Raw genomic sequence first — 115,343 nt, forward strand, 5'->3', positions numbered from 1 at the left:
TGAGATGGACGATATCGAAGCCGACTTACTAGACCGCGCTTGGGGTTTGGAACCTGATTCGCGTTTATCATGTCAGGTTATGCTTGATGATGAAGATTTAACCATCGAGATACCTAAGTACACGCTAAACCATGCCAAAGAAAACCATTAAATACTTGTAGTGTTTTATGACTTAGCTTGATTATCCAAGCTCATTTAGTTGAAAACATGCTGACAGCAAACTAAAAAAGCCAGTTATTTATCATAACTGGCTTTTTCTATTTTTACTTCTAGTAATCCTGCATGCAAATTTAACTGTCATGCTATAAACATTCATTTTTTACAAATCACTCAAATCGGCTTCATTCTGCGCTTATTAATGACGATTGTTTTCTTGCTTACTTGCCTCTAACATCTCAAGCGCTATCGTCTGCTCTTCTTTTTCAATACGCGCCAGCGCCAGATTTAAGCGATTTCTGATATCCTGATAATCATTGTCTTGCATGTCTCTAAAATTCAGATGCAAATTAAAACCTGGTAAGGTGTGGTCAACCCACTTCGACAACTGACCTTTATTTTCATCAGGATCAAGTACTTGCCAAGCGTTTATTTTTTTATCAAAACCTTTGAGCTGAAAAGCACCAGCATATTCACAGTCGTAATCATGCGAGATATAATCATAGGTACTGTCACTGATAAATATCTGTCCTTCGCCAGCGACCGCTTCAAGCCTTGACGCTAGGTTGGCTTCTTTCCCAATGAGGGTATAGCTTAGGCGACTATTACTACCAAAGTTACCGACATGACAGTAGCCTGTGGTAATACCGATGCGAATATACAAACCTTCAAAGCCCAACAAACGCCATTTTTGCCGCAAGGTGCGCATCTCACGGCGCATATCTATGGCCATTGCCACGCAGTCTAGTGCATCTTGACGCGGTCCGCGGCTGTTTGGTTCGCCAAAAAAACACACCATACCATCGCCAATAAACTTATCCAATACCGCGCCATGCTTATTGGCAATTAAGGTCATACAGTGCATATAGGTATTTAAGATATCAGCCAAATTGTCCGCGCTCAAACTCTCAGACAGTTCGGTAAAGCCGACAATATCTGAAAACATAATCGTCAGCTTGGCACGTTTATTATCGACGTTAACGGGACTGTCAGATTTTACAATTGGTTCCCAGACTTGCAGCGGCACAAAGCGTGTTAACTTATTAATCACAGAAACCATGGTATTTAGACGCCCAACCGCTTGCTGCGCTCGTGCTTCATAGTTTATATAGTCATGATAAACGTGGCGAAAATGGCACAATAGCACAAGCATACTGGCCAATAAGATGACGGGGGTAATCAAGCTTTCGTGGCAATCTATTTGAGCGCTACTTAAGGTGACACTCACATAATAAAAAACAATGACCGTGACTACGGAAACCGCTATGAGTTTTAGATGGTTTTCCGGACTGCTAAGAATAACTCGCAAGCCGATGAGCGCCGATAAGCTGAGCGAGATAATGGGGCAAAACTGTATCGAGCCGATGACCGCCGATAATAAGATAATGACAATGTTCGAGGTCCAAAAACTGGTTTGGCGACGATAGTTATAAATTAAAAGTATTAAGCTCGGCAGACAGACAATGACCACTAGCGCCATTGAGGTTGGACTAAAATTAAAATGTACAGCGAGTAATATAACCGTCAGTATTAAAACGTAGATTTCCGGATAGTCAAAGCGATAGGCATTGCTATTACCATCCTGTAGCGGAATCTTTGCGCTTGAGGTTTCTAAAAATGCCATGGTCGCTATTCGCCTAAAGAAAAACCATCAGAAATCTTAATGAACATTAAAATAACGCTCATATTATCATTGAGGTCTTAGGTAGCCCTTATTAAGCAGCCCCTATTTCGGGATAAAAGATTGATCACTAACGCTCATCTTTATAAACCACTGATAATATAAGTAGATAGTAAATCCATACATTATACTGCTTTATTGCCATAGCACCTAGGTCACTGGTAGGAAAAAGCATACCACTTATCGCTCATTTGCCTAAAAAGCTCTTTAAATCCAAAGCTTAGTAGCTCTGGTTTAAATTAACATTCTTAAAAGACACAAGAATACATAGCAAGAAATAAAGACCAAAAAGCCAGATAACTACTATCTGGCTTCTCTATATATAAAGATTAAGTGGAAAGTGAATTTATAAAAATATAATAAAATTTATTACTGAACGATAAAGCTATTAGAAACGCCTGAATACGGCTTTATTTTACGCGTCCAGCCACTTTTCCAATCGCCTTGATGGGTCAATCGATACGTACCCGCTGGGGTGTCATTACTGATTCGCCAATCGATAATAGCTTTACTATAAGCCGCCCCTTCACGCTGCCAAGTATAGGTGGTCTCAAAGTCACTATCACTCAGATAATCGACCCACTGGCCATTCTCAAAACGCTGTACCTTTAAAAAACTGTCTTCGGTCCGTAGATTGTTTTTAGGATGAGCACCGCGAAATACTGCTGTGGCAACCTGACCTTTTTGATAACTGGCTTTAGGCTGAGTGAGGGTTTGTCCCCAAGCTTGTTTTAAAGGCTTATCATCGAATACCACACCCGGACGCTCATTGAACGACTTAGCTGAGCGATCAGGCGGTGTGGCACTGTCATAAACCTCTATGCCATCCCGTAGCGCTTCGGCCAGTTGGGTATATTCTTGTATATAAGCAGCTGTTTGATAAGGGCCATATTCAGTAGATGCCCCTTCATAATGTTGGGTGGCGAACTCTTCACGCGTGCTCAAATAGCCGCTATAGTTATTGGCCAAGCCATTAATGATAACGGTATCTACGCCTGAATCTTTTAGCTGCGCCAGCACGGCAGCGCGCATCCGTCGTCCGACCATGGTCGTCGGTTCACCAGGAATAGCAACGATGGCGATATTACCGATACGCATCAGCTGAACGGGTTGCTGAGTATTAATCCAGCCCCAGCTGCCAGTCGGTAATAATACTTGTTTTTCAGCCTGACAGTCATCTTGGCTGACGGTTGATACAACACCAAAGGCACCGCGCGTCAAACTTCCTAGGAAAGATTAGTCCACTTTATTAATATCATCATTAATGCGGAAGTTTTCTCGCGTCATGCCCTCATACATCCCCGGTATGTCCGATGGGCCATTTTCGCCGCCAGCAGCAAACGAGTAACCGCGGGCTGGCATACATAAGACTTTATTGCCTGCGCCATTGGTGAACTTACCGTCGACTTGGTAGCCCTTTAAATCAACCCAGCGCGCGCGTACATCCACGGGACCAAACCGGCACACCTTGATTCCAAAGCTCAACCGCCTTATCAAGCTGCAGTTGTCCATCACGCCTGACATTTTCCCACTCATTGTCGCTGCCTTGATAGCCAGGTTTTGAGTTGGCATTACCATCTGCAGCCAACACATCACCCTCATCGGCATTGGCAAAAGCGGCAAATCAAGCATACTGACTAATACGCAAAAAAACGGCTGCGAGGAGATAAGTTGGCTATATCCATTTAACCAACCCACTCTCTAATATAATGAATGACAGACAAATGTAAAACACTTTATGGTTAAAACTACTTAAACCATCATTAAGTCTGGCTTTACAGGTTGTTTAAATAAATGTATTTAGATAAAAATCGTTTGGAACGGAACATTTAAATGCAAAATTATAAATAGTTCAATTTAAATCTTACTACTCAAGATTTTACTGCATTTGCCAATCGAACGGCATTTGATGGTGACCACGTAGCGCCATCATTAATGTCTGCTGCATCTGCGCCAATACTTCTTTGGTATAAGGGATGGCTGGCACGCCCCATACTGGATTTGGCCACTGCATGTCGTTTTGATAGCGAACGATATGATGGAAATGTAACTGCGGTACTTGATTGCCGAGTGCTGCCACGTTCATTTTATCGGCTTGGAAGGTCTTGGCCAGTTGGCTTGATAACCAGCTCGATTCACGCAAAAACTGCGCTTGGTCAGCCTCAGATAGCTCATATAACTCTTTGATACCTGATACCCGCGGCACCAATATCAACCAAGGAAACTGACAATCATTGATTAAACGACAGGTCGATAATGGGAAATCACCCACTAAAAAACTATCAGCAGCAAGTTTATGATGAAGTTGGAACATAATGACGGTTCTCTTTTTATGACGCTTAAATAAAAGGAATGGAAATCTAGAAAAGCAGAATTTAATTAACTAAAAAATAATACGCTTAAAAAACATTGTGCTATAAAAAATAGTAGGCTAAATATAGGGTGTCGCTATTTTATCAGTTATCCAACCGATAAAATAGCGCCATGACTGATTGTCTTAGGATGCAACATTCACCTTATTTAAATTATTTAGCGAATCTGTTCAGTTTAAAAATATAAATCAATGAAGCTAAGCTGACTCTGCCACCATATGCTCACTAAAATAGCGTAACAGCTCTTGAATTGCACTGACGCGCTGCTGCGGTGTTGCCAGTTTATCGGCATCCTGATAACGAATGCCAGAGGCACCATTCATACGATAGCGCTGCCCATTACTCTGAATCAATTTAATAATCGCTAAGGCATCGACCGGCGTATCAGGTGCAAACTCTAATGTCATGCTATTACTATTGGCATCAATCTTATTAATCTTTAGCGGCTCAGCTTGTATACGCAGTCCGTGAATGGCGAATAACTGCTTGGTTTGCTCAGGTAATATGCCAAAACGGTCAATCATTTCGGTACGAATATCGGTCAATGCCTCTTTATCATCGGCATTACTGATGCGTTTATAGAACAACAAACGCTGATGCACATCGTGTAAATAATCCTCTGGTATCAACGCCGAACTATGCAGGTTAATCTCGCTGGTCAGCGACAATGGTGTACTCAAATCAGGCTCTTTACCCGCTTTAATCGCTTTTGTCGCTCGCTCAAGCATATCCATATATAAGCTAAAGCCAATCGCTTGCATATTACCACTTTGCTGCTTACCAAGTATCTCGCCGGCACCGCGAATCTCTAAATCCTCACTTGCCAGCATAAAGCCTGCGCCCAGTGTATTAGCGCGCTCAATCGCGTGCAGACGGCGCTTAGCATCGCCTTTAAGACCTTTGATAGAAGGCACTAGCAGATAACAATAAGCCTGGTGATGACTACGGCCAACACGACCTCGCAGCTGATGCAATTGCGCCAAGCCAAACTTATCGGCGCGCTCAATGATAATGGTATTGGCATTGGGTACATCAATACCGGTTTCGATAATGGTCGAACAGACTAGCACGTTGAACTTTTTATGATAAAACTGCTGCATGACTTGTTCAAGTTGGCGCTCTTGCATTTGTCCATGAGCAACCCCTACTCGCGCCTCAGGAACCAATTCACGTATGGTTTCTGCCATACGCTCGATACTGGCAACATCATTATGCAATAAATAAACTTGCCCGCCACGCAGTAGCTCACGCAAGATAGCCTCTTTCATCAGGGCTTCTGTTTTTTGCATGACAAAGGTTTTAATAGCCAAACGACGTGCCGGTGGCGTGGCAATAATCGACATATCACGCATACCTGAGAGCGCCATATTAAGCGTTCTAGGGATGGGCGTCGCTGTCATCGACATACTATCCACATCGGTCTGAATCGCCTTGATACGCTCTTTATGACGCACGCCAAAGCGATGCTCTTCATCGACAATCATCAAACCTAAATTAGAAAATTTCACATCAGGCTGTAATAGTTTATGCGTACCGATAACGATATCAACCTTGCCTGCTGCGAGGTCTGTGAGAACCGTTTCTTGATGCTTTTTGCCACCGAAGCGCGATAGCGTTTCGATACGCACTGGCCAATCAGCAAAACGGTCGCGGAAATTGTCTTCATGTTGACCGGCTAGCAAGGTTGTCGGCACCAATACTGCCACTTGATAGCCAGCACTAACCGCAATGAACGCCGCCCGCATGGCGACCTCTGTCTTACCAAAGCCCACATCACCGCAGATAAGGCGATCCATCGGCTGGTTCTGTCTCATATCTTCCATCACCGCATGGATAGCATTGGCCTGATCGGGCGTTTCTTCAAAAGCAAATTGGCTGGCAAACAACTCATACTGTGATGAATCTATTTTAAAATGAATACCGACTTTTGCTTCACGCCGTGCTTGCATATTAAGCAGTTCAGCCGCTACATCGTGGATTTGCTCGAGGGCTTTTTGCTTGGCTTTATCCCATTTGCCGCTGCCAATTTTATGCAATGGCGCAAGCGCAGGATCACCGCCGCTATAACGGTTAATCATTTGTAAATTGGCAACCGGCACATAAATACTGGCATCATCGGCATATTTCAAATGAATAAATTCTTGTTCACCATCGCCGACATCTAGCGTAATCAGTCCGTGATAACGTCCGATACCATGCTCGATATGCACCACTGGGCTACCTTCGGTTATTTCGGTGACACTTTTAACCAAAAACTCTTCTGATACCCCGCTTTGACGACGGCGGCGCGTTTGCAGTACTTGCCGACCAAATAACTGTGTCTCACTAATCAGCACTAAACGTTCAGGAACATAGACGCCGCGCTCAATGGGTGCAACCGTGAGTCCAACTTGCGGCAGCTTATTACCATTGCTCTTTGATTTGTCTGCTGCTAAAAACGCCTCAAAGCTGTCATAAGCTTTGATATCGATTTTGCCTTTAAACAGCTCGATGAGAATCTCACGGCGACCCGCTGTTTCAGCGACAATCAATACCGGTGTTGCCGTTTGTTCTTGCAGCGTTAAAAATTCTAACAGTTCAGTCAGTGGCTCAGCTTTTTGATGATTGACTGATAATTGCGGCGGCTCTTGCGCACTTAACGTCACCAAGCCTTGCTGCTTACTCGGCACAAGCGGCAGTTGTGGCTGAGAATCTGGCTGCTCTTCAACTTCCAGCAATGATTTGTCTGCTAACAATGAAGCATCTTCTAATAACGAAGCATCGCTATCAATCGCAGCGACATCGGTCATGGTAGCCAATTCATTACGCGCACTGAGTATCACCCGTGGATAATGATTGAGGTGCTCGTTTAAAGTATTTGATAATAAATACAATAATTCAGGCGCGACGATGGGTTTATCAATATCATGACGACGTTCTTCATAACGGCGCTGAATCTGTGACCAATAATCTGCTTGTTTTTCGTTAATTAGCTCATCTGTGATAAATAGTGCATCGCTTGGTAGGTAAGCAAATAAGCTACTCTCAGCTTCCCAATCCTTTAAGTCAAAAAATAGTGGCTGATAATATTCTAATCCGCTACTGGCGATACCCGCCATGACATCTTTATGTAGTTCAAACTTGCGGCTGCTGGTATTAGGGAACATAGCAGCAAAGTTGGTGCGAAACGTCTCGCGCCCTTCATCAAGCGGAAACTCTTTTGCTGGTAATATCTGGAATTGCTCAATAGGCTTTGAGATATCTGGCAGTTTATGCAGTAGTGACAGCGACTCTTTGCCCATACTGCTATCGTTGCCGCTCATCATCGTTTTGAGGTCATCAACGGTCAATGTGCGCTGGGTCTGCGGGTTAAAAAAGCGGATGGTTTCAATCTCATCGTCAAATAAATCTAAACGCAGTGGAAACGGCTGACCCATGGCAAAGATATCAATGATGCTACCGCGTACGGCAAATTCGCCCGGCTCAAAGACGTTCTCAACCGCACGGTAACCGGCCTTTGCCAATAAGCCACGTTGGGTATTGATATCGAATCTATCACCGACACTCAAATCAAAATGCTGCCCTATCAGCCAGCTTGGCGGTGCGACCCGATGCATCAACGCCTGTACCGAGATGAGCAGCACGCCTGACGTTGGCATATCGGTTAATAGATTGATACGTTCGCTGACGATATCTTGATGCGGTGACAGCTCATCATAGGTTAATGTCTCCCAATCAGGGAATACATAAGCATCGACGCTGCAAAATGCCAATTCTGTCTCTATCTGATTAAGCTGGTTTTGGTCACGCGTTACCACAACCTTTAGACGGTCGGCAACATTCCATAGCGATGTTTGCACCAGACTTGCCAGCCACAAACTACTGACTGCCCCATGCACAGGTGCCAGCCAACGGCGCTGGGCATTCTGGATAGGAAACAACTGCTGGTTAATCGGTTCAAAGGCGTCAGTCAAAGCAGTGATAGGCATAAAGAATAGGGTCAACGTTAAGAGTCAGAAAGCTATTATACGAATATTTCAGCAATTACCAAAATTTATGCCGTAACGGTTTGTCACTTAGCATTCTTATGAAAAAACCAATAGCCAAATAGTTGATAAAACTTATATTCGTATATAAAGACAGGATGAGTAAATGTAAAAACCTCAACGGTTAAGCTGAGGTTTTTGAGTTATATGCATTAAGCTGTTTTTAAATTATAAGCTGTTTTTAAATTAATGATTTGTCGCTAGCGATAATGCCGTTATTGTCTGCATAGACAAACATACCAGAATTTAACGTTAAATCACCAAAACTGATTTCAAGATCGGTTTGACCTTCGTCACGGCGGTTTGATTTACGCGGGATACAGCCGAGCGCCATAACACCGATGTCCATTGCTGCCATATCATCAACATCACGCACGCAGCCATAAACCACAACCCCCGCCCAGCCATTATCAATCGCTGATTGCGCAATCATATCGCCGAGCAACGCGCAACGCATCGAACCACCGCCGTCAACGACCAATACTTTGCCATTACCGTCTTTATCTTTGCCATCGCTGTTTAATAACGATTTTACACGGCTATTGTCTTCAAAGCATTTCACCGTCACGATTTCACCGCAAAATCTGTCTTTGCCACCAAAGCTATAAAAAGACTTGCCTTCGATATTAGGCAAACATACCTGTGATTCAGGATTGGCATCCAATAAATCACAAGTCACAAAGTTCTCTTTATTCATGGTCGATTCTGACATGTCTGACGCTCCTTGTTGTGTATGATTAAATTATTTATGTTAAATCATTTATAACTGTATTTTAATTTTAAGGGTTTTTAATTTAATGCTTAGGCTATTTTTTAACCTTAGTCATCGCTAGCATCTTCTTATTTTCGATGATATCTGTGGTTTGAATCGCAGGCTCATTACGGTATTTATTACGCTGATAGACATCATGTGCACTCATTGCCATCGCACTGGCAACGCGCTTTGTAGAAATAGGATGCAGTGATAATGACTCTGAGACCAAAGGTGAGATGAGTTTAAAGGCTTTTTGACCAATACTTTCAAGCGGGCGACCTTTATGTTTGCCCAGCAATAAAGAAGGACGCAGAATCACCAGCTGCTTAAAACCTAGCGCCATAATAGACTGCTCAGTTTCCGCTTTGACCCGATTGTATAAAAAGCGACTGTCGATGTCCGCATTCATTGAGGACAATAAAAAGAAGTTCTCAACACCTTTTTCTTGGCAGAGTTTGGCAAAATTGACATTATAATCATGATCGATTTTTCGAAAAGCTTCATCACTCCCCGCTTGCTTTTTGGTGGTACCAAGGCAGCTAAAAGCATCTGTCTTATTATCAGCGCCAACGCTGGCAAATATTTCAGCCAAGTTATCAAAATCATTGACCTGATAAAAGCGCATGCTGGCATTGATATAGCGAGGCGGACGCCGTGCAATCACAATTAACGTGTCATAAAGCTCACTAAGCTGCTTAACAAGATGCTGCCCGACCAATCCTGTTGCGCCAATCACAATTGCTTTTCGCTGCATAGCCTATCCATTTATATAATGTTGGAATATGTATAATAAGAAGAAAGATGAGGGGTAAACGCTTATCATCAACGCTTTTCACCAACGTCTTTGCCCCTTTTATCATAGGTATCATACCTAAATTCAGAGATAACTGACGCTATTCTACACAATTTATTGTAAGAGATTTTATCAGCCATCAAATTGATTGCACCAATCAGCCGTTTTAGGCTGCCACTTTTGCTAGATATTTTGCTCATTTGCTTAATAAAACGCGTATTAACCACCCTAAAAACCAGCAATCCGTGTGCTAGCATAACTTCTTTACGCATTAATCATCAAATATATTGTTCTAAGCGCAATAATTTGCTAAGATAACCGGCTTTACACGTCAACGCTGTTTAATTATTCCAAACAGTTCTGGCGCTTGCGATGATCTATTACTAATTTAGGTGCCTTTAATAACAGATAGGTACTCTAATATCAGACATCGACATCATGTTTGGCGAGAGGCTGCTCGTCACCGATGATTGTTAAACCCATTATTATTGCAATCAACATTCATATTTTTATCTGTCTTTATCAAGGAGATACGCGTGGCTAATACTGCACAAGCTCGTAAACGCGCCCGTCAAAACACCAAACGTCGTCAGAACTCTGCGTCACAACGCTCTATGGTTCGTACTTATCTAAAACGTGTTGACGCGGCTATCGCTGCTAAAGATTATGACGCGGCTACCGAAGCTTACAAAAAAGCGGTACCGGTTCTTGATCGTATGGCTGACAAAGGTATTATTCATAAGAATAAAGCTGCTCGTCGTAAGAGCCGCCTAAACAAAACCATCAAAGGCTTACAAGCTTAAGATTGGTTGCGTTTAGACCGCATTGCACTTTTATAGCGTGATGACTAAAACCTTGTTACCAGTTCTAATACTGGGGCAAGGTTTTTTTATGCCTGTTTATTTATCACTTATAGCTGTTTAACAGTTTTAGAAAATGATGCTTAGCAAAAAACACTTAGGTCCATTTTACTTCTGGTGGCAATAGCAATTTATTCGGATGAAAGCCGGCCGCACGGTAACTGTCAAGCAAAGTATGAATCGGGCGCACATAAACTTCACCGCGCCAGACGAAATAAGCACTGGCCTGCTCAAATGGCTTATCATCAAACCACAAGAACACCCCTTCCATCATCTTTGGCCAGTCATTCCAATCAATCTCAGTCACATCAAACATCACCGCCAAAAACGCTGACAGCAAGGTATCATGACTGACGGCAAGCATTAAATGCCCATGCTCAGGCTGATTTTGGTAAAACAGTGATAAAAGATCAAGCCCACCTTGATAGGCGTTTTTGGTACCTTCAAGATTGCCTTGTAAAAAGCGATTGATAAAATTGAGCACGCCAATTTCTTTAAATATGGGAGTGGCAATCTCAGGTTCAGTCACCAGACTACCGGGCTCAACCAATAATGATTGATGCGAGATATCACGTTGTAGCCCCGCGCCTGCTTGCATCAGCTGCGCGGTATCAATACAACGCCCAATCGGGCTTGAGATACTATCGACATCGAGCGAATACGGCAGATGTCCTGCCAACCAGCGCCCCCAAGACTTCGCTAAGACGCGACCTTTTTGGGTCAGCGGCAACTGATAACTGGCAAAACCATTACCGTCAGAGCGCTCACGTAAAGAATGTCTGGTAAATAAAATCAACCGTTTATCCGTAGGCAGTAAGCCGACCGAAGACATCATACTGTCAGGTAAGTGCGAGGGCGCTGGTGCACTTGGCGTGTGACTCGCACGCTGCGCAGCGGATAGTTTTGATAGGGTGTTATTAGGCAGTTTACTCATGATAGCAAGCGTAGCAGATTTTTTGACATCAATGAACAAAATATAAATTCAGTTGCAATATAGCTTATCCTTATAAATATCAGTATAAGTGCTTAGTTAAGACGATTTATCAAATCTCAATCACCTTATCCCAAGCAAATGTCAATGCAGTACTGCTTACCTCATTCGGATAGGCACGCGGATTGACGATGACTCGCGTTTTATTGACTTGATAATCAAAGGCTTCATGAGTATGTCCATGTACCCAAAGCGTGGGCGCCCAATCCTCATACATCCAGCTCGATAAATCACTGACGAAAGCGGCATTACTTGGCAGCTCAGTATACTTCTCAGACACGGATAACGGGCTGATACTATGATGACTCATGACCACAGTTTTTTTACCCAGTGCTTTAGCAGTTATTAATGCTTGCTGCAACCATTGGCGCTGCTCAGCATGGATTTGCATTGATACTTCAGGTGAAAACAGCTCGCCACCGGCATAAATTTGCTTATAATCACGCATAAAACGCCTAGCCGCTGCCATGGTATCTTCGTTGGCTTGGTATTGATAATCTGTCCATAGCGTACAGCCTAAAATTCGCACCTCGCCAATATCGATATGCTGACACTGTAACACGCGCACGCCTTGCTTTAATTCACTATTATAATCATCCCAAGTCGCAAGCTTCTTATCAAAATGCAGCACATCTTCGTTGAAGTACTCATGATTGCCAGAGATGGTAATTAATGGCACTTGTAAGCGCGCTGCTTGTTCTTGCAGCCACGGCATACCACTATCACTATTTGCCGTATCTCCAGCTACTAGCACCACATCTGCTTCCGTTTTCGGGATATGCCCTAGCGGATGCGACTGACGAGCATAGCTGTCAATATGTAAGTCACTTAAAATCTGTAATTTCATAGGTTTTACTATTGTCCCATCATACCATTTGCAAAAACTTGAAGATAAAAAACTGTCTATATCTAGGCTTACTATCAACATAAATTTAACCAGTGTATCACTTTTTTCATGACTGGCAAAAAGTAAAAAAGACAGCGTGTTAGGCTGTCTTTTCTATAGTGATGCTGCTAAAAACCTCTAAACAGATTATAAGATTTTAGAGATTTTATAATCTGCTAGATACTTTGAAGTATCTTTTGTAATTTAGCCACAGGATCTGCTGCTTGAGTAATTGAGCGCCCAATTACTAAATAATTAGAACCATCATTTAACGCTTGTTTCGGCGTGCAAATGCGTTTTTGATCATCGGCATTGTCGTCTAACAGGCGTATACCCGGGGTAATCAGCTTGAAATCTTGACCACATAGCTGCTTAAGCGTTTTGGCTTCTTGCGCTGAACATACCACGCCATCAAGACCTGCTTGCTTAGTCAATTGTGCTAAGCGGCTTACTTGTACATCTAAGCCGTCCGTGATGCCCGTTTGCATCAATGCTTGATTGTCCATAGAGGTCAGTACGGTAACAGCTATTAGCAGGGTTTCAAAATTACCGTCTAACAAGCGTTGTTTGGCTAATGACATTGCCTCTAAGCCCGCACTTGCATGGACGTTGACCATCCATACGCCAAGCTCAGCTGCCGCCAAGACCGCTTGTGCCGTGGTATTAGGGATATCATGGAATTTCAAGTCCAAAAACACCTCAAAATCACGCTGATGTAGCGCTTTAACTATCTCAGGACCACAGCGGGTAAACAGCTCTTTACCTACCTTTAAGCGACATAACGCCGGATCTAATTGGTCAGCCAGTGCTAACGAGGCATCTCTCGTCATGTTATCTAAAGCAACGACGACGGGAGAGGTATTTGCGTTATTCATAGTTGTGCCACTTTCTATCGGGTTTATCAAATGATTGTATATAGAGCTATTAGAAATAGAATGGTCATCTGACCGACTAATAATCTCGCTTTTGCTTGGTTAACATTGCACCATCATCCACATCGCTGACGCTACCATCTTGTACATTGGTCGCTGTCGCACCATAGACCGCTTCTTCTACCGACGGCGCATTCGCTTGACGGTCAATAACAATATTGGCTTGTGTCACCTGCTCTTGCAGATTGGCATTTAATTTTTGTAGACGTGAGATTTCCCACTTATTTTGTAGCACACGGAACATGAGTAAAGCTAGTAACATGCCAATGATGATGCCGAGTATCAGGCACAGAATCAGCAATAAGCCCAGGTTCATCGTCGGTGCTTGGGAAAATAATAAGTTCACCCCAACTTCAGTATTATTGGCTAATACTAAACCTAACGAATAAGCAAAGCTCAAAAACAGTAATACCAGCAGTAAAATGCGCATCAGACGTATCCTTGTGTGTTGAATAGTATGAACAGTTTAGCAAATAACGCAGCCATAGCGACTGCTAGTAAAGGTTTTCAATATCTAGCCTCTTATATAAAAAGACTGGCTTTATATCTCTTAGCTTATTCGTTTTGGTTTAATGATAAAAGGTCTAAACCTTAAAAATCGTTAATAGTAAGATTCTTTAATCAGAAAAAGCTTTAATAGTAAGACGTCTTAGTAATCAACAACTCTAATAAGCCAGAAAACTAAACGTCTTACTATTCTGCTTATGTTCCTAACCGTGGGCTACTTTATCATTGACGGCTTCACGTAGTGCTTTGCCAGGTTTAAAATGTGGAATGGCTTTGGCAGGTACTGGTACGCTTTCGCCTGTTTTAGGGTTGCGTCCCATACGTGCACGGCGATGATGGAGACAAAAACTACCAAAGCCACGCACCTCTACTCGGCCGTCGTTGGCTAAAGTATCGGTCATCAAATTTAATATTTCGCGTACTGCATCATCGACAACGGTATCTGTCATGTTGTCACAATTCGCACTCAGATTACTAATAAATTCGGACTTGTTAATTGCTTGCTGCATTATCACACTGGCCTTATTGATTAATGGATAAGATGGTTGTGAGGTAAACTATCATTTTATGACTATTTAGGTTTACGTTCACATCTCGTTACTCAATGTTGCAAATGATAGCGGATATTGGCGCAAATGGAAATAAGAGTTTCCCCTTTTACAGGAAATCGTTAAGCATTTGCTTCATACCCAAATTTAATCGCAAAAAAAAGCGACCGGAGTCGCTTTCTTTTTATATACTAATTATATCAACAATATACAGCTTACTGCATTTGTTCTTTGATCAAGTCACCAATAGTTTTTGGCTGTGCATCAGAACCGGCAGTAGTACTAGTCGTGCTAGTGCTGCTTAGCTCTTTAATCGCTTGACGCTCTTCAGCTTCGTCTTTCGCTTTGATTGACAAGCTGATGTTACGAGTTTTACGATCAACACTGATGATTTTCGCTTCAACGTCATCACCAACTGTTAGATGCTTAGTCGCATCTTCAACGCGGTCACGTTGAATCTCAGAGGCACGTAGATATGCTTCAACTTCGTCAGCAAGCTCAATAGTAGCACCTTTAGCGTCTACTTCTTTTACTTTACCATTAACGATAGCACCACGATCATTGTTGACTAGGTATTCGTTGAATGGATCAGAGCTTAACTGCTTCACGCCTAGGCTGATACGGTTGGCTTCTGAATCTACAGACAATACCATTGCTTCAACGGTGTCGCCTTTGTTGTAGTTACGGATAGCTTCTTCGCCAGTTTCGTTCCAAGAGATATCAGATAGATGTACAAGACCATCGATACCACCGTCTAGACCGATAAAGATACCGAAGTCAGTGATAGATTTGATAGTACCAGTGATTTTATCACCGCGCTCATGTTTCTTATCAAACTCATCCCATGGATTGGCTAGAGTTTGTTTGATACCTAAGCTGATACGACGACGTTCTTCATCGATATCAAGAATCATCACTTCAACTTCGTCACCCACTTGAACAACTTTCGATGGATGGATGTTTTTGTTGGTGTGATCCATTTCTGACACGTGTACTAGACCTTCAATACCTTCAGAAATTTCAGCGAAACAACCATAATCAGTTAGGTTAGTTACGCGTGCTTTAACCACACTACCGACTGGGTAAGTGCCGCCAACGTTATCCCAAGGATCAGTACCAAGTTGTTTTAGACCTAGGCTTACGCGATTGCGCTCACGGTCAAACTTAAGTACTTTAACTTTAAGGTCTTGACCAACTTCAACCACCTCAGATGGGTGCTTGATACGGCGCCATGCCATGTCAGTGATGTGCAATAGACCATCAATACCACCAAGGTCAACGAACGCACCGTAATCAGTTAGGTTCTTAACGATACCTTCGATCTCGATACCTTCTTCAAGCTTGTTCAATAGCTCTTCACGCTCAGCTGAGTTTTCAGCTTCCATAACAGCGCGGCGACTTACCACAACGTTGTTACGTTTTTGATCAAGTTTGATAACTTTAAATTCTAGCTCTTTGCCTTCTAGATGCGTAGTATCACGAATCGGACGGACGTCTACCAATGAACCTGGTAGGAACGCGCGAACTGAACCGATATCAACGGTAAAGCCGCCTTTTACTTTGCTAGAAATAATACCTTTAACGATCTCATCATTGTCAGAGATTTTCTCAAGGAAATTCCAAGTCTCAACGCGTTTGGCTTTTTCACGTGACAGTAAGGTTTGACCCATACCGTTATCAACCGCTTCAACCACAACATCGACACTATCGCCAACTTCAACTTCAAGTTCGCCTTCTTCGCTTAAAAACTCTTCACGAGCGACGATACCTTCAGATTTAAGACCAGTATCTACTGTGATCCAATCGCTATCGATGGCCACAACAGTACCTGTGATAACCGAGCCACGCTCGATATCAAGACCTGTTTCTTCGATGCTCGCTTCAAATAGTTCAGCAAATGATTCCATTATGTCTACCTTTGTATAGCCGTATCCTGTCCAGCACAGTACGGATCAAATTTATGACTGTATAAAACGAAATACTGGTTTTATATCTTATGCAGTCATATAAAAAAACCTTTGTTGCTAATAAGCGCCTTATGTCTAAACACATGCATAAACACGATTTTATGAAAGCAGTTTTATAAATACAGCTTCATAAATACTATGTCTATCGGAATCATTAGCAACAACTGTCTTACTTATACTTATATAATTTTATACTAAAATGAAAGCCATAGGAAACTTTTTAGTACTTAATATGTTGTTTTTATTAACGATTAAAGCAAATACCTTGATCTTGACAATGTTTTTTTACAAGCTCATAAACCGCATCAGCGTCTAGGTTAGAACTATCTAAAACCAGCGCATCTTCTGCAGGCTTCGACGGTGCCGTTGCACGGTTTTCATCACGATCATCACGCGCTTTAATCGTCGCAAGAATTGCTTCAAAATCGGCAGTTTGTCCCGCTTGTAAAAGCTGTGCCACGCGGCGTTCTGCGCGAGCTTTGGCACTTGCCGTCAGATAGACCTTAACATCGGCATCTGGGAAAACCACGGTACCCATATCACGACCATCGGCAACCAATCCTGATTGGGTCGCCATATCTTGCTGCAATTTAAGCAAGGCTTGACGTACCTTTGGATAAACTGCGACTCGTGAAGCATAACCACCGACGGTTTCATTGCGTACTTGCTCGCCAACCTTAGCGCCATTAACAATGATATCCACGCGTCCTGAATCACTATTAGGCTCAAAAACTATTTGCAAGCTTTGAGTCAATGCTAATAGCGCCCCCTCATCGATACTTTGCTCGCCATCTACATTTAGCAAACCGGCTTCAAATGCCTTTAGACCAACAATGCGGTATAACGCCCCTGAATCTAACAGCTGATACCCTAACGTTTGCGCTAAGCGCCACGTAACCGTGCCTTTACCTGCCCCACTTGGACCATCAATACAGATAACCGGATAGCGCAATGACGAAATGTCGCTATTATTATCATTAGTATTGGATGTAAAAGCAGTCATAACAGTCACTTAATCGTCGGTACAGCTTACAAAATGGCAAATGGCGTAAATTTCCACTGGTTTATCAAACGCTTGCACGCCAATAAACTTGTTCGTAAGCAAATAGGGCGACAGTATAGCAAACAAACCTTACTATCACTAGCAGTGAGCATAATATCTTGTTAATGGTTTATGCTCACTGTTATTTTTAGCGCTTGCTATTTTTTAACGCTTGGCGGCGCTCACGAAAAAAAGCCTTTAGCATCTGACTGCTATGTTCACTACACAAGCCTTTATGTACTTGAATACTATGGTTATAAAATGGCTGGGCAGCCAAGTTCATTTGACTGCCAACCATGCCAGCCCTCGGCTCACTTGCCGCATAAATAAGTCTATCCACTCGAGCATGAATCAGCGCCCCGATACACATGGTACACGGCTCTAAAGTCACATATAACGTCGTCTGTAATGGCAAGCGATAGTTGTTTAAACGCATGCAAGCATCTCTTAAAGCGACAATTTCAGCATGAGCCGTCGCATCATGGCGTCCAATCGGCTCGTTAAATCCTTGCCCAATTACTTGCTGATTGTGCACCAGTATCGCCCCTACTGGCACTTCTTCACGCGCGGCACCTTGTTTGGCAAGCTTAAGGGCTTTTTGCATCCACTTAAAATCTTCAATCAACCAAAAGGTACTTGCCGATATCAGGCTGCTCGCTAATTGATAAGGCTGCAAGCTTATCGTTTGTCTATGTTTCATTTATCAGTACAACTATTATTTTGAATATTAATAGAACTATTATTTTAAAAACCACTTTTGACGATTATTTTTAACAGCTTTTTTTAACAGCTACTGTTAATAGCTACTGTGGCAGCTGCCAGTCAATTGGCGTTCGACCATACTGTAGTAGATAATCATTGGTTTTAGAAAATGGCTTAGAGCCAAAAAATCCACCACGGTTAGCAGCCAGCGGTGAAGGATGTACAGCCGTCAAAATCAGATGTTTATCAGTATTAATATATTTGCCTTTTTTCTGGGCTTTACTACCCCACAATATAAATACCGTATGCTCTGTTTGTTCATTGACCACATCAATGACCGCATCGGTAAACTGCTCCCAACCTTTATTTTGGTGGCTGTTTGGCTCCCCTTCTCTCACGGTCAATGAGCTATTTAATAACAATACGCCTTGCTGTGCCCAGTAGGTCAGGTCACCATGTTTTGACGGCGCGATACCTATGTCACTTGCCATCTCTTTCAATAAATTATTCAGTGAAGGTGGCTTTGGAATGGCTTTGGGCACTGAAAATGATAAACCCATTGCTTGTCCTGGTCCGTGATAAGGATCTTGACCTAAAATCACGACTTTAACCTGTGATAAAGGGGTTAAATTTAACGCATTAAACATCAAAGGGGCTGGTGGATAGATACTATCGTCTGATTGATAGGCTTCCTTTAAAAATGCGCGCAAGTTATCCATATTGTCAGAAGTTAATTCTTCTGCTAAGGCGTTTTTCCAGTCTTCTGGTAAGCGTACATTGTCTAAAATCGCTTGTTTTTGTGCCTCTGTCTTTGTTGCTTGTACATCAAGTAATGTCATAATCAATCCTTTTTTATTTGTTATCAGGATACGCTAACACTGATATTAGCAAAATATTGGCGCTGCTACGTGATAATTAGCAATAAAAAAAACGGCTACCGCAGTAACCGTTTTTATAACGCAGTAACCATTTTTATGATACTAACAGCAAAAACTACCTAGCTGGCTAGTGATTCAGAGTCTGGATGCGGCTCATGTGCCTCAACAACCGTTAGAATAATACGACTGTCAGAGGAGCCTTTATCTGACCCTTTCTCAAGTTTAACCGCATTGCCGTCTTGATCTTTAGCGTCCTCAGGCTCCAAGGTCAGATGGACAACCCCACCGTTTACCAAGTCGCCAAACAAAATCATGCTTGCCAATGGTTTCTTAATCTCGTCTTGAATCAGACGCTGCATAGGACGCGCACCCATTAGGCGATCATAACCTTTATCCGCTAAGTAATCACGTACTTCATCATCAATCTCTAGCGTTACTTGTTTATCATCAAGCTGGACTTGTAGCTCAACTAAGAACTTATCGACCACAGAGACGACGACAGAGGTATCCAATGGATTAAATTGAATGATGGCATCAAGACGGTTACGGAACTCAGGCGTAAACACACGTTTGAGCGCCTCGGTATTATCGCGGCTATGGTCTTGCTGTGTGAAGCCCATAGAAGAACGACTGATACTATCGGCACCAACGTTGGTGGTCATAATCACAATCACTTGCTTAAAGATAGCGACGCGACCATTGTTATCGGTCAAGGTGCCATGATCCATCACTTGCAATAACAAGTTAAAGACATCTGGATGGGCCTTTTCGATTTCATCAAGCAATAACACGCAATGCGGATGCTGATTGATTTTTTCGGTAAGCAAACCGCCTTGATCATAGCCAACATAACCTGGAGGCGCACCTATCAAACGCGATGCGGTATGCGCTTCCATATACTCTGACATATCAAAGCGTACCAACTCGACACCCAATAAGTTTGCTAGCTGACGCGAGACCTCTGTTTTACCAACCCCGGTAGGACCAGCAAACATAAACGAGCCAATTGGCTTATCGGGTGCTTTAAGACCGGCACGCGATAATTTAATTGCATCGGCTAAGGTTTCAATCGCTTCATCTTGCCCAAACACCAAGTGCTTCAAATCACGGTCTAAATGCTGAAGAATACTCTTATCATCACTGGATACAGATTTGGGTGGAATACGCGCAAGCTTGGCAACGATAGCTTCAATATCAGCGACATCAATTTTTATCGGTGCACGTTTGCCTTTAGATTTTTTAGACCCATCAGCTTTCGCTCTATCATTGGCTTTGGCAGCATTTGCTTCGTCCTGCATCTCATTGACCGTGCCTGTGTCATCAATACTGTCATCATCAACGCCCTCAAAACCTTCTTCATCGGCATCGATTTGCGCATCAAAATCTTGCTCTAAATCAGCGATAAAGCTTTCTTCGGCGTCAATATCGTCCAAATCAGCGACGATACCCAAACGCTTATACGCACCGGCTTCATCAATGACATCGATGGCTTTATCCGGTAAAAAACGCTCGTGGATATGTTTGGCTGATAATTGAACGGCCGTTACCAAGGCCTCATCGGTATATTCGACATTATGGAACTCTTCATAGCGCGGCTTCAGCCCACGTAAGATATCGATACTGTCATCAACACTTGGCTCTTTCACATCAATCTTTTGGAAACGACGTGACAATGCATGGTCTTTTTCAAACACCTGACGATATTCAGTAAAGGTTGTCGAGCCAATGCAGCGCAGCTCACCATTGGCAAGTGCCGGTTTGATTAAGTTTGATACATCCATATTGCTACTCATTGACGAGCCTGCGCCAATAATCATATGAATCTCATCAATAAACAAAATCGCATTGGGCTTTTTCTTTAGCGCATCAAGCAGCGACTTCATGCGTTTTTCAAAATCACCGCGATACTTAGTACCGGCGATTAACGAGCCAATATCTAGACTATAAATCACGCAGCCGTTGAGTGGCTTCGGTGCTTTATCATTGATAATCAACCACGCCAAACCTTCTGCAATCGAGGTTTTACCCACGCCTGGTTCACCCACCAATAACGGGTTGTTTTTACGGCGACGACATAATACTTGCGCTGCGCGCTCAATTTCAGGGCCACGGCCAATTAATGGATCGGTTTTACCTTCAGCGGCACGCTGGTTTAAGTTGGTTGCAAATTCGACCAAGGGGTCTTTACTGGTCTTTTCTGAGGCACTACGGCGCTCACCTGTCATCGAAGCACGTGGCTCAGATGGCTCATCTTTATCTTGACCGTGTGATAAATACTGAGTCAGCTCAAGGCGACTGATGCCCTGCTTTTTGAGCAAATAAACGGCGTAAGTATCATGCTCTGAAAACATCGATACTAAAATATCAGACCCTTCAACCAGACGACCGCCACCGATAGACTGCACGTGGAAAATAGCCCGTTGCAGGATACGATCAAAACTTTGGGTCGGTTGTGGTGATTGCTCAGTCTCAGCATCGACCGTTGGCGTATGCTTATTGATATAAGCTTCAAGCTCGCTACGCAAGGTTGAGACATTGGCATTGCAAGCAGTCAACGTATTGGCAGCATTGGTATTTTCTAATAATGCCAGTAGTAGATGTTCAACAGTGAGATACTCATGCGATTTTTGGCGCGCAAGTGTCATTGCTAAACGCAAAGAAACTTCAAGATGACGACTTAACATAAGGACTTCCTACGGTTGTACCTATCTTATTATTGATAGCTTTATGAATGAGTTAGTAACTAAATCAGGGCGATAGATGGATTGTTCAAGGGCTATGTTAGGTTTATTAAGAGACTTTACTCAATGTTATTCAATACCGACTTCCATGACGTAGACATTATTTTCAGCTTACCTTTATATCAACATGATACTTAAAGATAGTCAATCTATTAACGCCGATTAAAATGTATCGAAGTGTCCACCAAGCTTGTTAGAAGCATTGATACAGCCAAAAAACCATAAGCAATAAAGTAATGTGAGCGTATATTTTCGAGATTGGCTGTTGAATATAACAGAGATAAAAATACTAAAACGATTTAAAAAAACGAGGGATAAACTGAGATTAAGTGTACAAGAGTATACTTTAATATATAGGGCTGTATCAGAGGAAAATCAAGTCTAAAATGAAAGGGTTAGACATATTAAAGAGACAATAACTGGCGAGATACTAAATTTGCAGGCATTAGACTTAAAGTAAGTCGATATATTAGAGCAAACCATTAAATAACTCATCAGGCTTGCTCTACTGCTCTATTGCTCTATTGCTCTAGGTTAGAAAGTATTTTGAAGGGTAAAAGCTAATGGTATAAATAAGATAGTAGCAATTAACATAAAAACAGAGGTCATATAAATAGGGAAATGTAGAAAACTTATCACAGAAGCGCGCTAAAAAACTATTCGCCTTGATGCGGCTCTATTTGAGTCAATAAAGGATAGCCTTCACGGTGCGCAAGGCTATTAACTTTTTTGGCTTTGGTTTCAGCAATGTCTTTTGGATAAATACCCGCAATACCTTTGCTACTATTATGAATGGTCAGCATAATCTCAACCGCTGAATCCATACTATGACGAAATTCTGACTGCAGCACATAAACGACAAACTCCATCGGCGTGTAGTTATCGTTATACATCACCACCGCATACATCGGTGGTTTTGCGACTTCTGGCTCTGCCACTAATACGTCAGCTTGCGGTGTGGTTTCACCTTCGGGATCGCCATCTTGCGCAAAATGCGTCGGTATATTGGGGAAATGCCAATCCGCAACGGTAGGCGTTGATTGTAATAGGGTTTGTTTTATCATAATTAGAATACAAATTAATAGGTGTGTTTATAACAGCATAAAGGGGGATTAAAAAAGATTGACAGACATGCTGATATGTCATTAGGCGTCAGCCATGGGAGACAGCAACATAAAATAGTAAAAGATGCAAACAATAACTCTCAATCAAACCTTAAAAGATTAAGGTTCAATCGGGCTTTCATCAACCTCTGGTAAGTCTAATAACGACAGCGGCATATTATCGACCTTGTCGCCAAGCTTCCAATCGTATAATTGCTCTACTTCCTGTCCACCTGCTCGCAAGCTCAGCTTAACCTGCAACGGCTTAAAGCCTGACGGCATCATAAAGCGTCCACGAATGCGCGTGATTCCTTCAATGGTATAACTTGCTGGCTCTAATGGCACTTCTACAAAGTCATCGTCATTGAGCAAGGTTAACGTTGGTTTTAAGCGCTTGGCTTTACCATCGCTGGCAAGCATGCCAATATCGAAGCCATATTCAAAAGCGTTCTCAGGTAGAGGTTCAATTTTCGCGCCAAGTATCTGTAATGGCATCCCGCCTTGTTCGCTAATGATTTCGGCATATATCTCATTAAGCTGCGCCACTTGTTTGTTTTCAACCGTCAGTTCTTGCTGATTTTCGCGTAGCTCTTTTAGGTTTGCCAAACTTATTTCTAGCTCTTGCTTAGCGGTAGCCGCTTCATTGGTCGCGATTTTACTGCTAAGGCGTAAATCTTTTAGCTCTTGCGTTGCCTCTTTACTGGTAATAACTGCTTGCTTCGCTTCGGTTTGCATCGAATAATAGCCGCGCTGATAGCCAAGTTTGTGACCAAATAACAGTCCAACCACTGCTGTTACCAATATCGCCACCACAAATAATGCCAATACTAAGGTAGAAGCACCTTGCTGTGACTGACTGATGCCATGGCTATTGATACCATAACAATTGCGATAATCAGGGTAAGAGAGATGCAGACTACGCTCCAAATCATAAGAAATAGAGTCTTGGCACGCTAAACGTGCGGGCTGTGGGCAAAGGCGTAGTACACTCTTCAAACGCATTTAGACAGTATCTCTTAACAGTAAGGGCAGGTTATTATAGCGGAATTTATAATCAATACCTAGCGCCATAAACATGAAGGATTTGATAATAGATAAACATCTGTTAAGGAACGATAGGGGCAAAATTCAAGCCCATTGATTCATCGAAACCAAACATCACATTCATATTTTGCACCGCTTGCCCAGCCGCACCTTTCACCAAGTTGTCTTGCACGACAATCACCGTCAGCTCGGCACGCGCATTGTCTTGATGGATACCAATACGCAGGCGATTACTGGCACGCACACTGCGCGTATCAGGATAAAGACCCTTTGGCATCACATCCACAAAGGGTTCTGCAGCGTAGCTTGTCTCAAATACTTGCTGCCAATCAATAGCAGCGCCTGCATCCGTCAGCTCAAGATGAATAGAGCTGAGCATCCCGCGTATCATCGGCACAAGATGCGGTAAAAAACGGATACGATGGCTAAATTGACTCTCTAATAACTGAGCAACACCCTGCTCAATCTCTGGTAAATGCCGATGACCTTCAACGCTATAGGCTTTGAAATTGTCTGTGGTTTCAGCATAGTTAAGGGCAAGCTTTGCTTGACGACCCGCGCCCGAAACGCCAGATTTCGCATCGATAACGATACGTGGTTCAACCAGCCTTTGGGCTTGCTTATTTTGCGCATCGATAATGGGTTTTAAGCCCAAGATAGCTGTGGTTGGATAACAGCCAGGGTTACCGACTACCAAAGCATCGGCAAGTTTTTCACGGTTGACTTCAGGTAAACCATAAACGGCTGTCTTTAATAATTCAGGACAGGCATGGGCTTGCTGATACCAGTGTTCAAAATCTGCTAATGACTGCAAGCGAAAATCGGCGGCCAAATCAATGACCTTTACGCCCGCTGCCGTTAACGCCTCTGCTTGCTTCATTGCCACGCCATGCGGGGTCGCAAAGAATACCACATCGCATTTTTGCAAGGTCGCTAGCGTCTCATCACCTAAATCGCTAAAAACGATATCGGAGATGCCGCGTAAGCTTGGGAATATCTCATCAGCTCGGGTGCCAGCTTCGCTACGTGAGGTTAGCAAATCAATAGACACTTCAGGATGGGCAGATAATAAGCGAATCAGCTCAATACCTGTATAGCCTGTGCCGCCGACAATCGCTGCTGAAATCATAAGATATCCCTTTTCTTTTATGCAGTTTCTTACTCAATTAATGGTAGATAGCTATAATGTCTACACCTAAGTATAAACATTATAGGGTCTAAATCTAATAACCTCTAAATTTAATAGCGTCTAAATTTATCGCTTTTAATAAGCTCTCGCTTCTTAACGTTAGCTAATTTTAAAAACTAGCCACATTAAATATTAAATCTTATAGTCATGTACCGCATCGATAAAGACTTTGGCATTATCAGGGTCGACCCACTGGGTAATACCGTGACCTAAGTTTGCCACATAGCCTGTTTTTTCACCATTGGCATAAGCGCTATCTAGCATGGCATTGACTTCAGCACGGATAGTCGCAGGCGAACCATATAAAGTCGCAGGATCTAAATTACCCTGAATGGCTTTGCTACTTTGTAGTTTTTTATGGTGCTTGGTCAACTGGCGCTGACTTTCGGTCAAGACTTGACGGGCACGGTCAATAGGCATCGTCCAGTCTAAACCCAAGGCATCGGCTTCACTATCGGCTTGAATATCAAGCCATAATCCGCCACCTTTGGTAAACAATACCACTGGTATTTCAGGATGACGCACCTTTAGTTCAGCGACAATGCGCTTATTATAAGCATGAGAGAAATCGACAAATTGACGATGACCAAGCGCCCCGCCCCAGCTATCAAATATCTGTAATATTTGTGCCCCAGCAACCACTTGTGCATCTAGATAATCGATTACTGACGTTGCCAACTTATCCAATAATTGATGTAAAAACTCAGGATTGCTATATAAGAAACCTTTGGTATAGCGATAATCTTTTGAGCTACCGCCTTCAATCATATAAGTCGCTAGCGTCCAAGGACTGCCAGAAAAACCAAACAACGGCACTTGTCCGTTTAAGGCTTTACGAATACTTGTCACCGCACGCATGACATAATCAAGCGAGTCATTGACATCGAGTACTGGCAATCTATCTAAATCTGCCTGCGTACGAATAGGGTGTTTAAACTTTGGGCCTTCACCGGTTTCAAAGTATAAACCCAATCCCATCGCATCAGGAATGGTTAAAATATCACTAAATAAAATCGCAGCGTCTAACTCATAACGACGTAATGGCTGCAAAGTGACTTCGGTAGCGCGCGCGGTGTCTTTACATAGACTCATAAAGTCACCAGCTTCAGCGCGGGTGGCTTTATATTCTGGTAAATAACGACCGGCTTGGCGCATCATCCACACAGGCGTGGTATCTATTGGCTCAAAGCGCAAGGCGCGTAGCAATCTATCGTTCTTTAAAGGCGCAAAATTCTGCTCTAGCGCGTTATTATTGTCTGAAGCACTCATGTACAAATCTCCAAAACAGCCCCATCGTTATTCAAATGAATAGCTCACCAAATGAATAACAGGGCTGGATAAAATAAGTTAAAGAAAAGAATATTAAAACGCTCAGATAGCGACACTCTATTACAAAATCCCAAACGTGCTAAATGATTGGTTAACAGGCATCAGATTAGCCTTCATTAAACAATATCTAGGATTTTTAGAGCGTCATTTGCTGTTAGCCTTTAATCAATAATATCGTGCTTATATCTATCGTACTTACATGTAAAATAGGGTAAATAACTTAAACGGTCTACATAGTCAGCGCTAAGTTGTCACGGTGTACCATGACCACGCGCTCTTCATTGTTCCCAAGGATTCTATCAAACTGCTCCGTACGCTCACGAGCCACACGGCAAGCATCACGCGATGAGAAGTTCACTTGACCGACAGCGATACGCTCGCCTGTATCTTGATGCACAATCTCAACCACATCACCTTCATCGAAATCGCCGCGGACTTCTACCACACCGACCGGTAGTAAGCTTTTATGATGTTCAACGACCGCTTTTGCAGCACCAGCATCAACAAGTAAAGAACCTGACATGCGCAAATGCGCCGCTAGCCACTGTTTACGTGCAATGATTTTATCTTCGTCATTGGTGGTCAATAACGTACCGACGGCTTCGCCAGAAACCACACGAGTGATAACATCGTCGATAGCGCCACTCACGATGACCGTCGGACAACCGCCCATCGCAGCTAAGCGACCGGCACGGATTTTGGTCAACATACCGCCGCGACCAAGTTTGCCACCGTCACCGGCAATATCAAATAAATAATCAGCCATCGCCCGCTCTTGACGGATCATTTTGGCATTAGGATTATTACGGGGATTATCGGTAAAGACGCCTTCTTGATCGGTTAAGATAATGTATAAATCAGCATTGACCATCGCCGCTGCCATCGCGCCCAAGGTGTCATTATCGCCGAATTTAATCTCGTCAATGGTAATGGTATCGTTCTCATTAATCACTGGCAGCACGCGCCATTCTAATAATTGCGTCAACGCCCCCGTGGTATTTAAATAGCGACTACGATTAGACAGATCATCATGTGTCAGTAGCAGCTGCGAGCTTTGAATACCGTGCTGAATCAACGCTGACCACCAAGTTTCAATCAAGCCCATCTGACCAATAGACGCACAAGCTTGTAGCGCCGCCAGTTTCCTTGGACGCTCATCAAGATTCATGCGTACGACGCCTTCAGCAACCGCACCTGAAGATACAAGTAATACTTCAACGCCTCGCTTATGCAGCTTGGCAATCTGCTTTGCCCACTCGTAAATGGCAGTTCGATCAAGCCCTCGCCCATTATTGGTTAATAACGATGAGCCAATCTTGACAATAACGCGCTGAATATCAAAGTTGCGAGCTTGCTTAACAAACCTTGCTTCTTCGGTCGTGTTCTCTATGTCAACTGCCATATAAACTCCTGTTGCTAGTGTAAAGTGATTACGGGGATTAAATTAAAAACTGTGCGCACACCTATTTAAAGAACGTAAACTTAAAGCACCTAACGTTAAAACTTGTGAACTTAATGCTCATAAAGTTAAATAAAATACACTTAAGGCACGTAAACCACTTCAACGCCATCATCATCTAGGTCGTCGTCATCGACATCGTCGTTTAAGTCAATGCCTTCACGCGCCGCTCTGCGAGCTGCACGATATGCTTCACGCTGTGCTTCGGTATTCAGACGCACTTCTGCTTCTAAGCGCTCAAAACGCTCTTTTTGTGCTTCAGCAAAAATAGGGTCTTCGATTTCACGCTCACGCTCACGCTCAATCTCATTCATTAAATGGTATTTAACCGCATCGACGCCTTCGCCAGTCAATGTCGCGGTACGGAATACAATACCTGTCCAACCAAGCTCAGCCACAATATGGGTACAAAGCTCATTTAGGTCTTCTTCAGCAACCTGATCGATTTTATTCAAGATTAAAATCTGTGGCAAATTGGCCAATTCAGGTGAAAAACGCTCAAGCTCATTTAAAATTATACGGGCGTTTTCTACTGGGTCACTGCCATCGATTGGTTTTACATCAACCAAGTGTAACAGACGACGCGTACGAGCGACATGCTTTAAAAAGCGAATGCCAAGTCCTGCACCTTCTGAAGCGCCTTCGATTAAACCTGGAATGTCGGCCATGACAAATGAGCGATGACGACCGATATCGACCACGCCTAAATTTGGTACTAACGTGGTAAATGGATAATCGGCCACTTTTGGTCTAGCAGCAGAGACTTGGCGGATAAAGGTCGATTTACCAGCATTAGGCAAACCAATTAAACCCACATCAGCCACAACTTTTAGCTCAAACTTAAGCACTTTTAACTCGCCTTCAAAACCTGATGTGGCTTTGCGCGGTGCTTGGTTGGTCGAGCTTTTGAAATGGGTATTACCCAAACCACCATCGCCACCTTTGGCAATCAGTAAAGTTTGACCAAGCTCAATCAAATCACCTAGTACTTCGTCGGTCTCGGTATCGACCACAGTCGTACCGATTGGGACTGGCAAATAGATGTCATCAGAACCCTTACCGGCACAGTTCTTACTATGACCGTTTTCACCGCGCATGGCGTCATAACGACGGGTATAACGATAGTCCACTAAGGTGTTGGTGTTGTCTTCTGCAATGACATAGACATCTCCGCCCTTACCACCATCGCCACCATCAGGGCCACCGCGTGGGACATACTTTTCTCGGCGAAAACTGGCGATTCCGTTACCACCGTCACCTGCTTTTACCGTTACGACGGCTTCATCAATAAATCGCATCTTACGTTCCTTTATTTACCATCCAGTTTATCAACTGGTTACAGTCAACGACTGTATTTTAGGTTGTAGCTATATGTTTGGGTAATTGTGAAAAACTTAATAATTATAAAAATTAATAACTATAAAATATCTCGAGGTATAAAAACTGCTTTAAAAAATGTGCCAGTTAGAATGTAATGTCACTCTAACTTAGCATTTATTATGACAACAACACCCGATAACCATTCGGACTATCGGGTGTTTGAATACTACCTTTAACCATTTACACCGATTTATCTAGGATAAAACTTACTTTCGTATAGCTGTTTCATCTAAATAAAAGCAGCTAAAATAGTAGCCGTGCAATGTTTTACGCTGGAATTTGCGTATAGCTGATGCCAGCCATTTGCGTTGCCAAACGTAATACCTGAGTGCTATAGCCTACTTCGTTATCATACCAAATATAAACGATAGCATGGTTATCGGTCAAAATCGTTGCTTGTGCATCGACGATACCGACATGAGTATCACCGACAAAATCAGTCGATACCGCTTCAGTAGAGTCTGTATAAGCAATCTGTGTTTGCCACTGGCTGCTATTAGAAACTTTACGCATAAACTCATTTAATGCATCAGCACTAGCTGGCGCAGTTTTAAGGTTTAAGTTCAAAATGGCTAAGCTGACGTTTGGTGTTGGTACACGAATAGCATTACCGGTTAATTTACCGCTCAGCTCTGGTAGTGCTTTACCAACTGCTTTTGCCGCACCAGTACTGGTGATAACCATATTCAATACTGCACTACGGCCACGGCGATCGGCTTTATGATAGTTATCAATTAAGTTTTGATCGTTAGTGAACGAGTGAATGGTTTCAACATGACCGTTTTCGATACCATATTCGTCATTTAAAACTTTTAACGTTGGGGTAATCGCGTTAGTCGTACAGCTGGCCGCACTGACGATAGTGTCATCGCCAACGGTATCGTTATTTACGCCATAGACGACGTTTTTAATATCGCCGCCTGCAGGAGCCGTTAGCAATACTTTTTTCACGCCAGTAGATTGCAGATGCTTGCCAAGACCGGCTTCATCTTTCCAGATACCTGTGTTATCAATGACCAATGCATCCTTGATACCATAAGCAGTATAATCAATCTCGCTTGGGTCTTTGGCATAGATAACTTGCACAAAGCGGCCATTGATAATCAAACCATTGTTTTCATTGTCAACAACCACACCACCAGCGAAGCTACCATGGATTGAATCACGCTCAAGCAATGAAGCACGCTTGGCCAAATCGCCCGCAGCTGCAGGACGTACGACAATCGCTTTTAGCTGCATACCCTTGGCGCTTGATGCTTGTGACAACAGTAGACGCGTTAAGATACGACCAATACGACCGAAACCATATAGCACGACGTCCGTTGCGCCATTGCTAGCACCTTTATCAGTACCAATAGACTGTAAAGCCGCTTGTAAATCACTGTCATTAGCAATCAGCTGACCGACATCGATACGCGCTGCTTGAATATCTTTGCTCTCTGCAAGCGCTTTCACCATCGCTAACGTATCCGCGATATCGATAGATTTGGCATCTTGCTCACGTAGCGCTACTTTTTGATGCAATGCCAATATTTGACCTACAGAAGTCGTATCTAGCGTGTCGCCAAACAAAGTCACTTGTACATCTTGCTCATTATAAAGCTTATTCAAAAGCCCCATCAGCTCAATGGCTTGTTGCTCTTGTTGGTTATAATTGCTCAAGTGGTCTTGATGTAATTGGCGTAAGGTATCAGCGTTGCTCACGAGAAACATCCTTATGGTCAGTAATTAGGTAATCAGTAAAGTATAAAGAAATATAAATAGATAGGTCATCACTAAGTTAGGTAATGATTCTAAAACGATAACGCTCGACTATTGCGGCAGTGGTTATCGTCACCGTTTTTATCAGCGCAGTCTTTAGATAAGGGAGATTTTAGCTTAAAACGCCCTATTTTGCTAGTGATAACCGAATTTGTCCAACTTATCGCATTTTTCATTGCACTATTCATTACTCTATAAGTTACTGAATAAAAAATAAAAACAGCTTATGCTACCGTCCCATTTTTAATCGACTAAAATCAATGTAAAAACCTGATTAATATAAAATACTTAAATGGCTTTCAGTAACGAGCTACCAATAACTAGCTGTCAATAACAGACTATTAATAATTGATAATTAGTCATAATAGACAATGACTCGTTTATGGAACCAACTTCACCGTTTGATTGGTCTGCGTGGTAAGTTTAAACTCTTTTAAATCATAGCCTTGTTGCTGAGCAATCTGGCGGTATTTGGCATAAGTTTCTTGGCTCACATTTGGTGAACGCGCTAGCAACCATAGATAGTCTTTATCCGGTGTGCCAACCAATGCTGTTTTGTAGTCTGCATCATGTGCGAGTATCCAATAATCGGCACGACCAACGGGCAACCAGCGAATCCAAGAGGGTAAGAAAGTCACCTTTAACTTGCTGCCCGTACTATCTGCTGGTTTGGCTAAGCCTTCCGCTGTAATGCCTGAACCGTCTTGCGCTTTGCATTGGTTAATCACCTTGATGCCTGAACCGTCGGTCTTTTCAACATAAGTCGCCGTCACGTCACTGGCACAATTGCGCTGAAAATACATCGGTAAACGACCTATCTCATACCAAGTGCCGGCGTACTTTTTCAGATCAACGCTATCAACTGTGGTTGGTACACTTGCAGACTTATGAATGATAGCACTCGGCTTGATGGCTAATGTCTCGGTGCTGGTTTTATCCGTCGTTGCATTAGCCGTCACATTAGCTTTAGCCGCGGTATTGACGGGTGGCGTCGCCGCATACGCTGAAAACGCCGCCAGCGGTATGATAATTGCTAAAGCAATACCTGTGTGTTTAATCAGTCCATTCATAAATATGCGCTCCGGTATCTCTGTTATCGCTGCGTCGGCAGTTTCAGAAGAAAGATGGTTGTTAGTTTTAGAGTGATTGGCTTTAGAGTGATTGGTTTTAGAGTCATTTTTTTTAGTTAAGCTATTTATAGCATCAGCCTGCCCTGTTGCCATATCACCTTTAATAGACTGCAGCATTAATGACTTAGTATTTGTATCGGTATCTACATTTTCATCAATATGTATGGCAGTTGTTTTTTTCACCTTTTGATAGCTATGGGCTTTTTTATATCCGTGAGCAGGTTGTGAGCTTTTATTATTGTTATTGCTACTCACCTCATTTGTACTAGGGTAGCTTTTCATATCGCTAGCTTTAAGGCTGCTGCTACTGGCTTTACGATTGCTCTTCTTAATCATTGCAGACTCTGTTGCCTCGGCAAGGCTTTTTTCAACGCGTTTGTAGCCAAAATAGCTGTCATGTGCTGACGTATCTGTCGCCAAATGCTTGGAATATTCTTCGTTAGCACTGTCATAGTCGTTAGCACTGTCAAAGTGCTCATAATGATAGTTAGCGTCGTTACTGGCATAACCTGTTTGTAAAGCACTATCCGCTTTAAGATGACGTTTAACTAGATAATCTTTATTTATATAACCTTTCTTAAGGTAGCTTTTTTCAAGACAGTCTTTTCTAAGACTGCTTTTTTCAAGACAGTTTTTTCCAAAATAGTGCTGACTTGACTGGCCAGTCTGCTGCGATTGAGAACCAGCTGCCTGAGAATCAGACCATGCTGACTTAGGTAACTTATTGGTTTTCATAGGAGTACCATTTATTAATAGTAATAGTTAAAAATTCTTTATGATCAAATTCTCTGTTTAGCAGATAAGTGCAAAATAATTTTCAATACTCACTATCAATACAAAAGAAGAATAACTGAAAATTAAATGCGGTTATAACCAGTATGCGTCATAACCTTAGAAGCGCTGGATAAAGGATAATGATAGATAAGCCATTTTTAGATAATGCTTGCTAAAAACTGACTCAGCGCCGTTTGATAATTTGATGGTTTATAGTAATAGCAATGGCTCAATGAGAACAGTGTCGCAATGTAGGAAAACGCAACGGTTTGTAAGTAATTCTATGTTTGCCGCATAGAACAAACACATAGTTACTGACTGTTAAAAGAGTTTTGAAATCAGCGTTTTGTCATGAGTTAACGCCTGCTCTCAAGCAACCTAATCTCTTATATCAGCGCCTTAATTAACGAGCGCTTTCCCGTTAATTAAGGCTTATAAAAATAGCTAAAATATAGCGCAAAAAGCACGCGAAATACTATTGAAAAAACTGTCTAATACCAGCGACAGCAATGCCGCCGTATTGTTGCGCTTGCCCATACAGCACTGGTGACAAACCGCCCAAAGCAATCACTGGCATATCTGCTAATACGGCCAATTCTGCCCATGCTTGCCAGCCTAGCGGCGCGGTTTCAGGATGGCTTTGAGTGACAAAAACAGGTGACAGAAACATACCGATGACTGGCGGCAATTGCTGCTCTAAACGCATATGTGCCAACTGATTCGCCGCATCAATACTCTCGGCATCGTGACAACTTACTATTAATGGATAATTTGAAGAATGGCTTAAAGCATTGTTGCAGTCAGATACATCCTTGCTCTGATGACTGTTTGACCATTGCATAAGCTGCGTCTGTGTTAAATGACTCGCTACGATTTGGTGGTTTATAGCTATCTCATTCGCCTCATTGCTATTTAATACATCAGTTAATGCCTCAGTTAATTTATCAATTAACGCATCAGGCACAATCGCATGGATATCAGGACGTAAGCGTAACAATTGCTCCCCACTATTTTCTGTATCTGTGGCTTTTGGTCGGACATAAACCCAAGCATCCTGTTTTAGATGCGCCACATGATACTGCAACCATGCTGCGGCAGAATCAGCTGCATCGTTAAAGTGTACCAATGGATAGGTAATCGCTATCTGTGCCGGTAAGCGCAACCATGCAAGTATCGTCTTATTGGCGGCTGGCAAATGGTAATCTCCCGCCAGTAACTTCGATTCATCCACCCATGTTAGCGCTTGCCCTTCTAAGCCTTGCTTACGATGTTTATGCGCTTCGTATTGTTGTGCGCTCAGCGCTACTTTATAGACCTGTAAGCATACTTGCTTGTCACCATAGTCATGATGCAGGCGCCCAAGCTTGACCGCAGTATTACTCGCAATATCGATGCCCGTCTCTTCAGCGACTTCACGAATTAGCGCTTGCTTGGCAGTTTCATGACTATCTATCTTGCCGCCAACAAACTCATAACGATTGCCTTGATGCTGTGAGCCATCTCTAAACCCTAGCAAATACTGATTTTCATAATAAATGACCGCTACCGCGACATTGACGACAGTTATTGCCTTGGTTTCGCTTACTTTATTTTCATCTAATGGATGCTTTATTGGGTTCGTCGTTTGATTTGCCATCTAAATGCCCTTTATCAATATATTTATCGATGCGTATTATCAATACATCGATATTTATTATTTTGGTTTATAGCCTTGGTAGGCTTTATAGCCTTTGTAAATACGAAGATATATAAGTTTACATAATATCCGTCATTTATTTTATCAAATAGCTTGCAAAAACCGCCAATGTAAATGATAATTATTATCGTTAATAATTTAATTTATCTCGCTGTTTCGTACTAAACTATTTTATCAAAAGGAATTTACTATGAGCATGGTCATCTCTCGTTATTTAAACTGCCGTGAAAACCGCTTGCCTACGCTGCAGTCACAGCACCTATTTGCGCTGACCAAAGAAGTGCGTATCGAGCATGAAGGCGAAGAATACCGCCTACGCTTAACCCGTAACAACCGCTTAATTTTAACCAAATAAACAGACTGCCCATCTCATAAAAAAACGCCTTTTGATAAAGGCGTTTTTTATTGGATAAAATAAAATTAATCGCTAACCATCGACTAACCAACCAACCAACTGACCGCTAGACGATTAAACCATTAGAATTGCCAGCTATAAACCACATCAACCGCATTTTCCGCTGCTGAAGTTGCTTCGACATAAATCCGCCGCGTCAACTGATAACGGATAGATAGGCTGTTTTGGGCATTAAAGACGCCTACACCATAGCGAATATATAAATCAGGCGTCACATAACCGGTGACGTTGACGTTAGTATCCTCGCTACTGCCTGACGCATCAACCGTCAGGCTTTGTAAACCAAACACTTGACCTATCTGGTTGGTCAAAGTGCGCGTGCCACTAAGCCCAAAGCTTAAGCCTGCTGCTGCAAGGTTATTGGTCACCTGTGATTTAAAACCCTGCTCACTGATTTGCGTGGCGCTCTTATTATTAATACGACCGGTTATCAAGGCATTCATCGCTTGCTGCTGGGTGAGACCAGCGTTATTAAATACAATGATATTTGGATTTTCCGTGTTGCCTTTGACGCGCACGCCAACTGTTTTACCGCTAATGTTTTTAGCCGCTTCAATGCTAAGGTTGGGTTTCATTACATCGCCATTAAAGCGCACTTGACCATAATTGAGCTCTAAATTTTGCCCAAAGGCATCAATATTGGTACGACGTGATACTTGCACCACGCCTTTGGCGCGCATAACACCCGTGCCATTTTGTGTGATATGAATCGCACCGGCTAAAGGAATCACCGCACCAAAACCACGGAAATTAATATCATCACCCAAGTCGATACCGATATCAGCATTGATTGACCAAGGTTTTGAGATGGCTAAAACCTCATCAATATTACCGATCAAACGCCGATCAAGCACGACGGCATCTTCGGTTTGGGTAATAATATCCTCACTGGCTTCTGGTGGACGAATGGTCGCTGATGGCACACTCACGGCACCAGTGATATTGACGTAACGGTCACCCGGACGCACGATGATGTCAATATCAGGATTAACCTCAGCGACCAATAATGGCGGCTGTGTTAATACCAAACGCTCGCCAATAATACTGAGCTTAGCCTGTAGTTTTTGTTGCCAATTAACCGTACCTGTTAGCGTGCCCGTGCCTGTACCACTGTTAAAGGTACCATCGATAGTCGCTTGCGTGCCGCGAATTTTGGCATCGACATTGACCTTTCTTAAATTCACAGGTAAATCAAGCATCGCAATGCGACCATTAACCAATTTCACATCACCATAGAACTGCGGCTTATCGAGCGTGCCGCCTAAGCCGCCCGCCATAGTAATATTGCCTTCGAGCACCCGCATACCAGGGAAGAATGGCTTAAATACCGCCAAATTAAGCTCGTTAAGTACTAATGCGCCCGAGATGGGTTTCGGTGTTTTATAAGGGTCAATAATGACTTCGGCATAGCCACGCGCCCCATGACCGGTATTGATATCCGTACGTATTTTTAGACCATCTGGTACTGATACCGCAATCAGTGATACCCGCTTATATGGCAAGGTAACCGGCTGACTATCGCCATCTTGAATGAGGCCAATTTTGCCGTTATCAGAGTACAGCGTGGTATTAATCGTTGGCGGACGACCACGTTGCCAACCGACGATGGCTTTACCATTAATTTTCGCTTGCCAATCAATGTCTTTTGGTAAAAATACCGCAAATAATGACGTATCCAAATTTTGTACGGCCAAATTAACCTGACCACTGGCAGGTGAGGCAATTAAGTTTTCACGTAAACACAGCTTGCCCGTTTGATCAGTCGCTTGCCAACAGTGGGCGGCGAGCTGTACCTTTAAGTCCGTTGATTGATTGCCTTGTTTTTTGGGTAAATTCACAATGAGCTGGGCAGGTTGCAATTGATTTAACGTCGCGTATTTTGATTTGACGCGGCCTTTACCAATCACCCCTGACCAGCTGAGTTTATCGCGATTAAAGCCACCTTTGAGCTTGGCAGAGATATCAAGCTCATCATTGGCCACATCAAGATTGACCACATGCGCCTGTTCAGTCCCATTAAAGGTTGCATTAATCTTCTTAAAGCTTTGCCCTCCAACATCCAAACCTTCAGCACTGACAATAAGCTGACTTGGGCTATTGAATAAGTTAACCAGCTTGCCGCGGATACGACCTTGACGCAAAATAAAGCCCGGTAGCGCAAGACGCTCACCAACCAAGTCAATATAAATCGTTGGCAGCGCCTGTCCTGCTGGCTGCGATAAGGTCGCCCCGCCCGTTACTTTACCAGCAAGCTTATCTGAGAGCTGGTCGAGACTAGTGATATTAATCTTAGCTTGTAGCTGCTTCGCGTTACCATTGGCGGTAAGATAATTATCGCCCCAACGCAGCACCAAATTATTGGCATTTAAGCTATCGATTAAGGCATTGACTTGCTTATACTGCGCCTGTGCATCTTGCGCCTGCAAGCGTTTGAAATAACTGGCCAAGTCTTTTGGTAAGCGCATCTTCGCCGCTAAACTACCTTTGGCACTTAGCGGCTGGCCTTTTAACATACCACTTAAGTTAACTTGTTTGATATTAATGATTTGCTGGTTATCGCCCCAGCGCCCATCGGTATCGATGCTGCCTGTAATGGTACTTGGGATGTCTTTAAAGAAATAGCCCAAGTTAAAGCGATTCATCACCGCTTTGATATCCCAAGCGATACCTTTACGCACATCAACCGTACCATTAGCATCGATACTGCCTGCCGCGCCGACATGGCGGAAACGCTTGATACGAATCAGCTGAGCGTCACCACTGGCATCAATGGTAAGTTTACCGGCTGGTAATTGCTCAGCGTCTAATACACCATCAAAATTTACCGCAAAGTTTTTAAGCTTACCCTTCGCATTAGCATTATTTTTTGGCGCGGTTTGCCACACACCGCTGGTTTTTAAGTCACCAGTGATAATGGCCGCGTTATTGGGTAAGAAATAGCCGAGATTAAATTTATCAAAGCGACCATCGACCGTCCAGCCGATATTCTGACGCAAGTCGATAACACCGTTCGCCTTTACAGCACCAGCTTCACCGTTGTAATTTAGTTTACGGATACGAATCAGCTTTGGCGTTCCAGCGGCATCAATCGATAAGCTGCCTTTTGGTACATCAGCGGTATCAATGTGCCCATCGAAACGGGCGTCAAAGACGGATAGCTCACCACCGATAATATCGACGCTGGCATCACCACCGCCTGTGATACCGATAGCGCGGCTATCTTGGCTGGCATCGAGGTTTGCTTGCAGATCGGTATTGTTAAAACTGACAATATGACGCTGACCTTTGACGCGGTTTTTACTGATATTGAGCATGCGCCCGCGTGCATTGATACGTCCTGTCAGGCGCTCAAGTGGTAAATCACTACGATATTTCTTGGGTAATAAACCCGTGGTACGCGCATCAATCTGCCAAGTTAGCGGCCGTTTTTTGCTCGCCAGTTGAATCTGACCTGTGCCAGATAAATCACCTACTATGCCTTTATAATTAAGACGGTTGATTTCGATGACATCGCCCGCTTTACGCACACGTAAATCGTAGTTGCCTTTAGGGGCGGCATTTAGCTCATTAATCACCGCCTTACCGTCAACTGATAAATTCGCGCCGCGCATGATGACATTTGCTTGTCCGCTTGGGCTATTAATATTGCCAATATTAGGCACATTACGACGTACAAGGTTCTGCCATTTGGCATCGATATACCAAGGCGTTATTTGCTTAGATTTGGATGTTCTGCCACGTGCTAAGGGTTTACCTTGCACGATATTGGCATTAACGTGTTCACCATCACGCTGGCGCAAATCTGCATCCATCTCTAGATTGCCAGCTTTGTTTTTATGCTGATAATGTACCGACAAACGACCATTAAGCTTTTGCGGCGCGTACGCTTTAAAATCAGCGTAATCCTTAGGAATAGCCCGTCGAATATCAAAATTACTGCCGGTTGCGCGCACTTTTGCATCAAAGCTACCCTTCCAGTCTAAGATACCTTGTAGCACAAGATTGCCCGCTGGCACTTGAGCATCTAAGCGATCAACGCGCAGTTGGCTATCAGCAATGATGCCGCGACCTTGATAGTGTCCTGACGGGATATCTTTGGCAGTCAGCTCAGTATTGATACGCAGACGTATCTCTGAGATGACACCCGATGCTGTCGCCATGCCACTTTTGAGATGGATATTTTGGCTGTCGGCATAAGGGATAAGAATATCATCCCATTCAAGCTTTGCCTGAAATGGCGAGTCACTATCTAAACCCTGTACCACAAAATCGCCGCTGACATCGCTGTCGTTATAGCGGCTACGAACTTTACCGACGGTGCGTTTAAGCGTACCGGTTGCGGTAATGTTTAATGGGTCAATATAAGCCTTTCCTAGCGCGCTTACCTCAGCTATAGCGCTCAAATCTAAAGGATAGTCACCTTGTAAATCTGCATGACCTTGTAAGGCACTGACTTTGACAATATCAGCGTATTGCAATTTACCGCGACCGACGTTCACCACGCTACCGACCCACGTCAAATCACGCGCCTCAATATCATGTACGATGATAGGCTCTTTGGTCACTTGCTTATAAATGATGGTTTGTACTTTTGCTTGATCAAAACGCAAATTGACTGGCAAGCTGAGGGTTCGATAATCGAACGGCTCACCCGTTGGCGGTTTGTTATTGATAATCTCAATGGTTTGAATATCAGCGTCACGCAGATGCACTTCTTTGGCAAATACCGCGCGCCAGCCTATTTTAACGTAGGCCTTATCGACTAATATCTCAAGGTCTTCGTTTGCTTCAATATCGATATCCGTAAGCCAAAGACCATCGCGCAGATTACCACGACCATATTTAAATTTAATACCCGTCTCAGCACTGATTTTCTCTAAAATAAACTTGGTGCCTGATTCAGTACCCGCCGCATACAAAAAAATGGCGAACATAATCGCCAGTACGATAAGAATAAGCACCGTCAATTTGAGTAAAAAAGACAGCGGATACCAACGTCTTACGGCGCGGGCATCGCGTTGTGCTGGATCTTCATCTGATGGCTTGTTTGGCGGGGTATTTTTGGTCAACATGACACTCAGCTACGTTAAAGAATGATTACCAGCATGCGCTAGGATAAAAAATAGAACTGTATTTAAGACTGTAGTTAGGACTGTTTGCTGCTTACTGTTTATAAAGGCGAGCCGATAAAGAGATGCAGTCGCACCGGAATACTCTCCTCCGTCACACCAGCCGCCACATCGACACGTACCACACCAACTGGTGATGCCCAGCGGATACCGACACCGACGCCAACTTTGGTATCTGTCTCAAAATCTTTATCATAAGCATTACCGACATCGGTGAAAAACGCCCCACGGAAACCCGGTTTAAACTCATAATTATATTCGGCGCTACCGACGGCTAGGATTTGTCCGCCTGTCAGATAGCCTTTATCAATCGGTGATAAGCTCTCGTAATCATAACCACGAATACTTTGGTCGCCACCGGCAAAGAAGCGCAGTTTATAGGGCACTTCATAAAAATCATCGGCCCAAATATAACCAGTATTTAAGCTGCCTAGAATTTGGTGTTTATCATCAGCTCCAAAGCTATAAAGACCGCTCACGCCCGCGCGTAGTATCGCCAAATCGGTATCACTTAATGCACTTTCTGAACCAGCTTCAAGCGAATAATACTGACGGAACCCGCGCGTAGGATTGGCAGCGTTATCGACATCAGTCTTACTCATACCATAACCGAACAACAAGGCTTGCTGCGTAGGTTTAGACGAGGTAAAGCGTACCGGAAGATTGTCCAACTCGGCCTCATCAATGCCCGTCGCTAGCTCATCTAAACGATAGCGCACAGAGTAGCTACGATCCCAGCCGTTTTCACGGCGGATATTGCGCGCTAGTCCCGCTTTTAAGGTTCTGGTAGACAAATCAAAGTTGCCTTCGCCTTGGTCAATGACCTCTTCTTCATAGGTCAAACGCGCATCCAACTTATCATTTAATGGATGCTTCCATGGGCGGCTAGCATAAAGGGCGACATTTTTTGTGATTCGAGAGACTTCGGCCTCTGCCCCTGCTTGATAACCTTTACGATTGAGCAAATTATAATCTATCTTGGCGGTTGCACGTACGCCCGTATCGGTACCATAACCAATACCGACTTGGGCATCACGTGGTTTATTGGCAGAAACAAAGACATACAGCGGTACTTTTTTATTTTCTAACACCTCTTGCGGGGTTTTACGTCCGGCAAGTGTCGGTGGGACAAAGTTTTCATCAGCAAGGATACTTTTTTCATCAGGGAAAATCTTTTGCGCAATATTACTAATAGAGTCACTGATTTTACCCAAAATACTATTGGTTGCTTGGTCTTTTTCGTCCAATACCCGATCGCTTGGCAGTCGGCTTAAACGTTCAGCTTTTTGTTTAATGGCTTGCAGTTTATCCAGTGTTTCTTCATCAGCTTTAAACTCAATAGCAGCGATGTCAGCTGGATTGACGGTCTCGCCACTATTGGCGTAGCGCTCACCCTCATTTTGGCTATTGTTATCGCCATATTGCTCAGTATCACTGACATAAGAGACATTATCAATAGCGTCAGTATTATTATCAGCAATATTGGCATTAGGGGAATTATCAAACGCCAAGGTACTGCTTTCCGTACGTTCATCGGGTGGCAAAATCGACTCGACGTTGACGGTATTGAAGTAACGGGTCGCCGATAAATCATTACTAAACTTAGTCACTGCGGGACGATAAAAAGGGTCGCCCGCTTTAAAGCCCAGCAGCTGATGCAATAAGGACAATTCCACCGGCAGTTTTTCCGGGTCACGCGTCAACGTACCCGACTCTTGATCATAAGTAAAAAACACCACTTCATCAAATTCATAGCGCTCGCCGGTATTGTAAACCAGCGACACATCGGCCGTATTGTCCGGCAAGATAATATCGACCGATTTATTTAGCCAATATTGATCAAAGTAACCATAGGTATTACTGAGCGACTCAAGTGCTGCTTTACTGTCTTTATAAACGCGGTGATTAAAGATATCACCTTCTTTTGGCGGTAAGTCTTTCTCAAGCTCAGCAAACTCTGATTGCTCGCTGCCTTCGCCGCGGATATCGACAATGCGGCTATCAACGCGTACTGGCTCGCCCAACTTCTCAATAATGACGTCAATAGTATCGCTATTGGTTTGGCGTAAACGCAAGGTCACTTCATAGTAACCAACGGCTTTTGCCGCATCCAATGCCGTTTGGCGCAGACGCGGTAGCGCAGCGGTAAAATCAACCACAGACTGAACGGTAGTGTCATCGAGCGCAGCTTTGATATTCTTAAAGGGTTGAATATTATCATCCGCTTTGGTCAGTTTTGGCGTAGTATTTCGGGTACTATTTGCAATATTGTCTTCAGTATTACTATTTAAATTGTCCGCCGCGGCTTGTTGCAAATAAATTGTTGTTTCGACGTGTGGTAAGGCGATCGCGCCCTCATTAAAGAAACGATTATAAAGACGCTTAACGATATTGCCTTTTTTATTGCGTGCCTTCGGTTTGGGTTTTGCCGCTTGCTCGATACTTTCCTTGACTGCATCAATATCATTTTCATAATTAGGCAAATAATCATCAGGATTAATGCTACCTGACTGCGCGTTTTCTATATTAATGGCATCATTACTATCTTCTAAAGCATCATTCACTAAAATAGCGTTATCCACTTCTGAATCAGTATTGCCGCTACTGACAGAATCACTGACATTAATAGGACGTGACATCACATCATCAGTCTCTGCCTGTTTCGCAGCCGTCTCATTTCTACCTGCCGTCTCATTTCTACCTAGGGTGTCAAGATTGCTTGGTGCTGGCAGGGTAGTCGCATCCAAGTCAACGTCCAGACCAATCGGTGGCGTCGTATCATTTAACGTCGCCACTGGCGCATCGAATCCATCCAATGCCTCAAAGTCGCTACCATTATGACGTATGCCATCGATGTTATTCACGCCAGTGCTACTATTAAGACTGTCAATATCTTGGGCGTTTTGCCTATCCATTGCCGCCAATTCACGATCGATTTCTGCAGGTGTCATCATCTGATAGCCTTGCTGCTGCACGCTATTGACTTGCTGCTCTAAGTTTTCATTGCTATCAAATGCTTGGTTGTTACCTAGATTATCCAAGCCAGTACCAATGTTGTTAGCAATGTTATTAGCAAAGTCATTAACACTATCGATATCATTATTTGATAACTGCGAGTTATCCGTGTTATTTGTTTGCGTGCTAGGACTTCTCTTAGCGTCAGTTTCTGATTTTTTTGGATTAGGCTTTTTGATACCTAGGTTTTGCTCACTATAATCATCCAATACCGATTGATCGATAATACCTTGTTCGACGGCCTTTTTTAGGCGCAAGGCATCCAAAGCGATATCAAGCTGGCTATCTTCATACGCATCACTTTCGATATTTTTAATAACTTGGCTACTGCTTGGATTATTGGCAGTACTAGTGTTTAAATCGGTAGCGGCAAAGGCGGCAGGTGCCATACCAACACTCACGCCGAAACCAACCAAGCTTGTGGTCAACGCACTAAAAATTGCCGTCCGCGTAAAGTAAACGCGCGGATTACTGTTACGATGAATGTGATTAACGTAACTAAGATGAGTAAGCTTAACGGAGTGCGGCGGCATGTCTGGCGTATCACGCGGCATAACCGATAAGTGGCGCGCTAGAGTTGAAGGCTGATGTTTCATATTTAGTTCCTATCACCTCACGCGGCACAAGGTTACGGTCGATTACAATCGCCCCATTTTACCGGTGAATAAACGTAGAGCAGTTAACTGAGATTATGGGTTTGGTCGGCTAAAATTTACAAATCATAACTTAGTTAATTATCAAATCATAGCATCGGGCGCATGTATTTTTACCAAACCCTTGCTATTATACGGCTTAACATTGATAAAACCTATGCTATATTTCGATAAGTTTTTGATACTGTTGATAATTGTTTATATATCAATCACTGCATTTTACCTTGTTCTCACTATACTAGCTGCGACCCATCTGTAGGAATTTTCATGGCCAATCAGTTTCAATTATTTAAGCGCCGCCGTTTTAGCGCCATGTTTTTCACCCAGTTTTTGGGCGCGTTCAATGACAATATCTTTAAGCAGGCGCTGATATTGGTGCTGACTTACACCGCTGCCAGTCAGCTGGGCATGGAAGTCAGTATCTTAAATAACTTAGCGGCGATGTTGTTTATTTTGCCGTATTTTTTATTTTCAGCCTTGGCAGGTCAAATCGCCGATAAGTTTGAAAAATCAAAACTGACGCGATTGATTAAATTGCTTGAGATATCCATCATGATCATTGCCGCCGTAGGCTTTGTCTTTGAATGGTATGCGCTATTATTTGTGGCGCTGTTTTTGATGGGGACACAATCGACGTTTTTTGGTCCGATTAAGTATGCCTATTTGCCGCAAGCGATGAAAGAAGATGAGCTGGTCGGTGCCAATGGTTTGTTCCAAATGGGCACCTCGCTTGCCATCTTGCTCGGTATGATTATCGCCGGGGTATTGACCCAGATAACACAGCCGCTATTTTGGATTAGTGTCACTGTGCTATTTGTAGCGGCAATAGGTTATTTTGCCGCCCGTTTTATTCCAACCATGCCAGCGATGCAGCCTGACCTGAAGGTTAACTGGAACATCTTTACCACCAGCATGGCGACGGTGCGCTATTTATACTCCTTGCCTTTTTTATTCTTTGTCATACTTGGTAATAGCTGGTTTTGGTTTTATGGGGCGACGTTTTTGACCCAAACCCCTGAATTTAGCAAAGTCATTTTGCATGGCGATGAGTCAGTGGTTATTTTTCTATTAACGCTATTCTCGGTTGGCGTATCGATTGGTTCGCTGCTGTGTAAATCTTTGACCAAAAATCAAGTCAGTCTGCGCTTATTACCCTTTGGTATCGCTGGTCTTAGTATATTTGCGATTGATTTATATTTTTCTTTGTCAGGATTAAATATTGATGTTAATACCGAAGCACTATTTGGTATTGGTGATTTATGGGGTATGAGCGGTAGCTGGCGTGTGTTTGCCGACTTATTCTTTTTGGGCTTTAGTGGCGGCTTATATATCGTGCCTTTATATGCCTCTATGCAAGCTTATGCGCCGAAAAGCCATCGTGCACGCATCGTCGGTGCCAATAATATCTTTAACGCCATCTTTATGGTCAGCTCGGCAATTTTTTCGATTGTGGTGTTAAATGCGTTAGGTCTGACCCTACCGCAATTGTTCTTAGTCACCGGCATATTAAATCTTGTCTTTGGAATATTTTTATACCTCAAACTTAATAAACATATTAAGCAAGCGGTCATCCAAACCCATGATGACGAACGTAATCGACAAGATTAAAGATGTTGGCAACATGAGCTAATAGCCCTGCGAATAGATATTATAAATGAATCGTTAAGCTATTAATTTTGCTGCCGACATTCTATATTGTTTGTTATAGTTGTTTGCTATAGTAAGGCTTATCAGCAAATCAGGCAGCTTACAAACAGTGCTTGCTATACGCTTAAAAGTGCTATCGTAAGAAAAATGTAGATAGCTAAAACCTGTTAATCGTAAATATATTTATAATAAACACAGCCATCAGGAGTGAACCATGGCCCTGCGTCCCTTATCAAAAATTGACCAGCTATTACTTGGGGTGGACAAGGCATTGCGAGCGGTCGTGCCGCATTCAAATCCTAGCACCCGCCCCCTGCCTGTGAGTAGTGATGAGATTCCTGAGCTCAGTATTACTGAGGCGCGTCATGTCGCAGGATTGATGCGTATCAACCATACTGGCGAAGTATGCGCTCAAGGGCTATATCACGGGCAAGCGTTTGCGGCAAAGGACGATAATGTCAAGCAAGCCATGCAACAGTCGGCTGAAGAAGAAGTCGATCATCTGGTATGGTGCGAGACCCGTTTGGATGAGCTTGGCAGCCACCCTAGTATTTTTACGCCATTATGGTATGGCATGTCTTTCGGGCTTGGCGCGGTAGCAGGTGCTATCTCCAATGAGTTTAGTTTGGGCTTTGTCGCAGAAACTGAAGCGCAAGTCAGCGAGCATTTGCAAGACCATATTGGGCAATTACCACCACAAGATAAACGCTCAAGAGAAATACTGGCGCAAATGGACATTGAGGAATTGCACCATCGCGAGCTGGCACTGGCCAATGGGGGCGCGGCATTGTCGCCACCGGTACGTTATAGCATGCGCTGGATGGCCAATCGCATGAAAGCCACCGCTTATCATCTATAACCGTTTATCCTCTATAATAAGCACTAGCCTATAGCCACTATTATATTAGGATAAGTCTTTGCGATAACAGCTAGCGATAACGGGTTATTATTCATTTTTAACAATCCTACTACTGTTAGCACTCAGATTAATTTGCTAGGGTATGAAAAATTTGTACGATTTTACGGAATACTAAAACATAACCACTAATCAATGGATGGATTGATAACTAACGATTCAGCAAACAAAATGATTATTAAACAAATTTATTATTAAATAAATAAGGTAACTATTTTTATGAAAGCGATTAACCACCCTACCACCTCTCACAAAGCGCCGAAGTTTGCGACTCTAACCGTATTAGCCGCTGCCTGTGCCATGATGCTATCTGCCCCTGTCCATGCAGCAGAAGCTGATACCGCAGCAGCGGCCTCTACTAGTACCGCAGTACCTAGCGCAATCGATTCTACTAAACGTGTGATTCGCTTAGCCAAGCCGAATACTGCTGTCAGTACAGCTCAAACTGACGCGCAAATGAATACTGAGATTCCACAAAACAACGTTCAGCAAAATAGCATTCAACCAAATAACGTGGCGCAACCAACGTTTACTCAAGGCAACAATGCGCAACAAAGCAATGTTCAACAGGCTAACGCCCAACCAAACCGTGCGCCTTTAAATACAACTAACATGGCTCAGCCACCAGCCGTACCAGCACCAAACGCCCCTGAACTGACAGGCACCACACGTGTTTATGAGCGTGGACCAATGACTGCAACGGGTATCGATTTAAGTAGCGGACAGCTGCCAAATATCCCAGCACCGCAAGTCAATATCTCAGATATTAGCTTTGTGCCGACCGTGCTAATACCGCAGCAGCAAGGACTTGGTACTGATAAGTTGGACGTCAGCTTACTCGATGACTTTATTAAAGAGGTGTCACCAAATGCGCGCCATTATCCGCCAAACTTCCCTAACCGCACCCAACGTCATAACGCCCGTGAAAAAATCAAAGTCATGACCGAATGGATTGAGCCGTATGCCAAAGCGCCAAATGCTTCCTATGACGTCTTGATTCGTGCAGCCAAGCTCAATGGTATGGGACGCAACTTAGACTTAGGCTCAGAATACACAGTACGCGGCGGGCAATATGTCGACCGTGCGATTAAACTGAAACCTAATAGTGGTGAAGCCAATTTCATCTATGGCATGATGCTCTCAGAAGGCGGCGGCTTTAAAGAAGGTCAAAAATATCTTGATCAAGCGGTCAGCCTAGGCTATACCGAAGCCGAGCAAAGCTTGGCGCAATCTGACGTATTAAGTGATCGCCGCGATAAAGCCTTAGAGCGCTTGCGTCGTTTAGCACAACAAGTGCCTGACAATGCGGTGATTCGCCAACAAATCAAACTTATCGAAGATGGTAAGTTCTATATTTGGGATATCCCTGCACCAGACGTTAATATCAAACCAAGTACTTAATAAAGAGTTGTTTAAGTATTGGTTGTTTAAGTATTGATAGTTTAAATATCAAGCAAAGTAACATTCATTACTAAAAATCGCGCTTAAATCCTCGTTATCAATCATTTGAGCGCGCAACTCTAGCGTCTTTGTTTTATATTGCTATGATGGCAGTATAAAATAAAGACGCTTTTTTTCGTCTAATACAAACGCTCAGCTAATCATTTTTAACTTATTTACGGATTTATTTATTCGCTAAGCACGCGCCTTGCACCGAACTGACAATTTTTATGTTTTAACCTATGCTATTTTTTTCAAACACTTAGTTAAATATTAAATTCCAAAAGCTTTTATTTTAGCCCCATAATGCGGCATTAAAAACTGACGGTATTTTGCGATATTTGAATATAAGCCATCAAATACGATAGGCGCAGCACAAAAGTTACGCTACACTCATGCTGATATATGAATGAGTGATTTGTCATTTATTCATGATGCATTCCTGACTATTATTCACTGGAATTACCTATGCTTTTCGCTGACCCTGCCAATGCGGCACTGACGCCAACCTCTAAAAATAAAAAACCTATTGCTCTATTAGCGGTAGTTGCAGCAATGGCAATATTGCCCGCTTGTAGTACTGTTTCTGTCAATAAACAGGCGTCGGCCAAGACCATTTCTGCTCAGCGCGGCAACATCGTCACCGATAAAAAACTCAGTAGCGATACGGCCTCGGCTTTATTGTCAGCAGGGCTCAACGAGAAAGCTTGTATGCAGCAGTTTGATCTGTGCTTAACGCAGCTTACGGACAGCATGCTCAATGAACACTATCGTCCCGCATTGGCGGTATTTGCCGAATTGCATTATGCCAAAGCACGCCAGCTTGCCGCGTCCAAAGACTGCCGCAATGCCCTTGCCCGCCCACCACTTGACCCTTACTATGCCAACGCGCCTTTAAGCGATGATGATGCCAAGGCACAGCAAAAAAGAACCGATAGCTGCTTGGTTGGTTATCAAGGCAGGCTTTTTGATGCCATCAAATCCAGTTATACCTATTTATTTTATGACAGCTTAGAACATGACTTTGAAGGCGCGGATAAAGAGACCGCTCGGTCACAGGCGAAAAGCCGTATCCCAAGCGATGTGGATATCCAAACCCAAGATATTTATAACGCCGCCAGTAACGATGTCATCACCCAGCTCTATCAGTCGGCTGACGGCAGCAATAAAATGATGGGCAATACCAAAACAGAATATTTACCAACCACAGCAAGTAGCCGTCATAACAGCGAGCAAGCCGCGATTGCCAATCGTACCGCCGTAACCGGTCAGCCAACCGATCAAATCAAAGTCATGAAAATGCAAATAGACGACTATAATCTCAATGTCTATTTGCCCAATGAAAATAACTATCTAAAAAATGCCAATCAGCAAACCTCTGCCTTAGCGGATTTGGTCTCGACCTACGAGCTGCGCCTCTCCGGATTGAACTCCATTAGTAAACGCCCAGGTTTGGGTATCAGCTTGGTCGCCTCACTAGATGATCGCTATACCACCACCATTCGCCAACTATTGGTGTCCTCGTTGTCAGGCAGGCTCAATCAAGAAGCCAGCCCTCAAAAAGTCAGTAATCAAAATGCAGCTGACAGCGCGAAGGATGATTTAGTAAAGGACAACTTAGCAAAGGCAAATGTAGACAGCGATGATGCCAGTACACGCATTTATCCAACCGGGCATTTACTAATGACCGGTTTGATTAAGCCCGCTGGTGATAGTGTGCTCGATACCCTGAGCAGCAAACAGCTCGATATTCATTTATATAACCCGTACCGCAGCGAGAGCGCCAATATCTTGGGTGACGACTATCCGCTTGCCGCCAACTTTTCGGCAGGGTACGGCTTATGGCTGGCAGAAAATCAGCTCGATGGCGTCGGTTATTTAAACCTGATTACCCGCCAAAAAGAAGCCAGCTTACCAAAGCTCTTTATGTTAGAGCCTTATGACCCTGATAAGCGTGTCATCATTATGCTACATGGTTTGGCATCAAGCCCAGCAACGTGGGTCAATTTGACCAACGATATTTTTAATGACGATAAATTGCGTAATAATTATCAAGTATGGCAAATTTTTTATCCAACCAACTTGCCTATACTAGAAAATCGTTACCAAATTCAAAAGCTCATCAATGCAACTTATGAGCAAACAGACCCTAAAGGACAAAATATTGCTAGCAAAAATAGCGTCATTATTAGCCATAGTATGGGCGGTATCATTGCCCGTATGATGCTCTCTGATGAGAACTTAGTCGATGACTTGGACAGACTGGACGACCAAAATGTCCTGTCAATGAATGAGAAGCGCAAAATACGTGACGCGCTGAAAGAATCATTTGGCCAACAGCAGCTACGAGAGCGTTTTGAGCTAAAAGCCTTACCGCAAGTCGATACAGCAGTATTTTTATCGTCGCCTTTTCGTGGCACCGATTATGCCGACCGTTGGTTTACCCGTGCGCTACGCCGCATTGTTTACTTACCAGTCGGTTTGGTGAAGACAGTCACTGATAACTTAGCAACGCTTGCCATTCAAGGCGACTTAGCACAAAACCCGCTCGGTGCGCTATATCTACAAAATGGTGCCAGTCAATTAAGCGACAAATCTTCTTTTATTCAATTAACCAAAGACATCAGTATCAATAAGCGCATCACGTATCATTCAATCATCGCCAATAACGATGCGGATATCACCAAAGGCTTGGCAGAAATGCAACCCGCCGGCGCCAAGCTCGACTTATCGCATGAGATAACAGAGGATGACGAGCGTGTAGAAGATGTTATCGATGCCAACAATACCAATGAGCTCTTAACGGATAGCGATGAGTTACCAAGCAAGCCGCTCATTGCGGCAGTGACGGTCGATGGTGAGATTGGGCAAGCATTAACAGAGCGCTTATCAGACGGTATCGTACCTTATACCAGTGCGCATCTTAATGGTGCAGCGTCGGAGACGGTGATTAATGGTGGTCATAGCATTCAAGAAAACCCACAAACCATTTTGACCTTACGCCGTATTTTGCATCAACAATTACAGCAATAAAACACAGTATTAAGACATGAATATGGTTTTACTATTAGCTAGGCGCCCACACCTAGCTAATAGCACACACCCTCAACTTTTTATTACTCATAAAAAGGTAAACGCCTAGTGTTAAAACATGTATTTTCATATTACTGTTATGTATATATTGATAACAATATTTAAACAATGGCTGTTATTTACAATCTATTTGACTAACATTGTAAATACTTTATGACTAATAGGTGTGCGATAACCATATTGTGCAACTTGCGTGTACGAATGGGCGGGCGCATAATACTTAAGTACCAAATATCAGCAATACCGTCATTTGATGAATATTTAATAATTTGTAAGGATATGAATTATTTACTTTAGCTAAATAGTAACTATTTAGTAATTATAAACTAGTAGTTATGAAGGTATAGCAGCGATTACTGCTTAGATGACTGATTAGTAGTTACTAAAGCATAGCCGTTATTGACACTATGTTAGCCAAAGGTTTTGTCTTAACCACATTTGCCGCTAAATAATACTTAGCCATTGCCCGTAATAATGAGCGCCCTGATTGATGGACGGTTACGGACAGTTACTTGAGCGTATCATGGAAGCCAGCGCTATTCAGCTAACAGATAAGGGTAACCGTTTATGTTTGCTACATTTATGATTGATCAACTTGATGCGTTGATGCTCGCGCGTATCCAATTTGCCTTCGTTATCTCATGGCATATTGTTTTCCCCGCTTTTTCTATCGGACTTGCCAGCTGGCTGACGGTGCTTGAGTATCGTTGGCTGAAAACCGGTGAGCCTATTTATGCCGAAGTTTATAAACACTGGGTAAAAATATTTGCCGTGGTATTCGGTATGGGTGTGGTTTCGGGCGTGGTAATGTCCTATCAGTTCGGAACCAACTGGGCGGTGTTTTCAGACAGAGCCGGTAATATCCTAGGTCCGCTACTCGCCTATGAAGTATTGACAGCGTTCTTCTTAGAGGCGTCTTTCTTAGGCATTATGCTATTTGGTTGGGGACGGGTAAGTAAGCGTATGCACCTTGCCTCAACCGCCATCGTCGCCATCGGTACGATGATATCAGGATTTTGGATTTTGGCCGCTAACAGCTTCATGCAAACGCCGCAAGGCTTTTTGATGGGCGCTGATGGGCTGCTATATCCAACCAATTGGCTTGAGATTATCTTTAACCCATCATTCCCTTACCGCTATGCGCATATGATGACGGCAGCATTTTTGACCACCGCCTTTGTGATTGGTGGTATTGGTGCTTATTACCTACAGTCCAAAAGACATGCTGAACATCGACAACACGGTCGCGTCATGCTAGGTATGGCTATGATTATGGCGATATTTGTCGCACCAGCACAGGTACTGATTGGTGATATGCATGGTCTAAATACTTTAGAACATCAACCAGCTAAAGTAGCGGCGATGGAAGGTCTGTGGGAAAATGAGCGCGGTGCGCCTCTTGTCTTATTTGGCATCCCAGATCAAAAAGCGGAAAAAAACCATTACGAAATTAAAATCCCTTATGCTTCAGGTTTAATTTTAACGCACTCATTAGACGGTGAAGTTAAAGGACTTAAGAACTGGGCACCAGAAGATCGACCTTACGTTCCTATTGTTTTTTGGTCGTTCCGTATCATGGTTGCTATCGGCATGTTGATGTTGCTCGTCGGTCTGTTTAGTCTTTATAAGTACTTTAAAAAACAACAGTTCAACCCTGAGAGTAAGCTATTTCACCGGGCATGGATGATGATGACACCACTTGGTTTTATCGCGCTACTTGCTGGCTGGTTTGTGACCGAAACAGGTCGTCAGCCATGGACAGTATATGGCGTCATTCGTACCGCTGAGAGTATGTCACCGGTTGCGGCGCAGCAAGTTGCGACAACCTTGATTGGCTTTATCGTGCTATATGTCTTTGTCTTTGGGGCGGGCAGTTTTTATATCCTACGTCTGATTGCCCAAGGACCAAAACCGTACGAAGATCCGTCGGAAGATCAGTTCTATGAACATTCTGTCACTGAAGGACAAGGTCGTACCTTGAGCGGTGATAAGCAGGCGGCTGATAAAACCAAAGGGCGCGAAGGCGACTTGGATAAACCTGCTGACGATGTCGATGATGGAGGGTTACGCTAATGTTTAACTATGGTGATGTATTAGATTTACCCTTAATTTGGGGCGGCTTAATTGCTCTATCTGTGTTTATTTATGTCTTGCTTGATGGCTTTGACTTGGGCTGCGGTATTCTGTTCCCATTTGCGGGCTCCGATAAAAACCGCAGCCGCATGATGAACTCTATCGCCCCTTTTTGGGATGGCAATGAGACGTGGCTAGTGCTCGGCGGAGGTGGTTTATTCGCCGCCTTCCCTGTCGCTTATGGCATCATTATGACCGGTCTTTATTTGCCCGTCATCTTTATGTTGTTTGGTTTGATTATGCGCGGCGTGGCGTTTGAGTTCCGCTTTAAAGCCACCTCGCACCGCTATGTGTGGGATAGTTTCTTCTTTATCGGCTCTGTCGTGGCAACTTTTGCTCAAGGTATTATGCTTGGGGCATTGGTACAAGGTTTAGAAGCCAGTAATCGTTTATATACCGGTGGTCCTTTTGATTGGTTCTCACCTTTCTCAATTATGTGTGGCTTTGCCTTGTTAATTGGCTATGCTTTATTGGGTTCTACGTGGTTAATTATTAAAACTGAACATACCCTACAAGTATGGGCACGTAAAGTCTCAGGCTGGCTGCTCTCTGCTTTAATCGTGGCGATGATTGCGGTAACGGTATTTATGTATTTCTCAGGTATTGATGCGCTTGAAGGCTGGTTTAGTTTCCCAGGTCTGCTGTATCTTGCTCCGATGCCCATTATCGTGGTGCTGTTATTTTTCTTAATGCGCAAAGATTTAACCGGCGAACGTGAATATCGTCCGTTCTTATTGACTGTCGCACTATTTTTGATGGGCTATATCGGGGTTTGTTTTGCCATATTCCCGTATATCGTACCGTATCAGATGACCATCTATGAAGCTGCTGCTGCCGATACTTCGCTATCCTTTATGCTCATCGGTGCCGGTATTATGCTGCCAATCATTTTGAGCTACACCGCTTTTGCTTATTATACCTTTAAGGGCAAAACCGACCATGAGCATATGTATTAAAGCAGAATAGCGTTGGCTATTATCTATTGCACATAACGGATAATAGCTGTGCTTAGCTCAATGAGCTTAAGAATACGTTATAGGAGATTACGGAGAAATAGTTATGAAAAAGCTCAGTAAAAAACAGTCACAATGGGCATGGTTTATCGGCTTATATGTGGCAGGGTTTTTGGTTATCTTTACGATTGCACAGTTAATTAAACTGGCAATGGGCGTATAAAACGTATCCTTTTACCTACATTCCTATATCCATAAAAAAGCAGCGCTGAATATTATAATATTCAGCGCTGCTTTTTTATTTGCTTGAGTTTTAACTGTCGTAGAACAGTTTATGCGCCGCGATGATCATCGACGCCGTGAGTTTCGATAAATTCGTTCACTTGCGTTAGGCGTTCAGGCGTACCAACATCTATCCAATTGTCTTTAATTACTTCAGCGGTAATTTGAAACTTTAGCATTGCTTGCTTTAGCAGTGGTGCAAGTGGCGCTGGCTGCCCTGAGACCAGCCCATCAACCAGTCTAGCTGATAGCACGCTGATACCCGCAAAAGTATATTTGTCGGCATCAGCAATCGGCTGCTCGCTTGCCAGTCCATTATTGATCGCGAAATCACCGCCATTATTATGCTCAGGATTGTCAATCAATAATAAATGTGCCAATTGGTCAGGCCCCAACGTATAGTCCTGCAACTGAGCAAAATCATAGGTCGTCCAGACATCAGAGTTGACTAAGATAAAGGGCGCATCTTGCAGCTTGCCTGTTTGTAGCGCGTTAAAAATCCCGCCAGCCGTCTCAAGCGGCTCATCACCTTCATCTGACCAATGCAGCTTGACGCCATATTCGGCACCATCACCCAGTGCCTGCATCAGCTTATCCGCAAGCCATGACGCATTAATAGTAATATCAGTAATGCCAGCAGCTTGTAGCGCTTTGATATGCCAGACAATCAGTGGTTGCCCGCCGACTTCAACCAAAGGCTTTGGCGTCTCAAGTGTTAGCGGACGCAGGCGCGTACCCTTGCCAGCCGCCAAAATCATTGCTTGCGTTATTACCGACATACGCGCTCCTTGTTGTTGGCTGTTTTGCTGCCTATTGTTAATTATTGACTTTTAAACACTATAAAGGCGGTTGATGTTTTAACCCCTTTGACTTTATTAATGCTATTTAGATGTACTTATTTAGATATATTGTTGTACAAATTTACTTTGATAAGCAGGCAAGATAACCTCTCGCAACCATTCATTAAACGGGCCGACTGCCTGCTTCATATCGGGATTACCATACTCTGCAAGCCATTCTAGCTCAAAAATTAAGTCACGCATGACTTTTGGAATATCGGCCAAATAGCGACTTTTGCCATCACGTTCAAATAAACGGATAAAAATGCCCAGCACTTTTAAATGCCGTTGTACGCCCATGACATTGACATCGTTTTCAAACTGAGCCGCATTATCAGCGGTCACAAGCCCTGCCTGCTTTTGTAATTGCCAACAATCCTGCACCCAACTTGTGATTTGACTCTCCGGCCATTCTACATAGGCATCTCGTACTAACGATACCAAATCATAGGTATACGAGCCTACTACCGCATCTTGGAAATCAATAACGCCTAAGCGCGTATGATCTGCCTGGTCTTGCATAAGGTTGCGACTGTGATAATCACGATGCACTATCACCTGCGGCTGTGCCAAAATCTCAGCTATCAAAGCAGCTTTAAGATTTTCCCATAGCGTCTCTTCAAGCTCCACGCTAATATAAGGGATAAACCATTCGCTAAACAAATCCATCTCACGGGTTAAAAGTGCCGTATCATAATCTGGCAATTGATGATCAGCTTTTGCGGTGGCTATGGGCACTGTTTGCAAGTCAACTAAGGTACGCATCGCCAATTGATAATAATCATTAATCTGCACAGGCGGCGCATCTACCAGCAGATGAGCAAACTCTACCGCCCCAAAGTCTTGTAATACCAAAAAGCCTTTTTCTATATCTTGAGCAACCAGCGTTGGGACATTGATTGCCGGTGACATCAGTTTTGCCACATTAATAAACTGCTGCAACGCCTCTTGTTCATCAGCAGAATCCATGACAATATAGCGCGCCGTTTCTGCCTCATTATTGTCAAGTAGCTGGATACGGTGATATTGGCGTGCGCTGGCGTCACCGGGCAAACTATCAAGAATGAATGGTTGATTGGCAAATACTTCTTGCAGCCATTGTTCTAATTGCTGCTGACGAGTAGCGGGTACGCTAGGTTCTAACATAGTTTTATCGGTCATAAAAAGCATCGCAGGTTAAATATCAGTCGTAAATGACTAAAGTAGTGATAAGTGGGGCAAATAGTTGTTAAAATAGGGAGCGCTTGGCTTAGCCTAACAACGGCTCTAAGCAAATTAATTTCGGCTGTAAGCAAGTTAATTAATGCATCGAGCCATATTATATTACTCAGTATAGATCTAGTCTGTCTATAAGCTAATAACTATAAGCTACTATCTGAGCAGTCTATTAACAATAGCTCGCCCAGTTATATTTAGCTATATGATAAATTTTGCTAAATAGTGTAGCTGATTTGGTTTTTTTTGACTATGATTAGTCGTCATTATATGTAAAACGTTCTGATTTTCGAGATTATCGTATGAATTACTGGTTTATTAGCCGTTAAATATCGCTAAAATACTTCTAGTAATCTAATGATCGCAATCCAATAGGCTCTACAATCATACATAGGTGTGCCCTTGTTATATTCTCCGCTTTACCAAAGCATCCGTTTGATTTTATTTGGCGCCTTAGGCTTATCAAGCCTAGCCGTCAGTGCCGCTATTAATAATGATGCACAGATAGATACGCAGACCACTGAGCCGTTAGCGGTCGATAGCGCTAGCGCTTATGCCCCAAAGGTTGCAGCTGACGCTAATAAAAATGTCAATAATAATATTAATACCGTCAATCAAGACATCAGTTATCAAAGCGATTATGAGCAAAATACGGGCTTTGATAATAATTTAGATAGTAACACTATCGATATCACAGAAATTAATGACAGCAATGATAGTAATAATGCCAATGCTAATGACAACAATCAAAATAATACCGCTGCGCCATTAGATAGTATTACTACAGCTGAGACTAAAGTTAACAGCCGCCAAGTTAACGACAGTGATGAAAGTATCCAAGAAAGCCTCAGACGCTTGGCAGAATTTTATGAATTAACACCTGAAACTGACCCTGCAACGTTAAACAATAATAGCAATGCTAATGTAGCAGATAACAACCAAAATGATATTCAAAATACGTTTACCGCGCAAACCATTCCGCCCGTAGGCAACGACTTAAAGCTGCTACCAAATACCATCGACAGCGCCCAACGCTGCGAAGGTCAATGGGTCTACCCCAAGAAAAACCCCAACTATCAACGAGCGATTAATGAAACAGGCGCAAGTAATGGTCAGCCAGCACCCAATCTAAACGGCATTCCGAATAACCAAGCGCCGCTATTTGCCGAGTCGGATTATGGTTACTATGACAATGTCGATTATGCAGAGCTATCAGGCAATGTCATAGTTGACCAAGGCACTCAGCATATCGAAGCGGACAAGATTGTTCTAGACTTAACCAATGGCGTGGCAGCAGCGCAAGGTAAAGTGATGTTTACCGATCAAGCCACTGCCAATAGCAATTCATCCACTATTCCACTCCAAGCTGGAAACATTCAAAGCAACAATGCCAAAAACAATAAGGCCAGCCTTACTGATAAAGCGTCAAAAGGTGGTCTCATTGGGGTTGCTGACAGCTTAAATTATAATACTGAAACTGGACAATCAACGGCCAAAGACGTGGCCTTTGCCAGTGTAGAGCTACAAGCACACGGTTATGCCAAGCGCTTAAATCGACCGAATGAGACACAATACGAGCTCGATGAGGTGATGTTCAGCACTTGCCCGCCCACCAACCGTAAATGGCAGTTTGATGCCAAAAGTATCGACTTAGATACCGAAACCGGTCGCGGCGAAGCTTATAATACGACCTTCCGTATCGCTGATGTGCCTGTCTTCTATTTGCCTTATTTTAACTTTCCTATAGACAATCGACGCAGTAGCGGAGTTTTACTGCCCAATGCTAGTATCAGTAGTGAAAGCGGTCTTGAAGTCGATGTACCTTATTACTTTAATTTAGCGCCGAATTATGATGCGACGCTTAATACCCGTGTTTATACCAATCGTAACCCGATGCTCTCAGGTGAATTTCGTTATTTGACTGAAGAATATGGCGAAGGTATTTTTAATGGCTCATATCTGCCCAATGATAAAGAATATAACGGCGAAGATCGCAGCAGTTTGTTTTATGAACATTATTGGTCATCTAAAAGCATTCCGCGCTTAAGTGGTGATGCAAAATACAGTTATGTATCTGATGCAGACTATCTCAATGACTTTGATACCTTAGGTTTATCAGACAATACCTTAAACCTACCACGCAGTGCGCGGGTCAATTATTATAATGATTATGTCAATGGCGAGTTAAAGGTAGAAACTTTTCAGACTCTAGACGCCATCACCAATAATGGGCAGGTATTACAAGATAAAGATAAGCCTTATTCGCGCTTGCCGCAGCTCAAGCTTGATTATCGTTTACCGTGGGCAAAAAGCTTTGATATCACCGGCGTTAGTGATACCGCTTATTTTAAAAAGTCTATCGATGACGGCTCTGAAAATGAGAAAAGTGGCACGCGGATTTATAATAAACTCAGCGCCGTTTACCCCATGGAAAGATCTTGGGGCTATATTAAACCTAAGCTCAGCTTACAGCATCTGTATACCTCTTATGATGAAGACAGCTTAGCAGATAACGAGCTTAATAAAGACGATGGCAGCCAGTCAGTATTGGTGCCACAGGCCAGTATTGACGCCGGTTTGCATTTTTATCAAGCAGGTTCACCTTTTGGTGCATTTGACGATACCTTGGGCGGTTATCGCTTATTAAGTCCGCGCTTAAAATACACCTATTCGCCCTATAAAGACCAAAACAAGATTCCTAACTTTAATACCCGTGTTGCCTCTATTAACTATGAGCAGCTTTTTTCGGACAGCTGGTTTTTAGGGCATGACCGTTTGCAAGATTTGCATGCCTTTACACCCGGTATTAATTATCGTTACATCGATGCAACGGGTGTGACACGTTTTGATGGTAGCATTGCAGAGCAGTTTTATATCGATGACGGGCGTGTAACCCTTGATGAAGATAAACCTATCCTGACGTCATCGTCTTCAGGAATGGTATGGGATACCAGTACTCAGCCTTATAATAACGTCTGGATAGATATGAGTGGCGCCCTTACCAATAGCTATGATTTAAACTATATCACCACCGAGCTGCGTTACCAGCCGTCTGACAACAGCTTATTTAACGTCGGTTTTGTGAAGCGTATGCGTGATGAAAACACTGACCAATTACCCTTATCTGCCTTTACCGCATCAGCCGTGTTCCCTATTAATAATAACTGGCGCGTATTGGCGCAAGGTCAGTATGATTATAATCGTGATAAGATGCTTGATTCGTTAATTGGTGTCGATTATGAGGATTGCTGTTTTGGTTTTGCCGTTTATGGTCGTCGTTACTATAATGACTTAAATATCAAAGACAAACCGACGCAAGCGATTATGGCAGAAATCAGACTTAACGGTCTTGGTAGCGGCAGCAGCCGTTTAACGCGCTTGCTTTCTGATAAAGTGTTAGGATTTGAGCCCGTTCAAAGCGCATGGAAGGATTAATAAAGCATCGTCTATACGATTAGATTAACGTATGATTGATGGCATTATTTATAGACTGTTATTTGTGATATAACAGTCTATAACATTGTTTTTACCCTATTTATTATAGACAACCTTAGCCGCTACTTGAATATTCAAAGTATCGTCAAGAGGCTTAACCGATTACCATCCGATGCAATGACATTGATGAGGAGCATCATGAGATTTTTTTCTTTAGGTCAAACTAGCCGAGCTGTATTGCTTTCTATGACTATGACTGGCGCTATTGCCCTAAGTTTTAGCGCACAAGCAGCAACCGTGAAGCCTGCAAAAGCACAAGCCTCCCAAGCAGCTCAAACAAATGCCGCAGCTGGACAAAATAGCGTGAACCGTTTGACGCCTGCCAATAGTACAGACGGCATCATTGCATTGGTTAATGAAAATGCTATTTTAAAAAGTGATTTAATCGCTGCTATCGCGCAAACCCAAGCACGTGCTCAAGCGGCTGGTGAACCGATTGCCAATTCAGCACAGCTACAGTCTGAAGTGTTGAACGCTCTTATCTTGCGCGAATTACAGTTATCTTTGGTCAAACGTGTTGGCTTAAATCCTGATGAAGCCGCGATCAATCAACGCTTGGCTCAAATCGCCCAAGCGGAAGGACTTAATAGCATTGGTGCGCTGCAGCAACGTTTAGACGCTGCAAAACCGGGCAGCTATGCCACCTTACGCGCGCAATTGATTGAAGATGCCGCTATCCAAGCCTTGCAACAACGCCAAATATCTAGCCGTGTACGTATCAGTGAACAAGATATCGATGCATTTTTGGCATCTCCTGAAGCCAAGCGCTTAAGTCAAAGCGAATATCAAACTGTCCATGTGCGTATCCCCTATATGGATGACTATAGCCGCTTGTCAGAAGCTCAACGTAATGAGGCATTAAAAGTCGCGCAGCGTCTACGTACACGCCTGCAAGCACCAAATGCTGATGTGACGGAAGCTATCGCAGCAAGCCAAGGCAGCTATCCTATTCAGTTGCAGGGTGGCGATATGGGCTTTCATAAAGCGGCAGCCTTACCGACTGAACTGGCAAGCGAAATCACCAAACTTGAGGTCGGTGCTGTGAGTGCGCCTTTAATCACGCCTGAAGGCATTGATATCATCAAACTGGCTGATAAAAAATCCAGTGATACCATGCTAGTACCGCAATGGAATACCCGTCATATTTTAGTCAAAGTCGATGAGCTGCAAACGGATGCCCTTGCTGAACAAAAAATCAATGACCTCTATGCTCAATTACGTAATGGCGCTGACTTTGCTAGTCTAGCCTCGACTTATTCAGATGATCCCGGCTCAGCAGGACGCGGTGGCGATTTGGATTGGGTTGGTGAAGAGCAAATGATTGGTCCGTTTGAAGCGATGATGAAAAATACTGCGGTCGGCGATTATTCTGCACCATTCAAAACGCAATTTGGCTGGCATATCTTAAAAGTCGAAGGTAAGCGTCAACAAGATGTCAGCGATGAGTATCGTCGTAATATGGCACGCCAAGCGCTATATCAGCGCCTTGCCCCACAAGCCAAAGAAGACTGGCTACAAGAATTGCGTGCCGGCGCCTACATTCAGGTACTTGGTTAGTTAGGATTAAGTTAATCAAGTATTAGTTAAAGTGCTTTATAAAGAAAGGGTATATGTCAATGCATATGCCCTTTTTAATGCCATAAAAACTTATATTATATTTCATCATCTTTAATTCCCTATTATTGTCTTTTTGGCTATCTAAATAGTAGCCGTTTGTTAATAGTCAATTTAATGAATCAAGAATGAACGACAGTATTATTCAAGCATCAAAAACCAAAGTGATTATCTATGAACCATACAGCAGATAGAATTATAAGTAGAATGTCTGATCTTAAAGTTACACAAGCAGATATTAGAAGAGCCACAGGTGCTGGTAAAGCAACCATATCTAGTTGGATCAAAGGTGATACGAAACCCTCAGGTATGTATGCTACTAAACTCGCTTCTTTTTTACACTGCCATACAGATTGGCTGATATCTGGTAGCGAAGCTACTAACAACAGTTATGAAGCAGATAAATTACTACCTATAACAGAAATAGCAGAAACAATGATTCCAGTCATCAGATGGGATACAGCCAACACTTATAATGATTCCATAATTATGAACAACATAATATCATGGATTCCTAGGCATCAGCATTTGTCTAAACAAGCATTTGGATTAGTAATACACGGTAGAAGTATGTATCCTGAATTTAAGCCGAATGACATTATTTATATCGAACCTGAAATCACGTCGAAAGACTTAAGAGACGGTGACTTTATTATTATTCAGGACGATGATGGTAAGTCGCCCATCTTAAAGCAACTCATTATAGGTAATAACCAAGATGATAGATATCTTAAGCTGATTAATCCAGATTGGGCAACTGAAGCAATGGTATCTATGGATACATGTTTACTGGTGGGAATCGTTGACAGTAAATTGGTGCGCTATAGAAACTGACAATACAAAACTATTGAGTTATAGGCAAAGAAAAGCCCCGAACCTAGGGCGATGGGTTCAGGGCTATGGCGTTTCATATTATTGTTATTATCTCTTCCGTGTTGACTCATCCTAAGTCACAAACAGTACTCTATAAGACAGCGGGCTGACCTGTGCTTTTATTAGTACTGCCTCAACACTACATCCTTGCGTATCCTTGTGTTGATGGTTGTATTCTAGGCCAATTGATTGAGAACGCATAGAGGCTAATGACCTTATTTAGCGTAAGCATTTGCTTACGTCGCAATCGTTTAATCCGAGCCCTTTATAAAAGTACTTGAACCATCTTAGCAATCGCTCTTTTCTTCGGCTTCTGCGTGCTCTTTTGATACTTTGCAGCCCTCTTTCTTGCCTGCTTCGATGGTATTTTTTGCCTCTTTAACATCTTCTGCTTTTTCGGTAGGCGCATTGCTTTCTTGTTTACTCGCCTGCTCTGGCTCATATTGTAGTGTCGTCATCACTGGAAAATGATCAGAGCCGATAGACGGCATGCGCTTGATATCGACCACGGTAAAGCACGCACTGTGGAAAATATGGTCTAATGCCCAGCGTAAAAATGGGTACTTAACATGAAAGGTATTGATAAAATGGCGTCCGATACGCGGATCTAACAAGCCTGAGATACGCTGAAAACGGCGGGTAGTTTTTGACCAAGCAACATCATTTAAATCACCCGCCAATATAGCGGTTTGGTTATTCTCTTTGATATGTTTTCCAACCATCAGTAGCTCGGCATCGCGAGTCGTAGATTTATCCGCTTCTGTCGGACTGGGTGGCATAGGGTGTAAGCAGTATAACCAAATGATTTGTCCGCCTTGCAAGCGCATCTGGGTGTGAATAGAGGGTATGTCTTCTATGATCAAATACTTCACTTCGGGATTTATCAGCTCAAGCTTGGAGTACAGGTGCATCCCATACAGATTGTCTAACGGTACTTTTACCGTATAAGGATAATCTGCTTCAATTTGATTGAGGGCTGTTTGCCATTTTTTATCGGTTTCTAAAGTTATTAAGATATCAGGCTGTTTGTCTTTGACCAAATCAACCAGTTTTTGGGTCTCATCATTAGGGGTCAACACATTTGAAACCATGATTTTTAACTGACACTCATCAACTTCCGGCTTATCTTTGGCATTTTTTACTTCTTTTTTCCACAGTTTGGTATAGGGCAATACCATACGCAGCTGAAAGGCCAAAGTGATGCTCAAAACGATAAATAGCAGCCACTGCCCAAGCTGCCATTCCGCGCCAAATACCAGCATACCGACCCATGCAATGATGCCCAATATCATGATTTGGATACGAGGAAACTCAACGCCGCGCACCCACCAATTATCAAGTGGTAGCCAGCCCCAAATGGTAACAAATGCAATTAGCCCCGCTAACCACTGTGCGCCATAATATAATAGGGAGAAATCCATAATGTGTATCGACCGTTTCTTAAATGAATGGTGAAGCCAATGATGGTATTAATTAACAGTTTGCACTAACTGACAGTGACCGGATTCAATTTGTTGGTGTCTAAACCCTTGTTATCTAAATTGTTGCTGCCTAAATCGCCACTACCCAAACTGCGCATAGCAAAAATCTAATATCAAGTTGAGTAATAGCTGCTTACTTTAGCATTTCAGAAGTCCAACGCCTACTATTGAACATAAATTACGCTATAGCCACTATAAAAAGTTACAATCTAAAGGGCTTGATAAATGGCCACTTTGCTAAACAATTATTGTCATAAATAGTTCGCTGCATAATAAGCGACAAGCCTTATTGCAATTATATTTATAATTATCACTCAGCGTGATAGTGAACATCATACCCAGTGTCTATAAAACACTGGAAATTCTCTAAAAAACCTTGCTTTTTGGGGCTATTCACGGCATTGTTATTGGTTGGCGATGCAACAATTTATTGTAAAAAGGATTAAGTTTCATGAGTAATTTAACAGTAGGCTTGGTAGGCTGGCGCGGTATGGTCGGGTCAGTATTGATACAACGTATGCGTGAAGAAAAAGACTTTGACGGTATGACGCCGGTGTTTTTTTCAACCAGTAACGCCGGCGGCGACGCACCAAGCTTTGATGGTATCAAGACCAGCCAACTAAAAGATGCTCATGATATTGCAGCACTTGCTGATTGTGATGTGATTATTACCTGCCAAGGTGGCGACTACACCTCAAAAGTACATCAACCACTCCGCGATAGCGGCTGGACTGGTTACTGGATTGATGCGGCAAGCACCTTACGCATGGAAGACGACAGCATCATTATTCTTGACCCCGTCAACCGCAGTGTCATCGATAGTGCGCTGGCAAATGGTAAAAAAGACTTTATCGGTGGTAACTGCACCGTATCACTGATGCTCATGGCGATTGGTGAGTTATTTAATAAAGGCTGGGTCGAATGGGTCAGCGCCATGACCTATCAAGCAGCAAGTGGTTCTGGTGCCAACAACATGCGCGAGTTAATCGAAGGCATGGGCGTACTCCATGATGCCGTTAAAGATGAGCTTGCCAATCCTGCCAGCGCCATCCTTGAGATTGATAAAAAAATCGCCCAAACTCAGCGCTCAGATAACTTTCCAAAGCAATACTTTGGCGTACCACTAGCAGGTAGCTTGATCCCTTATATCGACGCGCAGCTAGAAAACAAACAGTCACGTGAAGAATGGAAAGGCGGCGTTGAAACCAATAAAATCCTTGGTAATTCTGAAGCAGATAAGATTGCCATCGACGGTATGTGTGTCCGCGTGGGTGCCATGCGCTGTCATGCTCAAGGTTTAACGATTAAACTTAAAAAAGACATCCCGCTAGAAGAAATCGAAGCGGCATTGAAAAACAGCGGTAATCAGTGGTTAGACGTGGTCGAAGACGATAAAGAAGCGACTATCAACCGTTTGACACCTGTAGCCGTGACCGGTACTTTGACGGTCGCATTAGGACGCCTGCGTAAGCTTAATATGGGTCCTGAATATCTAGGCGCGTTCACTGTCGGCGACCAGTTGTTATGGGGCGCAGCTGAGCCATTACGCCGTATGCTAAATATCATCCGCGAGCAAAACAGCTAAATTAACTGGCTTAAGCTTAAATAGAAAAAGACAGCGCTTGCTGTCTTTTTTTTGAGTCATTTTTGTTATTAATGGGTCATTTGGACTGATAAGCAATCATCACTTCGTTGCGGCGCAGAAACGGTAGTGTCCAAGGTGGATTGTAACGTGCCAACTCAGGTGTACCTGTTATGGTTAATTTTTGCGCCTGCATCCAAGATTGCAACTCCTCAGTTTTAGCCTCAACTTTTTCAGCACCCGCCAATCCTGAAAACTTAATAACGCCATAAGTTTGCGCTGGCACTTCTACAATTTCGATATTTGGATTGTTAGGTTTGGGTAGCGTTTGCATAGTGTATTGGCTTGGCATGGTAAATTGTACGCGCCATTTATCATCAGTCTGTTGCTGGTGCTCTTGTTTAATAGACACAGGTGCTGTCATCGCAATTTTTTGTGACGCGCCATTTTTCTTAGTATCAGATTGCTTTGCTTCAAACTTCATGGCGACGGGTGCTGTCATACTGATTTTACTACTCTCCCCGTTTGATGCCGTATTATTACCAAAGATATAGTCCGCTAATATCTTAAACCCTTTACGACTGGCCTCATTTTGGTCACCAGATACCCAAGTCTGTGCTGCCAACTGCTCACCGTAACGACGCAATTCAAACTCATCTGTTTGCGACAAAATCGTATACTTTGGCTCTTCGGTTGCCATAGCTGCTCCTGGTAGCAATAATGTACTGGTTAATAACACGCCATTTAATAGCGTTCTATTTAATAGCGTTCTATTTAATACCATTCCATTTAAAAGCGAATGTTTCGATGATAGGTAGGTTGCTTTGCTCATACTATTTCTCCGCCGTGCAAAAATAGGCTTCAATACTATTTAATTTGCAGCAGCTCTTTATTTACTGTAGCAATATCTTGGCAGAACTGTCTGTGTCTTTTGGTTATAGCGTGGCAATAAAAAAGATTAATCTTTTAAATTAACTTTAAATATGCTTAGGCTATTTTATAGCTTCTTTTGCTATCTATTCAAATTGACGCTACCTTAAATATCGATGTCCAAAAAAATGCCTAACAATGCTATAATTGGCGCTATTTTCTTAGCTTAAATAGCGGTTAACTTATGCAATTTGTCTTACATAAAACGGCCAGCGGCATCACGCGTGCGCGCCGTGGTACGGTTCATCTCAATCATGGCGATGTACAAACGCCAGCCTTTATGCCTGTAGGTACTTACGGTACCGTTAAAGGTATGTTACCTCGTGATATCGAAGCGATTGGCGCAGATATTATCTTGGGCAATACTTTTCATTTATGGCTGCGTCCCGGTACGGATATCATTGATAAATTTGGTGGTCTGCATAAATTTATGCATTGGGATAAACCTATCCTTACTGATTCAGGCGGATTCCAAGTATTCAGTCTGGGTGCGATGCGTAAAATTACCGAAGAAGGCGTTAACTTTAAATCGCCTATTGATGGCGCAAAAGTATTTTTATCGCCAGAAAAATCGATGCAGATTCAATATAGCTTGAACTCAGATATCGTCATGCAGTTCGATGAGTGTACGCCCTATCCTGCTACTCATGATGAGGCGAAAAAATCTCTAGAGTTATCACTACGCTGGGGACAGCGCTGCGTTGATGAGCATAATAAACTTGGCAATACCAATGCGTTATTTGGCATCATCCAAGGCAGTATGTATGCCGATTTACGTAAGCAATCTCTCGAAGGTCTGCTTAACATTGGCTTTGATGGTTATGCCATCGGTGGTTTGTCTGTTGGCGAGCCAAAAGAAGAGATGATAGACGTTTTAGATTATATTGCAGATGATATGCCAGCTGACAAGCCGCGCTATTTGATGGGTGTTGGTAAGCCTGAAGACCTCGTTGAAGGCGTACGCCGCGGCGTCGATATGTTCGACTGCGTCATGCCGACCCGTAACGCGCGTAATGGTCATTACTTTGTCGCAGGCGACGCTGAAAACGCAGGCGTGGTACGTATACGCAACAGCCAATATCGCACTGATGAAGGCCCATTAGACCCTGAATGCGATTGCTATACTTGCCAAAACTTTAGCCGTGCTTACTTATCACATCTTAATAAATGTAAAGAGATGCTAGGTGCGCAATTGGCGACCATTCATAACTTACGTTACTACCAACGCTTGATGCAAGGTATCAGAGACGCGATTGAACAAGATACCTTTGATGAATTCGTGAATGAGTTCTATAGCAAACGCGGACAAACGGTTCCTGAACTTAATTTACGTTAGGCGTTGTTAGGACTATTCGATGCATTTAACAACCATTAAATAGATTAATTAACATACAAAAAGGGCTTAAGATTAATCTTAAGCCCTTTTTGTTTAGCTGAAATTTTTATTACCTGAAATACTAATACTATTAATAAGTAAGAGAAAGTCTATCCATTAGCTCATTAGAGTCGTTACAAAAACGATGATTACCGCGATAGGCGCAATGAATTTAGCAACGATTTGCCATAACTGCCAAGTGAAATTCGACAATCCAAGCTCTTGCTGGATGCTGCGCTGATCCATTTGCCAACCGACAAAGATGATCGCCGCAAGACCGGTCAAAGGCAACATGAATTTACTGGTCAGTTTGTCTAGCACATCAAAAATACCATTACCCATAATGGTAAAGTCAGCCCATAAGTTAAATGACAACAAGGCTGCGATACCTAGTAACCAAACCGCAATACTGGCCACGATGGTCGATACCGTACGGCTCATTGGCGTACGCTCTTCTAAAAGCTCAACCGTTGGCTCAAGTAACGAAATTGATGAGGTCACGGCGGCAAAGGTAATTAATAAGAAGAACAATGTACCAATGACGGCACCAGCACCCATGCTACCAAACGCGATTGGCAGACTGACAAAGATAAGACCAGGGCCTGAAGCAGGATCAAGACCATTGTTAAAGATGATTGGGAAAATGGCCAAACCAGCAGCCAAGGCAATCACGGTATCTAAAATTACCACCGTACGCGCGGTGCTTAATAGATTGACATCACGACCCAGATAAGAGCCATAAGCTACCATAATACCCATGCCGATAGACAGCGTAAAGAAAGCATGTCCAAGTGCCGCTAGCATGACGTCGGCATTTAACTTACTAAGGTCTGGAGCAAACAGATAATTAACCGCTTCACCAAAACCGCCGTTCATGACGTTATAACCGACGATAACGAATAAGATCACACCCAATAATGGCATGAGAACTTTGGCGGTGTTTTCAATACCTTTCGTCACACCCACACCAACAATCAAGGCGGTAATGACCATGAAAACCGTATGCCAGATAGTTAGGGTGCCCGCTGACGCCAACATCGCATCAAAGGTTGCAGCGACAGAGTCACTATCTTGACCCGCAAAGCTTCCTGAACCAACTTTGGTGATATAGTTAAGCGCCCAACCACCGATGACACTATAAAACGATAGAATTAAAAAACCACCTAAGATACCAGTCGCACCGACAATACCCCAACTGCGCGATTTGCCTTCGCTTGCCGCAACGTCAGAAAACGTATTGATAGGGTTTTTTTGCCCGCGGCGACCAATCAACCATTCTGCAACCAAAATTGGAAAACCAATAAGGGCAAGACAAAATAAATAGGCGATAACAAAAGCTGAACCACCGCTCTCCCCAACCATATAGGGAAACTTCCAGATATTTCCTAAACCAACTGCCGATCCTACTGCTGCCAGTACGAAGCCAAAACTTGAGCTCCACTGAGCATGTTCTTGTTTATTAATAGCCATTTTGCCTTCCTCATGCCTCAATTAATGCTACTTATAATCTTCCTTGATTATTATAAATCACCCCCTATTTTATGCGGTAATTTAATTAACGGGTCAATGTGACACGTCTAGCAACATTATGAAAGAATTGTTTACAATATCGTAAACGCTCAGTTTCTGCTAAGCAACCAAAAAAGTCAAGTAGCGATAAATATAAAAAGCCATAACTATTAGTTATGGCTTTTTATATTTTTAAGAACAACTTACAAGAGTTTACCGGTTTCAGGCTTATATGTAAGATGTAAGTTGCAGCATGTTTTTTATATGGCTGCTTGATATTGGTCTCAGCTATTGCTTATATATTTAGTTAAATGATATTAACGCACAACGCCGCGGCGACTTTTTTGCAGCGAATCGATTAGCAATGCAATTTTTGGTTCTTGTGGTAACAGCTCTTCTTTCAAAATCTCTAGCGCTTGAGCCGTCGTTAAGCCTGAACGATAGACAGTACGGTATGCTTGACGCAAGACATCAATCGTCTCTTTAGACCAGTCTTTACGGCGCATACCTTCGACATTTAGACCATGTGCTTTCGCAGGATTGCCAGATACCATGGTAAAAGCAGCCACGTCCTTTAGAATAAGACTTGCGCCACCCACCAAGCTATAATCATCAACGGTACAAAACTGATGAATACCAGAATTACCACCGATAATCGTATGATTACCAATGGTCACATGGCCTGCAATGCCGACGTTATTGGCCAACACATTATGGTCGCCAATTAAGCAATCATGGGCAATATGGGTATTGACCATCAAAAGATTATGATTGCCAATCTTAGTCAAGCCGCCGTCTTGTTCAGTACCACGGTGTAAGCTACAGGCCTCACGAATGGTATTATGATCGCCAATCTCAAGCCACGTACGCTCACCAGCGTACTTTAAATCCTGCGGGTCTTCACCGATGCTGGCAAACTGATAAAACTGATTGTACGCACCGATACGCGTCAGTCGTGCCACGACCACATGACGGTGTAAAACCGTATGGGCGCCAATGGAAACTTCATCACCGACAATACAATAAGGACCAATGGTGGCAGTTTCATCAATCTTAGCGGACGGTGAGATGAGTGCTGTTGGATGGATCTGACTCATAATGAGGGCCTTTGTATCATCTGATGCGAGTAAATGGTAAAACAAATACAGACAGTTTAGCGTTAATAATCACCCTAATACCAGCTCTGTTTAAAAAACACTGTGTCTAAAACTATTATTCTGTCTAAAATATAAATATAACGCTAATCTTTACTATTCGCGGCAGCCAGCAGGTCTAAAAAATCTCACCGACCCGCTGCGCAACGTCTATAGAAATACTTTATTGTTCCTGACGTGCAATCATAATCTGAGCGCTAGCAGCAAGCTCATCTTCGACGTGGACGGTACAATCAAACTTATAAATACCCTGCTTTTGCATCACGGTTTTGGCACGGATAATCAGCTGGTCACCAGGGATAACACGGCGCTTAAAACGCACTTTATCCACCCCGGCAAACAGATACAGATAACCATCTTCTGCCGTCAAACCGGCGCTGATAAAACCAAGAACACCGGATACCTGCGCCATCGACTCAACCATCAAGACACCTGGCATAATCGGCTCATCAGGAAAATGCCCATTAAAAAACTCTTCGTTAATGGTCACATTTTTGATACCGGTAATACATTCACCAGGGGTACAAGATATCACCCGATCGACCAGCATAAATGGATAACGATGCGGCAGATAATGCTTTAGGGTATGGTAGGTTAAGGGTAATGTTAAACCTTGTTCCGCCAAACTTTTGATGTCTTCATCAGTAGGTCTATCAATATCAGTTATGCTCATAATGGGGCTTCCTTGCTATATGCTAAGCTTTACTTTGTCTTTAAGCGTTGCTGTGTTTTTAAACTTTATAAATAATTGATTGTCGTGTTAATTAAGCATTCATTGTCAGGTATTAATTACGCTTTGCTAGTCATGCTGTACCGGTCATGCTGGATTAGTCACGACCAAGCTGGCGAAAACGTACCGCTGCGCGCCGCCAATTGGCAGTCGGCATGGCGGCTGTTCCAGAAGAGTATGAGCCCGCCTTTGTGATGGATTTGGTCACCATGGTCATGCCAGATAATGTCACATCATCAGTAATGTCAATGTGACCAGTAATGCCAACAGCGCCCCCTATAATGCAGCGCTTGCCAATCGTCGTACTACCTGCGATACCAGTTTGCGCCGCGATGGCGGTACCATCACCGATACGCACGTTATGGGCGACTTGTACAAGGTTGTCAATAATAACATGATTGCCAATCACCGTATCATCAATAGCGCCGCGATCGATACAGGTTTGGCTCCCAATCCGCACATGATTGCCAATCACCACACGTCCTAGCTGAGCAATACGCTCCCAACCAGTAGTACTAGGGTTGCTCGTAGGGGCAAAGCCGAAACCTTCAGCCCCTACGCTAACCCCAGCATGCAATCTAACATGATGACCAAGTACACAATCGTGTCCGATGATCACTTGCGATTTGAGCACACAATCGCTGCCAATCGTGGTATTTGCTTCGATAACCACGTTTGCATCAAGCGCACTACAGTCACCAATTTGCACCTTTTCGCCAATGACACAAAAAGGCCCAATAGTCACTCCATTACCAATCACTGCGCTTTCAGCGATTACGGCGCTAGGATGAATACCGCTTTTCGATGGCTGATGAGCAAAAAGTTGACTGGCGCTGGCATAAGCCAAATAAGGCGCAGCAACGACTAATGCAACGGCGGTTTTGGCGACTTTATCATGATGTTCTGCCGTGGTCAGCACTGCCCCTGCCTGACTGTTTGCTAAGCTAGGAAGGTAGTGCGGATTGGCTAAAAAACTTAATTGCTGCGGATTGGCGGTCGTTAAATTACCAACACCGTCTAAATTTAGACATAATTGTGCAGCGCTAAGTTCGCCCTTGTTAAGAACAGGCTGACGCTGCTCAATCCGAGTGATGAGTTGCTCAATCGTTATCATAATTGTTATTAGTATAGTGGCTGTTAGTATTGGTATGAATAAGATGGTCGCCAAGGTGAGATATCATCTTGGCGACCTGCTAAAATTTAATTGTCTATTAATTTATTTAGCTGCATAAACTAAAACAATTAAATGATTTTACATAGATTCTTTGGACTAAAAAGTGTTACCAATTTGGAACTGAACTTTTTCAGTTTCATCGCCTTCTTTGTCACCGATCGGCACTGCATAACTGAGAGAAATCGGACCAATTGGCGTATACCAAGTGACACCTAAACCGGCACTAAAGCGGAATTTATTGTCTTGAGTTAATAATGGTACACCAGTATCGTCTCCAGTAGCCGGATCAACAAAGGTGCGGTCTTCTTTATCTGTCGTATCAAATACTTGACCGCCTTCAGCAAACAGTACCGGACGTACCTGATCTGCCCAATCACCTTTAAATGGCATTGGTAAAATCAGTTCTGTACCAAAGCTAACCAACGCATTACCACCAATCTCTTCTGGTTTCAATGAGCCTGGTTGATCACTAACGGCATCATAGTAGCTTTGCGATTTAGGCCCAAGCGTTGAGGCTTCGTAGCCACGTACCGAACCATAACCACCGGCATAGAAGTTTTCATAGAATGGTAAATCATTACCGTAGCCAAGTTTGGTATAACCGCGCGCCACCCAATCTTTATAGATAGGTTGATAAATATTGCCGCGATAAACCAGTTTCTGATAACTGGCATCACCAAGACCAATGGTCGCATCGACCGTATGGCTCATGCCTTTATTTGGAAATACAGGACGATCTAGCGTGCTGTAATCCCAGCCAAATAGTAAATTATAGCTTTGATAATCGTTTTTAAAACCAGTACGACCTTCATAGTCTCCGCTGAAGGGCTCAAACGTACCGCCATCGTCAATAATTTGCTGCACGTTTGAGACGCCAAGACGGTTACCACCACGTACAGTAGTTTTATCAACGTTCAAGCCCGCACTCACGCGTTTGGTTTCATCAACAGGATAACTATAGTTCAGGGTGGCACCATAAGCATCGGTGACATAGTTACTGACGTTTCTGTCATCGTACTTGGTTTCACGATAATAAGCACTGATACCTTGCGAAACACCGTTTTCTGTAAAATAAGGGTCAGTATAACCCAAGCTATAAGAGTCACGCGTCTCAGAGCGTGATAGTGCCGCTTTTACACGGTTACCAGTACCCATAAAGTTGTTTTGGGTCAAGTCTAACTGGAACGTGACACCACCACTTTGCGAGTAACCCGCAGCAATCGTTGAGCTACCAGAAGGCTGCTCTTCAACCGTATAATTCACATCGACTTGGTCTGGCTGATTAGGCACTGGTTTGACATCGACATTGACGCCTTTAAAGAAACCGGTACGCATCAGACGTGTACGTGATAGTTGAATCTTATCACTAGAGGCAAGAGCACCTTCTAACTGACGCATTTCACGGCGCAGTACTTCATCTTGGGTTTTTATATTACCCGTGAAGTTGATACGGCGAACATAGATAGGACGCGCAGGATCAATATAATAATCGACGTCGACTACCTTAGTCTCATCATTGATACGCGGGACCGGTCTGATTTGGGCTAAATAATAGCCTTCATTACCATAACGACTCTTAAGGGCGGCCGTTGTAGCATCCAGCTTAGCTTGTGAGTATTTTTCATTGGGTGCAAAAGTAACCAGCTCTTTTAGCTCATTGTTTTCAAAGGTTGGCTTACCTAAGAAGTTCACTTCACCAAACTGATATTGCTCGCCTTCACTTAAGCTGACTTCGATAAACACACTGCTTTTATCTTCGCTAATGTTAAGTACGGCATTGTCTACTGAAAAGCGCACATAGCCATCGTTTTGATAAAGGGCTTTTAGATTCTCTAAACTGGCCGCCAGTTTTTCTTTGGCATAGCGATCAGACTTAGACAACAGACGCGTCCATGACGACTCTTTTACCGCAAAAACGTCTTTTATCTGCTCATCACTAAAGTGTTTATTACCAATAATATTGATATCGACGACTTTAGCAGGCTTGCCTTCAACAAAGCGCACATCCAGTTTTACGCGATTGCCATCTAATAACGTTTGATCGACTTCAATATTGCTATTGTAATAACCTTGACTGATATATTGCTGCTGTAACTCGTTGGCAACGCCTTGCAACGTGGCTTGTTTCAGCACATCACCGACAGACAAGCCTGCATTACCAAGCCCTTGTTCAAGCCCTTCTTTTGGGATGAGTTTATTGCCTTCAAAGTTGACTTCAGCGATGATAGGACGCTCGACGACATCAAAGCGCAGCTTGCCACCTTCGACACGGCTTTGAATATCGGCGAAGTTTTCAGTCGCATATAACGCCTTAATACTGGCAGCCAAATTACTATCATTAACCGTATCACCCACCGTAATAGGTAAAACTGGATAGAGACTATCAGGAGTTAGGCGTTGTAGACCGTTGAAACCAATGTCAGTCACTACAAATTCTGCAGCCTGAACGGGCATACTCATCATCGCTACAACTAACGGCAACCCAGCCGCGCTCATAAATAAAGGCGTACGCATAAACACTATCCGTCAATAAAAAACTTGCTTAAGTTAAGGTAAAAAGCACGTGTTGTCTAGCCCATTTCGCATAAAGTCGTAAACTTCAGCGTGGGAGACTCAGGACACTTTATATAAAACGCATCATAAAATAAACTAAAAAATAAAATTAGTACAGTGGCGACATTATGAAATAAACACCGTATCGCTTCAATCATCAGTGCTTGATAAGGGCGCAACCATTAGCCTATCGCGGCTTACTTGCCAAGCGTCAGCATCCTTTGTCAAAATAGCCGACTGATATCATTACCAATTGCTAACACCATGAAACCTGCCAGCAAGAGTAAACCGATATTTAGACCGACCATTTGCACGCCTTCAGACAGGGGTTTACCGCGTATCAGCTCAATAAGGTAGTAGACAATATGTCCACCATCTAATACTGGAATGGGCAAAAGATTCAAGACTGCAAGGCTCAAACTGATCAACGCTGCTGTCGATAATACCATCTGCCAGCTAATATCAAAGCTTTGTTTAGCGACTTTCGCAATGGTAATCGGACCTGATAAATTCTCCAAACCTATCATACCAGACAGCATCTTGCCCATTGAGCTGACCGTCATGACGGCTAACTGCTCCGTCTTCTCAAACGACTTAATCAATGACTCACCAGGGCCGTAGACAACCGTGGTTTTGTAAGCGTCAGGAATGACAATTTCAGACTCTGCCACCATAGCACCAATTTGCCCGTAATCGTTACCTAAATTGTCTTTTTTACCTTGCGGCATGATGGATAACTGAACTTGTTTGCCATCACGCAATACAGTGAAATTAAGCAAAGTTTCAGGATTGTCGCGAATGATACGCGTGGCGCTAATCCAGTCGGTAATCTCTTTACCATTAATAGCCGTAATGCGGTCACCAACCTGTAGGCCTTGACGGCTGGCAGCGCCATCGGGCGTTAAATTGCCAACGATTGGTGCGATGTTTGGTTGCCACGGTATCATACCAAAGCTTGATAACGCATCTTTGCCTTGCGCGTCGCCTTGCATAAATTCTTTAATCGGTGCTTGATAGGTTTTGGTGGCATTACTACCTGTTGCCTCAGACTGTAAGGTGACACTGACACTGTCCGTCTCACCCATACGCCCAGCAAGGCGATAGTTAATACCTTCCCACGTTTGTACGTCATGACCATCAATAGCGACAATTTTATCGCCCACGGGCAACTGTGCCATCGCTGCTGGGGTATCTGGTAGCACCTGCCCTATCTTTGTCGCCAATTGCTCTGATGGGGTCATAAATAACACCCAAAATAATGCAATAGCGATGACAAAATTCATGATAGGACCTGCGGCAACTACCGCAATCTTTTTGAGCGGATGCTGACGATTAAACGCTAGATGTAGCTCGTCTGCTGCTACCTCACCTTCACGCTCATCAAGCATTTTGACGTAGCCACCAAGCGGCAGTGCCGAGATACGATAATCGATGCCACTTTTTTTACTGGTCCAACCAAAGAGTTTCGGACCAAAGCCAATAGAGTACGTCAGTACTTTAACGCCGCACAGACGCGCCACGATGTAATGGCCCCACTCATGTAAGGCGATGAGTGGACCTAAGACAAATATTGCCGCAAGTAGCGTTAATAAAAACGTCATGATCTTTTCTCAATATTCTCTTTTAACATCGTTTATCAAATGACTGAATTTTTATAGATTCATGCCAACTTTGCCACTAACGTATCAGTATGCTGACGCGCTATGTTATCAATCGCTAAAATATCTTCAATATCGGCAGTCTCATTTAATACCGCTACTTGTATCTCATCTAGTGCTTGCGCATTAATATCGGCAATATCAGTCAGACGAATCTGCCCATTTAAAAATGCGGCAACTGCAATCTCATTGGCAGCGTTTAGCACAATCGTGGCCTGTGTACCCGCTTGCATCGCCTGCCTTGCCAAACGCAAACAGGCAAATTTTTGCAAATCAGGCTCAATAAACTCTAAGCCGCTTAAGGCAAATAAATCCAATGGCTGCGAGCCGCTATCGATACGGTCAGGATAACTGAGCGCGTGGGCGATTGGCGTCTTCATATCGGGACTGCCTAGCTGCGCTAAAAAGCTACCATCGCTATATTCTACCATTGAGTGAATAATACTTTGTGGGTGAATGACCACATTTATCTTATTTTCTGGCAGATCAAATAAATGGCAAGCTTCAATCAGCTCAAGCCCTTTATTCATCATCGTAGCCGAGTCGACCGATATTTTTTGCCCCATCGACCAATTCGGATGTTTCACCGCTTCAGCAACACTAGCTTGCTGCATCTGTGCAAAAGACTGCTGTAAAAAAGGTCCGCCAGATGCAGTCAACCATAATTTACGCACACCATGATTTGGCTGATGGACTTGGGTATTGTCTTGCTGAATTGCTAATGGCAAACATTGAAAAATGGCATTGTGTTCTGAGTCTAAAGGCAACAAGGTCGCATGATGCGTTTTAACCGCATTAATCATGACTTTCCCTGCCATGACCAAGGCTTCTTTATTGGCCAATAAGATGCGCTTACCTGCACGTGCGGCAGCTAAGGTAGAAGGCAGACCGGCTGCCCCTACGATAGCAGCGACGACGGTATTGGTTTGCGTGTCAGTTGCAATATCGACCAGCCCTACTTCACCGCCGACCACATCGATATTTAAACCTACTGCGCTAAGACGCTGAGCGAAATCATCGACCGCTGCTGTCGGCACACTGACGCGTTTGGGCAAAAACTGCTGACAGAGAGCAAATAGCTTATCTAAACGGTGGTAGCCTGATAAGGCATAAACTTCATAGTTCTGTGGTTGCGCCGCTAAAATTGCTAACGTGCTATCGCCAATCGAGCCTGTCGCGCCTAGTACGGCGATGCGTTGGGTCATAACCATCTGTGCCTATAATACGGTGAAATTAAATGAGAAATAAATATAAGTCATAAGACCTAATAATAGGCAGCTTAGTCGCTACCAAATACGTAAGCCCTACTTCTTTTTATATTTTTAGCCTGATAGATTTTTACTTTTGGACTACTTATTGTTATGCGATAATTAAACCAAGCTGCTGTAGCGCCCAAAAGCCCAGTGCAAATATCGGTGTGGCAGATAATAACGAATCAATGCGGTCAAGAACCCCGCCATGCCCCGGTAAAATCGTTCCAGAGTCTTTGACATCAGCACGGCGTTTGAGCATCGACTCAAACAAATCACCCAGTACGGACGCCAAAATCGTTAACGCCGACAAGGCTACAAAAGCGACTAACGGTACGCCAGTCAATTGTAGTTTAAAGACACTAATGACGATGACCACAAGCAAGCCTGTGACTAAACCGCCTGCCAGTCCTTCCATACTTTTATTGGGGGAAACATTTGGTGCCATCTTGCGGCGACCAAACTTACGCCCAACAAAGTAAGCGCCACTATCGGCACACCAGACCAATAAGAATACATATAACAGCCACCATGCTGACAGCTGCCATAAGTAGAACATAGCGGTAATGGCGGCGGTCAATATTACTGCACCCATCAATGCCAATTTTTTACCGTACCAGTTGGTATGAGTGGGAAATACCCGCACCCAAGACAATGCCATTAGCCAAATAACCAATGACGCCACCCACCAAAACAGCCAAGTGATCTTAAACATCAGCGAAACGATGGTCAGTGCTAAAACCAACAGCACAAACAACGCAGGCTGCTGCCACTTTGGCATCAGTTTGGTCCACTCGTGGGCGGCAATAATGACGCCAATCGCTAGCAGCGGTGCAAATAAAATAGGCGTTTGGCTCGCAAACATTGCAATACCAACGATAATAACGAGAACAATTGCCGTCTTAATTCGTTGCCACATACTTATCGAGCCTTATATAACGAAAAATGTTTGGTCAAAATCTAGCATAACAGCGCTCTATAATAGCCCATTAAACAGGATTAACGCCAATTAAAGCAGCTTATTATAGACCAAACAAGTGTAATTCAAACCACGCGGACGACTTAAGCAATTATTTCTACAGCGCTTATTAGCTAAAATTATTTTAAGAACTCTGCTGCTCTATCACTACTTGTTCGCTGGTTTTGCCAAAGCGGCGTTGGCGCTGAGCAAATTCTGCTATCATCGCTGCAAGCTCTGCGACTTTAAAATCGGGCCACAGGGTTTGGGTAAAGAACAATTCGGCATAAGCAGATTGCCATAATAGAAAGTTTGACAAACGGTATTCGCCGCCCGTGCGTATCAGCATATCAACCGCTGGCGCATCTGCTAATTGCACATATCCGCCAAGCATCTCTTTATCGATGTCTTCTGCGCGCAACTTGCCCGCTTCGACTTGCTGCGCCAACTGCTTAGCAGCATGCGCAATATCCCACTGTCCACCGTAGCTAATGGCGATTACCAAGGTCATCGCTTCAAAGTCAGCGGTTTTTGCCTCGGCATCTAACATCAATGCTTGCAACTCTTCACTAAGCTGACTGCGATCACCAATAAAGCGCAAGCGAATGCGATATTTTTGCATGCGCGGTAATTGCTCATTGATGGTTAAGCTCAACAAATGCATCAATAATGCCACCTCGCTCGGCGGACGTTGCCAGTTCTCACTAGAGAAGGCAAAGACGGTTAGCACTTCAATGCCCGTGCTAACGCAATATTCGACAACAGGGTCTAGCGCATCTTTGCCAGCGATATGCCCCTGACCTTTGCCTAACTGATGGATTTTACCGTAGCGGTTATTGCCATCCATGATGACGGCGATATGCCGCGGGAGAAGCGCGGGAGATGAAGTATCTGAAATAGACATAGGCTGACTTGCTTGTGGTTTGGGTAAAGTAAGGTGACGCGCGTTATCGCCTGTTAAGAAAAATATGGCACATTTAGCAAATGACTTATGAAAAACCTAAACTTAACAAAAAACGCTTTGATAAAGGGTTTAAGACAGAACACTTACTTAACAATGGCTTAATTTCTTATACGGCAATAAACAGTCAATATGCATATAATATTGACTGTTTTTAGAGAAAAGATACTGCTGTTGTCTTTAATTAAAAATAAAAGACAGCCGCTTATACTTCCATCAAGTCGCTTTCTTTTTTGCTCAGACGGCTATCAATGGTTTCGATATATTTGTCGGTGATTTTTTGGATATCATCACTGGCGCGGCGCTCGTCATCTTCTGAGATTTCTTTTTCTTTTGCCAATTCTTTGATGTCATTCATCATATCGCGGCGGATATTACGGATAGACACACGGCTATTTTCTGCTTCACTGCGCGCAAGTTTTTGCATATCGCGGCGTGTGTCTTCGGTCAACGCTGGCATCGGTACACGAATGACGTCAGCGGTCATCGGGTTTAAGCCTAAATCTGCTTCGCGAATGGCTTTATCAATCGCTTGCACCATGCTACGCTCAAATGGCTGTACCAGTAAGGTGCGTGAGTCTTCGACGTTGACGCTGGCAACTTGATTCAATGGCGTATCGGCGCCGTAGTAGCTAACCATCACGCCAGATAGCATACCTGGGTGCGCGCGACCAGTACGTACTTTGCTAAAAGTCGTCTCAAGCGCTTCCAAGGTTTTTTGCATGCGTGCTTCGCCGTCTTGCTTAATCTCTTTAATCATCATGTATCCTTATTTATCGCTATCGATAAATCATTCATTATTGTTAGGTATAAAGCTGTTAGGTATAAATCTTATTCAAAGATTGATGCTCACCACATCAGTGATTTCATGCTCATATAAATGATAAAGCCTACTACGCTTAAGCTTAATGATAAACGCGCGTGCCTTCATTTTCGCCCATGATGACGTTTAATAAAGCGTTAGGCTTGGTCATATCAAATACTTGTAGTGGGACGTTGTGCTCACGGCATAAAGCGATTGCTGTTAAATCCATGACGCCAAGTTTTTGCTCGAGCACTTCATCAAAGGTTAAACCGTCATATTTTTTGGCATCGGCATGGAGGCTTGGGTCTTTATCGTAAACGCCATCTACTTTGGTCGCTTTTAAAATTAAGCCCGCCTCGATTTCGATACCACGCAGGCAAGCAGCAGTATCAGTAGTAAAGAAAGGATTACCCGTGCCCGCGACAAAAATACACACTTCACCATTTTTAAGATAACGAATGGCATTACGGCTGCTATAGCTTTCAGTGACTTCGCCAATAGGCAATGCTGACATCAAACGCGTTTTAATATTACGGCGCTCAAGAGCATCACGCATGGCCAGACCATTCATCACAGTGGCAAGCATACCCATTTGGTCACCAGTGACACGGCCGACCAAGCCTTCTTGTTGCAACTGAGCGCCGCGATACAAGTTACCACCGCCGACGACGATACCGACTTGCACTCCAAGTCCGCGTAAGTGGGCGATAGACAAGCTCATCTTATCGAGCACTTCGGTATCAATCCCCATCTCTTTGCCACCAGCTAAGGCTTCACCAGAAAGTTTTAGCAAGATACGAGAGTAACGCGGGTTTTTGTCAGACATGAGGTCACCTTGTTAGCATGAAATTATAATTAAAATAAGCGATAAAACACAAATTGCATTGGACTTTAGCTTAACCTTTCAAACTATCCTAAATGGCATAATAGCGCCAAAAACGATGTCAAATAGGTAAAAAGCCAAATTGCGCTAATTGTAGCAAAAACTGCCCACGATTGGGCAACTTTCACTCGGTTATCGTCGTGGCTCTCTAACCTTTATAACTGGCAAACAAATCATATTCGCTGGCGTCATCGATCGTGACGGTTAGGAATTGTCCAACTTTGACTTGCGCGGTGATATCATCGACGTAAACGTGACCATCAATCTCAGGCGCATCCGCATAACTACGGCAAATCGCGATGCCTTCTTCTTCATCAATCTCATCGACCAATACCATCAAGGTTTTACCGACTTTTTCTTGCAGCTTTTGTGCTGAAATCTCTTGCTGTAGTGTCATCAAACGCTCATAGCGTTCTTGCTTAATGTCTTCAGGTACATGATTTGGCAAATCATTGGCGACCGCACCTTCGACTTCTGAATACGTAAAAGCACCGACGCGATCAAGGCGCGCCTCGACCAGCCAATCAAGCAAGCACTGAAAATCTTCTTCGGTCTCGCCTGGGAAACCAACGACGAAGGTTGAACGAATGACAATATCAGGGCAAATTTCACGCCACGCTTTAATACGCGCCAAAGTATTTTCGCTATGCGCCGGACGTTTCATCGCTTTTAAAATACTGTGGCTAGCATGTTGGAATGGAATATCAAGATAAGGCAGTAGTTTTTTCTCGCCCATCAGCTCAACCACTTTATCGACATGCGGATAAGGATAAACATAGTGCAGGCGCACCCAAATACCCAAATCATTTAACGCTTGGCACAAGTCATAAAATTTTGACTTTAGCGGCATGCCATTCCAAAAGCTGGTTTTATATTTTAAGTCCAGCCCATAAGCCGAGGTATCTTGTGAGATAATCAACAGCTCTTTCACGCCAGCGTTTTTCAGCGCCATTGCTTCATTCATCACGCTATCAATCGGCCGCGAAACCAAATCGCCGCGCAAACTTGGAATGATGCAAAAAGTACAACGATGGTTGCAGCCTTCTGATATTTTAAGGTACGCATAATGGCTTGGGGTCAATTTAATCCCCGTCTCATTAATCAAATCTATCTTTGGATCATAGTTGCTATCTATATCGCGCTTGGGTTTGGGCACATGTTGCGAGACGGCAGTAATCACCTCATCATAAGCATGCGCACCGGTGACCGATAGCACGGCTGGGTGCATGGCACGGATTTTATCGGCCTCTTTACCCAAGCAGCCGGTGACAATCACTTTGCCGTTTTTGCTAATCGCTTCACCGATGGCGTCAAGTGACTCTTGCACTGCTGACTCAATAAAACCGCAAGTATTAACCACAACCAAGTCTGCGCCTTCATAATCGCTGGCGACTTGATAGCCGTCACGACTAAGCTCGGTGATAATGCGCTCACTATCGACCAGCGCCTTTGGACAACCAAGCGATACAAAGCCAATCTTTGGCGCAGCGTTCACGGGCGCGTCAATCGTCGCTGAATTGGCTAACGTCGCATCGCTACTTTGCTCAATACTACGGTTTTGATTGTGGTTGGCTTTATGGTGGTAAGGCTGGTTAGTGTTTGCTTGACTAACATCCGCCTGACTGCTTTCTTGCGCTATATTTGGCTTTGCAGGATTAAAAATAGTGGCAGTGTTTTTTGGCATAGAAGCTGATGAGGCAGAAGCTGACGATGTAGAAACTGATGAGGTGGTAACAGTCGTATTAAGCGACTCGGTAGAAGTGTTGGGCATGGCTGACCTTGCTAGAGATAAATTGGCTGTGCGCATTGTACGTTTTTTTTGTGATAATCGCCAGTTTTGCCGCGCTAGTGTGTTGATTTATGGTTAAATATTATCTTTCGTATCTTTTAATTTTAGGCATTTTCCATGACGGCTGATTTGAGCACTGCCAAACTGAACCCAGATTCGACGTTTATATTACAGCATTTATTTACCGCTATTTTATACGTTGATGGCTCGCTGACCATTAGGTGGCTAAATGCGCAAGCCGAGCAGCTGCTTGCCATTAGCAGCGGACGTTTGCGAGGCCAGTCAATCTTGAGCCTACTTGCGCCCGATGAGTTGACGTTAAAAGACAGTCTTATTAATAATAATCGCGAAGATAAGACCTGCGCGTTGACGGAGCGTTTTAGTCAAGCAAAGCACTATCAACAGCCGTTTATCGATCATGATCACCTTATACATACCCAGCTAAACGGCGGACTGTCGTTATCTGTGGATTATAGCGTGACGCCTGTTAGCGATGAGCAGCAGCCTTATTTTATTATTGAGATGTGGGGCAAAGACCGGCAAAGTCGTATTTCAGAAGAACAGCGCCAGCAGCAGCAATATAGCGTCGCCCGTCATATGTTACGCTCGGTCGCCCATGAAATCAAAAATCCATTGGCAGGCATTCGCGGGGCGGCGCAATTATTACAGCGGCAATTCATTAAGTTTAATGAATTTTCTGCTATTGTGAATGAAAATTTGAATGTAGCGGATGAAAATAACCTGAAAAAGAATGCGGCTAAGCTGCGGAGTTATACTGATATTATCATTTCAGAAACCGATCGTTTGACCCAGTTGATTGGGCAGCTTCTTGGCTCTCATCAATTGCCAAACTGGCAAATGCTCAATATCCATGAACCGCTAGAGCACGTTTTGGCTTTAATTATTCATCAATATCCAGACGTGGTGCTACAACGTGATTATGATTTATCGTTACCCGAGTTATGCGCGGATAAAGATCAATTAATCCAAGTGTTTTTAAACCTGATGAATAATGCATGTGAATCGATGACTGAGTTTGAGCAAACGCTGCAACAAAATACGCCAGCCACGTTTGGCAACTTTCCATCAGCTATTGCGCAGAAACACTCTGATATTAATGATAATTATCAACCTAAGCTGCATATCCAAACGCGGGTGGTTTTTCAGCATACCATCGGTAGCTTGCAGCACAAACAAGTCTTGCAAATCACCATTACCGACAACGGCTCAGGGATAGACGACGCATTAATCGGTCAGATATTTTTCCCGATGGTGACCAACCGCGCAGCTGGTACAGGTCTAGGTTTATCCATCGTCCAAGATATCATCAGCCGCCATCATGGTATGATTGACGTCAGCTCAAAGCAATCACAAGGTTTTAGCGGCAGTTTTAAAAGTCATTATCAGCACAATCAAACCCGCTTTACCCTCTACCTGCCTTTCTCTCAGCCAAGCGCTGACCGTTAAGGCTAAGATTTTATATTCATTTTCCATTTCTCACTGCTTATTAGGCGAAACCCATGACTCAGTATAATGACGCGAAATACCTTACGAGCAATGAGCAAATCTCTATGGTCACCGTGGATAATAATCCTGCTGCTACTCCCGCGACGTTATGGCTTATCGATGATGATGCGGCGCTGCGCTTGGTATTGGCAGATACCTTTGAAGAGGCAGGCTTAACGGTTATTAGCTTTACCCAAGCGCAAGCAGCGTGGACGCGCCTGAACGATATCTTGCAACAGCGCGCATCAGTTGACCAGCTACCAGATGTGATATTGACCGATATTCGTATGCCAATGATGGACGGTCTGTCCTTTAGTGATTGGGTACATCAGCACTTCCCTACGCTACCGATTGTCATTATGACCGCGCATTCCGACCTGAGCTCTGCTATCAATAGCTATCAAACTGGCGCGTTTGAATATCTGCCCAAACCCTTTGATTTAGATGAAGCGGTTGCCACAATTTATAAGGCTATTAATTATCAGCCGAATTTAACAATAACAAATGATGCAACTAAGCCTGCTCAAAAGACTGTCAAAAAAGCTAAAAAGGAAACCAAAACGACCACCGCACTTAAATCTAAACCTAAAAACCCAACAGGTAGCGATATTAATAACAATCCAAGCGGTATCATCGGTCAATCGCAAGCGATGCAAACGGTGTTTCGCGCGATTGGACGCTTGGCCCATTCTCCTATTACCGTTTTGATTACTGGTGAATCAGGCACAGGTAAAGAGCTGGTGGCAGGTGCGCTTCATGCCCATTCTCCAAGAGCGCAGCAACCTTTTATCGCGCTTAATATGGCAGCGATACCGCATGATTTAATTGAGTCAGAATTGTTTGGTCACGAAAAAGGCGCGTTTACTGGTGCAACGACGACGCGGCAAGGTCGTTTTGAGCAAGCGGACGGCGGTACGCTATTTTTAGACGAAATCGGCGATATGCCGTACAGTACTCAGACGCGGCTGCTGCGCGTATTGGCCAACGGTGAGTTTTTTCGCGTCGGCGGACAGCAACCGGTCAAAGTCAATGTGCGCATCATTGCCGCTACCCATCAAAACTTAGAAGAATTGGTCAAACAAGGCAAATTTCGTGAAGATTTATTTTATCGCCTTAATGTCATTCGTATGCCATTGCCGCCCTTACGGACGCGTCCTGAAGATATTCCTGCATTAGCTACCTACTTTATGCAGCGTGCCGCCAAACAATTAAATAGCGCCGAAAAGCAGCTGCATCCTACCACGCTTCAGATGATGCAAGCTTTTGCGTGGCGCGGTAATGTCCGTCAACTTGAAAACGTTTGCCTTTGGCTGACCGTCATGACCACGGGCGATACGGTCATGGTCGAGGATTTACCGCCAGAGCTGCTAGACGATGCTGACCCTAATGTAGAGCAACAAAGCAATGCGGCATATCACGTTCCTCAAAACAGTCAACTGACCCAAACGAATGATAAGCAAAGCTGGCAGCAAGCGTTGGCTATATGGGCTGAGCAGTCGCTGCAAACGGGTGAAACCGATATTTTACAAACCGCAACGCCCGAGTTTGAACGTGTGTTGCTGCAAGCTGCGCTCAATCATAGCGGTGGTAAAAAAATAGCAGCCGCCAACTTACTGGGTTGGGGACGCAATACTTTGACGCGCAAATTACAGCAATTAGAGATTAGCGCATCAGAGCAAAATAATTGAAATTAAAACCAGAAATCATTATAAAAAATTCCTATAAATATCAGTATTTTATGAAATATATCGAAAATAATGACCAAATAATTAAAAAAAATCGCAAATAGGGGTTGCCAAACGATTCAAACTCTATATAATAGCCAACCACTGAGACGCACTACCGAATCAGTTAACTATCTCGATGGCATTTGAATTTAACTGCCTTTGATGATAGAGTAACGAAAATGGGGCTGTGGCGGAATTGGTAGACGCACCAGATTTAGGTTCTGGCGCCGCAAGGTGTGAGAGTTCGAGTCTCTCCAGCCCCACCATTTTCGGATAGTACATCTTAGACCAAATATTAAAGCCTGCTTTTTAGCAGGTTTTTTTGTGTCTAGAGTTTAGCATTCATGATTATAATCTTTCCAAATCCACCACAATCTCTTCCATACTTTGATACCTTCTCTCTACCCGCTTCGCCAAAGTTTTATCAATGATACTTTGATAACCACTATACTCTAACGGCAATGTTGGAACTGGCTGTTGGCAATGTTGAATTGCCCATTCTCTTAACGGCTCACCACTCGGATTATCAATATTAAACGGTCGCTCGCCCGTTAATATTTCATACATTATTATCCCAAACGCATAAATATCACTTTGCAGCGTTGCGCCCTGCCCTTGCCAGCGTTCAGGGGCAAGATAGGCTGGCGTACCAGCACTATCTCCCGTACTATTTTTATCACTGTTTTTAGCAACATCATGATTAATTGCTTCTGCCAAAGCAAAGTCAGTTAATAATAAATCAGGTGTGATACTGCTATTATCCGCATGATTTGGCATGAAACCATCTAGCAAAATATTACTAGGCTTAATATCATTATGTAGCCAGCCAATGTTATGTAGCTTGGCGACGAGAAGAGCAGACTGCACAATAAAATGATGCTTTTGTATGTCTGCTAATCGCGAGTGATTTTGAGAATTAAGCTGAGATGCCAAGCTGCCATTTGGATAATAAGGCGTGACCAATACAATCAGCTGCGAAGACGGTTTTAGTATTTGAATCGTGACGTTATCGTAGGCTAGTATTGGTGGAGCGATAGCAGGCAGGCTGTTTTCACTGATTGATATATTTATAGATTTTAAAACGTCAGCCTCGTAAGCTAAATCAGCCGAGTCGTGATTGGTATCAGCACTTAACTGCCATTTAATCATCACCTGACCAAATTGCGCATGCTGACTGCGCGTTAACCCTTGGTAATTGGCCTCACCACTATCACTTTGCTGACTGACTCGCTGATGCGCTATCTTGCGATAATGCAAGCTTGAGAATAAAGTGGTCAGCACTGGCAGAGTTTTCTGTGCTTGCGTTTGTAGTGCTTGTTTCGAAGACCTTCTTTCTATACTTGCGTGCTTTGCACACGCTTTTTCTGTAGATGGATTACTGGCACTATTTTTCATGGTAAAGTGAAACCTTTATGCGTCTAGTATGCCAAACGACATTTTAATTTATATAAGCGACCAATTATTATGCCCCAATCCACTAACACCCATATGAATTATGCCCTACCCGACCATTTATTGGATTTGCTTGGGCAGTACCTCCAAGAGCAGGTCACGCCAACTATCGAGATTGATCCTGCCCAGCTAGCCTATCGCTGGGTTGGCGGTCATCAGGGCCATCTAGAGCCGCTGGCTGTTAACTTGTTTTTAAGTTTAGATGACTTGCATGGTATCGATACGCAAAAGGCAAAACTGGTACAGAACACACGGCAGTTTCTAAAGGGCTATCCTGCCAATCACGTCTTGATGACAGGCACACGCGGCGCTGGCAAGTCATCGCTGATTCGAGCATTGCTACAAGCTTATCATAGCGAAGGACTGCGTATTATTGAAATTGCCCGTGATGACCTGCGGGTGCTTGATAAGATTCGCGCCGCCATTAATGCGCTGCCAGCGGATTGTGGTTGCCACTATGTGGTGTACTGTGATGACTTGGCATTTAACGGTCAAGATGAGAGTTATCGGACATTGAAGAGTGTGTTGGACGGCTCGCTGGACTCAGAACAAGACAAGCTATTGGTCTATGCCACCAGTAACCGCCGTCATCTTTTGCCACAGCTGATGAAAGACAATGTCAATATCTATAACGGCCAAACCGATGAGGTCAACCCTTATGAAACCATTGACGAGACTGTATCGCTGTCTGATCGATTTGGGCTTTGGTTGTCCTTTCATCCCATGGATCAAAACACTTACTTACACATCGTGCGCCATTATTTATCGCTTTCGCCAAGCCGCAATCTAAATAATGCGAATGACGTTAAAGAAAGTAATCATAATGAAGAAGAAAATAAGACGCTACCTGATAATATCAGAGCAGCAGCATTACGCTGGGCATCAGAGCGCGGCGGACGTTCGGGACGTGTGGCGTACCAGTTTAGCCGCTACTGGATAGGACAAACACAATTGGCAGCTGAGGATAATAACTCTTAAAAGTTATTTAGATTTATTGTTTATAATCGCGTGCAGAGCCTAGATACTGCACGCGGCTACCCTCTTCTTCGTCTATCAAATCAGCTGAGCCATTCACCATATATTGGTCAAAATCTGCTGCTAACCATAGATTGCCTGCATAAGTACTTTGGGCATCCAAGCGAATATGCGCCATGTTCGGCGTACTACTCTGTGGGTTATCAAAGCTTTGATAGCGAGCGCTAAAATGGGTCAAAATTAGATTCTTAACCTCATTGTTTTGAGCGAACCTACCTACCAGCTGTGCCCTACTATGCATGGGATCAAAGTCTGGATTTTTTGCCTGAATCTTATGTAACACCTCATGGGTATAAGTGGCTTCATGCACCAGTAGATCTACACCAGCTACTGCCTCTCTTAAGCGCTCCGGCGTGTCGTTATCTCCAGCAACTACTACCTTTGTACACTGACTCTCATTATCGACATAATCCACTGAATAAAGCTTGCGACCGTCTTCGGTCACAACATCTTCACCCTGTTGCAGTCTGCCCCACAGCGCGCTTGCTGGAATACCTGCCGCTGTTAATTTATCGGTATTAAGTGTACGTCGGCTGATGGTTTCAGTCATCGCAAATCCATAAGAGGCGACACGATGCGATAAAGGATGAATATCTATAATTAGCTGATGCTGGTGGTCTAAATTGATCGTTACTTTACCTTTATGCTTATCATTTGGCTCAGACAACAAATCTTCTATCGCCATAAAGTTAATGACAAACGGAAAGTACAGCTCAGTCGTTAAGGTAATCGCCTCAAGCAGCGTTGCTATCGCTTTTGGCGCAATAAGCGTTAGCGCTGCAGTACGACCTGACATTGCCGTACTCGCCAGCAATCCTGGCAAACCATAGCAGTGATCGCCATGCACATGGGTAATACAAATCGCTTCGAGTTGATGTAAGGATAACTTGGTATGTAAGAGCTGCTGCTGGGTGCCTTCACCGCAATCAATTAAAACCCAAGGACGCGATTTTTTCTTTTGTTGTTGATTTGCCCCTGAGCTATAAGGATTGAGGCACTCGATGGCAAGCGCTGTGACGTTACGCTGTTTGGTTGGTACCCCTGCGGAAGTACCCAAAAAGGTAAGCTTTAGCATAGACACCCTCTTCTATCTAAATCGTTATTTTCTACAACGACTGACATAGCATGGTTCTTTGACCTTCAATCATTTGCCCGCCATTGGCCGTACATTCATTGACCATATTGGACTCATAAGATTTCCAACCACCATAAAAGCTAGCAACACATAAAATCACTACCAGCAATTTTTGTGACCATGCTTTGATAGATACTTGCTGGCTATGCACACTACCATCGGTACTATTCGGCGCTTGTTTAGCAGCAATATTAGTATCATTATTAACATCAATATCGGTATTTTTATTATTTGATTTATTCAAGTCTGTCATTTTTTATCCTAAAAAAGGTTTTGTCTATAAATAAACAAAACCTTTTATTATCATATTAAATTAGTCATTGATTAACGATTAAATGCGCCTCGTTTAGAACTGTAAACGACCGCCCTTTTCTTCGGCACGCTTAAAGGCATCGCGCTCTTCACAACGTTTGAGCCAGTTTAAGATATTGGCATATTTACTGCTATCTAAACCGCCACCAGCATTAGCACCGACGACTGCAAGATGCATTTGGATATCAGCGGCACTGAATTCGCTACCGGCAAACCAATGATTGTCTTGCAGATGCTGCTCCATCATGGTCAATATGGTATCTAAGCTTTTGCTAATCATGCTTTTTTCGACTTGATTGCGGATGCTTTTGCTCACAGGCTTGATAAGCATCGGCGACTGCTCAACCACTTTGGTGAACACCAAACGCATGACCAATGGCGGCATCACTGATGCTTCGGCAAAATGCAGCCAAAAGGTATACGCTTCCCACGCCGCTTCGTTGTCATCCGCAGGCTTGAATTGCTTCTCGCTATCATAATGCTTAAGCAAATACTCAATGATAAATCCTGACTCAATGAGCACACGCTCATTTACTTCTAACATCGGCGCATGACCGAGCGGATGTATTTGTTTTAAACTGTCAGGTGCGCGGTAGGCTTTATTGCGCGCATAGCAAGTCAGTTTATAATCAACCTTAAGCTCTTCTAATAGCCAGATAATACGAAACGAGCGTGAGTTTGCTAAATGATGAAGGTGTAACATAAACCATCCTAGTTATAGTGTGAATAAGCAATAATAATGATAGGTAGCGCCCGCATTCCATTGCTAACATTGCTAAGCCTTTTGAGCAGGATTAGACATGATTGATTAGGCATGATTAAGCATTGTTTTGAGCGTGGCAGCACTGCTGTCGATAATAGCGCAATTAACCAGCCTTTAACACAGAAACTGTGTAGAGCACGGCTACAAAACCATGCCTAGCAAGTCAAACTTATCGCCCTTAAGCTGTCAGTGTTATTTAGCATGTAATTCTTCAATTTTGCGCGTCATCTTGTCTATTCTTTGCTGATATTTTCTAATCTTACGGAAACGATGTGCGGTCAATACGCCTTTAATACGGCGATTTTTTAGGCGGCGGCGCGGCGGGAAACTGCCGACCTGAGGCTCATTATACCCTTGCAAACGGTCGTCACGCTTACGAGTCACATAACCATGCGCACTATCAGCAATCATAATCAGCAGCGCGATAAAAATCATGCCGTACATAAATAACGAGCCACCCTCATCGATGCTTTGGTGCAAAATCGTGATGGAAAATATAAATAGGAATATCGGCTCAAGGTAGCATAAAGTGCCAAATAGCGAGACCGGCAGCTTTTGACTAGCGACCATAGTCAGTGCCATCGCCGCAGTACTGATGATACCCAGTAGCGGCAACAGATACCAAAATTTATCCGTCGCTATCGCAAGCTCAAAACCACCGCTCATATATAAGGCGATGATAACCACCGGTGTTAATAAAACCAAATCCGAAATAAGCCCCGTAATAGGCGGCACGGCAAGTTTACGACGCAGAAGATAATAAGGCGGATAACCCAAACAGACAAATAAGGTTGCCCAAGAAATAGCACCATATTGCCAGACGTCATAGGCAATACCGAGCGCAGCACAGATGGTAGCCACCCACTGTAGCAGCGTCATGTCTTCATTATAAAAAAAGCGCCCCACGATAATCATAATCATTGGGTATAAGAAATACCCCAATGTCACCTCTAGACCCAAATCATTGACGGGTGCCCACATGAATATCCAGATTTGCGCGCCCAAAATCGGTGTGGGTATGATAAATAAAAACCACTCTTTTGCGGTCTTTAAGGTTTTGAGGTAATCAAAAATATGCTGCCATTGCTTAAGGACACTGACCAGTAGCACCAAGCTGAGTAGCATCATCAGCACGCGCCAAGAAGCAACCTGCGTCCCCGATAATGGCTGCATCAGTAGACCAAATAAAAATAGCAATGCATAGAGAAAATTTGCTGCCACTGCAACGATGGTGCCTTGCGACGTCTGATTGGTGGGGAACATAACAACAGCCTTTAGAGATAAGCGCACGTCCTTGGCAATTTTGAAAAAAAACAAAAGCCTCAGACGCGAACGTCGGAGGCCTTCTGTCTATAAGCTTTTTATCTATAGAATTTTTTGCTGATAAATCAATCGTATAATGTTGAGATAAACGCTGTAAATACTAAGTGCTTATATCAAGCTTTACATTATGTCAAAGTCAGAATAGATAAGCAATACATTGACTTAACCCGCCTATTCATTTTGATGTTTGGTTTATTTAAGCTGCACCCTTAACTCATATCCATCACCCTGCTTACTTAGTATCTAGCTGCTCGATTTTACGCTGTATTCTATCCATCTTTTTTTGATAACGACGCATCTTACGGAAACGATGGGCGGCTAACACCCCATCGATACGGCGATTTATCAAACGGCGGCGTGGTGGAAAGCCGCCCACTTGTGGCTCGCGGTAGCCATGCAAATGATTATCACGGCGACGACGAAGATAACCCATTACACTATCAGCAATCATGATAAATAACGCCAAAGTAATCATGCCGTACATAAATAACGAGCCGCCTTCATCGAGGCTTTGGTTTAAAACGGTAATGGACAAAACAAACAGCAGCATCGGTTCTACATAACTTAGGGCACCAAATAATGACACTGGCAGCTTACTACTCGCAACCATGGTCAGTGACATGGCAAGCGCACTAAAAGCACCGAGCAGCGGTAATAAATACCAAAACTTTATGTTTTGTGCCGCCACGCTAAATCCGCCACTGCTATACAGCATGATGAGTACCACCGGCGTCAGCAAAGTCAAATCTGACAGTAAACCGGTAATAGGCGGTACGGCAAGCTTACGCCGCAGGAGATAATAAGGCGGATAACCCAAGCATACAAATAACGTCACCCACGATACCGTCCCATATTGAAAGATATCATAGCCAATCCCCAGTGCTGCCAGTAGCGCCGCCATCCATTGCAATGCACTCATATGCTCATGATAAAAAAAGCGCCCCAGCACTATCATCACCAGCGGCAATAAAAAATAACCCAAAGTGACATCAAGACCGAAACCATTGACCGGCCCCCACATAAACAGCCAAATCTGCCCACCCAATATCGGCGTAGGTAATATAAATATCAGCCATTCTTTCGGGGTTTTTAAAGTTTTTAGATAATCAAAAACGTGTTGCCATTGCTTAGTAAAACTGACCAATATCAGCAAGCTCAATAGCATCATCAGCACCCGCCATGACGCTACTTGCGTACCTGTTAAGGGCAACATAAATAGCCCAAACAAGAACATCAATGAAAACAAAAAACTGGATGATATTGCAGCTAAGGTTCCCTGAAAAGTTTGATTGGTCGTAAGCATAACAACGGCCTTAAAATAGCGCTTAATGGGTATTATTTATAATAAGTTTATAAAGGTTAGTAATCATAATCAGTCAAATGTAATATCAATATTTCACGTATTGCTGGTATAAGTTTTTTGCAGCCTCTGTCTGCGTAGGCACAGCAAGCAAGAAAAACTTATACCAGCAGTGCCGTAGCGTTTTAATGTATTTTAACTATAAAAGCTAAGATGTATAGGTTAAAAGCTAGAAAATGGACTTTGAGAATAAACAGCACTCAAAAAAAAGCCCCCAACGATATCGTCAGAGGCTTTTTCTAGAGCAGTATTGCTAACTAAACTAAAAAGCTAACAACTGAGATATTTACTCGTCATCGTCTGTGTTTTCATCTGCTGCATCATTCGATGTTTCATTGTCTACTGAATCGTCATGTACACCATCAATAACGTCATTGATATCGGTCGTCGCGCTGTTGCCAGTTTCGGCATCAATATCGATTTGCTCTTGACCCTCTACTGCAAACGTTCCATCTTCTCTCATAGCATCGACTAGCTCGTCGTCGCTTTCTTCGTGCTCAACACGCGCCATGGCAACCAGCTTCTCGTCTTTTGATAGACGAATCAGCGTCACACCTTGCGTATTACGACCAGAGCTTGCTACATGCTCAACTGGGGTACGCACTAATGTACCTTTGTCAGAGATTAAGATAATATCGTCTGTAGAGTCAACCTTGGTAGCACGAACGAGTGCACCATTACGCTCACTGGTTTTAATAGCAATCACACCGCCACCGCCACGATTTTGCGTATTGAACTCATCGATAAAGGTACGTTTACCAAAGCCGTTTTCACAAGCAATCAGAATTTCGCGCACATCATCTTCGATAACCACCAATGATTTAATAAACTCATCAGCCGCCAGACGCATACCACGAACGCCTTTAGCCGTACGACCCATTGCACGCGCATCATTTTCATCAAAACGAATCGCTTTACCACTTGAAGCAAATAGCATCACTTCTTGGCTACCATTGGTGATACGAGCGCTGACCAATTTATCGCCTTCTTCCAAACCAACGGCAATCAAGCCGTTCGATCGAATATTGGCAAACTGTTTTAGCTCGACACGCTTCACAGTACCATTGGCAGTTGCAAAGAAGACAAAAGGTGGCTCCGCTTGCGTGCTATCGTCTAAATTATTATCTTCTGATAAGCTGTCATCGCCATCTACTGATATCTCACCTTTGCTAGATAACTCTTCTACTATTTTTGGAATAGGCAGTATCGTGGTGACCGTTTCATCAGGATTTAAACCAATTAAATTCACCAATGGACGACCACGCGCACCGCGACTGGCAATCGGTACTTCAAAACCACGTAGACTAAAGACACGACCACTATCCGTAAAGCATAGTACGGTGGCGTGCGTTGAGGTCACAACCAAGTGATCAATCACATCGTCTTCTTTCATCGCGGTCGCAGATTTGCCTTTACCGCCACGTTTTTGCGCCACATAATCATCAATCGGCTGCGTTTTTGCATAACCCGTACGAGAAACCGTCATGACCACGGTTTGTTCTGGGATAAGGTCTTCACGGTTAAAGTCCATACGTGAATCGATAATATCGGTACGACGCTCATCACCAAAGTTTTCACGAATCTCAATCATCTCGTTTGAGATAATGGTCATTAGCTTATCAAAATCTCCAAGGATAGACTCTAAATTTGCAATTTCACGCAGCAAATCTTGGTATTCTTCGGTCAATTTGTCTTGCTCAAGGCCGGTTAGACGATGCAGCTGCATGTCCAAAATAGCATTGACCTGCTCCAGTGATAAACGATAACGCTCTTCACCTTCAATCAGACCAAACGGCGCTTTTGGATCTTCACCTTCGATAAAGTCAGGACGTACCGACTGGCTACCTGCAGCGGTTAGCATCGCCACCACGCTACCTGAGCCCCACGTATTAGTCAGTAAATTTTCACGAGCCAAACCGCGGTTAGCCGATGCTTTAATCGTCGCAATAATCTCATCAATGTTCGCTAGTGCAACGGTTAAACCTTCTAACAAATGACCACGAACGCGTGCTTTATTAAGCTCATAAATGGTACGGCGCGTCACCACTTCTTGGCGATGGCGTACAAATGCTGCAATCAGCTGACGTAAGGTCAATAGCTTTGGCTGACCGTTATCTAGCGCCACCATGTTGATACTAAAGCTAGATTCAAGCGGTGTCTGCAGGAACAAATTGTTAACAATCACTTCCGCCGTTTCACCGCGGCGCAAATCAATGGCAATACGCATACCGTCTTTATCAGACTCATCACGAATCTCGGTAATACCTTCGATTTTCTTATCACGTACCAATTCAGCAATACGCTCAATCAGTTTGGCTTTATTGGTTTGGTAAGGTACTTCGGTAAAGACAATGCGCTCACGGTCACGGTTGACACCGGTGTCGCTCATCGGTTCAATAATATAGCGACCACGTACGTGTAGGCGACCTTTACCGGTGCGATAAGCGTCTAAGATACCCGCGCGACCATAAATAATACCGCCCGTTGGGAAGTCAGGACCTGAAATATGCGACATCAACTCTTCGGCAGATATTTGCGGGTTTTCAGCATAAGCCAAACACGCATTAATCACTTCAGTTAGATTGTGCGGCGCCATATTGGTCGCCATACCAACTGCAATACCGGTTGCACCGTTGACCAATAAGTTTGGAATACGCGCAGGCAACACGCTTGGCATACGCTCAGAGCCATCGTAGTTGTCTTCCCAGTCGACGGTGTCTTTGTCCAAGTCAGCAAGCATTTGATGGGTCAGCTTGGTCATACGGACTTCGGTATAACGCATCGCTGCCGGTGGATCATCATCAATCGAGCCAAAGTTACCTTGGCCGTCAACCATCGGGTAACGCAAGCTAAAGTCCTGCGCCATACGTACAATCGCATCATAAACAGCACTATCGCCATGCGGGTGATATTTACCGATGACGTCACCGACCACACGCGCCGACTTCTTATAAGCTTTATTATAATCGTTAGACAGCACATGCATCGCGTACATCACGCGGCGGTGTACCGGTTTGAACCCATCACGCACATCAGGCAGCGCGCGCGAGACGATCACGCTCATCGCATAATCCAAATAGGACTGCTTTAATTCATCCACGATGGCAATAGGACTGATCGAGTCGCTCATATACACTCCTTCACTCACATACTTTCTCTAAGGGTTGCGCGCCTAAAAAAGTGCTTACACTGATATAAAAATATAGCTGCACAAACGCGCAACTATGATTGCTATCTCAACGCTAAAAAGTACCATTAAACGGGCAAAACCATAGGAAAATGGCGATACGGTTTTTGTTAAAAGTAATGTTTAATTAAAGAAGCTATTTTAGCACATTTTTGTCTATTTAGGGGGTTCTCGATGCTATTAAAATCAAGCAAAACAGCTCATTAGCGTTGAGTTTTGCCTTTAGCAATAAGGATAAAAACGACTTTAGCAACAGAGCATTGTCTTTGCCGTTTTTAAAGGCTGTTTCATAAAAAAACTGTACCCCGGGGATACAGTTTTTCGCGAGTAAGACAAAAACTACTTATATGTTTAACTAGCAAGCATTTTAAACAGCTTTGAATTCCTGATTAAAGAATTCACGCGTAGCTTCAGTACAGGCTGGGCTGACCAAACTGCCATGATAGTTGATATAGAATGCCAAGAATGATGCTACACCACCGTTTGGATCTGCATCATCTTTAACTTTTTTAACGCTATTACTAAAGTCTGTTTGTACTTTCTTGACAACGTCGTTGACTTTCCACGTGTTCATTGACGCCTGTCCAATGATAGTCAAAGTCTGATTGTCTGGGCGCGATGCTTCGTTATCTTTATCCACATCTAACACCGTAATATTAAGTTTCTTAGCAGGATTTTTGGCCACTTCTGCTTGTAGCAGTTTTACCACCGCGCCGGTATTAGTATCAAAATATACGGTCGGATCTTGGTTACCACCACAAATGAATGTCGGCATAGTAGGCACATAACCACGTAAGTCATTATCCTTAAGCGCCTTACGCAAGTTATTTTGCGGATTAGCAGCCGGTAAATTATTACCATTAGCTAATGTTAGACCATCAGGATTTTTTTGTGCATCTGCCACATAAGCCGCACGAAAATCTGTTTTAATCAGATAATCGGTCTCATCGTAGCCACCTAAAATAGAAAACAGCTTACCTTGCTCTAAACCTGCCAGCCTTGGATCGCTAGGATTTTTTTGGAATAAAGCATTATTTGGCAATTTACCTGCTTTGACCAACTCACCAAACGCTACGTCACTAGGCAGCTGCGCGTCGGCATATTTATCTAAGAAAATATCTGATTTTTTATTGTAAATATTACCGTATTTTGCCTGTAAGCCAATACCAAGCAGAGGTGCAAAACGTGACGCGCCAATATTGACATTGCCCATAAAGATTTCATCACCAAAAGCTGCCAACGCATAAGGGCCCGAAGATGGCGCAATTGCCGTCACTGGTTTTTTCTGTGATTCTAGTAATCTCGCGGTTGCCATAGTGACATAGCCGCCTTGCGAGTAACCGGCGATAAACAGCTTACCCGAGTCATCAATTTTACTGTAATTGGCATCATTGGCGCGTTTTTTGCGTTCGATAATGCTGCGCGCGCTATCTAGAGCGTCGACCATGTCGGTGGACTGCTGCTGGGCAACCAAATAAGGATGGTAGTCAAGTTTTGAGGTATCATAGCCCGCATAGTTGGGCGCGACAACGATATAGCCTTGGGCGGCAAAGTTTGCAGCAATTAAGTTGGCTTCCCCTACCGCAGGGTTTTTAATATTCCCTACTTGGGCAAAATCATAGCCTTTATCAGTCGTCGTGCCATGCGCGTATAATAATACCGGGCGATCACCTTGGCATTCAGCCGCATCGCCAGTGGGTAGCATTAAAGCGGCCGTGGCATTGGTATCTTCATCGGCGGCACCTTTGGTATCGTAGCTGACTTTTTCTATGGTAACGCCGCATTTGGCCACAGGCGTTGCGGTACTTCCAAGCCCAAAACTACTATTTATATCGTTTGCCGTAAAGGTTTTTACAAATTTAGCGCTGGCAGAAGATGAAGGCGACTCAACGAAACGCTCATTATCATCGCCACAACCAACAAGTAATAAGCTACTGGCAATCGCTAGCGATAATAGAGCGCGCGTCATGATGGGTTTGTTTATAATTGAACGGGGTAAGACCATGATTGCTATCCTTAGCAGTAGTAAAACAAAAAAATTGCCTAAAATCCTTGGCAATAGATAAATAAAACCTAGCTGATATTTTTAATAAATACTTTTTAGAACTCGCTTTTTTAAATCAAACTTCTAAGTCAGATGGCTTAGACGACTGAGTGATAATCAATGTGACAGTCAATGTAAAAATCAATGAAAATCAATGAAAATCAATGAAAATCAATGCTTAGGCTTCACTATTTATACGCTAAAACCCTATTAAAATCCAATAAAAAAGTGATGAAAAACCATTTCAAATACTTTAGATAAAACAGAGCCCGTTATGAATCACGAAAGCAGCCAATCAACTGACCAGCCCAGCAAGCAAGCCATCACACCGTCACTTAACCAACCCGATACGCGTACGGATCGCAGCTTTGATGCGATTGCTGACCACTTTAAAAAAAAGGTTTACGGCGGCTTAAAGGGCGACATTCGTCTGGCAGTATTGCGCCGTGATATTGTTGCCTATTGCACGCAGATGAGCCAGACACTTGGGCGACCGTTACGTATTTTGGATGTGGGCGCTGGGCTGGCGCAAATTGCGATTGAGCTTGCCACTCAAGGGCATACGCTGGTTATCAATGATATCTCAGCCAATATGCTGCAGAAAGCACAAGCAAACGCTGAAATAGTTAAAAAGGATTTGGATATTAGGTGGTACGTTTGCCCGTATCAAGAATTAGAAGAAAAGTTGGCTGCAGAAAATAATGGAAAATTTGATTTGATAATGTGTCATGCGCTGCTTGAATGGTTGGCAGAGCCAGCCGCTGTGATGGATTTTTTTGATAAGCATTTAACTGAAAATGGCGCGCTATCGCTGTGCTTTTATAATCCAGCGAGTTTTGATTATCGCAATCTTATTATGGGTAATTTTAACTTATTGGATAACACTGAATATAAAGCGGACAATAAGAAAAGCCTCACGCCCAATCATCCGGTCGCTAAAGAGGAAGTTGAATCTTGGTTAGAAGCTCATCATTATCACACGATACTTGCCAGTGGCTTGCGCGTATTTCATGATTATTCGCCGCTAAAACGTGGCGGTCATAACGACCCTGAGGCAGTGATACGCATGGAATTACGTTACTCACAACTCGAGCCCTATAAATGGCTGGGACGTTATTTGCATATACTGGCAACGCGCCATGCTTAACGCCTTCGTTAAACTTAAAAAGTAGTGCCAAGCTTAAAATTGACAACTACCTGACGTCTTCCACGCGCTCTGACCTATCATACTCTGACCATGTAGTGGCATTGATGTCTTTTTCATCAAACACCACTACGTGCTCTAGGATAGGTAAGATACCAATTTGTGAACCAATCTCATGGTTATGATGACTGGCAACTAACGACAGTACGGTTTGACCGTCGGCAAGCTGTAAGCGATAAAGATAGTTTGCTCCGCGAAATACACGTCCGACTACTAAAGCCGTTTGCGTGCTTTCATCGTCATGCACAATATCATCAGGACGTACTAACACCTTAATCGGCGTACCATTCGGATAGTCGTACTCGCAATACTGCGGCTGCCCTGATTCATCATAAACTTCCATGCGGCGATAAATATCACCAAGCGCGGTTTCAACATGACCTTCTTTGATAATACCGTCTATCATTGCGCCTTCGCCAACAAACTCAGCGACAAACGGGCTGACTGGCTCATGATATAGCTCACTTGGCGTCGCCCATTGCACCAATTTACCTTTATCCATCACCCCGACTTTATCGGCTAACGCAAAGGCTTCGTTTTGATCGTGAGTGACCAAAATAGCGGTGGTATTGGTACGTTTAAGGATATCACGGACGTTCATCGCCAGTGACTCACGTAGCACCACATCCAAGTTAGAAAATGGTTCATCAAGTAGCAAAAGCTTGGGCTTTGGTGCCAATGCGCGGGCTAATGCTACACGCTGTTGCTGTCCACCCGATAGCTCACTAGGACGTTTATCCGCATGTTCCGACAACTCTACCAGCGCTAGCATCTCTTTAACGCGGGCTTTTTTGTCAGCAGCCGACCATTTGTTTAGGCCAAAAGCGATATTTTTTGCCACGCTTAAATGCCCGAATAAGGCATAATCCTGAAACACCATGCCCATGCCGCGCTTGGCTGGCGCGACCGCAAAGGTAGTACGTGCGGTTTGTTCCGTTAAACGCTGATTGCTTAAGCGAATCTTGCCGCCACGGCTTTGTTCTAAGCCTGCAATCGCCCTTAGGGCCGTGGTTTTACCGCAGCCGCTATAGCCTAAAAAGCAGCCGATTTCACCTTGCTGCAAATCTAGCGATAAGCCATTAACGATAATCGTATCGTCATAACCAACGATTAAATCTTGAACGCTAAAATAAGCATCATCAATGCTAGTGTTCTTTTTAGAGGAATTAAAAACAGGGTTATCTTGCAAGTGAATTTGTCCTGCTGTTTCTTTATTTAAGGCAGTCTGATCTGATACGCTTTGATCTGATACGCTTTGATTTAAAGTATCTTGTGTCGATGAGCTGTGAAGCAAGCTTTTATCCGCTTGCAGCTGTGCTACCTGAGCTTTGGTTAATAGGGTGACGGGTGGTTTTTTCACATGCTCCGGTCTTGGCTTACCGCCTATCTTTAAGGATTCAGGCTTTAAGGATTTAGACGCTGCTGGATTGGTTGAATCGTTCATCAAGTCAGTATACATAGACGGTACCAGTAAGCTATTAGTGAATAAAACCCATCATTGACGCGGTTTTTAATATTGCTCTTTTTAATATAGTTATTTCTTAATGTTGCTTTTTAATTATGACTCTTTAATTATAGCTTTTTAATACAACGCATTTAACTTAACCTTGTTTATCACTTTGGCGCAGCAATACCCAAACAGGAATCAGGCCAACCAGTACAATCAACAAACTGGGCAATGCGGCGCGTCCCCACATGCCTTCGCTGGTCATCTCAAACACCCGTACTGCCAGCGTATCCCAACCTTGTCGCCGCGTCATCAAGGTAATCGGCATCTCTTTCATGACTTCGACAAAGCCCATCAACAAACCCGTTAATACCCCCGGACTCAATACGGGCAACATCACTTGCCGCCAGCGCTGATACGGGCTATCGCTAAGTAACTTAGCTGCCGCTTCTTGATTGACGGTCAAGCGCTGTAGCTGCCGGTCTACCGGCTGAAAGCTCACCGTCATAAAGCGCGTCGATAAGGCTAGCAGCATCACAATCACACTACCAGAAAAAAACTGCGTTGAAGTAATACCAAAAGCTATCAGCTGATTATCAAGCCACGCAATCGGAATAAATATCCCAACGGCCAACACCGTACCCGGCACCACATAACCCAAATTGGCTAAGGTAGTCATCAGCTTGGTGGATTTATCTGGATATTGACGTTTGACCCACGCAATGATAATCGCCAAAAAGGCGATAAATATCGTGGTCATACTCGCAATCATAAGGCTATTGGTGACAAAATCAATATAACGCGCATCAAAATCTTGCTGGAAATTTTCTGCGGTCCAATAAAGCAGCTGTAAAAACGGAATCAAAAACGCCACTAAAAATACCAGCGTACAAAGTAGCGCCATGCCCCACTTAGCAGGCTTACTGGCCTCAAAGCGCTTACTACTACCCTGAGTGATGGTATTGCCACGCTTTGCTTGCCAATACTGCTCAAACAAGACGACGATAAAGACCACGCCGATTAATAACGCTGCCAGCTGCGCAGCAGTGGTTAAACTAAAAAAGCCAAACCATGCTTTATAAATCGCCGTCGTAAAAGTATCGACATTAAAGACTGATACTGCGCCAAAATCTGCAAGCGTCTCCATACTGGCAAGTAGCAAACCACCAATGACCCACGGTAGCGCTTGTGGTAACGCCAGCCGAAAAAACACCTTGCTACGACTTAAGCCGAGCATTTGCCCCGCTTCAATCGCTCGCCTACCTTGCGATAAAAACGCTTGGCGCGCCAGCAAATAAACATAAGGATAAAATGCCAACGACAATACTAAACCTGCACCCCAAACATTACGCACCGATGGGATAGCGGTGGTAAAGCCTGACTCTCTTAAAGCCGTTTGCAGCGGTCCGCTAAAATCAACGATACCAACGGTGACAAATGCTAAGACATAAGCGGGCATCGCTAATGGCAACATCAGCGCCCACGCAAAAAACCGCTGTCCAGGGAAGCGGTACATACTGGTCACCCACGCAAGTGCTGTCCCGATAACGCCGGAAATCACCGTCACCATCAGCAATAGAATGACAGTATTTTTTAACACTTGCGGCAATACATATTGACGCATGTGCGTCCAAATATCAGCGACCGGCTGCGTCCACGATAATAGTACGATTAAAATCGGTACTAGCATAAACAACGAAATCAGTCCTAAGACTGATTTTGAGAGGATACGTTTTCGGACGACATGGTCGTGACTAATAGACGGGCTATTATTGTCATTACTGGCTTCATTGACAGTATTGTCTTGCTTAGCAGACGCTTCTGGCATTGTTATCATAAATTATTACCATGTCATACGCATAATGACGCTATTAGATGCTGAATTAATAAGCACCTAATAGCTAAAAACCAACCGCTTAGCGACTGACAGTCTGTTATTTATAACCCGCTTTATCCATCATTTGAATGGCTTGGGTTTGTAGCTCACCAAACTTCTGTACGCTGATACTATCTTGTTTAAACGGACCCCAAGATCTGAGTAGCTCTGACTCATCGATACCTACTTTTACAGGATACTCTTTATCAGAACTGGCATAAAGACCTTGCGCCTCATCAGAAGATAACCACTCCATCAATTTAAGCGCACCATCTGGATTGTCTGAGTTAGCGATAACCCCAGCGCCAGAGATGTTGACATGAGTACCAGTCGTACCTTGGTTCGCCCAAAATATTTTTACAGGGAAATTTGGTTTTTCATCAAGCAGGCGACCATAGTAATAGCTGTTAGCAATACCCACTTCACACTGACCAGCGGCAATTGCCTCTAACATACTGGTATCATCACTAAAGACGTCCGTTGCTAAGTTAGCTACCCAACCACGAATAATTTCTTCTGTTTTTTCTTCGCCTAGATTTTCCATCATGCTTGCAACCAATGATTGGTTATAAACAGCTTTTGATGAACGCAGACAAAGTTTGCCTTTCCATTTTGGATCGGCCAAATCTGCATAAGTAGATAGTTGGTCAGCACTAACTTTGCTTGGATCATAAAAAATTGTACGCGCGCGCAAAGACAGACCTGTCCACTGACCTTTTGGGTCACGGTATTTAGCAGGAACATTGGTTTCTAAGATAGTAGAAGACACAGGTTGTAGTAAGCCCTGCTCTGCTGCTTGCCATAAGTTACCCGCGTCAACGGTTAATAACATATCCGCAGGCGTGTTTTTACCTTCCGCTTGCAGGCGCGCCATCAATGGGCCGGTTTTATCGGTGACCAGCTCAATTTTAACGCCTGTTTTTTCGGTATATTTATCCAATAACGGTTTAATCAACTGCTCATTACGTGATGAGTAAATAGTAACCGTTTGCCCACCAGCGGCCGTTGCGTCATCATTTTTCGCCCCTTCTTGCTCAGTGCCAGATTGTTCAGCAGTGGTTGTAGTGTCAGCATCTACATTTTCTTCTGGCGTCGATGAGTTACTACAGCCCGCAAGACCCAACATCATGCCAAATACAGCAATGGGTAAAGTAAGCTTAGTAGAAGATAGATTTGCACTGATAGCAGTTAATGACATGGCATTCCCCATAATGGTGCTACGGATAAGTGAGATAAGACGACATTAAAATCATTAGAAAATGATTAAACAGCGGGATTAATAAAACCTTAATATCTAAGACACATTATACTAATAGAAATGAGATTAATTATCAATACATTTATCTGGCCCTGCTGTGCCGATAAACTGGTCTAATTTTAATAGGATATCAATGATTTATGTATCTGCCTGAGCTTAATCTCGACCTTCTAGCAGCCATTGTCCCAAAATAACATTGACCGCCGCTTCGGTACGTAAGATGCGCGGCCCGATATTAACTGGCGTACATCCTTGCTCAGCAAGCAACTCAATCTCATAATCAATCCAGCCGCCTTCTGCACCGATAAATACCATACTTGGTAAGACCGATTCATGAGCTGCCTTAGGTTTTGCCAGTAGTTGCTGGACATATTGCGCAAATGACAGCGCGCTATAAGGATGAGCAACGATAGCGCGATTGGTCATTAAGCTTGCAAGCTCATCTTCGACAAAGGGTTTAAAGCGTTTTTGTAGGCTAATGCGCGGCGCAATTGTGTCCACGCCTTGTTGCAGACCTTCTAACACAAACTCGTCAAGGCGAGCCAGCATTGGACTTTGCCAATAGCTTTTTTGCGTGCGGTAGCTGTTGATAAGGATGATATCGTTAACACCAAGCGCGGTCATATCCATGATTAAACGGCGCAATACCTTTGGTCGTGGTAATGCCAGTACCACCATAAGATTGAGCTTCGGTGGCGGATTGATGGTCAGCTGTATATGACTTAGCTGAATACTGTCAGGCGTAATATCTTTGATGATAGCGCTGCCAAGCTTGCCACCCAATTGGCCAATTTTTAACGCATCGCCTACTTTGGCAGTTAGTACTTTATTCACATGGGTAATTTGCGTTAAATCATTGATGTAGGCAGAGCCATTTTGAAAGCTGGTCTCTGGTAGTAATATACAGTTCATAGCGTCACTTATATCCGCTCTTGATTCACGTCTGGATTCAGTTCTGGATTCAGTTCTGGGTTGAAAGGTGGTTTTGCGTATTGCTGAATCACATCTTCAATCATCGATAACTGCCGATGTAAGACCGCTTGCTGCTGCTCAGTCATTTCTGCACCCGCTTGCCCTGCTTGCTTTGCCAATTCCACATGACTGAGCCAAAACTGTAGCTGCTGATAAAGCAAACTGTCATCATCGCTAGATGGCGAATTGCTCGCAATTTTCTGCTGCTGAGATAGCTGCTCATCAGTACCAATAGCGCTATAGAACGCATTGTTTGGTTGATATAACGCCCCGACGCTAGCGAGCTTATCAACCACGCTTTGGCAAGATTGGGTATAACTGCCCATCAATACCGGCGTCGCCACACTTGCCGGCTCAACGGGATTATGCCCGCCAATATCGACCAATGAGCCACCCACCAATGCCACATCTGCAAGCGCATACCATTTCATCAACTCACCCATACTATCAGCGAGATAAACTTGGGTATTTGGACTGATTGCATCCTCATCACTACGACGCGTCATCGTTAAGCCTGACTTTTCAATCAGTTCTGCCACTTCATCGAAGCGCTCAGGATGCCTTGGAACGATAATTAACAACGTATCCGCTAATAGAGGATGAGAGATGATTTGCTGCTGCCATGATAATACTGTCTTTTCTTCACCGCTATGGGTACTTGCTGCTACCCAAATCGGGCGACCTGTGACGCCTAAATCTAAATCCAAGTCTGCGCCATCATTTGCTATTTCAGCTTCTTTGGCACCATTATCATCATTCAGCTTCGGGGTATTAATCACCCATTTTAGCGAGCCTGCCACGCGGATTTGCGCACTATGAGCGCCCAATTGCCGAAAGCGTTTTGCCGATTCATTATCCTGCGCAATAATCAAACTTAGGTTTTTCATCATACTGGCACTGACCGCGCCAATTTTTTGATAACTTTTAAAAGAAGCAGCCGACAGCCGACCATTGACCAAAATACTTGGGATATGATGCTCGGACAACTTGGTCAAGATATTCGCCCAAAGCTCCGTTTCTACAAACATTGCCGCAACCGGTTGCACATGTGCTAAAAATTTTTCAATCACCGCAGGACTATCAACAGGAACATAGCTATGACTCAGACGACCTTGAGCAATATCATCGGCAAAGCGACTGGCACCGCGCGCAAACCCCGTCTGCGTGGTATTGGTCAACCATATCTGATAGCCTTTTGCTAATAGCGCATCAAGCAAGGGCGCGACGGTATTGGTCTCACCCAAAGATACGGCATGGCACCAAATGACTTTTTTGCCATTGCTATCTTTATAATTGCCATTTTCGTTGGCATTCGCATTAGATTTAATATTTGTATCAGGCACGGGCGGCGCAGGATAGCGCTTACCAAAACGCTGCTCGACTTCTTGCTGATAATTATCACGCTTATGCGAGCGACGCCATACTTGCATACGATATAGCGGTTTTAGCAAACCAATCGTCACCTGATAGTAAACAGGTGGCTTATAAACGGCTCGGCTTGGCTGAGTCGACTTATCAAAAGACGGTAAGGAATTATCAGAAGATGGCATGAAGAAGCCCAGATTAGTAATGGATCGGACGATAGGAGGTGACGTTATAAAATGACAATAAAAAATGCCAATAAAAAACGCGCCAATTCTACCTGAATTTAATGCTAAACAATAGTTTTAAAGCACTCGCTATTAGAAACAAAAATTTAAAAACCAGAATTTGACATAAACAGCTAGACAATAATGAATATTAATATAGCAATAACAATGATTACCGCAAACAATAGCTGATAACGTTTGAGGCTATGCTGCTCTTGTTTTTGTGTGCTGATTAACGTTTGTGCTTGCTGCCACTGGCTCATCAAACTGGCCGCTTCTGGATGACCATTTTTGGCCGCTTGCTCAAGCCAGTATTTTCCATTAGTCATATCTTGCGGCACGCCAAATCCTTGATAGTACAGCTTACTTAATAGACGCTGGGCACGGCTGTCATCTTTGCTCGCCGCTTGCTTCACCCATTCAACCCCTGCTTCCATACCAGCCACTTTATCAGCATTTACCTCTTCACCAAGTAGCTCATACATCGCCAAACGTAGCATCGCAGCGCTATTACCCGCATGAGCAGCATCTTGCAATTTTGCTAGGGCTTGCTGCTTTGCTGCCAAATGCTGCTGTGAAAAGGCAACTTGCGCGCGCGGTTTATCTTGCTTAGCAATATGCTGCTCAAATTGATCTAAAACTTTACGAGCTTGCTCGTATTCTGTCTTGCCAGCGATTTGTGGTACTTCTATTTCATCAAGCTCTATGAGCAATTGGCTAAAAAGCTCTGGGGTTGGCGCGGGTTTTATTGTTGGTTTTATCTCTATTTCTTTTAACGCTGCTTGTGAAGATGCTACTGACGCAGTTTCTAATGGAGCAGTTGATGAAGCAGTTTTTGCTAATAGAGTATCTGTTTGGACAATTTCAGGTGTTGTTTGAAGCTCATTATAAGAAGTATGGTTAACAGCGTCAGTATTTGTCTGAATACTTTGGCGGCTATGTTGAGGTACTATTGTTTCAGTTACTTCTTTAGTAGCATGCTCGGTAGCTATAGGTAATGCATGATGGCTATCAATGGCGTTTGGCAGTCTTGCACTCACTGCTTGGTATAGGCCGCTTGCCACTTGACCACCTTGCACCGATTGAAACGGCCGATCAATATGACCAAACAGCCGCAGTCCTATCGGCCCTAAGGCAAAAAATAGTGAGTCAGTCGCATTAGGCTTATCAGTATCCTCAACATCATTACGATAAACCACTGCCATATGTTGATAAAAGTCATCGGTCAGCAGCGGCAGAGCAGGATAACGCTTACGTAGCTCAAACTCACCGAACCAATGCGGCGTATACTGCCATTGCTGTGCCAATACGCGCCCTGCATAAAACGCTAAAAATACCATAAAATTACGATAGCGCTCATCTGCCAACAGCGTCGTCTCATCCCACGTGCCAGACTTTATCATGTCGCGGCGTATCTGCGACAGCAAGATATCTATACGCTGTAAACTTGCCAGTGATTCATCGAGTGTGCATTGATGCAATTCAGCTTCATAAGCCATGCCGCCAGCGACGGGACGGCCAGCTAAGAAATCTTGCCAATAGCCTGCTGCAATATAATCAAGGGGCGTTAAGGGCGATGCAGACATAAGGCAAGCCTATCCTTTAAAAATTGAGTGCTTTTAAAAACTAAGATTTCAAAAAACAATCATAGAAGTGGTTATATAAGTAATTGTATAAGTGAGATGATAATAAAAATAAGTAGTTTACCTTAACTTAAAAGCGAAAGCGCTACAATAAAGGACTAAATAAGCGCACCACATTATCAAATAAGCGCTCTGCCCCGTGGCGCTCTTGCCACTCTTCTAAGCCTAAAAAATGACAGCTTTGTAAGTAGACTTCTTGACAGTCAGCAACCTGCGCGACCATTTCTGGCGTATAAATCGCTAAGCTAACTTCCATATTTAAATAAAAGCTGCGCATATCGATATTTACCGTGCCAAACAGACAATAATCATCGTCAATAACCACGGTTTTAGCATGCAGCAGTCCGCCTTTAAATAAAGCAATGGTCACCCCTGCTTCAAGCAGTTCTTGATAATACGCTTGGGAAGCGTGCTGCACCAAAAACGAATCCACCTTTTCTGGCACAATAATCGTCACCTCGACCCCGCGTTTGGCGGCAGTAGTCAGCGCCCCTGATAAAGCTTCGTCGGGTACAAAGTACGGCGTGGTAATACGAATACGTTTATTGGCGCGATGAATCACCGTCACCAAGGTATTATAAATCACGTGCGCCGTCACTTGCGGCGCCGAAGGTATCAGCTGCGCTAGCACATCTTCTACCACTGGCATGCGCGGTATCAAAATCGATGTCGAGCCAATCTCTGGCGGCTCATCAGAATCAACAAGCTCGTCTAAAACTTTGACGCGGCTGTTGATATCATTAATTGTCGGGTGCATGACATAGAGCTTACGAGTATAGGTATTCACGCGGTGATTGAGCGCGTCTAGATTGTCTTTATTTTCCGCCCCGATATCGGTGACCACTACTTTTGCCATCGCCGTGGCAATATTCATCGGCTCTTGACTGAAACTACGTATCGCTACATCAATCCATTGACCAACATTTTTATTCTGTTTAAAAAACTTCGGGTCAACCAAGTTAAAGCTACCGATATAGCCTATATGTTCGTCAATGACGATAATCTTGCGATGATTACGCAAATCGGAGCGCTTAAACAAAGTTTTAAATAATCCCACCGGTAGCGACTGGTGTACAAAAACCCCAGCCTCTTCTAACATCCGATGCTGTTTGCTATTAAAAAAGCTAAAACTCCCTACACTGTCTGCCAAAATATGACACTCTACACCGCGCTGCGCCGCTGCCATTAGCGCTTCCATGACATCGAGTATCTGACCTTTTGGATAAATAATATAAAACTCCATCAGGATAATGCGCTGGGCGGCATTAATGTCTTCAATCAAGCGCCCAAAGATAGCACTCGGCGTGGTCAATAATTGCATTTGGTGGTCGGGAAATACCCCAAACCCTGTCCAACGCGTGCCTATTTTACTGACACCGCGGTAATTATCAGGCAGCAGCTCTTGTCCTTCATCAAATACCAGCTGCTCACGCTTAGCCATATCATTCATCAGTAGCCGCGCCTGATTCATACGCTCACGATAACGCCGCCCAATCATTGGCTCACCTAGGAGTATATAAGCGATAAAGCCAACCAAAGGCAAAGTATAAAGCACGGCAACCCAAGCAATCGATACGCCGATATTGCGCTGCACCGAGACAATACGCAGCGTCATGACTATCATGAGAATCACGTGCAATATCAGACCCAATCCAGCAAAGTCGCCTACCGACCATGTGGTAAAGTAGTCTTCAATAGAAAGCGCTTCTATATTAAAATTATCTATGCTCGCCTCCATGACCCTATATCACTCAAACTATTTACCTATTTATTAACCAGCTGGCTTATTAAGTAGACGCTTTGTTAACGAGATGCCAAAAGCATTATCAGTATAGTAGCTTTTAGCAAGCACGCAATAGCTAACTGTATCGTCTGACAATCACTTTATTTATGCCTTAATTTGACCGTTAATAAAGGTTAACAACCACAATTTTAAAAATACTTGAAATAATATTTGACAGCCATGTGTAAATGTATATAATACACACCCACAGAGCGAGGCTTTAGTTAGTTCTCTTCTGTTGAAAGTTATTCAAAGGGTGACAACTTTGAATGTTAAAACTTTCAGGAAATCCTATTTAAAGGATTTCAGTAATATCTAGTTTGGATGCGTAGTTTCCTAGAATTTACGAAAATGTAAATTCTCTTGCGCTCGGACGAAGCAGTGCTTCGTTTTATCCTCGCTCAGGGTGATTAGCTCAGTTGGTAGAGCGTCTGCCTTACACGCAGAATGTCGGCGGTTCGAATCCGTCATCACCCACCACTATTTAGTATAGTGTTACTCTTAAGTAGTAAGCTAAGTGGCTAAATAAACTAAAACGACCTCAGCAGCGGTAGTTCAGTTGGTTAGAATACCGGCCTGTCACGCCGGGGGTCGCGGGTTCGAGTCCCGTCCGCTGCGCCATATTTAAAACGAATTTAAGCTTTCGAGTTTAAGCAAGTTTCGCCTCAAACATTAGGTTGTTTGAGGTTTTTTTGTGTCTATATAATAATATAAGTGATTAATCTGCAATACTCCTCACTTTATCCAAAGTTACCAACCGCACTTTAACTACTATTGCTTTACCCAACTCCTTATCCAAAAGTGACTTGTCGCTGTTCTACGCCCACTTGCTAATTTTTAGCTTAGGTATTTTTTACCGCATATGCACCTACATTTATCAAAACCCCGTACGGAACAGCGTACCGACCACAACGAATGCCACTGAAAGTAGCGTCACCAAGATAATATTAACGGCAAATCCATTCAAATTGTTGGCTGATAAGCGTGGTATTACCCTAAAACGTGCGTGCATAGCGACGACAGCCGTCAGCAATAATAATATCAGCTTGATACCAATCAATACGCTAATGTCATTATCAAAAGCAAACCATGCGCTCACATCGGGTAGCATTCTATATGCCATCCACAATCCAGTAATAATTTGAATAGCCAAAGCTGGCATACCAATTTTTTCAAACTGCCCCTCAAATTGTAACAATGCCTCTAAATTACGTGAAGTTAGTACTTTAGGCAGCACCACTAATGCTAGTATTAAATGACCACCTGTCCATATTGCTGCGCCAAGTAGGTGCAGAATTAATAGATAGTTGAACATACCGTATCACTCCAAATAATTAACCAATCATGATTTCTTGAAACAATAAGGTTTTAATTATGAAACGCGCCAATCAATTACAGCCATTATCCCGCCAACACCATCTTGGACTTAACTTGTCGCGCCATGCGAAAGAATGCGCTGATGAATCCGAAGAGATTGCCAAACACTGGCACAATCTCACCTCCTATATTAACGATATGCAATATCATTTCCAAATTGAAGATAACTTAATCGCTCATGCCTTAGAGCCATATCGTACCACTCATCCTGATGTTGCCTCGGTACTCGACACCCTTGACGGACAACATAAGCAATTATATAAAATAATAAATGAAGTTGAAGCGTCACAAAAATCTGGGAATAAAGACATCACACTCGCGCAGGTTAAAGCGCTTGGCACTTTATTATACGACCATATTCGATTTGAAGAACGCGAGCTATATCCTGCGATAGAAAAATACCTGACAGAAGCAGAGTTAGATGCTGTTTATGAAGCCAGTCCAGATAGCATTAAGCGCGGTGATGAGAGTCGCTAATCGATTTATATGAGAGTTAATCCAAGACCAGTTAAATAAAATATTGATTAAACAAAAAGCCCGCAAAGAAACGAGCCATATTTTGGTATTCGTTTCATTTGCAGGCTTTTTTAGCGGCTTGATAGGTTGTACGGACTTATGGTTAAAGCAGTATTTTTAAGACACCAACCTTTAACACTAGACTCTAAGGCATCAATTTAAAGAAATGCTGACGATAGTGTTTTAGCTCACGAATAGAGTCGCGAATATCGTCTAACGCTAAATGACTGCCGCCTTTTTCAAAATTTCTTAAAATATCAGGACGCCAGCGGAAGCAAAGCTCTTTAATTGATGACACATCAAGGTTGCGATAATGGAAGAAGCGCTCAAGCTCGGGCATTTGGCGCGCCATAAAGCGGCGATCTTGGCAGATTGAGTTGCCGCACATAGGCGATTTACCACTATCAACCCATTTATTTAAAAACTTAATGGTTTCAGCTTCCGCTTCTGCCAATGTCACCGTACTACGACGCACACGGTCGACCAAGCCTGACTGACCGTGCTGCTTAGTATTCCAGTCATCCATTTTATTTAATACTTGATCTGATACTTTAATGGCAAATACCGGTCCTTCAGCAAGGACGTTCAAATCCTCATCTGTCACCACGGTCGCAATCTCGATGATTTCATCGTTTACGGTATCAAGCCCGGTCATTTCTAGGTCAATCCATACCAGCCCTTTTTTACCTTGGTTTTTGATTTTAATTTTATTGGGATGGTCGTCGGTACTCATAAAATATCCTATGGTCAATAAATTTTGGAACAACTTGCGAGCAATGTTAACCAAATAAATCATCTATAAATGGTCATGCTCAAATAATATATGTTTGCGCTTGCTCAATGATAATGTCTAAAAAAACTAAAACATTACAAAACCACTATCGGCTAGCGGCGCTTTAGGCTGTATGTTAGCAAATTTTCACGCTACACTTAGCAATATTTTTTTAATAGGTTCAAAACCCATGGCATTAATTCGGCAACGCAAACTGACTAAACAGCAGATTCGTCGCATCGACAAACAGCAGCTGGACAGTCAAGATAGCATCGATGACAGTTTGATGGATGGCGTGGTCATGGCGCATTATGGTAAGCAGTTAGAAGTACAGGTGACCAGCTTGCCGGCAGTAATTCCCGTGCAGCCGGAGATTGCGCCCGATGATCCTGAGCCGTTTTGGCAGGAGCTGGCGTTAGGCGATATCTGGCGCTGTCATGTACGTACCAACTTACCGATGCTAGCCGCTGGCGACCAAGTGCGCTGGAGTGCTGATCCTAATACTGGCTTTGGACGTATCGAGTCGGTCAAACCACGTACTTCTCTGGTCTCACGTCCTGATCGCTACCATAAGCTCAAGCCAGTCGCCGCCAATGTCGATATTTTGGCGATTGTTTTTGCGCCGTTGCCCGCTGCTGCGCCGACTCTCATTGACCGCTATTTGGTCGTTTGTCATCATGCTGGTGTCAAGCCGCTCTTGGTGCTCAATAAAGCCGACTTGCTGGCGCAAGAAAACGGCGTCGATACCAATCAGCTACTCGCACAATATGCAGCGCTTGGTTATGAGAGCGTCCTCACCTCGGTCGCTTGTCCTGAAAATATTGCTGATAGCGATGAGCAAGAAGGGCTAGATGAATTAAAGCGCTATATCGATAAAAAGCTGGTTATTTTTGCCGGTCAGTCTGGTGTCGGTAAAAGCAGTTTAATTAATGCCCTACTACCTGAATCGGCACAGAGCGTAAATATTATCTCTGAAAACTCGAAACTTGGTCAGCATACCACCACGACCAGTCGCTTATTGCCATTTAACCCAGACGACTTAACCCAAGGTGGCATTGTCGATACCCCCGGTATTCGCGAGTACGGTATTTGGCATTTGACCCCTGATGATATCATTTCAGGTTTCGTTGAGCTTGCCCCACTAGCAGGTGATTGCCAATTCCGCGATTGTCGCCATACTCATAACAGCAAAGGCTGCGCGTTATGGCAAGCGGTTGCTGATGGCGTGGTATTGCAGCGCCGTGTTGAAAACCTTGTTACCTTAAGAGAAGAGGCAGATACTAAACCTTATTGACGCTTGCTTTATTAATCAGTGACTTATTAGCCCTTATCTTATTAATCACTGCCATAGTAAACGTTGCTCATCACACGTTTACTATGGCTAGTCTAATCGGTATAATAGCGCCTTGTTCATATCGTTAGGCTGTCTTCTCAGCTTAACCGAACACTTATTTTTTTGGAGGTATGGTTTGGATCGTGCGCTGGAATTTGTGGGCAACCACCCGTTTTTATTTGGTATATTAGCCGTACTTGCCGTGCTATTTTTTGCTATTGAAAACAAACGTAGTGGCAGAAAAATATCGCCCAATACCTTGGGTATGATGGTTAACTCGCAAAATGCGCAGCTGATCGATATTCGCGCCAAAAAGAAATTTGAAACCGGCTATATCCAAGGCAGCCGCAACATACCTTTCACTGAGCTTAAAGACCGCATTGAGGAAATTCGTGCGATTGAGCAACCAGTGATTATCATTTGTGATATGGGCGTGCAAGCAGGCGCGGCGATTCAGATGATTGGTAAAGACAGTGTCTATCGTCTAGAAGGTGGTATCGGCGGCTGGCAAGGCGCTGGCATGCC

Annotated in this window: 84 protein-coding genes and 3 tRNA genes (2 of these 87 running past the window's edge); 25 read left to right on the top strand and 62 right to left on the bottom strand. The window is 43.6% G+C overall.

Annotation, left to right across the window (positions count from 1 at the left end):
- Positions 1–151: the end of an ISC system 2Fe-2S type ferredoxin gene (gene fdx / locus ACP7AA_RS00610; RefSeq protein WP_201565424.1), read on the top strand. 188 nt of this gene lie to the left of the window's left edge; only the last 151 of its 339 coding nucleotides appear in the window; the start codon falls outside the window, past its left edge; it ends in the stop codon at positions 149–151.
- Between the two features lie 204 nt (positions 152–355).
- On the opposite strand, the gene ACP7AA_RS00615 is transcribed toward fdx, so the two are convergent.
- The 8 genes from ACP7AA_RS00615 to ACP7AA_RS00650 form a co-directional block, all read right to left on the bottom strand.
- Positions 356–1,780, bottom strand: a complete 1,425-nt coding sequence (locus tag ACP7AA_RS00615) for an adenylate/guanylate cyclase domain-containing protein (RefSeq protein WP_426222347.1) — start codon at positions 1,778–1,780, stop codon at positions 356–358.
- A gap of 426 nt (positions 1,781–2,206) precedes the next feature.
- The gene (locus ACP7AA_RS00620; protein ID WP_426222348.1) at positions 2,207–3,058 is read right to left on the bottom strand and encodes a neutral/alkaline non-lysosomal ceramidase C-terminal domain-containing protein; all 852 of its coding nucleotides are present in this window, start codon (positions 3,056–3,058) and stop codon (positions 2,207–2,209) included.
- Positions 3,059–3,073: 15 nt separating this feature from the next.
- Positions 3,074–3,286 carry a hypothetical protein gene (locus tag ACP7AA_RS00625; protein ID WP_426222349.1) on the bottom strand — a complete coding sequence of 71 codons (213 nt, stop codon included), beginning with the start codon at positions 3,284–3,286 and terminating at the stop codon, positions 3,074–3,076.
- On the bottom strand, positions 3,261–3,428 hold the full coding sequence (locus ACP7AA_RS00630; protein ID WP_426222350.1) for a hypothetical protein: 168 nt from the start codon (positions 3,426–3,428) through the stop codon (positions 3,261–3,263). The genes ACP7AA_RS00625 and ACP7AA_RS00630 overlap by 26 nt, the downstream gene beginning before the upstream one ends.
- A 288-nt stretch (positions 3,429–3,716) precedes the next feature.
- The gene (locus tag ACP7AA_RS00635; protein WP_183620932.1) at positions 3,717–4,151 is read right to left on the bottom strand and encodes an HIT domain-containing protein; all 435 of its coding nucleotides are present in this window, start codon (positions 4,149–4,151) and stop codon (positions 3,717–3,719) included.
- Between the two features lie 255 nt (positions 4,152–4,406).
- Complete coding sequence (gene mfd, locus ACP7AA_RS00640; protein WP_426222351.1) at positions 4,407–8,177, bottom strand: transcription-repair coupling factor; 3,771 nt, start codon at positions 8,175–8,177, stop codon at positions 4,407–4,409.
- Between the two features lie 238 nt (positions 8,178–8,415).
- Positions 8,416–8,931, bottom strand: coding sequence for a ribonuclease E activity regulator RraA (rraA, locus tag ACP7AA_RS00645; protein WP_426222628.1), 516 nt, complete (start codon positions 8,929–8,931; stop codon positions 8,416–8,418).
- A 109-nt stretch (positions 8,932–9,040) separates the two neighbouring features.
- Positions 9,041–9,742 carry an NAD-dependent epimerase/dehydratase family protein gene (locus tag ACP7AA_RS00650; RefSeq protein ID WP_426222352.1) on the bottom strand — a complete coding sequence of 234 codons (702 nt, stop codon included), beginning with the start codon at positions 9,740–9,742 and terminating at the stop codon, positions 9,041–9,043.
- Between the two features lie 575 nt (positions 9,743–10,317).
- Between ACP7AA_RS00650 and rpsT the strand changes: the two genes are divergently transcribed.
- Entirely contained in the window at positions 10,318–10,584 is a 267-nt protein-coding gene (gene rpsT / locus ACP7AA_RS00655; RefSeq protein ID WP_010200097.1) for a 30S ribosomal protein S20, read from the top strand.
- A 154-nt stretch (positions 10,585–10,738) separates the two neighbouring features.
- Here the strand turns inward: rpsT and ACP7AA_RS00660 are convergent, their stop codons facing one another.
- The 19 genes from ACP7AA_RS00660 to ACP7AA_RS00750 form a co-directional block, all read right to left on the bottom strand.
- A complete protein-coding gene (locus ACP7AA_RS00660; protein WP_201565434.1) occupies positions 10,739–11,575 on the bottom strand; it encodes a histidine phosphatase family protein in 837 nt (278 codons plus the stop codon).
- Positions 11,576–11,684: 109 nt separating this feature from the next.
- Complete coding sequence (locus tag ACP7AA_RS00665) at positions 11,685–12,479, bottom strand: metallophosphoesterase (RefSeq protein WP_426222353.1); 795 nt, start codon at positions 12,477–12,479, stop codon at positions 11,685–11,687.
- Positions 12,480–12,694: 215 nt separating this feature from the next.
- Entirely contained in the window at positions 12,695–13,393 is a 699-nt protein-coding gene (pyrF, locus tag ACP7AA_RS00670; protein ID WP_426222354.1) for an orotidine-5'-phosphate decarboxylase, read from the bottom strand.
- Between the two features lie 76 nt (positions 13,394–13,469).
- Positions 13,470–13,880 (bottom strand): lipopolysaccharide assembly protein LapA domain-containing protein, encoded by a 411-nt coding sequence (locus ACP7AA_RS00675; protein ID WP_201620194.1) that lies wholly within the window; start codon positions 13,878–13,880, stop codon positions 13,470–13,472.
- A 280-nt stretch (positions 13,881–14,160) separates the two neighbouring features.
- Positions 14,161–14,466, bottom strand: coding sequence for an integration host factor subunit beta (locus ACP7AA_RS00680; RefSeq protein ID WP_183620940.1), 306 nt, complete (start codon positions 14,464–14,466; stop codon positions 14,161–14,163).
- A gap of 254 nt (positions 14,467–14,720) precedes the next feature.
- On the bottom strand, positions 14,721–16,412 hold the full coding sequence (rpsA, locus tag ACP7AA_RS00685; RefSeq protein ID WP_201565441.1) for a 30S ribosomal protein S1: 1,692 nt from the start codon (positions 16,410–16,412) through the stop codon (positions 14,721–14,723).
- 304 nt (positions 16,413–16,716) lie between these two features.
- Positions 16,717–17,475, bottom strand: a complete 759-nt coding sequence (gene cmk / locus ACP7AA_RS00690; RefSeq protein ID WP_426222355.1) for a (d)CMP kinase — start codon at positions 17,473–17,475, stop codon at positions 16,717–16,719.
- A gap of 187 nt (positions 17,476–17,662) precedes the next feature.
- On the bottom strand, positions 17,663–18,214 hold the full coding sequence (gene tadA / locus ACP7AA_RS00695; protein ID WP_298869610.1) for a tRNA adenosine(34) deaminase TadA: 552 nt from the start codon (positions 18,212–18,214) through the stop codon (positions 17,663–17,665).
- 103 nt (positions 18,215–18,317) lie between these two features.
- The gene (locus ACP7AA_RS00700; protein WP_298869609.1) at positions 18,318–19,055 is read right to left on the bottom strand and encodes a uracil-DNA glycosylase; all 738 of its coding nucleotides are present in this window, start codon (positions 19,053–19,055) and stop codon (positions 18,318–18,320) included.
- A gap of 158 nt (positions 19,056–19,213) precedes the next feature.
- Positions 19,214–21,778, bottom strand: coding sequence for an AAA family ATPase (locus ACP7AA_RS00705; RefSeq protein WP_426222356.1), 2,565 nt, complete (start codon positions 21,776–21,778; stop codon positions 19,214–19,216).
- A gap of 713 nt (positions 21,779–22,491) precedes the next feature.
- Positions 22,492–22,899 (bottom strand): ATP-dependent Clp protease adaptor ClpS, encoded by a 408-nt coding sequence (locus ACP7AA_RS00710; RefSeq protein WP_201565456.1) that lies wholly within the window; start codon positions 22,897–22,899, stop codon positions 22,492–22,494.
- A 159-nt stretch (positions 22,900–23,058) separates the two neighbouring features.
- Positions 23,059–23,940, bottom strand: a complete 882-nt coding sequence (locus ACP7AA_RS00715; protein WP_426222357.1) for a hypothetical protein — start codon at positions 23,938–23,940, stop codon at positions 23,059–23,061.
- A gap of 103 nt (positions 23,941–24,043) precedes the next feature.
- Complete coding sequence (gene argC, locus ACP7AA_RS00720) at positions 24,044–25,111, bottom strand: N-acetyl-gamma-glutamyl-phosphate reductase (protein ID WP_281491171.1); 1,068 nt, start codon at positions 25,109–25,111, stop codon at positions 24,044–24,046.
- A gap of 192 nt (positions 25,112–25,303) precedes the next feature.
- The gene (gene hemE / locus ACP7AA_RS00725; protein ID WP_281491170.1) at positions 25,304–26,440 is read right to left on the bottom strand and encodes a uroporphyrinogen decarboxylase; all 1,137 of its coding nucleotides are present in this window, start codon (positions 26,438–26,440) and stop codon (positions 25,304–25,306) included.
- A gap of 289 nt (positions 26,441–26,729) precedes the next feature.
- Entirely contained in the window at positions 26,730–27,902 is a 1,173-nt protein-coding gene (proB, locus tag ACP7AA_RS00730; protein WP_281491169.1) for a glutamate 5-kinase, read from the bottom strand.
- A gap of 140 nt (positions 27,903–28,042) precedes the next feature.
- Positions 28,043–29,257 carry an Obg family GTPase CgtA gene (gene cgtA, locus ACP7AA_RS00735; RefSeq protein WP_201565473.1) on the bottom strand — a complete coding sequence of 405 codons (1,215 nt, stop codon included), beginning with the start codon at positions 29,255–29,257 and terminating at the stop codon, positions 28,043–28,045.
- A 349-nt stretch (positions 29,258–29,606) separates the two neighbouring features.
- Positions 29,607–31,052 carry a glyceraldehyde-3-phosphate dehydrogenase gene (locus tag ACP7AA_RS00740; protein ID WP_201620204.1) on the bottom strand — a complete coding sequence of 482 codons (1,446 nt, stop codon included), beginning with the start codon at positions 31,050–31,052 and terminating at the stop codon, positions 29,607–29,609.
- A 428-nt stretch (positions 31,053–31,480) separates the two neighbouring features.
- The gene (locus tag ACP7AA_RS00745; protein ID WP_426222358.1) at positions 31,481–32,965 is read right to left on the bottom strand and encodes a lipocalin family protein; all 1,485 of its coding nucleotides are present in this window, start codon (positions 32,963–32,965) and stop codon (positions 31,481–31,483) included.
- A gap of 514 nt (positions 32,966–33,479) precedes the next feature.
- Positions 33,480–34,640 carry an NUDIX domain-containing protein gene (locus ACP7AA_RS00750; protein WP_426222359.1) on the bottom strand — a complete coding sequence of 387 codons (1,161 nt, stop codon included), beginning with the start codon at positions 34,638–34,640 and terminating at the stop codon, positions 33,480–33,482.
- Positions 34,641–34,896: 256 nt separating this feature from the next.
- Between ACP7AA_RS00750 and hemP the strand changes: the two genes are divergently transcribed.
- The gene (gene hemP, locus ACP7AA_RS00755; RefSeq protein WP_227672156.1) at positions 34,897–35,055 is read left to right on the top strand and encodes a hemin uptake protein HemP; all 159 of its coding nucleotides are present in this window, start codon (positions 34,897–34,899) and stop codon (positions 35,053–35,055) included.
- Between the two features lie 122 nt (positions 35,056–35,177).
- Here hemP and ACP7AA_RS00760 read toward each other — a convergent pair whose 3' ends face one another.
- Both ACP7AA_RS00760 and ACP7AA_RS00765 read right to left on the bottom strand, forming a co-directional pair.
- Positions 35,178–40,187 (bottom strand): translocation/assembly module TamB domain-containing protein, encoded by a 5,010-nt coding sequence (locus ACP7AA_RS00760; protein ID WP_426222360.1) that lies wholly within the window; start codon positions 40,185–40,187, stop codon positions 35,178–35,180.
- A 98-nt stretch (positions 40,188–40,285) separates the two neighbouring features.
- On the bottom strand, positions 40,286–43,855 hold the full coding sequence (locus tag ACP7AA_RS00765) for an autotransporter assembly complex protein TamA (protein WP_426222361.1): 3,570 nt from the start codon (positions 43,853–43,855) through the stop codon (positions 40,286–40,288).
- Positions 43,856–44,179: 324 nt separating this feature from the next.
- Between ACP7AA_RS00765 and ACP7AA_RS00770 the strand changes: the two genes are divergently transcribed.
- From ACP7AA_RS00770 to ACP7AA_RS00800, 7 genes are all read left to right on the top strand, one after another.
- Positions 44,180–45,520, top strand: coding sequence for an MFS transporter (locus ACP7AA_RS00770; protein ID WP_426222362.1), 1,341 nt, complete (start codon positions 44,180–44,182; stop codon positions 45,518–45,520).
- 259 nt (positions 45,521–45,779) lie between these two features.
- Positions 45,780–46,418 (top strand): 2-polyprenyl-3-methyl-6-methoxy-1,4-benzoquinone monooxygenase, encoded by a 639-nt coding sequence (gene coq7, locus ACP7AA_RS00775; protein ID WP_372829872.1) that lies wholly within the window; start codon positions 45,780–45,782, stop codon positions 46,416–46,418.
- 276 nt (positions 46,419–46,694) lie between these two features.
- Positions 46,695–47,876, top strand: coding sequence for a tetratricopeptide repeat protein (locus tag ACP7AA_RS00780; RefSeq protein WP_426222363.1), 1,182 nt, complete (start codon positions 46,695–46,697; stop codon positions 47,874–47,876).
- Between the two features lie 507 nt (positions 47,877–48,383).
- A complete protein-coding gene (locus tag ACP7AA_RS00785; RefSeq protein ID WP_426222364.1) occupies positions 48,384–50,948 on the top strand; it encodes an esterase/lipase family protein in 2,565 nt (854 codons plus the stop codon).
- Positions 50,949–51,575: 627 nt separating this feature from the next.
- Positions 51,576–53,081 carry a cytochrome ubiquinol oxidase subunit I gene (locus tag ACP7AA_RS00790; RefSeq protein WP_426222365.1) on the top strand — a complete coding sequence of 502 codons (1,506 nt, stop codon included), beginning with the start codon at positions 51,576–51,578 and terminating at the stop codon, positions 53,079–53,081.
- Positions 53,081–54,097: a cytochrome d ubiquinol oxidase subunit II gene (cydB, locus tag ACP7AA_RS00795; protein WP_281491160.1), complete on the top strand. Its 1,017-nt coding sequence runs from the start codon at positions 53,081–53,083 to the stop codon at positions 54,095–54,097. Before ACP7AA_RS00790 ends, cydB begins: the two co-directional genes overlap by 1 nt.
- A gap of 103 nt (positions 54,098–54,200) precedes the next feature.
- Positions 54,201–54,317, top strand: coding sequence for a DUF2474 domain-containing protein (locus ACP7AA_RS00800; RefSeq protein ID WP_372829867.1), 117 nt, complete (start codon positions 54,201–54,203; stop codon positions 54,315–54,317).
- Positions 54,318–54,426: 109 nt separating this feature from the next.
- Here the strand turns inward: ACP7AA_RS00800 and murU are convergent, their stop codons facing one another.
- Together murU and ACP7AA_RS00810 are read right to left on the bottom strand one after the other, a co-directional pair.
- Positions 54,427–55,155 (bottom strand): N-acetylmuramate alpha-1-phosphate uridylyltransferase MurU, encoded by a 729-nt coding sequence (gene murU / locus ACP7AA_RS00805; RefSeq protein ID WP_426222366.1) that lies wholly within the window; start codon positions 55,153–55,155, stop codon positions 54,427–54,429.
- A 120-nt stretch (positions 55,156–55,275) separates the two neighbouring features.
- Complete coding sequence (locus ACP7AA_RS00810; RefSeq protein WP_426222367.1) at positions 55,276–56,385, bottom strand: aminoglycoside phosphotransferase family protein; 1,110 nt, start codon at positions 56,383–56,385, stop codon at positions 55,276–55,278.
- A gap of 447 nt (positions 56,386–56,832) precedes the next feature.
- On the opposite strand from ACP7AA_RS00810, the gene ACP7AA_RS00815 reads away from it, so the two are divergent.
- From ACP7AA_RS00815 to ACP7AA_RS00825, 3 genes are all read left to right on the top strand, one after another.
- On the top strand, positions 56,833–59,865 hold the full coding sequence (locus ACP7AA_RS00815; RefSeq protein ID WP_426222368.1) for an LPS-assembly protein LptD: 3,033 nt from the start codon (positions 56,833–56,835) through the stop codon (positions 59,863–59,865).
- A gap of 198 nt (positions 59,866–60,063) precedes the next feature.
- Positions 60,064–61,482, top strand: a complete 1,419-nt coding sequence (locus ACP7AA_RS00820; RefSeq protein WP_426222369.1) for a peptidylprolyl isomerase — start codon at positions 60,064–60,066, stop codon at positions 61,480–61,482.
- 231 nt (positions 61,483–61,713) lie between these two features.
- Positions 61,714–62,373, top strand: coding sequence for a S24 family peptidase (locus ACP7AA_RS00825; RefSeq protein ID WP_201619794.1), 660 nt, complete (start codon positions 61,714–61,716; stop codon positions 62,371–62,373).
- A gap of 326 nt (positions 62,374–62,699) precedes the next feature.
- Here the strand turns inward: ACP7AA_RS00825 and ACP7AA_RS00830 are convergent, their stop codons facing one another.
- Complete coding sequence (locus ACP7AA_RS00830; RefSeq protein WP_426222370.1) at positions 62,700–63,833, bottom strand: endonuclease/exonuclease/phosphatase family protein; 1,134 nt, start codon at positions 63,831–63,833, stop codon at positions 62,700–62,702.
- Between the two features lie 511 nt (positions 63,834–64,344).
- Here ACP7AA_RS00830 and asd point away from each other — a divergent pair.
- Complete coding sequence (gene asd / locus ACP7AA_RS00835) at positions 64,345–65,478, top strand: aspartate-semialdehyde dehydrogenase (RefSeq protein ID WP_426222371.1); 1,134 nt, start codon at positions 64,345–64,347, stop codon at positions 65,476–65,478.
- A gap of 76 nt (positions 65,479–65,554) precedes the next feature.
- Here the strand turns inward: asd and ACP7AA_RS00840 are convergent, their stop codons facing one another.
- Positions 65,555–66,307: an SOUL family heme-binding protein gene (locus ACP7AA_RS00840; protein ID WP_426222372.1), complete on the bottom strand. Its 753-nt coding sequence runs from the start codon at positions 66,305–66,307 to the stop codon at positions 65,555–65,557.
- A 282-nt stretch (positions 66,308–66,589) separates the two neighbouring features.
- Between ACP7AA_RS00840 and tgt the strand changes: the two genes are divergently transcribed.
- On the top strand, positions 66,590–67,741 hold the full coding sequence (gene tgt, locus ACP7AA_RS00845) for a tRNA guanosine(34) transglycosylase Tgt (protein WP_426222373.1): 1,152 nt from the start codon (positions 66,590–66,592) through the stop codon (positions 67,739–67,741).
- Between the two features lie 156 nt (positions 67,742–67,897).
- Here the strand turns inward: tgt and ACP7AA_RS00850 are convergent, their stop codons facing one another.
- The 12 genes from ACP7AA_RS00850 to rimO form a co-directional block, all read right to left on the bottom strand.
- Positions 67,898–69,250, bottom strand: a complete 1,353-nt coding sequence (locus ACP7AA_RS00850) for a sodium-dependent transporter (RefSeq protein ID WP_201628053.1) — start codon at positions 69,248–69,250, stop codon at positions 67,898–67,900.
- 356 nt (positions 69,251–69,606) lie between these two features.
- Positions 69,607–70,386, bottom strand: coding sequence for an acyl-ACP--UDP-N-acetylglucosamine O-acyltransferase (gene lpxA, locus ACP7AA_RS00855; RefSeq protein ID WP_201565387.1), 780 nt, complete (start codon positions 70,384–70,386; stop codon positions 69,607–69,609).
- Between the two features lie 220 nt (positions 70,387–70,606).
- Complete coding sequence (gene fabZ, locus ACP7AA_RS00860) at positions 70,607–71,116, bottom strand: 3-hydroxyacyl-ACP dehydratase FabZ (RefSeq protein WP_227670482.1); 510 nt, start codon at positions 71,114–71,116, stop codon at positions 70,607–70,609.
- A gap of 154 nt (positions 71,117–71,270) precedes the next feature.
- The gene (lpxD, locus tag ACP7AA_RS00865) at positions 71,271–72,287 is read right to left on the bottom strand and encodes a UDP-3-O-(3-hydroxymyristoyl)glucosamine N-acyltransferase (RefSeq protein WP_426222374.1); all 1,017 of its coding nucleotides are present in this window, start codon (positions 72,285–72,287) and stop codon (positions 71,271–71,273) included.
- A 156-nt stretch (positions 72,288–72,443) separates the two neighbouring features.
- Positions 72,444–74,861 carry an outer membrane protein assembly factor BamA gene (bamA, locus tag ACP7AA_RS00870; protein WP_426222375.1) on the bottom strand — a complete coding sequence of 806 codons (2,418 nt, stop codon included), beginning with the start codon at positions 74,859–74,861 and terminating at the stop codon, positions 72,444–72,446.
- Between the two features lie 263 nt (positions 74,862–75,124).
- Positions 75,125–76,501 carry an RIP metalloprotease RseP gene (gene rseP, locus ACP7AA_RS00875; RefSeq protein ID WP_426222376.1) on the bottom strand — a complete coding sequence of 459 codons (1,377 nt, stop codon included), beginning with the start codon at positions 76,499–76,501 and terminating at the stop codon, positions 75,125–75,127.
- A 59-nt stretch (positions 76,502–76,560) separates the two neighbouring features.
- Positions 76,561–77,769, bottom strand: a complete 1,209-nt coding sequence (ispC, locus tag ACP7AA_RS00880; protein WP_426222377.1) for a 1-deoxy-D-xylulose-5-phosphate reductoisomerase — start codon at positions 77,767–77,769, stop codon at positions 76,561–76,563.
- Positions 77,770–77,917: 148 nt separating this feature from the next.
- Entirely contained in the window at positions 77,918–78,727 is an 810-nt protein-coding gene (locus tag ACP7AA_RS00885; protein ID WP_426222378.1) for a phosphatidate cytidylyltransferase, read from the bottom strand.
- A 184-nt stretch (positions 78,728–78,911) separates the two neighbouring features.
- Positions 78,912–79,670, bottom strand: coding sequence for a polyprenyl diphosphate synthase (gene uppS / locus ACP7AA_RS00890; protein ID WP_426222379.1), 759 nt, complete (start codon positions 79,668–79,670; stop codon positions 78,912–78,914).
- Between the two features lie 262 nt (positions 79,671–79,932).
- Positions 79,933–80,487 carry a ribosome recycling factor gene (gene frr, locus ACP7AA_RS00895; protein ID WP_068404574.1) on the bottom strand — a complete coding sequence of 185 codons (555 nt, stop codon included), beginning with the start codon at positions 80,485–80,487 and terminating at the stop codon, positions 79,933–79,935.
- Positions 80,488–80,632: 145 nt separating this feature from the next.
- Positions 80,633–81,358 (bottom strand): UMP kinase, encoded by a 726-nt coding sequence (pyrH, locus tag ACP7AA_RS00900; protein ID WP_068404576.1) that lies wholly within the window; start codon positions 81,356–81,358, stop codon positions 80,633–80,635.
- Between the two features lie 205 nt (positions 81,359–81,563).
- Positions 81,564–83,186: a 30S ribosomal protein S12 methylthiotransferase RimO gene (gene rimO, locus ACP7AA_RS00905; protein WP_426222380.1), complete on the bottom strand. Its 1,623-nt coding sequence runs from the start codon at positions 83,184–83,186 to the stop codon at positions 81,564–81,566.
- A 135-nt stretch (positions 83,187–83,321) separates the two neighbouring features.
- Here rimO and ACP7AA_RS00910 point away from each other — a divergent pair, with 135 nt between their 5' ends.
- From ACP7AA_RS00910 to ACP7AA_RS00920, 3 genes are all read left to right on the top strand, one after another.
- A complete protein-coding gene (locus tag ACP7AA_RS00910; RefSeq protein ID WP_426222381.1) occupies positions 83,322–84,671 on the top strand; it encodes a two-component system sensor histidine kinase NtrB in 1,350 nt (449 codons plus the stop codon).
- Positions 84,672–84,724: 53 nt separating this feature from the next.
- The gene (locus ACP7AA_RS00915; RefSeq protein WP_426222382.1) at positions 84,725–86,398 is read left to right on the top strand and encodes a sigma 54-interacting transcriptional regulator; all 1,674 of its coding nucleotides are present in this window, start codon (positions 84,725–84,727) and stop codon (positions 86,396–86,398) included.
- A 220-nt stretch (positions 86,399–86,618) separates the two neighbouring features.
- A tRNA-Leu gene (locus ACP7AA_RS00920) sits at positions 86,619–86,703 on the top strand.
- Positions 86,704–86,785: 82 nt separating this feature from the next.
- On the opposite strand, the gene ACP7AA_RS00925 is transcribed toward ACP7AA_RS00920, so the two are convergent.
- A complete protein-coding gene (locus ACP7AA_RS00925; RefSeq protein WP_426222383.1) occupies positions 86,786–87,832 on the bottom strand; it encodes a serine/threonine-protein kinase in 1,047 nt (348 codons plus the stop codon).
- 69 nt (positions 87,833–87,901) lie between these two features.
- On the opposite strand from ACP7AA_RS00925, the gene ACP7AA_RS00930 reads away from it, so the two are divergent.
- Positions 87,902–88,867 (top strand): ATP-binding protein, encoded by a 966-nt coding sequence (locus ACP7AA_RS00930; protein ID WP_426222384.1) that lies wholly within the window; start codon positions 87,902–87,904, stop codon positions 88,865–88,867.
- Between the two features lie 13 nt (positions 88,868–88,880).
- Here the strand turns inward: ACP7AA_RS00930 and ACP7AA_RS00935 are convergent, their stop codons facing one another.
- The 7 genes from ACP7AA_RS00935 to ACP7AA_RS00965 form a co-directional block, all read right to left on the bottom strand.
- Positions 88,881–89,999, bottom strand: coding sequence for a ribonuclease Z (locus tag ACP7AA_RS00935; protein ID WP_426222385.1), 1,119 nt, complete (start codon positions 89,997–89,999; stop codon positions 88,881–88,883).
- Between the two features lie 31 nt (positions 90,000–90,030).
- A complete protein-coding gene (locus ACP7AA_RS00940) occupies positions 90,031–90,312 on the bottom strand; it encodes a hypothetical protein (protein ID WP_426222386.1) in 282 nt (93 codons plus the stop codon).
- A 93-nt stretch (positions 90,313–90,405) separates the two neighbouring features.
- Entirely contained in the window at positions 90,406–91,074 is a 669-nt protein-coding gene (locus ACP7AA_RS00945; protein WP_426222387.1) for a glutathione S-transferase, read from the bottom strand.
- A 252-nt stretch (positions 91,075–91,326) separates the two neighbouring features.
- Entirely contained in the window at positions 91,327–92,397 is a 1,071-nt protein-coding gene (rarD, locus tag ACP7AA_RS00950; protein ID WP_426222388.1) for an EamA family transporter RarD, read from the bottom strand.
- Positions 92,398–92,689: 292 nt separating this feature from the next.
- Positions 92,690–93,760 (bottom strand): EamA family transporter RarD, encoded by a 1,071-nt coding sequence (gene rarD, locus ACP7AA_RS00955; protein WP_296174825.1) that lies wholly within the window; start codon positions 93,758–93,760, stop codon positions 92,690–92,692.
- Positions 93,761–94,103: 343 nt separating this feature from the next.
- A complete protein-coding gene (gyrA, locus tag ACP7AA_RS00960) occupies positions 94,104–96,947 on the bottom strand; it encodes a DNA gyrase subunit A (protein WP_426222389.1) in 2,844 nt (947 codons plus the stop codon).
- Between the two features lie 424 nt (positions 96,948–97,371).
- On the bottom strand, positions 97,372–99,009 hold the full coding sequence (locus ACP7AA_RS00965; RefSeq protein ID WP_426222390.1) for an alpha/beta hydrolase family protein: 1,638 nt from the start codon (positions 99,007–99,009) through the stop codon (positions 97,372–97,374).
- A 313-nt stretch (positions 99,010–99,322) separates the two neighbouring features.
- Here ACP7AA_RS00965 and ACP7AA_RS00970 point away from each other — a divergent pair, with 313 nt between their 5' ends.
- Entirely contained in the window at positions 99,323–100,195 is an 873-nt protein-coding gene (locus ACP7AA_RS00970) for a methyltransferase domain-containing protein (protein ID WP_426222391.1), read from the top strand.
- A 46-nt stretch (positions 100,196–100,241) separates the two neighbouring features.
- Here ACP7AA_RS00970 and ACP7AA_RS00975 read toward each other — a convergent pair whose 3' ends face one another.
- The 7 genes from ACP7AA_RS00975 to ACP7AA_RS01005 all read right to left on the bottom strand — a co-directional run bounded on the left by ACP7AA_RS00975 (position 100,242) and on the right by ACP7AA_RS01005 (position 110,775).
- On the bottom strand, positions 100,242–101,711 hold the full coding sequence (locus tag ACP7AA_RS00975) for an ABC transporter ATP-binding protein (RefSeq protein WP_281491131.1): 1,470 nt from the start codon (positions 101,709–101,711) through the stop codon (positions 100,242–100,244).
- A gap of 142 nt (positions 101,712–101,853) precedes the next feature.
- Positions 101,854–103,536: an ABC transporter permease gene (locus ACP7AA_RS00980; RefSeq protein WP_281491130.1), complete on the bottom strand. Its 1,683-nt coding sequence runs from the start codon at positions 103,534–103,536 to the stop codon at positions 101,854–101,856.
- Between the two features lie 97 nt (positions 103,537–103,633).
- On the bottom strand, positions 103,634–104,773 hold the full coding sequence (locus ACP7AA_RS00985; protein ID WP_281491129.1) for a Fe(3+) ABC transporter substrate-binding protein: 1,140 nt from the start codon (positions 104,771–104,773) through the stop codon (positions 103,634–103,636).
- 216 nt (positions 104,774–104,989) lie between these two features.
- Positions 104,990–105,745 (bottom strand): 16S rRNA (uracil(1498)-N(3))-methyltransferase, encoded by a 756-nt coding sequence (locus ACP7AA_RS00990; RefSeq protein WP_281491128.1) that lies wholly within the window; start codon positions 105,743–105,745, stop codon positions 104,990–104,992.
- An 8-nt stretch (positions 105,746–105,753) separates the two neighbouring features.
- Positions 105,754–107,355 carry a 3-deoxy-D-manno-octulosonic acid transferase gene (locus ACP7AA_RS00995; protein ID WP_426222392.1) on the bottom strand — a complete coding sequence of 534 codons (1,602 nt, stop codon included), beginning with the start codon at positions 107,353–107,355 and terminating at the stop codon, positions 105,754–105,756.
- A gap of 173 nt (positions 107,356–107,528) precedes the next feature.
- The gene (locus ACP7AA_RS01000) at positions 107,529–108,980 is read right to left on the bottom strand and encodes a tetratricopeptide repeat protein (protein ID WP_426222393.1); all 1,452 of its coding nucleotides are present in this window, start codon (positions 108,978–108,980) and stop codon (positions 107,529–107,531) included.
- A 142-nt stretch (positions 108,981–109,122) separates the two neighbouring features.
- Entirely contained in the window at positions 109,123–110,775 is a 1,653-nt protein-coding gene (locus ACP7AA_RS01005) for a cardiolipin synthase (RefSeq protein ID WP_281491125.1), read from the bottom strand.
- Between the two features lie 449 nt (positions 110,776–111,224).
- Between ACP7AA_RS01005 and ACP7AA_RS01010 the strand changes: the two genes are divergently transcribed.
- Both ACP7AA_RS01010 and ACP7AA_RS01015 read left to right on the top strand, forming a co-directional pair.
- A tRNA-Val gene (locus tag ACP7AA_RS01010) sits at positions 111,225–111,300 on the top strand.
- A 64-nt stretch (positions 111,301–111,364) separates the two neighbouring features.
- A tRNA-Asp gene (locus tag ACP7AA_RS01015) sits at positions 111,365–111,441 on the top strand.
- 256 nt (positions 111,442–111,697) lie between these two features.
- On the opposite strand, the gene ACP7AA_RS01020 is transcribed toward ACP7AA_RS01015, so the two are convergent.
- A complete protein-coding gene (locus ACP7AA_RS01020) occupies positions 111,698–112,135 on the bottom strand; it encodes a CopD family protein (RefSeq protein WP_281491124.1) in 438 nt (145 codons plus the stop codon).
- Between the two features lie 59 nt (positions 112,136–112,194).
- Between ACP7AA_RS01020 and ACP7AA_RS01025 the strand changes: the two genes are divergently transcribed.
- Positions 112,195–112,674 carry a hemerythrin domain-containing protein gene (locus ACP7AA_RS01025; protein WP_281491123.1) on the top strand — a complete coding sequence of 160 codons (480 nt, stop codon included), beginning with the start codon at positions 112,195–112,197 and terminating at the stop codon, positions 112,672–112,674.
- 184 nt (positions 112,675–112,858) lie between these two features.
- Here ACP7AA_RS01025 and orn read toward each other — a convergent pair whose 3' ends face one another.
- The gene (gene orn, locus ACP7AA_RS01030) at positions 112,859–113,446 is read right to left on the bottom strand and encodes an oligoribonuclease (protein ID WP_183620749.1); all 588 of its coding nucleotides are present in this window, start codon (positions 113,444–113,446) and stop codon (positions 112,859–112,861) included.
- A 229-nt stretch (positions 113,447–113,675) separates the two neighbouring features.
- Here orn and rsgA point away from each other — a divergent pair, with 229 nt between their 5' ends.
- Both rsgA and ACP7AA_RS01040 read left to right on the top strand, forming a co-directional pair.
- Positions 113,676–114,779 carry a ribosome small subunit-dependent GTPase A gene (gene rsgA, locus ACP7AA_RS01035; protein WP_298909098.1) on the top strand — a complete coding sequence of 368 codons (1,104 nt, stop codon included), beginning with the start codon at positions 113,676–113,678 and terminating at the stop codon, positions 114,777–114,779.
- 175 nt (positions 114,780–114,954) lie between these two features.
- Positions 114,955–115,343, top strand: the 5' portion of a protein-coding gene (locus ACP7AA_RS01040; RefSeq protein WP_201565188.1) for a rhodanese-like domain-containing protein. It continues 67 nt past the right edge of the window; the window shows 389 of its 456 coding nt (coding positions 1–389); the start codon lies at positions 114,955–114,957; its stop codon lies off the right edge, out of view.

Source organism: Psychrobacter sp. DWR1-2-3, from assembly GCF_049896465.1.
Lineage (GTDB): Bacteria > Pseudomonadota > Gammaproteobacteria > Pseudomonadales > Moraxellaceae > Psychrobacter > Psychrobacter maritimus.

What these genes read in the sequence shown, in the direction of transcription:
- ACP7AA_RS00615 (WP_426222347.1), bottom strand. Translation starts at nt 1,780, where the DNA reads ATGGCATTTTTAGAAACCTCAAGCGCAAAGATTCCGCTACAGGATGGT.
- ACP7AA_RS00635 (WP_183620932.1), bottom strand. Translation starts at nt 4,151, where the DNA reads ATGTTCCAACTTCATCATAAACTTGCTGCTGATAGTTTTTTAGTGGGT.
- mfd (WP_426222351.1), bottom strand. Translation starts at nt 8,177, where the DNA reads ATGCCTATCACTGCTTTGACTGACGCCTTTGAACCGATTAACCAGCAG.
- rraA (WP_426222628.1), bottom strand. Translation starts at nt 8,931, where the DNA reads ATGAATAAAGAGAACTTTGTGACTTGTGATTTATTGGATGCCAATCCT.
- ACP7AA_RS00650 (WP_426222352.1), bottom strand. Translation starts at nt 9,742, where the DNA reads ATGCAGCGAAAAGCAATTGTGATTGGCGCAACAGGATTGGTCGGGCAG.
- ACP7AA_RS00660 (WP_201565434.1), bottom strand. Translation starts at nt 11,575, where the DNA reads ATGAGTAAACTGCCTAATAACACCCTATCAAAACTATCCGCTGCGCAG.
- ACP7AA_RS00665 (WP_426222353.1), bottom strand. Translation starts at nt 12,479, where the DNA reads ATGAAATTACAGATTTTAAGTGACTTACATATTGACAGCTATGCTCGT.
- pyrF (WP_426222354.1), bottom strand. Translation starts at nt 13,393, where the DNA reads ATGAATAACGCAAATACCTCTCCCGTCGTCGTTGCTTTAGATAACATG.
- ACP7AA_RS00675 (WP_201620194.1), bottom strand. Translation starts at nt 13,880, where the DNA reads ATGCGCATTTTACTGCTGGTATTACTGTTTTTGAGCTTTGCTTATTCG.
- ACP7AA_RS00680 (WP_183620940.1), bottom strand. Translation starts at nt 14,466, where the DNA reads ATGCAGCAAGCAATTAACAAGTCCGAATTTATTAGTAATCTGAGTGCG.
- rpsA (WP_201565441.1), bottom strand. Translation starts at nt 16,412, where the DNA reads ATGGAATCATTTGCTGAACTATTTGAAGCGAGCATCGAAGAAACAGGT.
- cmk (WP_426222355.1), bottom strand. Translation starts at nt 17,475, where the DNA reads ATGACTGCTTTTACATCCAATACTAATGATAATAATAGCGACATTTCG.
- tadA (WP_298869610.1), bottom strand. Translation starts at nt 18,214, where the DNA reads ATGAAACATAGACAAACGATAAGCTTGCAGCCTTATCAATTAGCGAGC.
- ACP7AA_RS00700 (WP_298869609.1), bottom strand. Translation starts at nt 19,055, where the DNA reads ATGACATTACTTGATGTACAAGCAACAAAGACAGAGGCACAAAAACAA.
- ACP7AA_RS00705 (WP_426222356.1), bottom strand. Translation starts at nt 21,778, where the DNA reads ATGTTAAGTCGTCATCTTGAAGTTTCTTTGCGTTTAGCAATGACACTT.
- ACP7AA_RS00710 (WP_201565456.1), bottom strand. Translation starts at nt 22,899, where the DNA reads ATGATAAAACAAACCCTATTACAATCAACGCCTACCGTTGCGGATTGG.
- ACP7AA_RS00715 (WP_426222357.1), bottom strand. Translation starts at nt 23,940, where the DNA reads ATGCGTTTGAAGAGTGTACTACGCCTTTGCCCACAGCCCGCACGTTTA.
- argC (WP_281491171.1), bottom strand. Translation starts at nt 25,111, where the DNA reads ATGATTTCAGCAGCGATTGTCGGCGGCACAGGCTATACAGGTATTGAG.
- hemE (WP_281491170.1), bottom strand. Translation starts at nt 26,440, where the DNA reads ATGAGTGCTTCAGACAATAATAACGCGCTAGAGCAGAATTTTGCGCCT.
- proB (WP_281491169.1), bottom strand. Translation starts at nt 27,902, where the DNA reads ATGGCAGTTGACATAGAGAACACGACCGAAGAAGCAAGGTTTGTTAAG.
- cgtA (WP_201565473.1), bottom strand. Translation starts at nt 29,257, where the DNA reads ATGCGATTTATTGATGAAGCCGTCGTAACGGTAAAAGCAGGTGACGGT.
- ACP7AA_RS00740 (WP_201620204.1), bottom strand. Translation starts at nt 31,052, where the DNA reads ATGTTTCTCGTGAGCAACGCTGATACCTTACGCCAATTACATCAAGAC.
- ACP7AA_RS00745 (WP_426222358.1), bottom strand. Translation starts at nt 32,965, where the DNA reads ATGAAAACCAATAAGTTACCTAAGTCAGCATGGTCTGATTCTCAGGCA.
- ACP7AA_RS00750 (WP_426222359.1), bottom strand. Translation starts at nt 34,640, where the DNA reads ATGGCAAATCAAACGACGAACCCAATAAAGCATCCATTAGATGAAAAT.
- hemP (WP_227672156.1), top strand. Translation starts at nt 34,897, where the DNA reads ATGGTCATCTCTCGTTATTTAAACTGCCGTGAAAACCGCTTGCCTACG.
- ACP7AA_RS00760 (WP_426222360.1), bottom strand. Translation starts at nt 40,187, where the DNA reads ATGTTGACCAAAAATACCCCGCCAAACAAGCCATCAGATGAAGATCCA.
- ACP7AA_RS00765 (WP_426222361.1), bottom strand. Translation starts at nt 43,855, where the DNA reads ATGAAACATCAGCCTTCAACTCTAGCGCGCCACTTATCGGTTATGCCG.
- ACP7AA_RS00770 (WP_426222362.1), top strand. Translation starts at nt 44,180, where the DNA reads ATGGCCAATCAGTTTCAATTATTTAAGCGCCGCCGTTTTAGCGCCATG.
- ACP7AA_RS00780 (WP_426222363.1), top strand. Translation starts at nt 46,695, where the DNA reads ATGAAAGCGATTAACCACCCTACCACCTCTCACAAAGCGCCGAAGTTT.
- ACP7AA_RS00785 (WP_426222364.1), top strand. Translation starts at nt 48,384, where the DNA reads ATGCTTTTCGCTGACCCTGCCAATGCGGCACTGACGCCAACCTCTAAA.
- ACP7AA_RS00790 (WP_426222365.1), top strand. Translation starts at nt 51,576, where the DNA reads ATGTTTGCTACATTTATGATTGATCAACTTGATGCGTTGATGCTCGCG.
- cydB (WP_281491160.1), top strand. Translation starts at nt 53,081, where the DNA reads ATGTTTAACTATGGTGATGTATTAGATTTACCCTTAATTTGGGGCGGC.
- ACP7AA_RS00800 (WP_372829867.1), top strand. Translation starts at nt 54,201, where the DNA reads ATGAAAAAGCTCAGTAAAAAACAGTCACAATGGGCATGGTTTATCGGC.
- murU (WP_426222366.1), bottom strand. Translation starts at nt 55,155, where the DNA reads ATGTCGGTAATAACGCAAGCAATGATTTTGGCGGCTGGCAAGGGTACG.
- ACP7AA_RS00810 (WP_426222367.1), bottom strand. Translation starts at nt 56,385, where the DNA reads ATGCTTTTTATGACCGATAAAACTATGTTAGAACCTAGCGTACCCGCT.
- ACP7AA_RS00820 (WP_426222369.1), top strand. Translation starts at nt 60,064, where the DNA reads ATGAGATTTTTTTCTTTAGGTCAAACTAGCCGAGCTGTATTGCTTTCT.
- ACP7AA_RS00825 (WP_201619794.1), top strand. Translation starts at nt 61,714, where the DNA reads ATGAACCATACAGCAGATAGAATTATAAGTAGAATGTCTGATCTTAAA.
- ACP7AA_RS00830 (WP_426222370.1), bottom strand. Translation starts at nt 63,833, where the DNA reads ATGGATTTCTCCCTATTATATTATGGCGCACAGTGGTTAGCGGGGCTA.
- asd (WP_426222371.1), top strand. Translation starts at nt 64,345, where the DNA reads ATGAGTAATTTAACAGTAGGCTTGGTAGGCTGGCGCGGTATGGTCGGG.
- ACP7AA_RS00840 (WP_426222372.1), bottom strand. Translation starts at nt 66,307, where the DNA reads ATGAGCAAAGCAACCTACCTATCATCGAAACATTCGCTTTTAAATGGA.
- tgt (WP_426222373.1), top strand. Translation starts at nt 66,590, where the DNA reads ATGCAATTTGTCTTACATAAAACGGCCAGCGGCATCACGCGTGCGCGC.
- ACP7AA_RS00850 (WP_201628053.1), bottom strand. Translation starts at nt 69,250, where the DNA reads ATGGCTATTAATAAACAAGAACATGCTCAGTGGAGCTCAAGTTTTGGC.
- lpxA (WP_201565387.1), bottom strand. Translation starts at nt 70,386, where the DNA reads ATGAGTCAGATCCATCCAACAGCACTCATCTCACCGTCCGCTAAGATT.
- fabZ (WP_227670482.1), bottom strand. Translation starts at nt 71,116, where the DNA reads ATGAGCATAACTGATATTGATAGACCTACTGATGAAGACATCAAAAGT.
- lpxD (WP_426222374.1), bottom strand. Translation starts at nt 72,287, where the DNA reads ATGATAACGATTGAGCAACTCATCACTCGGATTGAGCAGCGTCAGCCT.
- bamA (WP_426222375.1), bottom strand. Translation starts at nt 74,861, where the DNA reads ATGCGTACGCCTTTATTTATGAGCGCGGCTGGGTTGCCGTTAGTTGTA.
- rseP (WP_426222376.1), bottom strand. Translation starts at nt 76,501, where the DNA reads ATGACGTTTTTATTAACGCTACTTGCGGCAATATTTGTCTTAGGTCCA.
- ispC (WP_426222377.1), bottom strand. Translation starts at nt 77,769, where the DNA reads ATGGTTATGACCCAACGCATCGCCGTACTAGGCGCGACAGGCTCGATT.
- ACP7AA_RS00885 (WP_426222378.1), bottom strand. Translation starts at nt 78,727, where the DNA reads ATGTGGCAACGAATTAAGACGGCAATTGTTCTCGTTATTATCGTTGGT.
- uppS (WP_426222379.1), bottom strand. Translation starts at nt 79,670, where the DNA reads ATGTCTATTTCAGATACTTCATCTCCCGCGCTTCTCCCGCGGCATATC.
- frr (WP_068404574.1), bottom strand. Translation starts at nt 80,487, where the DNA reads ATGATTAAAGAGATTAAGCAAGACGGCGAAGCACGCATGCAAAAAACC.
- pyrH (WP_068404576.1), bottom strand. Translation starts at nt 81,358, where the DNA reads ATGTCTGACAAAAACCCGCGTTACTCTCGTATCTTGCTAAAACTTTCT.
- rimO (WP_426222380.1), bottom strand. Translation starts at nt 83,186, where the DNA reads ATGCCCAACACTTCTACCGAGTCGCTTAATACGACTGTTACCACCTCA.
- ACP7AA_RS00910 (WP_426222381.1), top strand. Translation starts at nt 83,322, where the DNA reads ATGACGGCTGATTTGAGCACTGCCAAACTGAACCCAGATTCGACGTTT.
- ACP7AA_RS00915 (WP_426222382.1), top strand. Translation starts at nt 84,725, where the DNA reads ATGACTCAGTATAATGACGCGAAATACCTTACGAGCAATGAGCAAATC.
- ACP7AA_RS00925 (WP_426222383.1), bottom strand. Translation starts at nt 87,832, where the DNA reads ATGAAAAATAGTGCCAGTAATCCATCTACAGAAAAAGCGTGTGCAAAG.
- ACP7AA_RS00930 (WP_426222384.1), top strand. Translation starts at nt 87,902, where the DNA reads ATGCCCCAATCCACTAACACCCATATGAATTATGCCCTACCCGACCAT.
- ACP7AA_RS00935 (WP_426222385.1), bottom strand. Translation starts at nt 89,999, where the DNA reads ATGCTAAAGCTTACCTTTTTGGGTACTTCCGCAGGGGTACCAACCAAA.
- ACP7AA_RS00940 (WP_426222386.1), bottom strand. Translation starts at nt 90,312, where the DNA reads ATGACAGACTTGAATAAATCAAATAATAAAAATACCGATATTGATGTT.
- ACP7AA_RS00945 (WP_426222387.1), bottom strand. Translation starts at nt 91,074, where the DNA reads ATGTTACACCTTCATCATTTAGCAAACTCACGCTCGTTTCGTATTATC.
- rarD (WP_426222388.1), bottom strand. Translation starts at nt 92,397, where the DNA reads ATGTTCCCCACCAATCAGACGTCGCAAGGCACCATCGTTGCAGTGGCA.
- rarD (WP_296174825.1), bottom strand. Translation starts at nt 93,760, where the DNA reads ATGCTTACGACCAATCAAACTTTTCAGGGAACCTTAGCTGCAATATCA.
- gyrA (WP_426222389.1), bottom strand. Translation starts at nt 96,947, where the DNA reads ATGAGCGACTCGATCAGTCCTATTGCCATCGTGGATGAATTAAAGCAG.
- ACP7AA_RS00965 (WP_426222390.1), bottom strand. Translation starts at nt 99,009, where the DNA reads ATGGTCTTACCCCGTTCAATTATAAACAAACCCATCATGACGCGCGCT.
- ACP7AA_RS00970 (WP_426222391.1), top strand. Translation starts at nt 99,323, where the DNA reads ATGAATCACGAAAGCAGCCAATCAACTGACCAGCCCAGCAAGCAAGCC.
- ACP7AA_RS00975 (WP_281491131.1), bottom strand. Translation starts at nt 101,711, where the DNA reads ATGTATACTGACTTGATGAACGATTCAACCAATCCAGCAGCGTCTAAA.
- ACP7AA_RS00980 (WP_281491130.1), bottom strand. Translation starts at nt 103,536, where the DNA reads ATGATAACAATGCCAGAAGCGTCTGCTAAGCAAGACAATACTGTCAAT.
- ACP7AA_RS00985 (WP_281491129.1), bottom strand. Translation starts at nt 104,773, where the DNA reads ATGTCATTAACTGCTATCAGTGCAAATCTATCTTCTACTAAGCTTACT.
- ACP7AA_RS00990 (WP_281491128.1), bottom strand. Translation starts at nt 105,745, where the DNA reads ATGAACTGTATATTACTACCAGAGACCAGCTTTCAAAATGGCTCTGCC.
- ACP7AA_RS00995 (WP_426222392.1), bottom strand. Translation starts at nt 107,355, where the DNA reads ATGCCATCTTCTGATAATTCCTTACCGTCTTTTGATAAGTCGACTCAG.
- ACP7AA_RS01000 (WP_426222393.1), bottom strand. Translation starts at nt 108,980, where the DNA reads ATGTCTGCATCGCCCTTAACGCCCCTTGATTATATTGCAGCAGGCTAT.
- ACP7AA_RS01005 (WP_281491125.1), bottom strand. Translation starts at nt 110,775, where the DNA reads ATGGAGGCGAGCATAGATAATTTTAATATAGAAGCGCTTTCTATTGAA.
- ACP7AA_RS01020 (WP_281491124.1), bottom strand. Translation starts at nt 112,135, where the DNA reads ATGTTCAACTATCTATTAATTCTGCACCTACTTGGCGCAGCAATATGG.
- ACP7AA_RS01025 (WP_281491123.1), top strand. Translation starts at nt 112,195, where the DNA reads ATGAAACGCGCCAATCAATTACAGCCATTATCCCGCCAACACCATCTT.
- orn (WP_183620749.1), bottom strand. Translation starts at nt 113,446, where the DNA reads ATGAGTACCGACGACCATCCCAATAAAATTAAAATCAAAAACCAAGGT.
- rsgA (WP_298909098.1), top strand. Translation starts at nt 113,676, where the DNA reads ATGGCATTAATTCGGCAACGCAAACTGACTAAACAGCAGATTCGTCGC.